The sequence below is a fragment of the Pseudomonas sp. J380 genome, from assembly GCF_009827115.1.
GTDB lineage: Bacteria > Pseudomonadota > Gammaproteobacteria > Pseudomonadales > Pseudomonadaceae > Aquipseudomonas > Aquipseudomonas paracarnis.
In genome coordinates, this window is the sequence record NZ_CP043060.1 from 5,079,247 (window position 1) to 5,175,000 (window position 95,754).

Genomic DNA, 95,754 nt, shown 5'->3' on the forward strand with positions numbered 1-95,754 from the left:
GTGGTTTTCTCTTCGAGGGTCGCCTGCTTCTGCTCTTCTTTGGGGGAGCAGCCGCTGGCCATCAGCAACGCCGCGCACAGGCCGAAAGTGGCCAAAGGGGATCGCACATCCATCATCTGAGTTTTCCTGTCCGACATCATCGAGCCGAGTGAATGGCCTCGACACTAGCAGAAAAATTCTCTTACAGATGCCACTTGGGTCAGTTTTCTCGCGGTGACAGGGGCCGGGTAGCGGCTGGTATACTCGGCGCCATTTTTAGCCAAGCTGTGTGAGATTCAATGGAACGCTTTATCGAAAATACAATGTACGCCTCGCGTTGGCTGCTGGCGCCGATCTACCTGGGGCTGTCCTTGGGCCTGCTGGTCCTGGCGTTGAAATTCTTCCAGGAAATCATTCACGTGATTCCCAACATCTTCACCATGTTGGAAGCCGAAGTGATCCTGCTGCTGCTGTCGTTGATCGACATGGCCCTGGTGGGCGGCTTGCTGGTGATGGTGATGATTTCCGGTTACGAGAACTTCGTGTCGCAGCTGGATATCGACGAAAACAAGGAAAAGCTCAACTGGCTGGGTACCATGGACTCGTCGTCGCTGAAGATGAAAGTTGCGGCCTCCATCGTGGCGATTTCCTCCATCCACCTGCTGCGCATCTTCATGGACGCCAAGAACGTCGATCCACAGCACCTGATGTGGTACGTGATCATCCACATGACCTTCGTGGTCTCGGCGTTCGCCATGGGCTACCTGGACAAACTCACCAAGCATTGATACCCCGCGCTGGCCTTACTGCTCCACGAAGTAATAAGGCTGGCGGTTGACTGCCATTTGCTTGATCACCGTAACCGGCTCTTTTAGCCGGTCAGTGTGGTCCGTCAGCGCAACGTTGCCGGGCTTGGCGCTGAGGAAGGCGCGCAGTTCGGCTTCGGTGTTCAGGATCGGCAAGTAGGCCTGCAGGTAGAACACGCTGGCGCCGTCGATGCGCTCGTTGGGTTGGTACATGGCCACCGTCCTGCCTTCGTCTTGCAGGGTCTGGATCTGGCTGATCACCGGCACGAATGAATGGCGCACATCGGCTTTGGGTGCAAACCAGAACGCCGCGCTCAGGTAGCAGGCGATGGCCAGGCTGAAAACCCCGCCGATGATCTGCCGGTGATAGCGGTACAGCCCCGGCTTATGGTCTTTGGCCCACTCCAGCAGCACCCGCGCATATTCGGCAGCCAGTACAGCCGCGGCTGGCGTCAGCGCCATCAAATACACGGTGCGTTTACTGGAAGCCAGGGTCAGCAGGGTGAACTGCGCCACCAGCCACACACTGAAAAACAGGCGGTAGCGGTTGCGTACCAGGCTTTTGCGGAAGTGCCACAGGCCCAAGTACACCAGGATGTTCCAGGGCAGGAAGGCCTCGGGCAGTTTCGCGAGGTAATAGTAGAAAGGTTCGTAATGCCCGGCCTCGACGAACGAACCACTGAAGCGCCCGACGCTATTGGTCCATAACACCTCACCCACCGCCTGCATCCCACCGCGCTGAAACAGAAACCCCAGCCAGATCAGCAGCGGCACCAACGCCAACAGCGTGAACAGCGCCGGCTTGAGCCAATCGCCCAGCCGCAGGCGTTTATCCATCAGGCTGGTGCTGAACAGGTACACGAAAATCACAATGCCCGGCATCGCCAGGCCCAACACACCCTTGCTCAACGTAGCGATGACCATCCCGGCGGTAAACAACGCCCAGGCCCAAGTACTTGAACCTTCACGATCGGGCCGTACCGCCTGGTAAAACCCCAGCAGGGCCGCGGTGACACCGAGGCTGAGCAACGAATCCTCACCCACCCCCCGCACATTGCCCCAATAACTGGCCATGGTCGCCAGGATCAGCGCAGCGCTGAACGCCAGCGTCTGCGGCCGCCCGAACCGACGCAACATCCCGTACAACAGCATCACACTGAACAACCCGGCAAACGCCGACGCCAGGCGCACCGCCCCGGTGCTGGCGCCAAACAGGCGAATCGCACCCGCGTCCAGCCACAGGCTCAGGGGTGGTTTTTCCAGGAAGGGTTCACGAAACAGGCGCGGCACCACCCAGTCATTGTCCAGGTGCATCGCCATGGCGATCCCGGACACCCGGGCTTCGGTAGAGCCTTGCAGCTCGTGGTTGCCGAGGGCGAAGAAGAACAACAGAGCAGCAAGCAAGAGCAGCAGGGGAGCGGGGCGCGTCATGGAGTCTGGCTACCGAGGCATGAGACCGATCGGGCGACCGGTCATGGGTAGTCAGGGAGTATACGAGTGCGATTCTTAACCTTTGGTGAACGGCCGTGGGGTTTTTCTCCGGCGGATCAAGGCAGTTTCAAGCTGGGCACTGCCGCTTTGCCTTGTGCGGTCAGCACCGGCTCCAATTGCTCCCAGGTGAAGGCCAAGTCGTTGTCGCAACCGTCACCATTGGCCGGTGTCGAGAGTTGCAGGCCCTGGGTGTTGAAGCTCAGGTGAAAATTGGAGTAATCGGTAATCGCGGGGCAGCCCTCGTCGGTGGTGGTTTGCTTGGCCAGCCAAGTGCTGAAGGCGGCCGGCAGCTTCAAATGGCCGGAATAGGCGTCATGCCATTGCTGATGGCCGCCGAGCCAGGTCCATGGGTCCACACTCTCGCCGGTTTGCAAGTTCCAGGAGTGCAGGCCCCAACTGATGCCCATGGCGCCTTGGCCTGCGGCCCAGCGGTAGAACCGCACGGTGAGAAATTGCGATGACCAATAGGCAGGCTCAACCTCGATCTCACTGGTATAGACCGAGCCGTTTCGACCCAGGTATTCACGCCGCTCATAAAAATAGTCGGTTAGATCTTCGTCATTGACGGCCAACGCGGCGAGTTGCTGGTTGATCTTCTGCACCGCCGGGCCATCGCCCTCCAGCTTGAGCGTGACGCGGGGGCCTTGGATCTTGAGCTGGTAGGTGTGGTTGTGGAAAGTCTTCTTCTCGGTCTTGATCGGCAGCGGCGCGGCTTCCATGGGCGCGTTATAGGCATCGCTGCCGCAGCCGTCCGTGCCAATGCGGCGCAGGGCCAGTGGCAGCGGCGCACCGCCATCGGTTTTGCTCCAAGCACCAGAAAGAGTATCGCCCTGAGGTTTTTGCAGGGCCCAGAAACCGGTGTTGCCTTCCTCCACCCAAGGCGCGTTGTCGTTGGCCTGGGTCAGTTGAATCGGGGTACGAATGCGCTGGTAGTAATAACTGCCATGCTCCCCGTCGGCGCCGTTGAAACAGACGGTGATAGCGGACTTGCCCAAAGTACCTTGCCAAACCCCGGCCAGCTCGGCAGCGGTGGCGAATGAAGGGATGAAGGCGAGGGCGGTGACGGCGAAGGGCTTGAACACGGGTATCTGACTTCCGGTTGTCTGATAAAGGCCGTCAGGGTAATGGGAAGTGTGAGGGGATGCCAGCGGGCGAGATACGCTGAGGCAGCTCGCCCGTTTTCGTGTTTTAAGGTTGTGGCATTTGGGTAGTGAATGGCTGGGTGTTCAAGACCCGTTCTACCAGTAGCTCACCTAAAACGATCAATTGCTGGGCGGCCAGCAACTTGTGGCGGTGCGCGCCTTCAAGTTCGAAAGCCAGGTCGGTGGTCATGGCGTTGAGGGAGGCGAGGGTTTCGCTGGCTTGGATTAGCAGGGTTTCGGGGTGGATGTTTTCGGCGAGGGTGAAGAGGGTGGTTGGGGGATTGGGGGTGATCTTTTTCATGATGAAGCTCCCACACTGTTTAAGGAGCTACCGCCCCCTGCTGTCAAACAGGATTGGGTGGCAGCTGTACGCGGGTTGACAGACCGGAAGTGTAGGAACCCGGCGCACCCGAAGATGCCCCACGCACAGCCGCCATGAACGGAGCGGAATGCGTAAGCATGCCGCCTTATCACAGGGTGTGAAAGGTTACACTTTTCGGCCTGTCAAAGCCGGTCGCTGATCGCCAGCGACGCAAAGAAGTTAGCGTTGTGAAGGGGGTTGCGCCAGTTCACCAACAGCGCGGCAACTTGCGGGAAGCTTCCGAAGCTCGGCCCTGTTGGCGTCCCCGTCGTCAGGCTCTGTTAAAAGCTCCAGTCCTCAGCCTGAACCAACTGGCAGAACGGCCCATTGAGCGTGGCATTGTGATGAGCCACGATGGCCTCGGCTTTCATCAAGGGCGTGTCAGAACAGGTATGACCGTCGGCGATAAGCACCGCATCGAAGCCAAGGTCACGCGCAGCACGGCAGGTGCTGTCGACGCAGTATTGCGTTTTCATCCCGGTGACTACCACGCCGGTGGCGCCGCAAGAGCGCAGACTGTCAGCTAGGTCAGTCATCGCAAAAGCGTTAGGCCGACGCTTTTCGAACACCACTTCCCCACCCAGCAACTTCATTTCCTCTGCAATCAGCGTAAGCGGGCTGCCCGACTCGATTGGCGAGCCAGCGGGGCCGATGTGACGCGCGAGAAAAATTGGCGCGCCTGCGCTGCGGGCCTTGTCCATCAGGGTGTTGAGCGTTTCCAACAGCTCTTCGCAGCGCCAGGGCTTTTCCGGGCCGTGAACAAGCCCGACTTGGATATCGAGTATCAACAGGGCGTACATGGGTGCATCTCCTTGCGTGTGAACCAGCGACACAAGGGCATAAAAAAGGCCCTGTCCATCGCTGGCGGGCCTTTGAAGTGTTCGTTGGTTATTGGCTCACGAAACCTCGCACGCTCCGCTTGATGCGGTCGTGGTGGTGGTTGTCGATGTGAGGCAATAGGTAGTCATGGGGCGACACTAGCATTGTGGTTGATGGAATGCCAGGTACAAAAAAGACGTCCATGACGTCTTTCTTCGTTAGTGTGGTGCGCCGGGGTAATCTGAACTGGAAGGATAAGCTATTGTTTTTTATCGATTTAATGTTTTTGGTCTTTTGATTGGAATACTCTTTGGAATACTAAGTCCATTTTCAAAGCTCTGAGGCGTGATCGGCCAGGCCGATGAGATTGCACTTGGTCCGAGGGGGCCGACCAAAGCAGATATCCCTTTAAGCTTAAGTGGTGCGTCTTTATTCCATCCAGCTCTCGCCATTTAAACTTTACGTTCGCTCGGCTTGTGGGCGGCGTTATTTTTGAGTTTTTGCCTGTTTTTGCTGGGTATTTCCGATAACTATTTTTCTGTCCCCCCATTTGTCCCCCCATTTGTCCCCCCACATTGAGCCCGCGCACGAGGTCGGAAGCTCTATGGCGGATGAGTTGGTGGTTAATCTGTGCGAATGGGTGAGATGACTTCAGCGTAAGCGTCGTTGTGACCGCTGACTGTTCGCAATACTTCGATACCCACGGTAAACTTCACACCGGAGATTGCTGCGTCCTGCTCCAGGACGTTACCAGAAAAGCCTTGCGGACTGGGCTGGAATTCTCAAAGCAAGTGACCGCCAACGATGATGTACTGCATGCGTTCGACTGGACGCTCATTTTCGTCATCGATCAGAGCCTTTGCCAGTCGTGAACCCACTATCACCGTCAGAAAGCGAGATGTGCTTGGCGGGCCATTGGAGCAGGCTACGCCTTGCTCACGGCCTGTTTCGACAAAGGCGCAGCTAACTGTGTGACAGAGAGGTCGATTGCCTAAAGGGCGCTGGAGTCATCAACCTTTGACAGATTCGGCAGCAAAAGTACAAGTCTAGATTGGCATTTATCGTAAGGCCTACCAATACGACCATACCGTGACTGAGCTGAACAAGCGCTCTACGATACCCCAGACAGAAGCTGGCCTGATCCGATCAGACCGAGCGACAAAGAGAGCAATGTAATGAATCTCAGCAGCACCATCAAATCCATCCAGGACATCATGCGTAAAGATGATGGAGTCGACGGCGACGCTCAGCGCCTTGGTCAACTCACCTGGCTGCTGTTCCTCAAAGTTTTCGACCAGCGCGAGGAAGAATGGGAAGGCGCCCAGTCCAGCTATAGCTCGCCCTTGCCTGAACTGCTGCGATGGCGCAATTGGGCTGCATTTTTGGTAGGGGCCGATGGCCGGAAAACGCCGCAAAAGTCTCCCGCCGAAGTCATCGGTTTCATCAACAACGAGTTGTTTCCACAGCTCAAGGAACTGGATGCAAATGCAAGCCCGCAGCACAAGGTAATTCGTAGCGTCTTTGAGGATGCTAACAATTACATGAAATCCGGTACCCAGCTGTTGGCCGTGGTCGAAAAGCTGGAAGAGGCCATCAATTTTCATGATTTCAAGACTCGCGCCAGCTTGGGGGATGTCTACGAGCAAATGCTCAACGATTTGCGCGGTGCTGGGAACGCTGGCGAGTTTTACACCCCGCGTGCCATTACCCAGTTTATGGCAGATCGTGTTAATCCGCGATTGGACAAGCGCGATACGGTAATGGATCCAGCGTGTGGCACAGGTGGCTTCTTGACTGCTGCCATTGACCATTTTCGCAATCAGCTCCGCACTGACCCCAGTGATATTGAAAGGCTCGCGATTGAGAAATTGATTCACGGCATTGAAAAAAAGCAGCTGCCGCACCTGCTCTGCACCACCAACATGTTGCTGCACGGCATTGATGTTCCGAGTCAGATTGAACACCGCAATACGTTGGGCACACTCTGGAAAGAATGGGATGCTAACGACAAAGTAGACTGCATCATCACCAACCCTCCTTTTGGTGGATATGAAGATGATGGTGTTGGTAGCGACTACCCGCCGAACCTGCGCACACGCGAAACTGCCGACATGTTCATGGCACTCATTATTGAGAAGCTGTTGAAAGAAAATGGCCGTGCTGCTGTAGTTCTGCCCGATGGCTTTTTGTTTGGTGATGGGATCAAGGGCGAGCTGAAAAAGCTACTACTTCAGAAGTGCAATTTGCACACTATCATCCGTCTGCCTAAGGGGGTTTTCGCCCCTTACACAAGCATCAAAACCAACTTGCTGTTTTTTACAAAGGGCAGCACAGCGGACAATGACGCGGAACACTTTCATACAGATTCTATCTGGTTCTACGAACACCCGTATCCGGAAGGTTACAAGAGTTACTCCAAAACCAAGCCAATCCGTTTTGAGGAATTCAAATCCGAGCAGGAGTGGTGGGGGTCTGAAGCTAGCGATTTTGCTAGTCGAGTGGAAAGCGAGTTCGCCTGGAAAGTGGACTTCAAGGCCAATCGCGAGAGAGCTGAAACTGCCGCTAAGCCCCACTGGCAGCGTGCTACGGAACTGAATAAACAGACCGTTGCGCTGGAATCAGAAATTAACGATTTGCGCAGGAGTCTGGGTACTTCAGCTAAGTCGGCCAGCCATGAAAAAATCGAGCTTCAGATAGCTGAGAAGCGTCTCCAGGTCGAACAGTTGCGTCTGCAAGCCCGTGAAGCACAAGCTGCGGGAGACCGAGTTTATTGGCCGATCTACAATCTCGACATCAAGAACCCCAACTCGCCAGAAGAGGAAATCCAAGATCCAGACCGCCTTCTTGAAAACTACAAAAGGCTGTTAGGCGAAATTGAGGAAACTGAGAACAGGCTCAAAAGTGAACTGACTGCCGCGCTAGCGCATCATTTTGTAGACGAGGACGCCTGATGGAGGCGCAGCAATTTCTAGCGGAGTTTGGGCATATTGCAAGCGCGCCAGGGGGCATAACGCGCTTGCGCGAGTTGGTGCTGCAATTTGCGGTGCAGGGGCGACTAATAGAGAAGGGGCCTTCATGGACATTGCGCACACTGTCAGAGCTTGGTAAGTGGGGCAGTGGCGGAACACCTGCAAAAACACACGCTGACTACTATGGCGGAGATATTCCGTGGTTAGTAATTGGTGACTTAAATGACGGTGTAGTGAAGTCCGCGTCTAGCTCCATTACACAAAAAGGCCTAGAGAATAGTTCTGCAAAACTAGTCCCTGCGGGATCTTTGCTGGTTGGCATGTATGGATCGATAGGGAAGTTGGGTATAGCAGGGGTTGAATGTGCTACAAATCAAGCTATTGCACATTGCGTTGTAGACGATAGTTTGGCCCTTACAACGTATCTTTTTGTGTTCATCAGAGCCATACGAGCTAATCTCTTTCTTAAGGGTAAGGGGCTTGCTCAGCAAAATATCTCGCAAACGATTTTGAAGGCTCAAGAAATTGAGCTGCCTCCACTTGAAGAACAGTCCCGCATTGTCGCTAAAGTAAATGAGCTGATAGCCTTATGCGATGATCTTGAGGTAGAGCAGAAAGATTGCCGCCGTGTGCAAAACAAATTGCGTCAGGCCACTTTGCAAGCTGTCGCCACAGCTACAAGTCCATATGAGCTGCAAACGGCGTGGTCGCGTTTGGACGAGAACTTCAGTCTGCTATTTAATTTTCCGGAAGACGTAGATCAGTTCATCGCTGAGCTGAAAAACATGTCTGTCCGTGGATTGCTTTCTTTAGCCTCTACCTCCTCGGTTGATGTGGACAGGATTACGACAGATTGCGATAACTTACGTGATAGTTACGTTTCGTCTGGCCTAATGCGGCGTCAAAAGCTCGTCACAGTTACAAGTACCGAAGTTATCTATCCCGCGCATTGGGCGATTGTTCCATTTGACAAGGTAGCTGTTGTCATAGGTGGTGTAACCAAAGGCCGCAATCTGCGTGGAAATAATGTTTTGACCCGCCCTTACCTAGCGGTCGCCAATGTTCAGCGTGGTTTTTTTAAATTGACTGAATTGAAGACAATCCAAATTGGCGTGGAGGAGTTGAGTAAGTATCTTGTTCAAGACGGTGATTTGCTAATCACCGAAGGTGGCGATTGGGATAAGGTTGGACGTACTGCAATCTGGAGAGGCGGCGTTGAAGACGTTTTGCACCAAAATCACGTATTCAAAGCTCGCGTTTCATCATCCTATTTGCTCAATGAATGGGTTGAACTCGTATTCAACTCAGGTGTAGGTCGTGACTATTTCTCTGGAGCGTCTAAGCAAACGACAAACCTTGCGTCAATTAACATGACGCAACTCCGAAGTTTTCCCTTGCCTATTCCACCGCTTGATGAGCAGCAAGAGATATTAGTCAAACTAGATGAGTTGACAAGTCAGGCAGTAGCTTGGCGTAAACAGTTAGAAAAAAAGCAGCGCTTAGCCTCATTGCTTGCGGGCGCAACTGTGGAAGCCCTTACTGGCATTGCCACTGAACAGCAAGAGGAACCTATGAAAGCTCCCAAAACTGAACTGATTGCCCAGTTGCGCTTGGGTAACACGCCCAATATTAGTGCCCAGGCGCCATTGGCGACAATTCTGACTCGCCACAACGGTGAAATGCCTGCAAAAGATTTATGGCAGCGCTTCAGTGGCGATGTTGATGCCTTCTACGCGCAATTGAAGGTGGAAGTTTCAAAGGGATGGATTATGGAACCTTCTGTAGCTGAAATGCGCCAAACACTGACTGACGTAGAAGGTATCTGAAATGCAGTTGCAATTTCTTCGGCTACCACACTTTCGTAATTTGCGTGAATTAGATATATCTTTCACGTCACATTTTATGCCCGAGTTCGAGGGGGCAGATCCAGTCAGTTTTAAGCCTATTCGCAGTCATGTTTTGATCGGCCAAAACGGCGTTGGCAAGTCTAATCTAATTGAAGCGCTGATCACTATTTTTCGCGACATCGATCTAGATCGTGAGGCAGCATTCGATTACACATTAGGATATGAAATTCGTGGTCATGTGGTGCGTATCGAAGCGGATACAGCAAAACAGAAGCGTCCCTTTGTATGGGTAGATGGCGATCGCGTTAGCCAGGAATACTTAATAAAAAATGGGCCGGCTGACAAGGTGCCGCGTGATGAACGTAGAGGTCCTCGGCTACTGCCAACTCATATCTTTGCTTATTACTCTGGCCGTAATGAGCGCATCGAGGCACTTTTCCAGGAGCATCAGCGCCGCTTCAATCAACGCCAGGAAATCACAACAGATGAAGTGCTGTCCGAGCAATTGCTGGAAAGGTTCACAGCGTCTGAAGCTGACATACGCGCGATAGACGATGCTAAGCGTAGGCGGGACACTCGTCTCAAACAGATTGGGGACGACCGCTTACGTCGACTATTTTACTGCCGTGGTGGCCACAGCCAGCTGGTATTGTTGGCCTGTTTGCTGTCCGATGATCCGGTCTTTCAGAAAGTATTGAAAAACCTGCATATTGAGTCATTGGAGTCCGCTCTATTTGTCCTTAAGGAGCCACACCGTCTGCGCGAAAAACGCAAAGGCGGTAAATTAGACGAAAACGAAATTAATGAAGGTGATCCGCGTTTTTGGTATGCGCGTGGCAATGTGGTGAGCGAGTTTCTCGATAAGCTTTGGCAGGTTGCTTGGGCTCCAATTGAGCAGGAAACCACGAAACAGATCGACTTCCGAGGCCGCAGCGAAAAACAGAAACAGCTCTATCTGTTTGTTCCAAGTCAGGACAAGCTCAAACAGCTCGGCGAGCTAGTTGGCGGTACCGACAGTTTTTTCCGTTACGCCGAAGGGGCCTACATTGGCGACCTGATCGACGAAGTTCGCATCACAGTAAAAAAACGCGATGAACACGGTGGCAAGGTTAGCTTCACTCAGCTTTCTGAAGGTGAACTACAAATGCTTACCGTGCTCGGTTTGATGAGGATAACTCGCGAAGACAATTGTCTATTCCTGCTCGACGAGCCGGATACTCATCTCAATCCAATCTGGAAGCTGCGTTACTTCGATGACATTGAAGGTGTGCTGACGTCGGACGATGGCGCGCTGGTGCAGGGTGAATCGCAAATCCTGATCACCACTCATGACCCTATGATGATCGGCAGTCTTAAGCGTGAGCAGGTGTATATTTTACGTCGTGATGGCGAGCGGACGGCAGTAGATGTACCGGATGAACATCCACAAGGTATGGGCGTGACTGGCTTGCTTAAGAGTGAGTTGTTTGGCTTGTCATCCACTCTAGACATTGAAACAGAGCGGCGCCTGTTTCGCCGCAATGAGTTGTTTGTTAAGGCCTCACGTACGCCGGAGGAAGAGGCGGAGCTATCTCGTCTTTCTGCTGAGCTGGCCGATTTGGGCTTCTCAACGGCTGATTTTCGGGATCCTGACTACGCCTTGTTTGTACGCAAGATGGCGCAGCACCGCAGATTCCGCAAGCCTGTACTGACGCCAGAAGAGCAAGCCGAACAGGACGCCATTGCCGATTCGATTATTGAAGAAATTTTGCGCGAGAAAGGTGGAAAATGATCTTCATCGACTTGGAGCACAAGCTGCCAACTGACGCTGAGCTGCCGCCAGATGTTCGCTGGTCGCAAGCTGCTTGGGACGCGTGGTTAGCCGAATCAACTCGCCTTGTAGGAGAGCTAGCCAAGCTGGATGTCGCGGGAAAGATTAAAGAACGGAATCAGTTGATAGATGATCGCAGTGCGCATTGGGGCAAGCTTAAGCCATGGTTGTTGGCCATTTCGTGCGGAAAGTGCTGGTTTACCGAAGCTCGCGAAATTGCCTCGCATCTAGATGTGGAGCATTTTCGCCCCAAAAAAGCATCTCGTAACGTTAAGGGCTCGGACCGAGATGGTTATTGGTGGTTGGCTTTTGATTTTATGAATTTTCGCATCGCAGGCACCGTGCCCAATCGTAAGAAGGGAGCATGGTTTCCGCTACGTTACGGTTCCCGACGCTCCAGTTATGCAAGGCGATGTGAGGGCGATGAGATCCCACACTTCCTTGACCCGACAAATGCTTACGATGTAACACTACTTGCTTTCGATGAAGAGGGTAAGGCTGTGCCGGCACCGGGAATCTCCCGGTGGGAACATGTACGCGTTCGTCGGACTGTCGAACGTTTAAAACTCACGGAGCATCAGGCGTTAGCCGAAGAGCGTCGTAAGGTTTGGCAGCGCGTAAGCAACCACATAGGTAACTACAAACGTGCGCTGGCTGAGTCTAGACACTCTGGAGCAGCCCGCGAACGTGCTAAATCTGAAGCTCGTGAGATATTTGAGCTTACAAAAAACAGCGCAGAATTATCTGCGGTAGCCAAATGGTGTGTTTTGCTACGAAATGATCCCCAATTGTTGAGATTGGTATGCTGAGTGTTGCACTCGCCCTGGAGAATATTCAACTTCAATGTGCCATATGGCTATTTTTAGCAACAAGGAACCTTGATGGTAGTAAGTTGCTAGAAGTTGTACGGTGAAAAAATACATAGAGTCGTGCAGTAATGGAATAACGTGTAAGCAGTCTGAGTTCCTATGGATGCTGGGCTCAGACCGCTACAGGGACATAATAGTCCAGGTTTGACGGGTAAGATAAAGCCAATATGCTAATATCTTTGATTTAGAAGTTGTGAACGTATGGAATTGTCGTGTGCCTCTTAATGAATGCCTATAGGTTTATCATTTTTGTCGTAACAAATTGGATATTCGCAGTAACCGCCAGCACTTTCCACGTCATCTACTTTAACGGTCGGAAGGAACTGATTTAGATCAGCTTTAGCTACTTTATTCTTGTTGATATGGCAGTCGTCGTCCATCTGCGGGTTGCACCACGCTTCGCTCACCCTAGTTTTAGACTTCGGTGCACTAGCCGATTGCTTAGTGTCTGAGTCTAGTGTATACGCCGCTAGATCGTCCTTAACGATAGACTCGAGTTGTCCATGATCCAGAAGAAATTCGGAAAGTAGTCCGCGCGCTTGTGCATAAGAAACGGGCTTGCCATTTTGATATGGCCCACCGTCCATGCGGTACGCAATAGGGAAGCCATCACTGCTCGGATAGATGTAGTAGTGGCGAGATGCCGTAAAGTTTATGTCTTGGTCAATTAAACCAAATACACCATCAGCTCCTTGAACAATGCACTTGCCTCGGCGGCACAGCCCGCTTAGTTGGTTGTTGTAGGTGATGTTTTGCCGCTGGGCGGCATCGTATACTTTTATTAGGCGTGGCAGGACCTTCCAGGTACACCGATAAAACTCAGCGCCATATTGATTTTTCGCTTTAGCACAGGGAATTGCATAGGGGAGTCCCTCCATTGTCACTTCACTTGGAAACATTGGTGAATAAGTATAACCATAGTCTACAGCGGCATTTGCTAATGTGCCAAATGCAAGAAACGGTAGTGCTGTTATAAAGTGACGAATGAGTTGTCGCATGGGAAGTCCTTTTTAGTTTGTGTTGGCTTCGGCCTTTGGAGGGATTCAGTTAGGTTTGTAATTGACTGTTATCTTTTTATTTACAAAGTCTTTTATTATTTCGTAGTCAGGGTTGTAGGTGGCCAGCTTGTGGGCAGTAATCGTAGCTGCTGAAATGGCTAATAGCGGTAGAGTAGATACGGATGCAAGAACTCCAAATGCACCTAGCACTCCACCTTTGGCTACCACGCCTTTTAAGTCGCTACTGACGCGACATTTAAATCCTAGGCTCTCTATCTTTTTTTCGACTTTCAGTACGCTCTTAGTGAACTGACCTCGTAACCCTACAATCACGAAGGATGCTTTGGCGCGTAGGAGAATGTCTATTTCAGTTTCGTTTAGGCCGTTAACTGTCTTGAGTGGCATGTTTAAAGTTCTCTTTGCTGAGCGTAGGAGGTGACCCTCACGCTGAGTTAGCGCGATGGCATGTGCCTGTAAAAGGGTCGTAAATGCCGTGGCCGTTAAAGCATCATAGCGCGACGATTTCCGCCATGGCAAGAATCTCTGCGACTCACGATAAAGACGGCGACCTGGTACAGCTTGGTGCGGCGGTACGCGCGCGGCGGCTCGAGCATGCGCTGTCACAAGAAGCCCTAGCGGACGCTGCTGGGATTGACCGTTCCCACATGGGGAAGATTGAACGAGGGGAAAGGAATGTTACTTTTTTGAATATTCTTAGGATCGCGACGGCTTTGCGCTGCAAGCCTTCAGATTTGCTCATCGAAGCAGGGCTATGACCTGCCATTTATCAACGGTTTGTTTGCATCAGCCGTTCTTAATTCCTGTATCTGCCCATCCTTTGCATAATTCATTTGGATAGGGGCAAACATATCTCAATGGTGCTCCTATAGGGCATAAGGCGCCCAGCCCAGTAAACACTGGCTGGGCAGGTTGATGTGAGAAACGGATCAGGCCGCCAGGCGAAGAGCCGTATCCAGCGCCCTCTGCTTAATGACGGCACCTTGTCCAAACCATGCTGAGTCCATCCGGTACTCAGAACTCCTTGCCCGCCGCTCATGGTCGACATATTCGGTCACGGCGTTGAGCAGTCCCCATGCGGTTCCTTTAGCAGACTGCAAGGTTGAGCCTCGGCCTTGTCCTTCATACAGGCTTTGTACTTTGCGTAAAGCTCGTTCGTTCGGTTGTACTTCCGGAATGGGGCTGTTAGAAGGGGTGTCGCATAGCACGCTGAGGAAGAAACTCATCGCTTCCGGCCACTGCACCCGGCGCTCTGCGAGCATGTGCATTCGATGCATGAATTCGTCCCACTGCGACACCGCGATACCCAACTGCTTCTTTACCGCCTGCGGATCAAACCGAGTGCTGTGCGGAACCTTGATGGCACGGCTGGCCCCATCCAAGGCAATGGTCAGTGTGTTGTTACAGACGACTCGAACGGTGGTGGGTGTGGCGGTGGTGGCTAACGTGCCGTCGCACGAGGTTGCCAGTAGCAGATAACCATTCACCTCATCATTACCTGCCAATGCGGCGGTTTGCCCTGTCCGTGCCAGAGCCCAGAACTTACGGCCTCCTTTCAACACTCCCGCAGTTTCCAGCTCATACCCGGAGACCTCAGTGAGGTCGCGGTAAAATTCCAGCACATCGTGAGGCTGAACTATTTGGTAGCGTTGTGAGACTACTGAAAGCGCTGCTTTGGTGTCAGAACGGTACAAAACCTTCTGTTCTGGAAATGTATAAATTGATCCCAGGTTACCTACTGTGTTGGCCTTGAAATGGACGGGGCTGTCTTCTATGCGCCAGTTCATACCTGCTTCTTTCTGCCAGACCTCAATAGGTTGTTTAGGTGAAAGCGCGGAGCCGAGGCCATGCCACGGTGCCTGCCCGACATAGGCCATTTGTTCAACATAGTGAGCCATTGGTTTTTTCTCGTTCGATAGGCACACGGCAGCGCTGCTGAGATATCAGCAGGGAGGCGTGCACAAGTGATTTGGTTGTCAGTCTTCTTGAGATGCTTCGAATGCGCGTTGAACTGGTAGGGGTGTTGTGGGTAAGTGCATACGGAAAGAGCAATTACATTGGTTGCATTGGTAGGCGTCGAAAACATAGTGATCAATCACTGTTCCTATTTTCGCTCCTGCGATACATCCCGCTGCACCACTTACAAATGCCGCTGTAATAGCTGAGGCTAACCGCCCGATTGTGGCGGTCAGCCCACCAGTTGGGCCACTGGTTATCAAGACGATGCTGGCGCCGATAGACGTGGCGGATAATCCTCGGAGTGCGCCGCTTACACCGCCGATGGCGGCACCTGCTCTCTTGGCTATGGCTTGCTTTGCCACGGCTGATGAGCCGCAGCTTGGACATTTATACATTTTCAGATTCCAGGTTGTTGGATATGTCAAGACTGTTTGTTGCCTCCTGTGTGTTATATATGGCTAAAATTATTTCGAATTGAGTCGTGGAGTCAGCAGAGAGAGCAAAAGTTAGTTCCCGGTGACAGAGGAACCAACATTTCAGAGCTGGGAACCAACTTTCTGCACTGGAAGGTTGGCTTGTGTGCGTGAGTCTGTCCGTCAGCGTCATGGTCGTCACTTGGAATTCTGTTTTGTCCCCTGGGAATTTTTTACTAGGTGCTAAGTCGAGTGAATGCGGGCAGAGGTTCTTTTACCGTTGGGATTCATTACAACCCGAGGTATATACCATGCAGCGAGATTCGGAAGTACATCCTAGTGTTATCAGACTCAAACAGCTCTCAATTAGGGTGGGGCTATCACGGTCAACCATTTATGATCGGATTAACCCGCGATCTTCGCGATATGACGCAACGTTCCCTAAGCCTTTTAAATTGGGCAGCTTTGCTGTGGGGTGGCTGGAGGAGGATGTAAGTGCTTGGCTGCATCGATGCGTTAGCGTTTCCTGTAACGGCTCTACTCCGAGCTAACCACAAGCACTAACTTTCATTTTTCTATGGGTTGATATCTCCAGCGTGCGTTGCTGTTGTTTATCTAATTCGTTGGTGTGACCGTTGCAAACAGAGAGCTTGAATATTGGTATCTATGTTATATCTAGAATAATATCTCTAGTATCTATATTTAATGTCTATACCTAATACCCGTCTCCCATGCACGCCGTGATAGAGCATTGGTGTGCATGGGCAGTATGCGGCGATGCGTACAGTAGTGGCTAAAGTAGAAGTTGCAATATGTATTGTTAGTTGAGTGCACTATGTGAGAGATGATTAGAGTGCCTGCCCACATAAGGTGAGTGTATGAGGTTTGATGAAGAATTAGAGTTCTATTTTGAACATGAGTCGTACATGTATGCGGACATCAACGGTGAGACGGTTGAGCAGTATACCGATCAAGTGTTGCTGGCGCGTGATATCCGTTTGATTGTCGACGTGACGGCGCGCCTGAAGGCCTTTGAGAAGGGGTTGTTTCTGCCTCGTACAATGGCAATGTCTAAGCAGAAGAAGGTCAGAGTGTTGGAACATGACTGTCTAAGCTTGCTAAAGGTAGACTTTGGGATGATCAAAGAGGTTTATCCCTATCATGAGTTTAATCCGCTGCTGAGAGTTTTTATGAAGTACTTTGCTGGAGTGGAGCTGAAATCAGATGTATATAAGGTTGAGTTGCTTCTGTCTGATGAATTATCCCTGCTCCATGACTTGATAGAAAATGTTAAGCAGGAAATTCGGGGTGTGGAGTTCCAAAATATTCTGAAAGGTTTTAGCCGGTCTGCCAATAAAAACTATAAAAGCCTAGTTGGATATATTGATTCGCTGTTTGTGCGTTACGCTAGGATGCTAGTGATTCGTGTCGATTTCACCTATCGCAGCCAGTACTGCGTTCCTCGAGGAGAAACTGCTATCACCCATGCCGAAGCCAGGAGGCATCGCGAAGCCTTAATGAAGTATCTCAGGAGCCCTAAGTCACCGGGTGTTGTAGGGTATGCTTGGAAACTGGAATATGGTCTTGATAAGTCCTACCATTATCACTGTTTGTTGTTTTTGAATGGAACTGATCATCGAGAGGATATCGTCATTGCCAAGCTTCTGGGGGAATACTGGGTAGAGACGGTGACTGAAGGGAAAGGAATTTATTATAACTGCAACAAGAACAAAGCGGCGTTTGAAAAGAAAGGGATCTTAGGGGTTGGCATGATTAGCCACCATCAGGCCGGTCTAAGGGCTGGGCTAAACCTTGTGGCGGCGTATCTGACCAAGCCGGATTACTTCATCCGGATGATCGCACCTGACGGCGGTAGGTGCTTCGGGAAAGGAGGGCGGGTATCTCCCAAAGAAACAAAACGAGGTAGGCCCAGAAAGCAGCCTGAGGCGTTACCTAGTGAATAACCTATTCACTAGTGCCCAGAAAGGCCGCTCGGCATACGGAGCCTTCTTCCTTCATCCATTTCGTTATCAGGTTAGTAAGTTGGGAGGGAGTGAGATTCATGCTTGAATCTTTATTTAGTTTTACAGCTTCCTCATAAATACAGTTTGCAGCGTCTCGCTCTTTTCTCCAGCCTTCCGTCGGCCGAAGCGAGCTAATTAAAACTGCTATCTTTTTCTGGTTTTTTTGGCTGTTCTTTGAGCGTCCTCGGGCCCCTCCATTAATTCGAGGAAGTATCACTCCACTGGCGTATCCTTCGAAGTGGCTAGCATGACAGATAAGTTTCGAAGCGCTAGCGATGGATCCATTTTGACATTCAAAGTCAAATAGGAGGAGGTAAGTGAGTGCGATTAGGGTGTATTCTCGCGCTGGGTGGGTTTGCGAGTCGAACTCACTCATCACCCATTGAGACGTCTTCTGGTCTTTGCACGTCTCTCCCGTTTTGACTTGAGCTTCTATGCTATTTTTGATGTGGTTATAATCTTCGCGAATGACGTGTGTAATCAGGTAGCACAGTGACTCTTCTATCCTGAGCCTTTCGTCCTTCCAGTTAGTCTGTAGCTCTTCTTTTAGTTGCTCTAGCTCATGCAAGGCTTGAGCTAGATTTTGCGACGAATTGGTCATGTCGACTCCCTGACGGTGCGGCTTGATATAATTGGTGTTCAGACTTCGAGATTACTGCTGAGCGTTGGATTGAGGATAGCTGCCCAATCATTCATGAGCAGTCGGCGGTTATCAAGAAAGTCTGAACGAGAGTATGCCCCTTCAGTCTGATCGCGTTCATCATGCGCCAGTGCCATCTCGCAAACCTCGCGAGGATGCTGGGGGGCATTCACCCGGCCAGTCACGAAAGGAAGACCGGAAATCGTGCCTGGTGATTTGCACGTGATTTATGTCATGCAAAATTGTGCGCATTGCGTTAGCGGACTACACCCCCGCTGTCATTGATCGCGGACATAGAAAGGCTCCCGGTAGCAGCTTCCTGGATATGCTCGCTCCACCATTTCATCATTGGCCTTCGGCGCTCTATGTAATCTGCCCGATTATAGGCGCTACGCACCTCGTCCTTGTCCACGTGAGCCAGTGCAACCTCGATTAGCTCAGGATCCCAGCCGTGTTCGTTGAGGATGGTACTGGCCATTGAGCGCATGCCGTGGCTTACCAAGCGGCCTTCGAAACCCATGCGCTTCAGAGCCATATTGGCTGTTTGGCTGTTGCAATGAGTACGGGGATTGCGATCCGCCGGGAAGACATGCTCGCGGTGCCCGCTAAGGGGCTTTATAGCCTCTAGGAGTCCCAAAGCTTGTTCTGTGAGTGGGATGATGTGGGTCCGGCGCTTTTTCATCCGCTCAGGCGGTATCGTCCAGATTTTCTTGCCGATATCGATATCTGCCCATCGTGCGGTGGCTGCTTCTGCAGGGCGAGTCATGGTGTGAAGTTGCCACTCAATCAAGCAACGTGTGGTCCTTTTGATACTGGCGTTGGCCACCGTCACCATTAGCTCATTGAGTTCGTTTGGCGCAAGCGCTGCCATGTTCGTCTTCTTGGGTTTCTTGAAGACAGAGCGAATTCCGCTCAGTGGATTCGAGTGAATCAAGCCGGAATTCACGCCATAAGTCATGATCTCGTTAAGACGCTGGCTCAGTCGCTTCACGGTCTCAAGACTGCCTTTGGTTTCAAGCGGTCTGAGCAGTTTGATAACCGCCGGAGCAGTGATCGCTGAGATTGGGGTAGCGGCCAAGTCGGGAAAAACGTGCAGCGTGAGCGAGCGCCAGATGTCTTCAGCATAAGCAGTAGTAATCGAGTCTTTCTTGAGCTCGAACCAAGCGGTGGCTACGTTTTTAAAGGTATGTTCCGTAGTCGCTCTTAACGTTTGCCGATCCTCGTCACGCTTCGCTTTCGGATCAAGTCCTTGCGCCACCAGCTCCCTGGCCTCTACCGTCCGTTTCCTGGCTTGAGCCAAACTCACCTCCGGAAACGTACCAAGGCCCATATTGATCCGCTTCTTGGTGGCTGGGTGAATGTAGTTAAAATTCCAGAGCTTTGAGCCATTAGCCCTCACTCTCATCTGGAGGCCGTCGCCATCAGTGAGGATGTAATCTTTTTCCTTTGGTTTCGCTGCTTTGACTTTGACGTCTGAAAGTCGAGTGGCTTGGGCACCCATGAGAATCTCCGATACTGCATGTATTCCAAAAAATAGCAGTCGTGGGCTTGGAATACCACGTGGAATACACGAATTGTAGGATGTGCTCAGATACCATCGGACCCCGTTGGACCTGAATCCCCTGTATTTGCTGGATTTCAGGCACAAAAAAAGACGCCCTTGGACGTCTTTAGATGATTAAGTGGTGGAGCCGGGGGGATTTGAACCCCCGTCCGCCAGTACTCCGCTGTCGGTACTACATGCTTAGCCGTTTCTATTAAGTTAACCCTCAGCGACCCGAAGGGCAGGGTGCTTTGGGCGAGTTGTGTAAGTTTTAGCCGCTTCGTCCACAACGTACTGCACGGCGATTCTGTTCTATATGACAATCACTTTGGGTTTACAGACATCCCCTGGTGATTGCTGGACCCGAAGGTACCAGAAGCTCAGGGCTAAGGCTGCTTACGCAGCGAGAGCGAATTCCTGGCCGTAGTTTTCGTCATTGGCAACTATAAGAAGTTGCAACAGTGGATTTACGAGTTCTGTTACCAACTCGGCATGCACCTAAAGTTTCGCGACCGGCGTCGAATCCTAAACGGCCCCGTGCTTGTAACTCGTTGTTTCTTAGTGAGTGACAAGCCTGTGCAGTGTACGCCAAAACGTCAGCGAAGGCCAACCCGAAGGTTGGCCCTCTCGCTTACTGGCCGCCTTTCTCGCTGTTCTGCAGGTCTTGCAGGGCCTTGGAGGTGATTTCGATGCACTTCTTCTCATCACCTGCGGCGTGGGCGGCCTTGGCCTGGGAGACGGCGGTGTCTATTTCGCCACTTTTACCGCTGGTGTCGGTGGCGAGCAGGGCTTTGCCGTTATTGATTTTGTCCAGGTTGATCTGGCACAGGTCTTTGTCACTGGCGGCGAAAGCGGGGGAGGCGAGCATCGCAGCGGTCATGAACAAGCCAGCAAGAGCGGAACGCTTCATAGGGTGTCTCCTTGCGCAAAAGGGCTCGACGCTGCTGGCGTGCAACCGCTGCCAGCGACATCACTGATGGGCCTCGTTTGTCGAGGCCTATGCAGATGACTGCGCGGGTGCGCGAGGGTTCGGTTTTTTTGCCGGGTCAGTGGGCGCGGGCGCGGGTGACGCGGTCTACCAGGTAGACCAGGCCGTGGTAGTCGATGCCGCCATGCTGGGTCAGGCCGATCTCGCAGGTGCGGCTGGTGGAGATGCCTTCGCTGCAATGTTGCACGGCGTCCTTGAGGGAGCGCAGGGCGTGGGCGTTGAGCTCTGGTGTGGTGAAGCCTTTGTCGCCGGCAAAGCCGCAGCAATGAATGCCTTCGGGGATCACCACGGTTTTTGCGCAGCGGCGGGCCAGTTCGATCAGGGCCTGGCTTTCGCCCAGGTGTTGGGTGCTGCAGGTGACGTGCACGGCGATGGGCGCTTCCTGGGGCGTGAACTCGAGGCGGTCCATCAGGTGGGTGCGGATAAAGCGCACGGGGTCGTAGAGGTCCAGGCGCGTTTCTCCCAACTCTTGCACCAGGCGCAGGGTGCAGGGGCTGGTGTCGCAGTAGATCGGGTCGAGGCCGCCGCGGCTGGCGTGGAGCAGGGCGCCGATCAGTTCCTGGCGCTTGTGTTCGGCCTGCTCGGCGTAGCCTTTGGAGGCGAAGGGTTGGCCGCAGCAGAGGCTGTCCTGGTTGTCGGGGAAGACTACTTGGTAGCCGGCTTTTTCCAGCAGTTGGCGGGTTTTGTCGTACAGCGACATTTGCTCTTTATCGCCGGCAGCCGGGCCCATGGCGCGGGAGACACAGGCGGCCAGGTAAACCACGCGCGGGCGCGCGTCCGTCACCGCGGGGTTGAAGCGGATGGCTTTTTCCGGCTGTGGCATGGCGTTGGTCCACTGCGGAATTTGCCCTTTGGACAGCTTGGTCAGTGTGCTCGAGAGCTTGGCCAGTCGTGGAGCCCCCAGCAGCATGCGCGCACCGTTGGCGACGTGCAGGGTAAAGCGCGCACCTTGCAGCGCGGTGGCGAAATGGCTGGCGAGCCAGTCGGCGGTTTTCGTACGGTCGGCTTCGCGGCTGCGCAGCTTTTTCACTAGGTCGCCGGTATTGATGCCTACAGGGCAGCGTTGCGCGCATAACCCGGTGGCGGCGCAGGTGTCGATGCCTTGGTAGTGGTAGGCCGCTTCCAGTTCGGTGGTGTCCACGCCTGCGCGTTTTTTCGCCTGGATGTCGCGCCAGATCACGATGCGCTGGCGCGGGCTCAGGGTCAGGCCTTTTGAAGGGCACACCGGTTCGCAGAACCCGCATTCGATGCACTTATCCACAAGCTCATCGGCGGCGGGCAGGGGCTTGAGGTGTTTGAGGTGGATTTGGGGGTCTTCGCTGAGCACCACATCCGGGTTGAGGATGCCGTTAGGGTCGAGCAGGCGCTTGAGCTGCCACATCAGTTGATACGCGTCGCTGCCCCATTCCAGTTCGACGAAAGGGGCCATATTGCGGCCGGTGCCGTGTTCAGCCTTCAGCGAGCCACCGAACTCCACGGCCACCAGTTGCGCGACGTCGTCCATGAATGCTTGATAGCGTGCGACTTCTTCGCTGCTGTTGAAGCCTTGAGTGAACACAAAGTGCAGATTGCCTTCCAGGGCATGTCCGAAAAGGATGGCTTCGTCGTAGTGATGTTTGTCGAACAGTGCGATCAAGCGGTTTACGCCAATCGCCAACTGCTCTACCGGGAAGGTCACGTCTTCGATGATCACGGTGGTGCCGGTTTTGCGCACGGCGCCTACGGCGGGGAAGGTGTCTTTGCGGATCGCCCACAGGCGTGCGTTTTCCAGTGGGTCTTCGGTGAAGTCGACTTGTTTCTCCACGGGAAACGCCGCCAGGGACGCCATGATGAGCGTCAGTTGTTCGTGCAGCAGCGATGGCGAAGCGGCGCGGGATTCGATCAGCAGTGCGCAGGCGTTTTCCGATAGGTGCTGTACGAAAGCAGGCATGCCTGGTTTGTCCTGCACCGAGCGCATGCTGCGTCGGTCCAGCAGTTCAACGGCGGAGACTGGCTGGGTTTTCAGCACGGTGACTGCGTTGCAGCAGGTTTCGACGTCCGGGAAGACGATCAGCGCCGAGGCTTTGTTGGGGTGATCGATCACGGTGTCGTAGGTGACCGCACTGATAAATCCCAGGGTGCCCTCGGAGCCGACCAGCAGGTGGCTGAGGATATCCAGCGGGTCATCGAAATCTACCAAGGCATTGAGTGACAGGCCGGTGGTATTTTTCAAGCGGTATTTGTGGCGGATCTTTGCCGCCAGCTCAGTATTTGCCCGTGTTTCGCGACCCAACAGGGCCAGGCGTTCAAGCAGTGCACTATGTGACTGACGGAAGGCTTGCACGCTGGCGGCATCTTCGGTGTCCAGGCGGCTGCCATCGGCCAGCACCAGACGGATGCCCGCCAGGGTGTGGTAGGTGTTTTGCGCCGTGCCGCAGCACATGCCACTGGCGTTGTTGGCGACGATACCGCCGATCTTGCAAGCATTGATGGACGCAGGGTCCGGGCCGATCTTGCGCCCGAACGGTGCGAGCCAGGCGTTGGCCTGGGCGCCGATCACGCCGGGTTGCAGGCGGATCTGGGTGCCTTGCCCGCGAATTTCGCGGTGATTCCAGTTGTCACCCAGCACGATCAGCACCGAGTCGCTGATGGCCTGGCCCGAGAGGCTGGTGCCTGCGGCACGGAAGGTCACCGGCACGCGGTCGCGCTGGGCCAGTTGCAGCAGGGTTACCACTTCGTCTTCTGACTCCACGCGGATCACCAGCTGTGGGATCAGTCGGTAGAAGCTGGCGTCGGTGCCGAAGGCGAGGGTGGAAAGTGGATCGTCGAAGCGGCGATCTTGCGGGATCAGTTGTGCGACGTCGCTCAGGAAAGCAGCAGGCAGGCTCATCGGTCCTCCAGAAATAGCAGACGCCGGAAGGGGGCCCCGGCGTCGATTCTTACCCTATTACGTGCAGGTCTCAGTGCACCAGCATACCGGTGAACCAGTACGCCTGCGCCAAGGTGATCAGCCCGACGATGGTGGCAAAAAACAGGCTGTGCTTGAGGGTAAAGCGGAACAGGTCGGATTCCTTGCCCACCAGGCCGGTGGCGGCGCAGGCCACGGCGATCGATTGCGGCGAGATCATTTTGCCGGTCACGCCACCGCTGGTGTTCGCGGCTACCAGCAGGGTGTCGTTGACGCCGATCTGGTGCGCGGTAGTGGCTTGCAGTGAGCTGAACAGGGCGTTGGATGAGGTATCGGAGCCTGTCAGGAAAACTCCCAGCCAGCCAAGGAATGGAGAGAAGAACGGGAAGGCAGCACCGGTGCCGGCCAGAACCAGGGCCATGGTCGAGGACATGCCGGAGTAGTTGGTGACGAAGGCGAATGCCAGCACCATGCCGATGGACAGGATCGGCCAGCGCAGCTCAAAGAAGGTTTCTTTTAAAATGGTAAGACCAGTTTTGAAGTCGATTTTCAACGCCAACATGGAGACCAGTGCCGAGAAGAAGATCGCAGTGCCGGTGGCAGATATCGGGTCCAGCTTGAATACGGCCGGGATCGCGGTGGGGTTGGTCACGATGGGCGCGACTTTAACCACCAGTTGATCCAGGTGCGGGATCGCGAAATTGAACACCCAGCCGTACATCGAACCGCCCGCGGCGAACAGGGCTTTGAAGGGTTTGAGGGTCCAGATAGTCACCAGTACGGTGAGGATCAGGAACGGTGACCACGCCTTGAAAATTTGCCCCAGGCTGTAGGGCGAAACCACGGTGTTGCGCGGCAAGCCGAAGCCGCCGGCGCTGGAGGTGACCGCCACGCTGGATGTAGCGCCGGCAATTTGTGCGCCTGCGGTGCGCTTGGGTTGCCAGACTTTCAGGAACAGCGTCAGGGCAATCAGGCTGGCGAGTGCCGAGGTGATGTCCGGCAGCTCTGGGCCAATGAAATTCGAGGTGAAATATTGGGTGACGGCAAAGCTCAAGCCGGCCACTAGGGCTGCCGGCCAGGTTTCGCGAACGCCACGCAGGCCGTCCATCATGAACACCAGCCAGAACGGCACGAACAGCGACAGCAGCGGCAGTTGGCGGCCGGTCATGGCGCCAATCTTGAACGCGTCAATACCGGTGACCTGGCCGGCGACGATGATCGGAATGCCCAACGCGCCGAAGGCCACAGGCGCGGTATTGGCGATCAGGCACAGGCCGGCGGCGTACAGCGGGTTGAAGCCCAGGCCCACCAGCAGCGCGGCGGTGATTGCCACGGGCGCGCCGAAACCGGCCGCGCCTTCGAGGAAGGCGCCAAAGCAAAAACCGATCAACAACACCTGCAAGCGCTGGTCGTCGGTGATCGACAGAACGGAGCTGCGGATGATTTCGAACTGGCCGCTCTTGACCGTCAATTTGTACAGGAATACCGCCGCGACGATGATCCAGGCGATGGGCCACAGGCCGTAGGCAAAACCGTAACCGGCCGCAGCCAGCGCCATGTCTACCGGCATCTGGAAGGCGAAAATGGCGACCAGGATCGACAGGGCCAAGGTGATGCTGCCGGCCACATGGCCTTTGAGGCGGAACACGGCCAGCGCCAGGAAGAAGAATACGATGGGAATGACGGCGGCCAGTGCGGACAGGCCGAGGCTGCCGAGTGGGCTGTAAAGCTGTTGCCAGGTTTGCATATGGGGTGGCCCCTGATTGTTGTTGTTTGGTGAGCTTGGGTAATTGGTAATACCAATTTACAATCGCTGTGGGCTAGATTAAGAGCCTGGGCAGGGGTGTGTCAATTTGCCGCCTGCGAAACTTTGGTCGTAGGTCGGGAGGCGGGGTGTTCTGATCGGCGAAATTGAAGGCGTTCTGATAGGTGCTGCCGGCACGTCGATAGGCCAGAATAGGGGCCCCGGCGAGTGATCGGGATGGCGGAGAGTGAGTTATGGGGTTTGATCAGGTGCGTCAGCGCCGTTTGTCTGACGATATTGTCGAGCAGCTTGAGGGGATGATTCTCGAGGGCACGCTGAAGTCGGGCGAGCGCTTGCCGGCCGAGCGCGCGTTGGCTGAGCGCTTTGGTGTGTCGCGCCCTTCGTTGCGTGAGGCGATTCAGAAGCTGGCGGCCAAGGGGTTGCTGGTCAGTCGCCAGGGCGGTGGCAACTATGTGGTGGACTCCCTGGGTTCGACCTTCAGCGATCCGCTGCTGCACTTGTTGGAAAGCAATCCCGAAGCGCAGCGCGATCTGCTGGAGTTTCGCCAGACCCTTGAGGCTTCGTGTGCTTATTACGCGGCGTTACGCGCCACGGAGGTTGACCGTGAACGGCTGACCGCAGCGTTTGAAGCGTTGCAGGATTGCTATGCGCGCGCCGACGAAGTGAGTCGAGTGGAGGAGGGTGCTGCGGATGCACGGTTTCACTTGGCGATTGCCGAAGCCAGTCATAACGCCGTGTTGCTGCACACCATTCGCGGGCTGTTCGACCTGCTCAAGCGTAACGTGGTGACGAATATTGGTGGCATGTACCAGCAGCGTACTGAGACCCGCGACATGCTGATCAATCAGCATCGGGACTTGTACCTGGCCATCATCGAGGGGCGGGCGGAGCAGGCGCGCGAAGTCTCGACACGGCATTTGCTGTATGTGCAGGAGGTATTGGAGGAGGTGCGTCAGGAGGTTCAACGCGTGGCTCGGGCGGAGCGACGCAAAGGGATGTAGCCCGCGTGGGCTACACCGTCACAAGGATTACTCTTCCTTGCCTTTGTTGCGCACGGCGCGATGCAGCTCGCGATTGGAATCGCGCTCGCGTTCGGTGTCGCGCTTGTCGTATTCCTTTTTGCCCTTGCCCAATGCGATCTCGCATTTGACCAAGTGCTTGCTCCAGTACCAGGACAAGCAGATGCACGCGTAGCCTTTTTGCTGCACGGCTGCGGCGAGCTTTTCGAGCTCGCGGGCATTGAGCAACAACTTGCGCGTACGCACCGGGTCGGCAATCACGTGGGTGCTCGCGGTGGTCAACGGGGTGATATGACTGCCAAGCAGCCATGCCTCGCCATCCTTGAGCAGCACATAACTGTCGACCAACTGCAGTTTGCTGGCACGCAGACTTTTTACTTCCCAGCCGGCCAGGACCAGACCAGCCTCGAACCGATGTTCGATGAAGTAATCGTGTCGCGCTTTTTTATTTTGCGCGATGGTCCCTGTGGGGTGTTTCTTTTGTTTAGCCATAGGGGCGGCATTATAGGGAGTTGCGAGCGTGTCGGCTACGGTCAACCTGTGTGCTTGAGCGAGTTGGACGAATCCCGGACAATGCGGGCAGTTCTTTGGTTTTTTTCTCTCGCGGATTGGGCTGTTCTTTCGCGATGTTTGCCTTAAGCAGTGGAAGTAACGCTCACATGACGACGCATATTCAACGTTCGGCCCTGTTGCCCTATCCGGCGCACGCGCTCTATGACCTGGTCAACGACGTGGCGCGTTACCCGGAGTTTCTGCCTTGGTGCTCGACAGCCGAGGTTCTGGAGAGCAGTGACGAGCACATGGTTGCCAGTGTGGGGGTGGCCAAGGGCGGCCTCAGCCAGCATTTTGTGACCCGCAATGTGCTGGTGCCGGGCCAATCCATCGAAATGAACCTGCAGGAAGGGCCGTTCACCCAGCTACATGGCGTGTGGGTGTTCAAGGCGCTGACGGACAAGGCCTGCAAGATCAGCCTGGATCTTTCGTTTGATTATGCCGGGCCGATTGTTCGTGCGACTTTAGGGCCTTTGTTCAATCAGGCAGCCAATACCCTGGTGGACGCGTTCTGTCAGCGCGCCAAGCAACTGCATGGTTGAGATCGAGGTGGTGTTCGCCGCCGAGGATCGCCAGGTGTTGCTGGGGGTAAAGGTGGCTGAAGGCACTAGTTTGCGCGAGGCGGTGCGAGCGTCGGGAATGGCGGCCCATTTTCCTGATGTTGATCTGGCTGATTGCCCGGTGGGCATATTTGGCAAGGTTGTCGCGGATGCCGGGACGCGTTTCGTACAAGCGGGCGACCGTATTGAGATCTACCGGCCTTTGCTGGCCGACCCTAAAGAGGTGCGCAGGCTGCGCGCGGCCAAGGCGGCATTGGCCAGGCAAGCGAACTCTTGAGCTTGCCATATGGCAGCGTAGCTATCTGCACAACTGCGATACAAAGCTGAACCCGTTACGACCTGCCAACCGACACCTATCTCCCCGGAGCCGCGCGATCCAGTTGGGGGAGCTGGCTTGCCTGCGAAAACGGTGATTCAGTTGAATATTCAGTGGCTGACACACCGCTATCGCGGGCAAGCCCGCTCCCACAGGGGATTTGTGCCGGGCGTTGATTTTGTGGGCAATACATAACCAGTGTGGGAGCTGGCTTGCCTGCGATGGCGGTGGTTCAGTTGAAGAATCCTTTACTGATACACCGCCTTCGCGAGCAAGCCCGCTCCCACCGGGATCTGAGCCAGGCGCGGATACGGTGGGCAATATAGCTATGCAAATGGCAGGCAACAAAAAGCCCGGCATGCCGGGCTTTTTATCGAGCGCAAAATTATTGCGGGCTGGTGTCCAGAGGCTCAGGCGTCGGGACGGGCACGGTTTCCACGTTGTCGATGTCTTTCTGGATGGTGTCCAGCAACGAACCTGGCTTGGCCGGTACCTCGGATTTCGGTTTTTCGGCTTCCTGCGCAGGTGCGGTCACGTTGGTGCCGCTGTCCTTGCCCAGCAAGGCTTCATCGCGGCTTACGCCGGGCATGAAGTCACCGGACAGGCTCACGAGCTGGTCATTGCCATTGAAAATGACACTGACGCGCTCCTGCTGGCGTTCACCGCCACCCGGCTGCAGGCTGTAGAGATAATCCCAGCGATCGGCATGGAAAGTGTCGGTCAGCAGGGGATTGCCCATGATAAACCGTACTTGCCGTCGGGTCATTCCCGGGCGTAACTGGTCTATCATGTCCTGCGTGACGACATTGCCCTGCTGGATGTCGATTTTGTAAACCCCGGGGAATGAACAACCGGCGAGTGCGAGCAGTCCCACAAAGGTGAAACTGGTTAGCAAGAGCTTGGTGTTTTGCATCGGTGGGCGACTTCCACTATCTTGGCTGGGACAACGTAAACGCCGATCATACCCGTATTAAGAGAAGCTGCGAAGCAGCATCCGCGAGAAAGCTAACCATGGTTGAAAATAGCGAACTACGCAAAGCCGGTCTCAAAGTGACTCTGCCACGAGTCAAGATTCTACAAATGCTCGATTCTGCTGAGCAGCGCCACATGAGTGCCGAAGACGTTTACAAGGCGCTGATGGAGTCTAATGAGGACGTCGGCCTGGCCACGGTCTACCGTGTACTGACCCAGTTTGAAGCCGCAGGGCTGGTGGTTCGTCATAATTTCGACGGCGGTCATGCGGTGTTTGAATTGGCTGACGGTGGTCACCATGACCACATGGTTGACCTGGATACCAATGAGGTTATCGAGTTCACCAGCCCTGAAATCGAAGCGCTGCAGCACAAGATTGCTGAGGAGCACGGGTTCGATTTGGTCGACCACAATCTCGTGTTGTACATCCGTAAGAAAAAGTAAAAATCGACGCAGTTTTGCTTTGCGAAACGATTGAAGGCGACCCTCGGGTCGCCTTCGTGCTTTCTATAGAGTGGAAAATGTCGCTTCAAGCCTTCGCGGCCACCACCATTTTTTTCGCGTGAGCCAAGGACTCCTTGGTCAAGTCGATACCGCCGAGCATCCGCGCCACTTCTTCCACCCGTTCCGACTTATTCAGCTTGGAGACGGCGGTGTGTGTCGCGTCGCTACCGCGCACCTTATGCACAAACAGGTGCTGATGCCCTTGGGCTGCCACTTGCGGCAAGTGGGTCACCGTAAGCACCTGGCCGCGATCCCCCAGGCGACGCAGCAATTGGCCAACAATTTCTGCGGTCGGCCCGCCAATGCCCACATCCACTTCATCGAATACCAATGTGGGTACCCGTGAGGTCTGGGCGGTAATCACTTGGATCGCCAGGCTGATGCGCGAGAGTTCGCCGCCGGAGGCCACTTTGGCCAGGGCCTTGAGCGGTTGCCCGGGGTTGGCACTCACCAGCAGTTCGACGTGCTCCAGCCCATGGGGCTGCAATTCTTGAGTGGCGTTGGGATGCAACTCGATGGTGAAGCGCCCGCCTGGCATGCCCAAGCGTTGGATTTCCAGCTCAACGGCGCTTGCCAGGCTAGTAGCTGCCTGCTGGCGCAGAGCGCTCAGCTCCCGGGCCTTTTCCTGATAATGACGGGCAAACGAAGCGAGCTCCTCGCCCAGTCGTTCGATGGATTCGTCGTTCGCGTTGAGTGTTTCGATTTCATCCAGCAGTTTCTGCTGCATGGTTGCGACTTCTGTCGGCTGGATTCGATGCTTGCGAGCCAGTGTATAAATAGTGTCCAGGCGTTCTTCTATTTCCTGCAGGCGAGCTGGGTCGGCGTCGAAATGGTCCAGGAAACGATTGAGTTCGCCCACGGCCTCTTCAACCTGGATCTGCGCGCTGGTCAACAGGGTGGTCGCTTCGCTCAGTGAGCCGGAAGCATTGTTCACACTGGACAGGCGGTTGAGGCTGGCGGTCAGTGCATTAAGGACATTGCCGGAGTCGCTCTCACTACATTGCTCGACGACCTGGCGGCAGATACCCAGCAGGGTCTCGGCGTTGGTCAGGTTCTTGTGTTCCTGCTCAAGTTGCTCCAGCTCTGTCTCACCCAGGCCCAGACTCTCGAGCTCTTCCAGTTGATAGCTGAGCAACTGGTGGCGGGCGCGTTGTTCGTCGCCGGAGTTGGAGAGGCGTTCCAGTTCCTGGCGTGTCTGGCGCCAGCGTTGGGCGGCCAGTTGAACTTGCCGGGAAAGATCGGTGGCGCCGGCGTACTCATCGAGCAGGCGACGGTGGGTATCGGTTTTCAACAGGGATTGGTGTTCGTGCTGACTGTGGATATCGATCAGCAATTCGCCCAGGGATTTCAAGTCGCCCAGAGGGCAAGGCGTGCCGTTGATATAGCCGCGCGAGCGCCCCTCGGCGGTGATCACCCGGCGCAGAATGCAGGGGCCTTCATTATTAAGGTCGCGCTCGGCCAGCCATGCCTCGGCTTCGGGGATGTCCGCCAGGTCGAAGGTGGCCAGGATGTCGGCCTTGTCGGAGCCAGGGCGTACCACGCCACTGTCGGCGCGGTCGCCAAGCGTCAGGCCGAGGGCGTCGAGCATGATCGACTTGCCGGCGCCGGTTTCGCCTGTGATTACGCTCATCCCGCGATCCAGTTCAAGATCCAGATGTTCAACGATGGCGTAGTTATGTACAGACAGGTGCACGAGCATGACGGCCGCTCCCAGGCTTTAGGTCTGGTTATTTATACAGTGTTTTGTTCAGGCCTGACAATCCTGACGCTTAGCTCGATTTGCTTGAGTCTCGAATTTTTTTAGCGCGATGTGGAATGAGCGAGAAGGAAATGATCCAGGTCAATCGAAAGACTTTTGGTAACGCCTGCGCCCTTGAACCTGAAAATTGTGGCCCCATATACCGGAGCAGAAGCGCGAGTTGAGTTCGCGCATGATTTTGAAAGGAGAAATCTATGGCTGACGAACAGACGCAGGATACGCAAACTCCAGACGCCAATTCGGCTGCCGGTGATGAACTGGCGACTCGTGTGCAAGTGCTCGAAGAGCAATTGGCCGCTGCGCAGGATCAATCGTTGCGTGTTGCCGCCGATCTGCAGAACGTCCGCCGCCGTGCCGAGCAGGATGTAGAGAAGGCTCACAAGTTCGCGCTGGAAAAATTCGCCGGTGACCTGCTGCCGATCATCGACAGTCTGGAGCGTGGTCTTGAGTTGTCCAACCCGGACGATGAAAACATCCGCCCAATGCGCGAAGGCATCGAGCTGACCCTGAAAATGTTCCAGGACACCCTGAAACGTTATCAGTTGGAAGCTATCGATCCGCAAGCCGGCGAGCCGTTCAATGCAGAACATCACCAAGCCATGGCCATGCAGGAAAGCCATGACCTGGAACCCAATAGCGTCATCAAGGTGTTCCAAAAGGGTTACCAGCTCAACGGTCGCCTGATGCGTCCGGCAATGGTGGTGGTGAGCAAGGCTCCTTCACCCGTTGCACCTTCTATTGATGAGCAGGCTTGAAATCCGCCGCAAGGCCCCCATTTATAAGTCAAGCGTTTAAGTGCTACCGCAGTTAGCCAAAACTGCTGCGGCAACCAAATTCAAGTTTCGGGAGAGTAAATCATGGGCAAAATTATCGGTATCGACCTGGGGACCACCAACTCCTGCGTCTCCGTGCTGGAAAACGGCGTTGCAAAAGTTATTGAAAACGCCGAAGGCGCACGTACCACTCCGTCGATCATCGCTTACGCCAACGACGGTGAAATCCTCGTCGGTCAATCGGCCAAGCGTCAGGCGGTGACCAACCCGCACAACACCCTGTACGCGGTAAAGCGTCTGATCGGTCGTAAGTTCGACGAAGAAGTCGTACAGAAAGACATCAAGATGGTGCCTTACAAAATCGCCAAGGCCGACAACGGTGACGCCTGGGTTGAAGTGAACGGCCAGAAAATGTCGCCGCCGCAAATCTCGGCTGAAATCTTGAAAAAGATGAAGAAGACCGCCGAAGACTACCTCGGTGAAGCAGTGACTGAAGCGGTGATCACCGTTCCTGCCTACTTCAACGACAGCCAGCGTCAGGCCACCAAAGACGCCGGCCGCATCGCGGGCCTGGATGTAAAACGTATCATCAACGAACCAACCGCAGCCGCGCTGGCTTACGGTATGGACAAGGCCAAGGGCGACCACACCGTGATCGTTTACGACCTGGGTGGCGGTACGTTCGACGTCTCCGTGATCGAGATCGCAGAAGTTGACGGCGAGCACCAGTTCGAAGTGTTGGCCACCAACGGTGACACCTTCCTGGGTGGTGAAGACTTTGACATTCGTCTGATCGACTACCTCGTTGACGAATTCAAGAAAGAAAGCGGCATGAACCTCAAGGGTGACCCGCTGGCCATGCAGCGCCTGAAAGAAGCCGCTGAAAAAGCCAAGATCGAGCTGTCTTCCGCTCAGTCGACTGACGTGAACCTGCCGTACATCACTGCAGACGCTACCGGTCCTAAGCACTTGAACGTGAAGATCTCGCGTTCCAAGCTCGAAGCACTGGTTGAAGACCTGGTTCAGCGCACCATCGAACCTTGCCGCATCGCGCTGAAAGACTCCGGTATCGACGTTGGCTCGATCAACGACGTGATCCTGGTGGGCGGTCAGACCCGTATGCCACTGGTTCAGAAGCTGGTCACCGAGTTCTTCGGCAAAGAAGCCCGTAAAGACGTGAACCCGGACGAAGCCGTTGCCATGGGTGCTGCCATCCAGGGTGCCGTACTGGCCGGTGATGTGAAAGACGTGCTGCTGCTGGACGTAAGCCCGCTGACCCTGGGTATCGAAACCATGGGTGGCGTGATGACTGCGCTGATCGAGAAAAACACCACGATTCCTACCAAGAAATCCCAGGTGTTCTCGACTGCCGATGACAACCAGGGCGCCGTGACTATCCACGTGCTGCAGGGCGAGCGTAAGCAAGCCGCACAGAACAAGTCCCTGGGCAAGTTCGACCTGGCTGAGATTCCACCAGCACCACGTGGCGTGCCACAAATCGAAGTGACCTTCGACATCGACGCCAACGGCATCCTGCACGTCGGCGCGAAAGACAAGGCCACCGGCAAAGAGCAGAAGATCACCATCAAGGCCAACTCCGGCCTGTCTGATGAAGAAATTCAACAGATGATCCGTGATGCTGAAACCAATGCTGAAGCCGACAAGAAGTTCGAAGAGTTGGCAGGCGCCCGTAACCAGGGTGACGCGCTGGTTCACTCGACTCGCAAAATGATTGCTGATGCTGGCGACAAAGTGACCGACGAAGAGAAAACTGCAATCGAAGCGGCAGTGGTTGCCCTGGAAGCCGCTATTAAAGGCGACGACAAGGCTGCCATCGAAGGCAAGGTTGAGGAGCTGTCGAAAGTCTCCGCGCCAGTTGCTCAGAAAATGTACGCCGAGCAAGGCCAGCCGGCTGACGGCGCTGCGCAACAAGCAGAGCCTGAAGCCAAGCACGACGATGTTGTCGATGCCGAGTTCGAAGAAGTTAAAGACAGCAAGTAAGTTGTCGCCCGGTTGACCGCGCACAAGCGGTGACTGGTAGGATGTCGCCGCGCGGGAGCTTGCTCCCGCGTTGGCGTGTCTGGGGTATGCGAATTTTTACAGCATGCGACAACGCTCGGATGCTGGCGGTGTGAACGGGAATGCTCCTGCTTTCCGAATGACAGTCACCGCGTTTTTGGCCGGCTCCCTGGCTAAAAGCAGTAATGACCAGGATCGTTGAATTGACGTGAGTTGGGTCCGGGCCTGTATTGGGGCTCAACGAGTTTGGCAGGGTTCAGGAGGGCCAGGTCGAACGTCCTTAAGAGTGCAAAGACTTATGGCAAAGCGTGACTATTACGAAGTATTGGGTGTGGAGCGTGGCGCCAGCGAGGCGGACCTGAAGAAGGCCTACCGTCGCCTGGCGATGAAACACCACCCGGACCGTAATCCGGATAACAAAGAATCCGAAGAGATGTTCAAAGAGGCCAACGAGGCCTACGAATGCCTGTGTGATCCCAATAAGCGTGCGGCTTACGACCAGTATGGCCATGCTGGCGTCGACCCGAGCATGGGCGGCGGCGGTGCCGGTTTTGGTGGTCAGAACTTCTCCGATATTTTCGGCGACGTATTCAGCGACTTCTTCGGCGGCGGCCGGGGCGGCCAGCGTGGCGGCCCTCAGCGCGGCAGTGACTTGCGTTACACCCTGGAGCTGAACCTGGAAGAAGCCGTGCGCGGCACCAGCGTCAATATCCGTGTGCCGACGCTGGTCAACTGCAAGCCGTGCGACGGCTCGGGTGCGAAGAAAGGCTCCTCGCCGATCACTTGCCCGACCTGCGGCGGTATCGGGCAGGTGCGCATGCAGCAGGGCTTCTTCTCGGTGCAGCAAACCTGCCCGCGTTGCCATGGCCAGGGCAAGATCATTTCCGATCCGTGCGATTCCTGCCACGGCGAAGGCCGCGTCGAAGAGTACAAGACGCTGTCGGTGAAGGTACCGGCGGGTGTGGATACCGGTGATCGTATTCGCCTGTCGGGCGAAGGCGAGGCGGGTGCCCAGGGCGGCCCTACGGGCGACCTGTACGTGGTGATCAATGTGCGCGAGCACTCGATCTTCCAGCGTGACGGCAAGCACTTGTTCTGCGAAGTGCCGATCAGCTTTGTTGATGCGGCCCTGGGTGGCGAGCTGGAGATTCCGACGCTGGATGGTCGGGTCAAGCTCAAGATTCCCGAGGGGACTCAAACCGGCAAGCAGTTCCGCATTCGTGGCAAAGGCGTTGCGCCCGTGCGCGGTGGCGGTGCTGGCGACCTGATGTGCCGTGTGGCGGTGGAAACTCCGGTGAACCTGAATCGTCGTCAGCGTGAACTGCTGGAAGAGTTCCGCAGCTCGCTGGAAGGCGATGATTCGCACTCGCCGAAGACCACGGGCTTCTTCGACGGTGTAAAACGCTTCTTCGGCGACCTGTAAGGATCTGAATATGCGACGTATAGCCGTAATGGGCGCTGCCGGGCGCATGGGCAAGACGCTGGTCGAGGCGGTGCAGCAACGCTCGCCGGCCTCCGGGCTGACGGCGGCGATTGTTCGCCCAGGCAGTACGTTGATCGGCGCGGACGCAGGTGAGTTGGCCTCGTTGGGTCGCATCGGTGTTTCGTTGTCTGGCAACCTCGAGCAGGTGGCGGACGAATTCGACGTGCTGATCGACTTCACCCTGCCGGAAGTGATGCTGAAAAATCTGGCCTTCTGCCGTAAGGCGGGCAAGGCCATGGTGATTGGTACCACCGGTTTGAGTGCCGAGCAGAAACAGTTGCTAGTGGAGGCGGGCAAGGATATTCCGATCGTCTTCGCCGCCAATTTCAGCGTGGGCGTAAACCTGTCGCTGAAATTGCTGGACCTGGCGGCGCGCGTGCTGGGTGATGAAGCGGATATCGAGATTATCGAGACCCACCATCGTCACAAGATCGACGCTCCGTCGGGCACTGCGTTGCGCATGGGTGAAGCTATTGCCGATGCGCTGGGCCGCGATTTGTCGAAAGTGGCGGTATACGGGCGTGAAGGCCACACCGGTGAGCGCGCACGCGACACCATCGGTTTTGCAACCGTGCGCGGTGGTGATGTGGTTGGCGATCACACCGTGCTGTTCGCCACCGAAGGCGAGCGCCTGGAGATCACGCACAAAGCCTCCAGCCGCATGACTTTCGCCAAGGGCGCGGTGCGTGCTGCGCTTTGGTTGGACGGCCGCGAGCCGGGCCTGTACGACATGCGTGACGTGCTGGACCTGCACTAAGCAGTAGCTAAAACGGGGGCTCAGGATTATCCTGTGGCCCCGTTTTTACCCGCTAGGCGACGTCCTGTCGCATTCCCCTGCCTTTAAGGCTCATTAGCGGTGGACCAAAAAAGCCTTTTTCTGTAAGCTACAGCTTTAGTGTGTCCACTAAAAGCGCGCAGAATAATTCAGTGAAGAAGCGGGGTGACGTGTCCATACGTCACTCCGCTTTTTTACAACCTGCGATCGCCCTTTCAGGCTTTATTTACGGGAGGTCTTCTTGACTAAGCCAGCCATACTCGCCCTTGCTGATGGCAGCATTTTTCGCGGCGAAGCCATTGGAGCCGACGGTCAGACCGTTGGAGAGGTGGTGTTTAACACTGCCATGACCGGCTATCAGGAAATCCTTACCGATCCTTCCTACGCCCAACAGATCGTTACCCTGACCTATCCGCACATCGGCAACACCGGCACTACGCCGGAAGATGTCGAGTCTGATCGTGTCTGGTCGGCGGGCCTGGTGATTCGTGACCTGCCACTGGTTGCGAGCAACTGGCGTAACACGATGTCGCTGTCCGATTACCTGAAAGCCAACAACGTTGTGGCGATCGCCGGTATCGATACGCGCCGCCTCACGCGCATCCTGCGTGAAAAAGGCTCGCAGAACGGCTGCATCATGGTCGGTGACAATATCTCCGAAGAGGCGGCGATTGCCGCGGCGCAAGGTTTCCCTGGCCTGAAGGGCATGGACCTGGCGAAAGTCGTCAGCGTCAAAGAGAAGTACGAGTGGCGTTCCACTGTGTGGGATCTGAAGACCGACAGCCACGCGACTATCGAGGCTGCCGATCTGCCTTACCACGTGGTCGCCTATGACTACGGCGTCAAGTACAACATCCTGCGCATGCTGGTCGAGCGCGGTTGCCGTGTGACCGTGGTGCCCGCGCAAACCCCTGCCAGCGATGTGCTCGCGATGCAGCCGGACGGTGTGTTCCTGTCCAACGGCCCGGGTGACCCTGAGCCATGCGACTACGCTATCCAGGCCATCAAGGACGTGCTGGAGACCGAGATTCCGGTGTTCGGCATCTGCCTTGGCCACCAGTTGCTGGCTTTGGCCTCCGGCGCCAAGACCCTGAAAATGGGCCACGGCCACCACGGCGCCAACCACCCGGTACAAGACCTGGACACCGGCGTTGTGATGATCACCAGCCAGAACCACGGTTTTGCGGTGGGTGAAGCCTCCCTGCCGAGCAATGTGCGCGCCATTCACAAGTCGCTGTTCGACGGTTCCCTGCAAGGCATCGAGCGCACCGACAAGAGCGCGTTCAGCTTCCAGGGCCACCCTGAAGCCAGCCCGGGCCCGAACGACGTAGCGCCGCTGTTCGACCGTTTCATCAATGAGATGGCCAAGCGACGCTGACTGAGTGGCCTGCGGGCGGCCCCGGATTGCGGTGGCCCCCGCAGGCTCTTCAAAGATTGTTCAAGACGGCTTGCCGACTGACCTGCGGATTTGAGTGACAAACCCATGCCAAAACGTACAGACATAAAAAGCATCCTGATTCTCGGCGCTGGCCCGATCGTGATCGGCCAGGCCTGCGAATTCGACTACTCCGGCGCCCAGGCCTGTAAAGCCCTGCGCGAGGAGGGCTACCGCGTCATCCTGGTGAACTCCAACCCGGCCACCATCATGACCGACCCGGCCATGGCCGACGCCACCTACATCGAGCCGATCAAGTGGCAGACCGTTGCCAAGATCATCGAAAAAGAGCGTCCGGACGCGCTGCTGCCAACCATGGGTGGCCAGACCGCTCTGAACTGCGCCTTGGACCTAGAGCGCGAAGGCGTCCTGGAAAAGTTCGGCGTAGAGATGATCGGCGCCAATGCCGACACCATCGACAAGGCTGAAGACCGTTCGCGTTTCGACAAGGCCATGAAGTCCATCGGCCTGGCGTGCCCGCGTTCCGGTATCGCCCACAGCATGGAAGAGGCCAACGCGGTCCTCGAGACCCTGGGCTTCCCATGCATCATCCGTCCGTCGTTCACCATGGGCGGCACCGGCGGCGGTATCGCTTACAACCGTGAAGAGTTCGAAGAAATCTGCGCCCGTGGCCTGGATCTGTCGCCGACCAAAGAGCTGCTGATCGACGAGTCGCTGATCGGCTGGAAAGAATACGAGATGGAGGTGGTCCGCGATAAGAAGGACAACTGCATCATCGTCTGCTCCATCGAAAACTTCGACCCGATGGGCGTGCACACCGGTGACTCGATCACCGTGGCTCCGGCACAGACCCTGACCGACAAGGAATACCAGATCCTGCGTAACGCCTCCCTGGCGGTACTGCGCGAGATCGGCGTTGAAACCGGCGGTTCCAACGTTCAGTTCGGCATCTGCCCGGACACCGGCCGCATGGTCGTGATCGAGATGAACCCACGTGTATCGCGTTCTTCGGCGCTGGCCTCGAAAGCGACCGGTTTCCCGATTGCGCGTATCGCCGCTAAGCTGGCTATCGGCTACACCTTGGACGAGCTGCAAAACGAAATCACCGGCGGCGCTATGCCGGCGTCTTTCGAGCCGTCTATCGACTACGTTGTGACCAAGCTGCCGCGCTTTGCCTTCGAAAAATTCGCCAAGGCGGATGCGCGCCTGACCACCCAGATGAAGTCGGTCGGTGAAGTCATGGCCATCGGCCGCACGTTCCAGGAATCCCTGCAGAAAGCTCTGCGCGGCCTGGAAGTCGGTGTTTGCGGCCTGGACGAGAAGCTCGACCTGAGCAACCCGGAAAGCATGAGCATCCTCAAGCGCGAGCTGACCGTGCCGGGCGCCGAGCGTATCTGGTACGTGGCTGACGCCTTCCGTGCCGGCCTGAGCGTCGAAGATATCTTCGGCATGAACATGATCGACCCGTGGTTCCTGGTGCAGATCGAAGATCTGATCAAGGAAGAAGAGAAGGTCAAGACGCTGGGTCTGTCGTCTATCGACCGCGACCTGATGTTCCGCCTCAAGCGCAAAGGCTTCTCCGACCAGCGTCTGGCCAAGCTGCTGGGTGTGACCGAGAAGAACCTGCGCACTCATCGCCACAAGCTGGATATTTTCCCGGTCTACAAGCGCGTTGATACCTGCGCCGCAGAATTCGCCACCGACACGGCCTACATGTACTCCACCTATGAGGAAGAGTGCGAAGCCGCGCCGACGGGCCGCGACAAGATCATCATCCTGGGTGGCGGTCCGAACCGTATCGGCCAGGGCATCGAGTTCGACTACTGCTGCGTACACGCCGCCCTCGCCCTGCGCGAAGACGGGTACGAGACCATTATGGTCAACTGCAACCCTGAAACGGTTTCCACTGACTACGACACTTCCGACCGCTTGTACTTCGAGCCGGTAACGCTGGAAGATGTATTGGAAATCTGCCGCGTCGAGAAGCCTAAAGGCGTGATCGTCCAGTACGGCGGCCAGACCCCGTTGAAACTGGCGCGTGCCCTGGAAGCTGCCGGCGTACCGATCATCGGTACCAGCTCGGACGCTATCGACCGTGCCGAAGACCGTGAGCGCTTCCAGCAGATGGTTGAGCGCCTGAACCTGCGTCAGCCGCCGAACGCCACCGTGCGCAGCGAAGACGAAGCCATCCGTGCGGCCAGCAAGATCGGCTACCCGCTGGTGGTGCGTCCGTCCTACGTACTGGGCGGCCGGGCGATGGAAATCGTCTACGAAGAAGAAGAACTCAAGCGCTACCTGCGTGATGCGGTGAAAGTCTCCAACGACAGCCCGGTGCTGCTGGACCACTTCCTCAACTGCGCCATTGAAATGGACGTGGACGCGGTCTGCGACGGTACTGACGTCGTGATCGGCGCCATCATGCAGCACATCGAACAAGCCGGCGTTCACTCCGGTGACTCCGCGTGCTCGCTGCCGCCGTACTCGCTGCCGGCGCACATCCAAGACGAGATGCGCGAACAGGTCAAGAAAATGGCCCTGGAACTGGGTGTGGTCGGCCTGATGAACGTACAGTTGGCGCTGCAAGGCGAAGACATCTACGTCATCGAAGTCAACCCGCGTGCTTCGCGTACCGTACCGTTCGTGTCCAAGTGCATCGGTGTGTCCCTTGCCATGATCGCTGCGCGTGTGATGGCCGGTAAGACCCTGAAGGAAATCGGCTTTACCAAGGAAATCATTCCGAACTTCTACAGTGTGAAAGAGGCGGTGTTCCCGTTCGCCAAATTCCCTGGGGTGGACCCGATCCTGGGCCCGGAGATGAAGTCCACCGGTGAAGTGATGGGCGTGGGCGATACCTTCGGTGAAGCGTTCGCCAAGGCCCAGATGGGTGCCAGCGAAGTGCTGCCGACCGGCGGTACTGCGTTTATCAGCGTACGTGATGACGACAAGCCACTGGTTGCAGGGGTCGCCCGCGATCTGATCAACTTGGGTTTTGAAGTCGTGGCTACCGCCGGGACCGCCAAGCTGATCGAAGCTGCCGGCCTGAAAGTACGTCGCGTGAACAAGGTGACGGAAGGCCGTCCGCATGTGGTCGACATGATCAAGAATGACGAAGTCACCCTGATCATCAACACCACCGAAGGTCGCCAGTCGATCGCGGACTCCTATTCCATTCGTCGTAATGCCTTGCAGCACAAGATTTACTGCACCACTACCATTGCTGCTGGCGAAGCTATCTGTGAAGCGCTGAAGTTCGGTCCGGAAAAGACCGTGCGTCGCTTGCAGGATCTACACGCAGGATTGAAGGCATGAGCATAACCAAATACCCGATGACCGTTCAGGGCGCGCGCGCCCTGGAAGAGGAGCACGCCCATCTGACCAAGGTCGTACGTCCAAAGCTGAGCCAGGACATCGGTACGGCCCGCGAACTGGGTGACTTGAAGGAAAACGCCGAATACCACGCTGCTCGCGAGCAGCAGGGTATGGTCGAGGCGCGGATTCGTGACATCGAGGGCCGTATGCAGAACGCGGTGATCATCGATGTCACCACCATTCCGCATACCGGCAAGGTGATTTTCGGCACGACCGTGGAAATCGCCAACGTCGAGACCGACGAAAGCGTGACCTACCAGATCGTGGGTGAGGATGAGGCTGACTTCAAGCAAGGCAAGATCTCTGTCGGCTCACCGATTGCTCGCGCCTTGATTGCCAAGGAAGAAGGCGACGTGGTTGCCGTGAAAACGCCGAGCGGCGTCATTGAGTACGAGATTGTCGAAGTTCGTCACATCTGAAAGGCGGCGCCCGCTGCGTGCGGGCGCCATGCTTTGGCAGCTCTCTCAGATGCTTTGGGTGGGTGGCCTATGGCTGTTACATATTGGCGTGTTGCCGGCGTTGGGCCTGATTGGCCTGGCGCCGCTGCTGATCGATGAGATCGACGGATTGCTGAGTGCGTTGCTGGTGGGTTTTGCGGCGGCGTGCGTGATGCTTCAGGCGTTGGTGCTGATCACGGCCGAAGGCTTGAAGAGTTTGTGGCGGGATATTCGCGGGCAACTGCTGTTGATGGCGCTGTATGCATGCGCAATGTTTTGTATGGTGCATGTGTGGCTGCCGCAAGCGTTGCGCTGGCAGTTGTTCAGCTATCTTGTGCTAGGGTTCTCTGGCTTGGTGCTGGTTGCGCAGCCTGCGCCGGGATGGAGTGGCGGGGCGCGCGAAGCACGCCCTTGACCCTTTTCATCATTTGAAGCGATGAACGTTCGACAGTTGCTTGTTGACGCTGAAGTTCTTGCGATACAGCAGCGCCATCTTGCCGATGACCTGAACCAGGTCCGCTTTGCCGACCTTGCACAGTTCTGCAACGGCAGCCAGGCGCGCTTCGCGATCAAGGATGTTGACCTTGATCTTGATCAGTTCGTGATCGTTCAGTGCGCGCTCGAATTCGGCTAGCACACCCTCAGTCAAACCGTTGTCTGCCACAATCAGAACTGGTTTCAGATGGTGGCCAATGGATTTGTACTGTTTCTTCTGCTCTTGAGTGAGCGGCATAATCTGACCCCTGCGTCTGATCTTGTAAAAAGCGGCGGCCAGTTTACCCGAGCGAGTCCGGGACCGCCCAGTTAATCACGACCCGTTTTATTTTTTCGAGGTGGCCCGTGGCCCGTTCCAAAACCAGCCTTAAGTGGCTACAAGAACATTTCAATGATCCTTACGTCAAAAAGGCGCAAAAGGACGGCTACCGTTCCCGGGCCAGCTACAAGTTGCTGGAGATCCAGGACAAGGACAAATTGATTCGTCCAGGCATGAGCGTTATCGATCTCGGCGCGGCCCCCGGTGGCTGGTCCCAGGTGACCAGTCGTCTGATTGGTGGGCAAGGCCGATTGATCGCTTCGGACATCCTCGAGATGGACAGCATCCCGGACGTGACCTTTGTTCACGGCGATTTCACCGAGGACAAAGTATTGGCCGAGATCCTGGAGGCTGTGGGAAATTCGCAGGTAGACCTTGTGATTTCCGACATGGCCCCCAATATGAGTGGATTACCGGCTGTTGATATGCCGCGTGCCATGTTCCTGTGTGAACTGGCGCTGGATTTGGCAGGTCGGGTGTTGCGTCCGGGTGGTGATTTCCTGGTGAAGGTCTTCCAGGGCGAAGGTTTCGACGAGTACCACAAGAACATTCGCAAGTTGTTCGACAAGGTACAAACCCGCAAGCCGGACTCATCCCGTGACCGGTCCAGGGAGCAGTATCTGCTGTGCCGTGGCTACCGCGGGGTCGAAGGCGCGGCAAGTGAAGAGCGTTTTTGAGAAATTCGAGGGGGGCGATAGGTTTTTTTATATCGCTTTCGTCACGAAGCTTTACGAATATTGTGTAGTCAAAGTTTCACAAAGGGTTACAGACGGCGCCTGCCAGAGTTGTAGGTAATGTAGTAAGTTAGGCCGGTGAATATCATGCGAAGCGCGCGCCAGTAGCGGAGCTTGCTTCAGAGGGTAGTTAATTGAACGATATGGCAAAGAATCTGATCCTGTGGTTGATCATCGCGGCTGTCCTGGTGACGGTGATGAACAACTTCTCCAGCCCTAACGAGCCGCAGACCCTCAACTATTCCGACTTCATCCAGCAAGTTAAGGATGGCAAGGTCGAGCGCGTAGCGGTTGATGGCTACGTGATTACCGGTAAGCGCAACGATGGCGACAGCTTCAAGACCATTCGTCCTGCCATTCAGGACAACGGTCTCATCGGTGACCTGGTGGATAACAAGGTCATTGTGGAAGGCAAGCAGCCTGAACAGCAAAGCATCTGGACCCAGCTCCTGGTGGCCAGCTTCCCGATCCTGGTGATTATCGCCGTGTTCATGTTCTTCATGCGCCAGATGCAAGGTGGTGCGGGAGGCAAGGGCGGGCCGATGAGCTTCGGCAAGAGCAAGGCGCGCCTGCTCTCCGAAGACCAGGTGAAGACCACCCTGGCTGACGTTGCGGGTTGCGACGAAGCCAAGGAAGAAGTCGGTGAGTTGGTCGAGTTCCTGCGTGATCCGGGCAAGTTCCAGCGCCTGGGTGGCCGTATTCCTCGCGGTGTGCTGATGGTGGGCCCACCGGGTACCGGTAAAACCTTGCTGGCCAAGGCGATTGCCGGCGAAGCCAAGGTGCCTTTCTTCACGATTTCCGGTTCTGACTTTGTCGAAATGTTTGTCGGCGTTGGCGCCAGCCGTGTTCGCGATATGTTCGAGCAGGCCAAGAAGCACGCGCCATGCATCATCTTCATCGACGAAATCGATGCCGTTGGTCGCCATCGTGGCGCTGGCATGGGTGGCGGTCACGATGAGCGTGAGCAGACCCTCAACCAGTTGCTGGTAGAGATGGATGGTTTCGAGATGAATGACGGCATTATCGTCATCGCCGCAACCAACCGTCCGGACGTGCTGGACCCTGCGTTGCTGCGTCCGGGCCGTTTCGACCGCCAGGTTGTGGTCGGCCTGCCGGATATCCGCGGTCGTGAGCAGATCCTGAAAGTGCACATGCGCAAGGTGCCAATGGGTGACGACGTAGCTCCGGCTGTGATCGCCCGTGGTACTCCCGGTTTCTCCGGTGCTGATTTGGCGAACCTGGTGAACGAGGCTTCGCTGTTCGCTGCCCGTACTGGCAAGCGCATCGTTGAGATGAAAGAGTTCGAATTGGCGAAAGACAAGATCATGATGGGCGCCGAGCGCAAATCCATGGTCATGTCCGAGAAAGAGAAGCAGAACACCGCTTATCACGAGGCCGGCCACGCCATTGTAGGTCGCGTTGTGCCAGAGCATGACCCCGTCTACAAAGTGTCGATCATTCCCCGTGGTCGGGCACTGGGCGTGACGATGTTCCTGCCGGAAGAGGATCGTTACAGCCTCTCCAAGCGTGCGCTGATCAGCCAGATCTGCTCGCTGTATGGTGGCCGTATTGCTGAAGAAATGACCCTTGGCTTCGACGGTGTGACCACTGGTGCCTCCAATGACATCATGCGTGCCAGCCAGATCGCACGAAACATGGTGACCAAGTGGGGCTTGTCGGAAAAACTCGGCCCATTGATGTACGCCGAAGAAGAAGGCGAAGTGTTCCTCGGCCGTGGCGGCGGTGGGCAAAGCGCCAGCTTCTCGGGTGAGACAGCCAAGCTGATCGACTCCGAGGTTCGCAGCATCATTGACCAGTGCTACGGCACGGCCAAGCAGATCCTGACTGACAACCGTGACAAGCTGGACGCCATGGCTGATGCGTTGATGAAGTACGAAACCATCGATGCCGACCAGATCGACGACATCATGTCGGGCCGTACGCCGCGTGAGCCGCGCGACTGGGAAGGTGGTTCGGGTACTTCAGGCACTCCGCCTGTGGTGCAGAATGAGCGCCCTGAAACGCCTATCGGCGGCCCGGCAGCTGATCACTAAGGTTTGAAATGACTTCTGCTTTGTCCTCTACCCGGTTGCCTTGCGGCAACCGGGTTCTTGATTTGGCCCGGACGCATGTCATGGGCATCCTCAATGTAACCCCTGACTCCTTTTCCGATGGTGGCCGCTTCAGCCAGTTGGATGCCGCGTTGCGTCATGCCGAGGCGATGGTGGCTGCCGGTGCGACGCTGATTGATGTGGGTGGGGAATCGACCCGCCCCGGCGCCCGCGTTGTTTCTCCTTTGGAGGAGCTGGAGCGGGTGGCGCCCGTGGTCGAACGTATTGCCCGTGAGCTGGATGTCATCATTTCGGTAGACACCTCCACCCCGGCAGTGATGCGCGAAACCGCGCGGCTGGGGGCTGGGTTGATCAATGATGTGCGTTCGCTGCAGCGTGATGGAGCCCTTGATGCGGCCGCCGCAACGGGCCTGCCCGTCTGTCTGATGCATATGCTGGGTGAGCCCGGCAACATGCAGGACAATCCGCACTACGACGATCTGGTCGGCGAGGTGAGTGGGTTTCTTGCTGAGAGGATTGCCCAATGTGTGGCTGTGGGTATTGCGCCTGAGCAGATCATCCTCGATCCGGGGTTTGGCTTTGCCAAGACCCTGCAGCACAATCTAAGCCTGTTCAAACACATGGAAGCGCTGCACGCCCTTGGTCGCCCGCTGTTGGTCGGTGTGTCGCGCAAGAGCATGATAGGGCTCGCCCTGAATCGCCCGGTCGGCGAACGCCTGTATGGCGGCTTGGCGCTTGCGGCGCTTGCCGTGACCAAGGGCGCACGTATTTTGCGTGTGCATGATGTCGCCGAAACGGTCGATGTGGTGCGCATGCTAGCTGCTGTAGAATCAGCCGAATAAGAATGATGGAGTACTTATGACTAAAAAATATTTTGGCACCGACGGCATTCGTGGTCGGGTCGGCGAATTCCCGATCACCCCTGATTTCATGCTCAAGCTGGGTTGGGCGGCAGGCATGGCGTTCCGCAGCATGGGCGCGTGTCGCATCCTGGTGGGCAAGGACACCCGTATTTCGGGCTACATGTTTGAGTCTGCGCTGGAGGCCGGATTGTCCGCCGCCGGGGCTGATGTGATGCTGTTGGGCCCTATGCCTACGCCGGCAATCGCTTACCTGACGCGTACCTTCCACGCCGAGGCCGGTATTGTGATCAGCGCCTCCCACAATCCTCATGATGACAACGGCATCAAGTTTTTCTCGGGGCAGGGCACCAAGCTGCCTGACGAGATCGAGTTGATGATCGAGGAGCTGCTGGATGCGCCGATGACGGTGGTTGAGTCGAGCAAGCTGGGCAAGGTGTCGCGCATTAACGACGCGTCAGGTCGCTATATCGAATTCTGTAAAAGCAGCGTTCCGAGCAGCACCAATTTCGCAGGCTTGAAGATTGTTGTCGATTGCGCTCATGGTGCGACCTACAAGGTGGCGCCGAGCGTCTTCAAGGAGTTGGGCGCACAGGTCACCGTGCTGTCGGCTCAGCCCAACGGCTTGAACATCAACGACAACTGCGGTTCCACCCACATGGAGCAGCTGCAGGCTGCAGTGCTGGCTGAGCATGCAGACCTGGGCATCGCATTTGATGGCGATGGCGACCGCGTGCTGATGGTGGACCATACCGGCATGATCGTGGATGGTGATGACCTGTTGTTCATCATTGCCCGTGACCTGCATGAGCGTAACAAGTTGCAAGGTGGCGTGGTCGGCACCTTGATGAGTAATCTGGGGCTGGAGTTGGCGTTGGCAGAACTGGGGATTCCCTTTATTCGCGCCAATGTCGGTGACCGCTATGTGATCGCCGAACTGCTGGAGCGTAACTGGTTGGTTGGCGGTGAGAATTCCGGGCATGTGGTCTGCTTCCAGCACACCACCACGGGAGACGCTATCATCGCCGCGCTACAGGTGCTGTTGGCCCTGCGTCGCCGCGAAGAGAGCCTGGCCCAGGCGCGCCAAGCCCTGCGCAAGTGTCCGCAAGTGCTGCTCAATGTGCGTTTTGCCGGTGGCGAAAACCCCATCGAGCACCCCGCTGTCAAAGAGGCTTGCGAGCGTGTGACCCAGGCAATGGCGGGGCGCGGACGCGTGCTGCTGCGCAAATCCGGCACAGAGCCGCTGGTGCGTGTGATGGTCGAAGGCGAGGACGAAACACAGGTTCGCGGCCATGCCGAAGACCTGGCAAAACTGGTAACTGAAGTTTGCGCCTGAATTCGGCTTGCCAGTGATGGTGTGGTTGGGTAACATCTGCGCCCACTTTGACCGACGGGGTACAGCATGCGTCGCACTATGGTAGCTGGTAACTGGAAGATGCACGGTACCCGCGCCAGTGTCGCTGAGCTGATCAACGGCCTTCGTCACTTGGCCTTGCCTAGCGGTGTTGACGTCGCGGTGTTCCCGCCTTGCTTGCATATCAACCAAGTGGTTGATGGCTTGAAGGGCAAGTCGATTCAGGTCGGCGCGCAGAACTCTGCGGTAGAGCCGATGCAAGGTGCGTTGACCGGCGAGATTTCGCCGAGTCAGCTGGTTGATGCGGGTTGTTCCTATGTGCTTGTCGGGCACTCCGAGCGTCGCCAGATGATGGGCGAGCGGGATGGGACGCTCAACCGCAAGTTCGCCGCAGCACAGGCTTGTGGCTTGATTCCGGTGTTGTGCATAGGGGAGACCCTTGAGCAGCGCGAATCGGGCAAGACTCTTGAAGTTGTCTCGCGTCAGCTGGGCAGCATCATCGAGGAGCTGGGTGTTGGTGCATTTGCAAAGGCAGTTATTGCTTACGAGCCGGTCTGGGCCATTGGCACCGGGCTGACTGCTACACCGCAACAGGCGCAGGATGTGCACGCAGCCATCCGCGCGCAGTTGGCGGCAGAGAATTCTGAAGTCGCACAAGGTGTGCGGCTTCTATACGGCGGCAGCGTGAAGGCGGCCAATGCGGTCGAACTGTTCGGCATGCCGGATATCGATGGGGGGCTCATTGGTGGAGCTTCCCTGAATGCAGATGAGTTCGGTGCGATCTGTCGCGCCGCGGGAAACTGAAAAAATGCTGGAAACAGTCGTAGTCGTTTTTCATCTGTTGGCTGCCCTGAGCGTAGTTGCTCTGGTTCTGTTGCAACAGGGTAAAGGTGCGGATGCTGGTGCGTCTTTCGGTGCAGGTGCTTCAAATACTGTGTTCGGAAGCCAAGGTTCCTCTACCTTTCTTAGTAAGTTTACTGCTATACTTGCCGCAGGTTTCTTCATAACCAGCTTAGGGTTAGGTTACTTTGCTAAAGAGAAAGCTCATGTGCTGACTCAAGTAGGTTTGCCAAACCCAGCAGTGTTGGAAGTTCCAAAAGCAAAACCGGCTTCTGATGATGTCCCGGTGCTTCAAGAGCAAAAGTCGGCTACTCCAGCGACTGACGTACCTCCAGCTCAAGAGCAGAAGTAAGAAGGGTTGTAAACGCTGTATTGCCGAGGTGGTGGAATTGGTAGACACGCAACCTTGAGGTGGTTGTGCCCATAGGGTGTAGGGGTTCGAGTCCCCTTCTCGGTACCAATTATCAGGAGAGCCCGCTGTTGCGGGCTTTCTTGTAGGTGGAAGGTTACATTGACCCTGTAAGGGATCGGTCGTATACTTCCGCCCCAGCTTTGTCGCGGGGTGGAGCAGTCTGGTAGCTCGTCGGGCTCATAACCCGAAGGTCGTCGGTTCAAATCCGGCCCCCGCAACCAGTTTTAGCGGAGCCCCTTTTAAGGGGCTTTTTGTTAGCTGGACACTTTCAACGCCGCTGTTCGACGGCGTTTCAAGGATGGGCGTTTCGCCCATTTTTTTATTTTGCACAGCATGCACATACATGCACGAGGGGGTTCAGGTGTCGAGCAAGCTAGAAGAGTTGCAGGCCTTGTTGGCCCCGGTGGTCGTGGCCCTAGGCTATGAATGCTGGGGTATTGAGTTTTCGGCTCAAGGTCGCCACTCAATGTTGCGCGTTTATATCGATAAAGAGGGCGGCGTGCTGGTGGACGATTGTGCCATTGTCAGCCGTCAGATCAGCGGTGTGCTGGATGTTGAAGATCCAATCTCCGTTGAATACACCCTTGAAGTTTCCTCGCCAGGCATGGAACGCCCACTGTTCACTATCGAGCAGTTTGCTAAATATGCCGGTGAACAAGTGAAGATCAAGCTGCGCTCCCCCTTTGAAGGGCGACGCAACTTTCAGGGCCTTCTGCGCGGTGTAGAAGAGCAGGATGTCGTGGTGCAGGTAGAAGACCACGAGTTCCTGTTGCCGATCGATATGATCGACAAGGCCAACATTATTCCCAGTTTTGACTGAGACGCGGATCCCGCGGATCCAATGGCTTGCGAAAGGCGAGGCGTACGATGAGCAAAGAAGTACTGCTGGTTGTTGAGTCGGTATCCAATGAAAAGGGTGTACCGGCAAGCGTGATTTTTGAAGCGTTGGAGCTGGCCCTGGCCACTGCTACCAAGAAACGTTTTGAAGACGAAGTAGATCTGCGTGTGGAAATCAACCGCCACACCGGTGCCTATGAGACTTTCCGTCGCTGGACGGTGGTCGAAGAGGACGATCTTGATGATCCGGCCATCGAAACCTGGCCAAGCAAGGTTGCGCAAACGCATCCGGGCGCTCAGGTTGGCGATGTTGTCGAAGAAAAGATCGAGTCGATCGAATTCGGCCGTATTGCTGCACAGACCGCCAAGCAGGTCATTGTGCAGAAGGTTCGCGAAGCCGAGCGCGCTCAAGTCGTTGACGCCTATCGCGAACGCCTGGGTGAAATCATCTCTGGCACCGTGAAAAAAGTTACCCGCGACAACGTGATCGTCGACCTGGGCAACAACGCCGAAGCGTTGCTGGCCCGCGAAGACATCATCTCTCGCGAAACCTTCCGTGTCGGCGTGCGTCTGCGTGCGCTGCTCAAGGAAATCCGCACCGAGAACCGCGGCCCGCAGTTGATCCTGTCGCGTACCGCGCCGGAAATGCTGATCGAGCTGTTCCGTATCGAAGTGCCGGAAATCGCCGAAGGCCTGATCGAAGTGATGGCTGCGTCCCGTGACCCGGGTTCGCGTGCCAAGATCGCGGTCCGCTCCAAGGACAAACGCATCGACCCGCAAGGCGCTTGCATCGGGATGCGCGGTTCGCGCGTCCAGGCAGTGTCGGGCGAATTGGGCGGTGAGCGTGTGGACATCGTCCTGTGGGACGATAACCCGGCGCAGTTCGTGATCAACGCCATGTCGCCAGCTGAAGTGGCGGCAATTATCGTTGACGAAGATGCCCATGCAATGGACATCGCCGTTGGCGCAGACAATCTGGCTCAGGCCATTGGTCGTGGTGGTCAGAACGTGCGTCTGGCCAGCCAACTGACCGGCTGGACCCTGAACGTGATGACCGAATCGGACATCCAGGCTAAGCAGCAAGCTGAAACCGGTGACATCCTGCGCAACTTCATCGAAGAGTTGGAAGTCGATGAAGAACTGGCACAGGTGCTGGTAGATGAAGGCTTCACCAGCCTGGAAGAGATTGCCTACGTACCGTTGGAAGAAATGCTCAACATCGACGGCTTTGACGAGGATATCGTCAACGAGCTCCGCGCTCGGGCCAAGGATCGTTTGTTGACTAAAGCCATCGCTACTGAGGAAAAGCTGGCAGACGCCCATCCGGCCGAAGACCTGCTCTCGCTTGAGGGTATGGACAAGGATTTGGCGATGGAACTGGCGGTGCGCGGCGTAATTACCCGCGAAGACCTGGCCGAGCAGTCTATTGACGATCTGCTCGACATCGACGGCATTGACGAAGATCGTGCCGGCAAGTTGATCATGGCCGCCCGAGCCCATTGGTTCGAGTAATTAGGCGCGGCCTGAGGAGAGAAGTGCATGACGCAAGTCACGGTGAAACAACTGGCCGATGAGGTCAAAACACCGGTAGAGCGCCTGTTGCAGCAGATGCGTGAGGCAGGTCTGCCGCACACCGCCGCCGATGAAGGTGTGAGCGATAGTGAGAAGCAGTCTTTGCTGACTCACTTGAAGAGCAGCCACAAGGCGAAAGTGGAAGAACCGCGCAAGATTACATTGCAGCGCAAAACCACCAGCACCCTGCGGGTTGCAGGTAGCAAGAGCATCAGCGTTGAAGTACGCAAGAAGAAAGTCTTCGTACAGCGCAGCCCGGAAGAAATCGAAGCCGAGCGCAAACGCGAGCTGGAAGAACGTCGCGCAGTAGAAAATGCTGCACGTCAGAAGGCTGAAGAAGAAGCCAAGCGTCGCGCCGAAGAAGAAGCGCGTCGCCAGCCTGCTGCTGCGCAACCTGCTGCCACTGACGCGGTCGCCGCCCCTGTTGAAGCTGTGCGTGAGGCTGCCCCGGCTGCCGCCGCACCTGCTCCTGCAGCAGACGCCCGCAAGCGCGACGAGCCTCGTCGTCCGGACAAACCACGTGCTGACGACAACAATCGTCGCGGTGGTGGTGGCGATGGCGAGCGTAAAAACGCTCCGCACCGCGCCTCGGTCAAAGAGAAAGCGCCTGCGCCACGCGTTGCCCCACGTACCACCGACGAAGAAAGCGATGGCTTCCGTCGTGGTGGTCGCGGCAAGGCCAAGCTGAAGAAGCGCAACGCCCACGGTTTCCAGAGCCCAACCGGCCCTGTCGTGCGTGAAGTGAAGATCGGCGAGACCATCACTGTGGGCGATCTGGCCCAGCAGATGTCGGTCAAGGCTGCTGAAATCATCAAGTTCATGTTCAAGCTGGGCACTCCAGCCACCATCAACCAGGTACTGGACCAGGAAACTGCCCAGTTGGTTGCTGAAGAGCTGGGCCACAAAGTGACCCTGGTCAGCGACACCGCCCTGGAAGATTCCCTGGCCGAGTCCCTGAAGTTTGAAGGTGAAGCGGTTTCCCGTGCGCCGGTCGTGACCGTAATGGGCCACGTTGACCACGGTAAGACTTCCCTGCTCGACTACATCCGTCGTGCCAAGGTTGCCGCAGGCGAAGCCGGTGGTATTACCCAGCACATCGGTGCATACCACGTTGAAACCGAGCGCGGCATGGTCACCTTCCTCGACACCCCAGGTCACGCCGCGTTTACCGCAATGCGTGCCCGTGGTGCCAAGGCGACCGACATCGTGATCCTGGTGGTTGCAGCGGACGACGGCGTAATGCCGCAGACCATTGAAGCTGTCCAGCATGCCAAGGCTGCCGGTGTTCCTCTGGTCGTTGCCGTGAACAAAATCGACAAGCCGGGCGCCGATCTCGATCGCATCCGTAGCGAACTGTCGGTTCACGGCGTGACGTCCGAGGAATGGGGTGGCGAGACGCCATTCGTATCGGTCTCGGCGAAAATGGGTACCGGCGTTGACGAACTGCTCGAAGCGGTGCTGTTGCAAGCCGAAGTCCTGGAACTGACCGCTACTCCATCGGCTCCTGGCCGTGGCGTCGTGGTTGAGTCCCGTCTCGACAAGGGCCGTGGCCCGGTTGCCACCGTGCTGGTTCAAGACGGTACCCTGCGCCAAGGCGACATGGTACTGGTCGGTTCGAACTACGGCCGTGTACGTGCCATGCTCGACGAGAACGGCAAGCCAATCAAGGAAGCAGGTCCTGCCATCCCAGTCGAGATTCTCGGCCTGGACGGCACGCCGGACGCTGGCGACGAGATGAGCGTAGTGGCTGACGAGAAGAAAGCCCGTGAAGTGGCTCTGTTCCGTCAAGGCAAGTTCCGCGAGGTCAAGCTGGCCCGTGCTCACGCCGGCAAGCTGGAAAACATCTTCGAGAACATGGGTCAGGAAGAGAAGAAGACGCTTAACATCGTCCTCAAGTCTGACGTTCGTGGTTCCCTCGAAGCGTTGAACGGCGCCTTGAACGGCCTGGGTAATGACGAAGTGCAAGTGCGCGTTGTCGGTGGCGGTGTCGGTGGTATCACCGAATCCGACGCCAACCTGGCACTGGCCTCCAACGCTGTACTGTTCGGCTTCAACGTGCGTGCCGATGCTGGCGCTCGCAAGATCGTCGAGCAGGAAGGCCTGGACATGCGTTACTACAACGTCATCTACGACATCATCGAAGACGTCAAGAAAGCCCTTACCGGTATGCTTGGCAGCGACGTCCGGGAGAACATCCTGGGTATCGCCGAGGTGCGTGACGTGTTCCGCTCGCCGAAATTCGGTGCGATCGCCGGCTGCATGGTGGTTGAAGGCACTGTGTACCGTAACCGTCCAATCCGTGTACTGCGTGAAGACATCGTTATCTTCGAAGGCGAGCTGGAATCCCTGCGCCGCTTCAAGGATGACGCTGCCGAAGTACGTGCCGGCATGGAATGCGGTATCGGCGTCAAGAGCTACAACGACGTCAAGGTCGGCGACAAGATCGAAGTCTTCGAGAAGGTTCAGGTTGCTCGCAGCCTCTAACTCGCGCACTTCAGGAGCCGCGCAGCGTGTGGGCATGCAGATGCCCCGCGCAGCGTCAGGACTCTAAACGCAACGCCCGGTCTGGCTTTTGTCAGGCCGGGCGTTTGCCGCTTTCAGACCCCACGGGTTTCACCGTGTGGCAGTAACAGGTAACAAGACATGGCAAAAGAATACAGCCGTACCCAGCGTATCGGCGATCAGATGCAGCGTGAGCTGGCCCAACTGATCCGCCGCGAAGTCAAAGACCCACGCGTTGGCCTGGTCACCATTACCGCTGTTGAAGTGAGCCGTGACGTGGGTCACGCCAAGATCTTCATCACCGTGATGGGGCAGGACAACAGCGAAGAAATCGCGCAAAGCATCAAGGTGCTCAACTCCGCCGCAGGTTTCCTGCGGATGCAGTTGGCCCGTGAAATGAAGCTGCGCAGCGTTCCGCAGTTGCACTTCCACTACGACGAAAGCGTCGTGCGTGGCGCGCACCTGTCGGCACTGATCGAACGCGCCGTGGCTGAAGACAGCCAGCATCCGTCCACACCTGAAGACGCCAAGGAGTAAGCGGTGGCTCAGGTCAAACGTATCCGTCGCAACGTCAGTGGCATCATTCTGCTCGACAAACCCATTGGCTTTACCTCCAATGCCGCGTTGCAGAAGGTTCGCTGGCTGCTCAATGCCGAGAAGGCCGGGCATACCGGCAGCCTTGATCCATTGGCCACCGGTGTATTGCCGTTGTGCTTTGGCGAGGCCACCAAGTTTTCGCAATACCTGCTTGATTCCGACAAGGGTTATGAAACCCTGATGCAACTGGGCAAGACCACCACCACGGCGGATGCCGAAGGTGATGTTTTGCAGGTTCGCGACGTGACCGTTGGTCGTGCGGATATCGAAGCTGCCTTACCCGCTTTTCGTGGGCAAATCAGTCAGATACCGCCGATGTACTCGGCACTCAAGCGCGATGGCCAGCCACTTTACAAGCTGGCACGTGCGGGCGAAGTAGTGGAGCGCGAACCGCGTTCTGTTACTATTGCGCGCTTGGAATTGCTCGCTTGTGAAGGCGACACTGCCCGTTTGGCCGTGGACTGCAGCAAAGGCACCTATATCCGTACCCTGGTGGAAGATATTGGTGAGCAACTTGGCTGTGGCGCGTACGTTGCAGAACTGCGACGCACACAGGCCGGGCCTTTCAGCCTGGCCCAGACGGTCACGCTGGAAGAGTTGGAAGCGGTACACGCCGAGGGCGGCAATGAAGCGGTTGATCGCTTCCTCATGCCATCGGACAGCGGTTTGCTCGATTGGCCATTGCTGCACTTTTCGGAGCACAGCGCGTTCTACTGGCTCAACGGCCAGCCGGTACGCGCCCCGGATGCCCCGAAGTTCGGCATGGTGCGAGTACAGGATCATAACGGTCGCTTTATCGGTATCGGTGAAGTGAGCGAAGACGGGCGCATCGCGCCGCGTCGGCTGATTCGGTCAGAATGACCGAACGAGTGTGGCTGTTAACAGGCATGGTCAACACTCATTTTTAGATACAGGGATTTGTCCCTGGCCTGTTGAAACTGCCCTTTGGGTGGTTTCCTGAAAAAAGGATTGCCTCATGGCTCTCGACGTTCAAGAAAAAGCACAAATCGTAGCTGACTATCAGCAAGCTGTTGGTGACACTGGTTCGCCAGAAGTGCAAGTTGCACTGCTGACCCACAACATCAACAAACTGCAAGGTCACTTCAAGGCCAACGGTAAAGACCACCACTCCCGTCGTGGTCTGATCCGCATGGTAAACCAGCGCCGTAAGCTGCTGGACTACCTGAAAGGCAAGGATCTGGGTCGTTATCAGACTCTGATCGGTCGCCTGGGTCTGCGTCGCTAATAAGCGATTGCGCTAGAGGTTGGTTGTCTGCCGCGTGTCATCGGGATTCCCGGTGGCCCGTGGTAGGCTCCCAGCCTCAAGTTTTATCTGGATACACGTTTTACCCTGGACGAGCGTCGGGCCGATTCCCGGCATTGCCCAAGAATTTCGCAAGAAGACAAGTTCCCCCAAGAGCCACAAAGAAGGTAGGACACCGTGAACCCGGTTATCAAAAAATTCCAGTTCGGTCAGTCGACCGTTACCCTCGAGACAGGCCGTATCGCCCGTCAAGCCTCCGGCGCAGTGCTGGTTACCGTTGACGACGACGTGACCGTATTGGTGACCGTTGTTGGCGCCAAGACCGCTGACCCGAGCAAGGGCTTCTTCCCTCTGTCCGTTCACTACCAGGAAAAGACTTACGCTGCCGGTAAGATCCCTGGCGGTTTCTTCAAGCGCGAAGGCCGTCCTTCCGAAAAAGAAACCCTGACTTCCCGACTGATCGACCGTCCGATCCGTCCGCTGTTCCCAGAAGGCTTCATGAACGAAGTGCAGGTTGTCTGCACCGTCGTTTCCACCAGCAAGAAGACCGATCCGGACATCGCTGCGATGATCGGTACCTCGGCTGCCCTGGCCATCTCCGGCATTCCTTTCGATGGCCCGATCGGCGCTGCCCGCGTTGCGTTCCACGAAAGCACCGGCTACCTGCTGAACCCGACTTACGAGCAACAGAAAGCCTCGAGCCTGGACATGGTCGTTGCCGGTACGTCCGAAGCCGTATTGATGGTTGAATCGGAAGCCAAAGAGCTGACCGAAGACCAGATGCTGGGTGCCGTACTGTTTGCTCACGACGAGTTCCAGGTTGTGATCAACGCGGTTAAAGAATTGGCTGCCGAAGCTGCCAAGCCGACCTGGACCTGGGCTGCTGCCCCGGAAGCCACCGAATTGCTGGGCGCTATCCGCTCCGAGTTCGGCGCTGCCATCTCCGACGCCTACACCATCACCGTCAAGGCCGACCGTTATGCTCGCCTGGGTGAGCTGAAGGACCAGGTCGTGGCCAAGCTGTCCGGTGAAGAAGGCCAGCCTTCCTCCAGCGAAGTCAAAGCTGCTTTCGGTGAGATCGAATACCGCACCGTTCGCGAAAACATCGTTAACGGCAAGCCACGTATCGACGGTCGCGACACCCGCACCGTGCGTCCGCTGAACATCGAAGTCGGCGTTCTGCCGAAAACTCACGGTTCGGCGCTGTTCACCCGTGGCGAAACCCAGGCCTTGGTCGTTGCGACCCTGGGTACTGCCCGTGACGCACAACTGCTGGACACCCTGGAAGGCGAGAAAAAAGACCCCTTCATGCTGCACTACAACTTCCCTCCGTTCTCGGTGGGCGAGTGTGGTCGTATGGGCGGTGCAGGTCGTCGCGAAATCGGTCACGGCCGTCTGGCCCGTCGTTCGGTTCAGGCCATGCTGCCTGCCGCTGACGTGTTCCCGTACACCATCCGTGTTGTATCGGAAATCACCGAGTCCAACGGTTCCAGCTCCATGGCTTCGGTCTGCGGTGCTTCCCTGGCTCTGATGGACGCCGGTGTGCCAATGAAGGCACCGGTTGCCGGTATCGCCATGGGCCTGGTTAAAGAAGGCGAGAAGTTCGCCATCCTGACCGACATCCTGGGTGACGAAGACCACCTGGGCGACATGGACTTCAAAGTAGCCGGTACCGCCAAAGGTGTGACCGCGCTGCAGATGGACATCAAGATCAAAGGCATCACCGAAGAGATCATGGAAATCGCCCTGGGCCAAGCCCTGGAAGCGCGCCTGAACATCCTCGGCCAGATGAACCAGATCATTGGTCAGTCCCGCACCGAACTGTCGGAAAATGCTCCGACCATGATCGCGATGAAAATCGACACCGACAAAATCCGTGATGTCATCGGTAAAGGCGGCGCGACCATCCGTGCGATCTGTGAAGAAACCAAGGCTTCGATCGACATCGAAGACGACGGTTCGATCAAGATCTTCGGCGAAACCAAGGAAGCGGCTGAAGCAGCACGCCAGCGCGTCTTGGGTATCACCGCTGAGGCCGAGATCGGCAAGATCTACGTTGGTAAGGTTGAGCGCATCGTCGACTTCGGCGCGTTCGTCAACATCCTCCCGGGCAAAGACGGTCTGGTTCACATCTCCATGCTGAGCGATGCTCGCGTTGAGAAAGTGACCGACATTCTGAAAGAAGGCCAGGAAGTGGAAGTGCTGGTACTGGACGTGGACAACCGCGGCCGTATCAAGCTGTCCATCAAGGACGTAGCAGCAGCCAAGGCTTCGGGCGTTTAATCACCCGCAGGCTTCACGCTGAAAAAAGGACTCCTCGGAGTCCTTTTTTTATGGGCGCGAGAAAATGAAGCAGAATCAGCTGTTTAGCGCCGCCCAAAAGCCGCAACTTGCATGCAGGCACGATGAGCTTCATGCAAGTTGCACGATTCCGAAAATTCACAGATTTCATAACTCGTTGTTTATTAAGGAATTTAATCTGTTCGGCGAGTTGGCACACTGCCTGCAATATCCCTGGTAGCGCTGCAGCATGAAGGTTTACGCCTGCAGACTTTTAATAAAACAGGAGTTACTCGTATGAAGAAGTTCGCTCTCGCTACTGCTACCGCTCTGACCCTGGCCATGGGTGCTAACGTAGCCTTTGCTCAGACTTCCCAAGCCCCTATGACTTTGGCGGCCGGTGAAGCGACCAAGGCTAAGGAAAGCGTTTCGGATACTTGGATCACCACTAAAGTCAAAGCTGACCTGCTGACCGAAAAAGGCATTCCAGGTTCGGACATCAAGGTTGAGACCAACAAAGGTGTGGTTTCCCTGTCCTCCGACGTCGCTATCTCGGATTCGCAGAAAGCCACTGCTGTAGCCATCACCAAGAAAATCAAAGGTGTGACTGCTGTTTCTGCTGACGGCCTGCTGGCTGGCGGCGCTACCAAAGCTGACGGCATCGACAAAACCAAAGGCGCTGCCCACGACGCTAAAGAGACCACCAGCGATACCTGGATCACTACCAAAGTGAAGGCTGACCTGGTAACTGAAAAAGGCATTCCTGGCACCGACATCAAGGTTGAAACCAACAAAGGTGTTGTATCCCTGTCGTCGCCTACCGCTGTGACCGCTTCGCAGAAAGAAACGGCTGTAGCGATCACCAAGAAAATCAAAGGCGTTAAAGCTGTATCGGCCGACGGCCTGAAAGCAGAGTAACGCTGACGTTTCGTTTGAACTGAATAGCGGCGGCTTAGGGTGAGTTAGATATCCACCTGACGCACCTCTGGAGTTCATGCGACCGGCCACACGGATGTGGTCATTACAGGCCCCGGCACTTGTGTCGGGGCCTGTTCTATTTCAGGCTGAAACAGAATGATCAGGTCAAAAAAATGTGGGAGCTGGCTTGCCTGCGATGCGCATAGGTATCGACACAACTTTGGTGCGACGCTGGACCTGTGGCGAGGGAGCTTGCTCCCGTGACGAGCGGATAGCCGACGCTGTTCTAACTGACGCACCGCGATCCAAATGTGGGAGCTGGCTTGCCTGCGAAGACGGCCTGCCAGCCGACCGGGATATTGGATTTGACCGAGTACATATCCATTATTTAGGTAACGGCCACTTAGGGTTCCGCCCTGACGGCGGCTCACTTTCGAAAAGCGCGAAAGTAAGCAAAGCGCTCTTGCCCCACCACTCGGCACCTCGCCTAGGCTCGGTGTGCCCGTAATCCGCCAGTGATTTGGGGGGCCGCCGCCACGCGCCATCCATGGCGCGGGGCGGCTAAACCGGCATCCCTGCCGGTTTACCCCCCAAATCCCTGTCGAATTCCGGCCAGCGTGGTTTAACGGGGCGCCTAAGATCAAAAGCAGATCAAGAGCAAGATCAAGAGCGACTCGCTTCGCATCGTGGTTACCGTCGGCTGCTACAACCTACAAAATTGTGTAGATACCTATGCTGCGATGCTGGCACCTCGGTCATTCAGTTGCACCGAGGTGATGCTATCGCAGGCAAGCCAGCTCCCACATCAGGATGGGTGGTGCTTAGAAGTTACTCAGCATCCAGGTGCATTGGAGTGATCACTCGGCCATCTTTCTCGGCCTGCCCCAGCTGCGCATCGATGAAGTACACGCGGTCATCTTCCAACTGGCCCTTGTCCACCAGGTAATCCTTGATCGTGCTGGCTCGGTCCTGCCCCAACTGGCGCAGTAGCACGTCACTGCCACTCCAAAACTTGATCACACCGTCCTTGAGCTTCGCCGAGCGCTCATCGCTGCCCAGGTCTTTCCATTCGGCCGGGGGTTGCTGTTTGAGGCGGGTGCGGTAGATGCCTTCCAGCAATGGTGCTTTTTCCTTCTCCGGTACCTCAAGCAACGAGGCCTGGGCTGGCACTTTGTCGCCACGGCGCTGGAGGATCTTGTAATAGTTGTATTGGTATTCACGTTCCAGTCGCTGTGCGGCCAGGAACGGCCCGTCGCTGCTGGCGGCGGCTGTGCCTTCAATTTCCAGGCGCAGGGCAGGGCGCTCTTTCAGCGCCTTGGCCAGGGTGTTCAGGGCGCCTTCGGCGTCTTTGTTCAGCTCACTGGAGCCAGCGGCGAACGACACATTGCCCAGGTCCTCAGAGCCACCCCCGGTGACCAGCCCGCCAATGAACTTGAAGGGCGCGGTTGCCGCGCGCACCACGAGGTTGCGCAGGGTTTGCCACACAATCGGCATCACGCTGAATTGCGGGTTGTTCAGGTCGCCGCTTACCGGCAGTTCGATGGAGATCTTGCCATCGGAGTCCTTGAGCAGGGCGACGGCCAGGCGAATCGGTAAGTCGACGGCATCAGAGCTGTCGACTTTTTCACCCAACTGCAGTTGCTCGACCACCACTTTGTTTTCAGCCTTCAACTGGCCTTTGGTGATCACGTAGTGCAGATCGAGATTCAGGCGGCCCTTGCGGATGCGGAAGCCTGCGAATTTACCTGAGTAAGGCGTCAGGTTGGTCAGCTCGACACGCTTGAAGCTGGTGGCGATGTCCAGCGCGGCCATCGGATCAAACGGGTTCACGCTGCCTTTGATCGTCACTGGCGCGTAACGGTCCACCTTGCCCTTGATATCGACGCTGGCCGGTTTGGCCTGGCGACTGTCGATGGTGCCAATCTGGCCGTTGAGCTGTTGAATCGCGGTGGCAAAGTTGGGGGTGAGGCTGAAGTCGGCAAAGTTGGCCGAACCGTCGTTGATCGCGATCTGCCCGATATGAATGCCCAGGGGCTTGTCGTTACTAGCGGCAGGTTTGGCTGCCGACTTGCTGCCGCTGTCGGCCGGCTGCGGAATCAGCAGGTCGTCGATGTTAGTGGTGCGATCTTCGTTGATCATGAAGCGCGCATACGGCTGCAACAGGTTGACCTTGTCGATCGACAGGCTTTGGCCGTGCTGGTAGTTCACGCCCTCTAGCACCAGACGCTGCCACTTGAGGAAGTCGCGGGTCTTCAGGGTGTCCAGGGTATGCAACTGGTCAACCTGGGCGCGGCCGGTGATCTGAAGGGCCAGTGGCTCGGTGCTTTTGAGGTTTACGTCCAGGTTGCTGCCGAGCATGCCGCTGCGCAATTCCAGGCGAATAAACGGGCTGATATAGGCCTGGGCGACCCGCAGGTCGATGTCCTGGGTGTTCACTTTCAGCTTGGCGCTGACCGGGTTGAGGTTAACTTCGCCGGTTGCCTGGATCTTGCCTTGCTTGCCCAGGCCGGTGTCGACCTTCAAGGCGAAGGGGCTCTGGTTGAGGCTGTCGAAGTTCTGTACGTCGACATTCAACGGGCCCAGTTCCAGCGCGACCGCAGGTTTAGCCTGGCGGTCGGCCAAGTGCACCTGATAGTTACGCAGTTGCACGTCCTTGAGCAGCACTTGCCACGGCTTGCTCGGGACCGCCGGTTGCGCCGACGGCGCGTCGGCAGCGATTGGTTCCGGAGTCTTGGCCGGTTTGCTCGGTTGGCTGGCGAACAGCTTCTGCCAATCCAGTTGACCATCGGCCTCACGGGCGGCCCAGGTTTCCAGCTTGTTGCTGCGGATCTTACCGACAATGACCTGCTGCTTGGCCAGGTCTACCGTGGTTTCGCTGACGTCCAGGCGCTCCAGGCGCGCCAGTGGCCGGCCATCGGGGGCCTTTATAGCAAAGGGGGCGATGCTGGCGGCGGTGTTGGTCAGGTTCAGCTCGGTTTCTTTGGCCAGGCTGAATTTGTAGTCAGTGCTGAAGTTGAGCACCCCGTCTTCCAGCACCAGTGGCAGGGCGTCACGTACATACGGCCACCAGGCTTTCATTTTGCCGTCGGTCACCTTCAAGGTGCCTTCGGAGGTGATCGGTACCAGGCTGAAGTTGCCTTTCCAGTCGATCTGGCCACCTTCGGGGCCGGCGGCGACCAGCGTCATGTCGGCATTGTCGTCAGGCAAGGTGCTGAGGTTTTTCAGCTCGAAGTCGAGTTCGTCGTAGAGGAATTCGATGGGCTCGCTGGGGCGTAGGTCCTGGAAGTGCAGGTTGCCGCCCGCCAGCTTGATGCTGTCGATACGCAGTGGGAACGGCTTGGCATCGGGATCGGCCGGGGTTGGCTCGCTCGGTGGCAGTTTGAACAACTGCGCCAGGTTCAGTTGGCCGGACTTGTCGAACAGCAGTTCGGTCTTGGGCTTGTCCAGTTGCACATCGGCCAGGTGCAGGGCGCGGGTCCAGAGGCTGTCGATCTGCAGGTTGGCGTAGAGGCGTTCGAAACCTACTTGCTCTTTGCCTGGCTCGCCGATCTTCAGGCCCCACAGCGTCAGTTCCAGGCTGAAGGGGTTGAGCTCGATGCGCTCGATTCGCGACGGCACCGTGGCGTAATTGGCCAACTGTTGGTTGGCAATGCGAAGGGCGATGCCGGGTAATATCAGAAAGCCCAGCAAGCTGTACAAAGCAAGGGCGGTCAACAAGGCGCCTACGGCGCGGATCAATCCTTTGGGCATGGGTGAACGCCATCTATGTCGAACGAGAGTGCCTTGGAGTATGGCACGGGAATTCGGTTCCGAAGAACCGTGGGCGCTGGGAAACTTCCTACAAATGCAGGATCAGCGTCTTCAGCGGAGGCTGTTGGTCTCTGGAGGGAAAGTCGGCTCCAGGTGTCATAACCTGCCATTCGCGCACCGGGCGCCCGGCTTTTTCTGCGCAGCGCAGCACCTGCTCACGCCAGTCTTCCATGCTGACCTTTGCCAGGTTGTTGCAGCAAATCAGCACGCCATTGTCGGCGGTGGCCAGCAGTGCGGGTTTGAGCAGGCTTTGATAGTCGCGCAACAAATCGACCGTGCCGAAGGCGCTCTTGGCCCAGGCGGGAGGATCGAGCAGTACCAGGTCGTACTGGCGTTGCTCCAGGCGCGGATAGCGCGGCAGCTTCTGCCCGCGCCGATGGGTGATGGGCAGGCCCGCCAGTTGGCGAATGGCCGGGAAGTAATCGGACTGTACAAACTCCATGCTCGGCAACTGCGGGTTGAGCTGGCCGTTTTCACGCCCCACTGCCAGGTTGCCCTCGGCAAAGTCCAGGTTGCACACCTCGCGTGCGCCGCCCGCTGCCGCGCTCAAACCTACACCGCAGGTATAGGCGAACAGGTTCAGCACGCTTTTGCCGGCGCTGTGGTCCTTGACCCAGCCCCGGGTGTTGCGCAGGTCGAGGAACAGCAGTGGGTCTTGCCCGGCGTGGCGCCCACGCACACGGTAATTGAGGCCCCACTCGTGGCCGACCAGGTCTTCCAATGCGCCAGGCTCGGCGCGGTACACCGTGTCTTCGCGGTCGATGCGCGAGTTGCCGCGGGCACGGTCGTTGTACACCAGCAACAATTCCAGGCCCATGTATTGGTTGATCAGTTGGTGCAGGTCCAGCAGGTCTGCCGTTTCCAGGGACTGGTGGAAGCTTTGTACCAGCAATTGCGGGCCGTAGCGGTCGATGGTTAAGCCCCCGGCGCCTTCCTGGCTGCCGTGAAAAAGCCGATAGCAGTCCGTACCCTGGGCGTGCAGCGTGTTGATCAGGTCTTGGCGGTGATCGAGGGCGGCGCGCAGCGCCTGATTCAAGGGAGTCATGGAGCGCGCCTTGCTGGTAGATGAATAAGAAAAATGGGGCGCGAAGTTTAACAGCTAACCCCGGCCTGCACAGGCCGGGATAATCCTGGCGCTATCGGTTGAGGCGTTTGTCGATCAAACCGTCCACCACGCTGGGGTCGGCCAGGGTCGAGGTGTCGCCCAAGCTGTCCAGTTCGTTACAGGCGATCTTGCGCAAGATGCGCCGCATGATCTTGCCGGAGCGGGTTTTCGGCAGGGCAGGGGCCCATTGGATCAATTCCGGTTTGGCGAAGCTGCCAATCTCCTTGCTGACCAACTCCAGCAGGTGCTTTTTCAACGCGTCGCTGGGTTCGACGCCATTCATTGGGGTGACAAAGGCGTAGATGCCCTGGCCCTTGACGTCGTGGGGGTAGCCCACCACGGCGGCTTCGGCGACCTGATCATGCAGCACCAGGGCGCTCTCCACTTCAGCGGTGCCGATGCGATGGCCCGAGACGTTGATCACATCGTCGATCCGCCCGGTGATCCAGTAGTCGCCGTCTTCATCGCGCCGTGCTCCATCCCCGGTAAAGTAGTAGCCGGGGTAGGGCTTGAAGTAGGTGTCGATCATGCGCTGCGGGTCGCCGTAGACGCTGCGAATCTGCCCCGGCCAGCTTGATCTGATGGCGAGTACACCACTGCCGGCGCCACTGATTTCCTTGCCCTGTTCATCGAGCAACACTGGTTGTACGCCGAACATGGGCTGTGTCGCGCAGCCCGGTTTGATGCGCTGGGCGCTGACCAGTGGGCTGAGCATGATGCCGCCGGTTTCGGTCTGCCACCAGGTATCGACAATCGGGCAGCGCTGTTCGCCGACGGCGTTGAAATACCAGTCCCAGGCTTCCGGGTTGATCGGCTCGCCCACGCTGCCCAGCAGGCGCAGGCTGGCGCGGGATGTACTCTGCAGCGGGCCGTGGCCTTCGCGCATCAGGGCGCGCAGGGCGGTGGGCGCGGTATAGAAAATATTCACCTGATGTTTATCGATGACCTGCCAGAAGCGCGAACTGTCCGGATAACTCGGCACGCCTTCGAACATCAGCGAGGTGGCGCCATTGGCCAGCGGGCCGTAGACGATATAGCTGTGGCCGGTGACCCAGCCCACGTCCGCGGTGCACCAGAACACTTCGCCTTCTTGGTAATCGAGCACGTACTTGAAGGTCATCGCCGCTTGCAGCAGGTAGCCAGCGGTGGTGTGCAACACGCCTTTGGGTTTGCCGGTGCTGCCGGAGGTATACAGGATGAACAGCGGGTCTTCAGCGTCCATCGGCTCGGGTGGGCAGTTGTCGCTGGCGGCGTCCAGGGCAGCTTGGTACTTGAGGTCGCGGCCTTCGTGCCAATTCACGCTCGCCCCGGTGCGCTCCACCACCAGTACCGTGCTGACATTCGGGCAACTGGCCAGGGCTTTGTCGACGTTCTGTTTCAGCGCCACGGGCTTGCCACCGCGTACGCCCTCGTCGGCGGTGATCACGGTGCGGCAATCAGAGTCGAGAATGCGGTCGCGCAGGGCGTCCGGAGAGAAACCACCAAATACCACCGAGTGCACTGCGCCAATTCGCGTGCAGGCCAGCATGGCGTAGGCCGCCTCGGGGATCATCGGCATGTAGATGCACACGCGATCACCTTTGTTCACGCCACGGCTTTTCAACACATTGGCCAGGCGGCTGACGTTTTGGTGCAGTTGACGGTAAGTAATCGTGCAGGATTTTGACGGGTCGTCGCCTTCCCAGATGAAGGCCGGCTGATCGGCGCGTTGCGCCAGGTGGCGGTCGATGCAGTTGTAGCTGACGTTCAACTGACCGCCGGCAAACCATTGGGCGGCACCGGTGTGGATGTCTGACTGCTGGACGCTGTGCCAAGGTTTTATCCAGTCGAGAAAGCCCTTGGCCTGTTCGGCCCAGAAGGTGTCTGGCTGGTCGATGGATTGGCGATAGAGGCGCTGGTAGTCCTCTTGACTGAGCTGCGCAGCCCGGCGGACGGCATCGGCGGTGGGAAAGGTGCTGATATCGAACATGAGCGCTCCTTATTCTTGTTTTTGCGACAAGTCATAAAGATGCACCCTGGGACGGGAGGGTTCAAGGCCAACGTCCAAACGCACGTTGACCTTGAATGAACGGCTTCAGCCGCGGTGACGACCGCGGAAGTAGTTGATCAGGCCCTGGGTCGACGCATCTTCGGCCAAGGTTTCTTCGGCGCCGGTCAGGCGGTTGTACACGCCTTTGCCCAGCTCCTTGCCCAGTTCAACGCCCCATTGGTCGAAGGCATTGATGCCCCACACCACGCTCTGCACGAACACCTTGTGTTCATACATCGCCACCAGCGCGCCCAGGCGGCGCGGGCTGATGCGCTCGACCACCAGGGTGTTGCTCGGCCGGTTACCCGGTATCACCTTGTGCGGTGCCAGCTTCTGTACTTCGGCTTCCGGCAGGCCCTTCTCACGCAGCTCGGTTTCGGCCTCGCTGCGGGTCTTGCCGAGCATCAGCGCCTGGCTCTGGGACAGGCAGTTGGCGTACAGCCACTGGTGATGATCAGAGACCGGGTTGAAGCTGACGATCGGCACGATGAAGTCGGCCGGGATCAGTTGAGTCCCTTGGTGCAGCAACTGGTGGTAAGCGTGCTGGCCGTTGCAGCCTACGCCGCCCCAGATCACCGGGCCGGTATCGGTGGACACTGGCGTGCCGTCCTGGCGCACGCTCTTGCCATTGGATTCCATGTCCAACTGCTGCAAATGCTTGGTGATGTTACGCAGGTAATGGTCGTACGGCAGGATCGCATGGCTCTGCGCACCCCAGAAGTTGCCGTACCACACCCCCAGCAAGCCCAGCAGCACGGGCATGTTGGCTTCGAACGGCGCGTTCAGGAAGTGCTGGTCCATGGTGTAGGCACCCGACAGCAGTTCCTTGAAGTTGGACATGCCGATAGCCAGGGCAATTGGCAAGCCGATGGCAGACCACAGCGAGTAGCGCCCACCGACCCAGTCCCACATTGGGAAGATGTTTTCTTCGCGAATACCGAAAGCCACGGCCGCGGCATTGTTGCTCGAGACGGCGATGAAGTGGCGATACAGCTCGGCTTCCGAGCCCCCCTGGGCCAGGTACCAGGCGCGGGCGGCCTGGGCGTTTTTCAGGGTTTCCAGGGTGTTGAAGGATTTGGACGAGACGATAAACAGCGTGGTCTCGGCGCGCAGCTTCATGGTCAGTTCGTGGAACTCGCTGCCGTCGATGTTCGCCAGGTAGTGGCAACGCACGCCTTTATGGGCGTAGGACAGCAGCGCTTCGGAGACCAGTTCCGGGCCGAGGAATGAGCCACCGATACCGATGTTCACCACGTCGGTGATCGGCTTCTCGGTGTAGCCGCGCCACAGGCCGTCGTGGATACGGCCGACCAGGTCAGTGATCTGGTTCAGCACCTTGTGCACGTCCGGCATGATGTTCACGCCGTTGACCGACAGCTTGTCGCCCACCGGGCGGCGCAGGGCGGTGTGCAGGGCAGGGCGGCCCTCGGAGGAGTTGACCGGTTCGCCAGCGTACTGCGCGTCGATCGCCGCCTTGAGATTGACTTCCTTGGCCAGGCCCACCAACAGGTCGCGGGTTTCGCTGGTGATCAGGTTTTTCGAGTAATCGAGGAAAAGTCCGCAGCTGCTCAAGGTGAACTGGGAAAAACGCTGAGGATCGGCATTGAACGCCTCGCGCATGCTGAAATCCTGCATGGCTTGGCGATGTTGAACAAGCGCTTGCCAGGCGGGCAGCGCGGTAACGTCATGAGGGGTGCGGTAGTACGCCATCGCTGCGGGTTTCCTTTTATTACGGGGACTGCCTTTAGGACACTTCAAAGCCCGGAACATCCAGTCTTATCGCAAGGATTGGGTTCCAGACAGCGCTAACCATAGCGCAGGGCAGTTACATTAAACCTAGCGTGTGGATATGTCTTGGCTTTGTCTGCGCTGTGGCCGGTACTTTTTTATACCGGCACAGCCGTCGGGGCAACAGGTTGAGGTAAAGCGGGCGTCAGGCGAGGTTCAGGTGCAGGTTATCGATGAGGCGTGTTGCCCCCAGATAAGCGGCGACCAGGATCACCACATCGCGATCTTCAGCCGTGGCCGGGCGCAGATGCACGCCTTGGCGCACTTCCAGGTAGTCCATGCGCAGCCCCGCGGCTTCAATCTGCTGGATGTGCTCGGCGCGAAGCCTGGCAAAATCGTGATCGCCGCTTTTGATGGCCGTGGCGATCTGGCTGAGCGCGCGGTACAGCACTGGCGCGACCGCCCGTTGCTCATCGGTGAGGTAACCGTTGCGTGATGACAGCGCGAGGCCGTCCTCGGCGCGCACGGTGGGCTCGCCGATGATCTGGATCGGCATGTTCAGGTCGCGGACCATGGCGCGGATCACCGCCAACTGCTGGTAGTCCTTCTGGCCAAATACGGCCATGTCCGGCTGGACCATGTTGAACAGCTTGCTGACCACCGTGGCCACCCCTTCAAAGTGCCCTGGGCGGCTGGCGCCGCACAAGCCTTCGGACAGCTGAGGCACGCTGACGCGGGTCTGGCCGTTCATGCCATCGGGGTACATTTCCTCGACCGTGGGCGCGAACAGCAGGTTACAGCCGGCCTGCAGGAGTTTTTCCTGATCGGCGGCCAACGTGCGCGGGTATTTGTCCAGGTCTTCGCCAGCACCGAATTGCAGCGGGTTGACGAAAATGCTCGCCACCACGAAATCCGCTTGCTGCGCGGCCTTGGTCACCAGGGTGGCGTGGCCGCTGTGCAGGTTGCCCATGGTGGGTACAAAGCCGATGCGCTTGCCGGCGCTACGGGCGTGGGTTACGGCAGCCCGCAGTTCGCGGACGGTTTTAACGGTGTTCATGCCGAGAATCCGTGTTCAACGCCTGGGAACGTCACGTTTTTGACTTCGCTGACGTAGGCGCTCAAGGCGGCGTGGATGCTGTCCTGGCCAGCCATGAAGTTCTTCACGAACTTGGGCACGTGGCCGGTGATCGACAGGCCGAGCATGTCGTGCAGGACCAGCACCTGGCCGTCGGTGGCGGAACCGGCGCCAATCCCGATCACGGGCACTTTGACGGCCTGGGTGATTTCGGCAGCCAGTTCGCTAGGCACGCACTCCAGCAGAATCATCGCTGCACCGGCCTGTTCCAGGGCGATGGCATCGGCGCGCATCTGGCGGGCCTGGGCTTCATTGCGGCCCTGAACCTTGTAGCCACCGAGGATATTCACCGACTGCGGCGTCAGACCCATGTGTGCGCACACTGGCACGCCGCGCTCGGCCAGCAGCCGGATCGACTCGGCCAGCCACACGGCACCTTCGACTTTGATCATGTGCGCGCCGGCCTGCATCAGCTTTCCGGCGTTCAGGAAGGTTTGCTCAAGGGTGGCGTAACCCATGAACGGCAGGTCCGCGATGATAAAGGCGCCATCGTTGCCACGCTTGACGCTGGCGGTGTGGTAGGCGAGTTCATCGGTGGTCACAGGCAGCGTGCTGTCATTCCCTTGAAGAACCATGCCCAGGGAGTCGCCCACCAGCAGCACTTCGACTCCAGCCTGGCAGCTGGCGTGGGCGAAAGTGGCGTCATAGCAGGTCAGCATGGTGATTTTTTCACCTTTGAGCTTGAGGCTCTGCAAGGTGGTCAGGGTAATGTCTGGCATGAAAGGGTCCTCGTTCAGGCGCTTGGAAACAGCGAGTAACGCGCGTGAGTCTTCGTTTATACAGGCGCACTGTCTTGAAAGCAGTGCTTATAAGGCCTGGATTGCGCCCTGTCGCGCCGGGTTGGCGGCAGCGGGACGCCTATAGTCGTGAGGAGGACACGGGAAGTCAATTGGATGTGTTACCGCATTGTTACGATGGCGGTGTTACCGCTGTTACTGACGCGATTGTAGGAGCGAGCTTGCTCGCGAAGAAACCATAGGCGCCGCGTTTAATCAGGCTGAGCGCGTTATCGTTGGTGATTTTCGCGAGCAAGCTCGCTCCTACAGAGGTAGGCGTTCCAGGCCGACGAACGGGCAGGCGGTGAGCAGGTCGCTCAAACGCTGGCCGTCAGGTAGCTGCAGGTCGGCAGGCGCCAACTCAGCCAACGGATACAGCACAAACGCGCGCAGATGCATCTGGTAATGCGGCACCTTGAGGCGCGGCTCGTCGATCAGGCGATCACCGAACAGCAGGATATCCAGGTCCAAGGTGCGCGGGCCCCAGCGTTCCAGGCGTTCGCGGCCCTGATCGTTCTCGATGGCTTGCAGCGCATCAAGCAGGTCCAATGGCGCCAGGCGACTGTCCAGCGCCGCAACGGCGTTGGTGTAGCGCGGTTGGCCTGGCAGCAGTGAATCGCTTTGATAGAAGGCGGACACCCCGGCGAGGTGGGTGCCAGGCAGTTGCGCCAGCGCCTCGATCGCGCTGCGCAATTGTTGTTGCGGGGCAGCCAGGTTGCTGCCCATGCCGATGTAGATACGTTCCACGTTTATTCGCCCGCAGCGCCCGAGGCATCGGCACTGCTGCGTTTACGCTTGGTGCCGCTACGGCGACGCTTTTTCGGCCCTTCGCCGGCGCTATCGCCTTTGCTGCCCAGCTCACGAATCATTTCGCGGCGCTGGCTGTCATTGGCGTCCTGATAATCGGTCCACCATTCGCCCAGGCCATCGGTCTGCTCGCCCGCGCTTTCACGTAGCAGCAGGAAGTCGTAGCCGGCACGGAAACGCGGGTTGTCCAGCAACAGATCGGCGCGCTTGCCGCTGCGGCGTGGCAGGCGCTCCTGCATGTCCCAGATTTCGCGGATCGGCATGGTGAAACGTTTAGGGATGGCGATGCGTTGGCACTGTTCGGCGATCAACTCGTGAGCCGCTTCCTGCATGGCCGGGATCGGCGGCATGCCACGGTCCTGCAGGCGCAGTACGCGTTTGGGCAGGGCCGGCCACAACAAGGCGGCAAACAGGAACGCCGGGGTCACCGGTTTGTTCTGCTTGATGCGCAGGTCGGTGTTGATCAAGGCTTCGCTGATCAAGGTGTGGGTGTACGTCGGGTTGTACTCCAGGGCCTCGGCGCTGGCCGGGAACAGGGGGTCGAACAACTGCAAGTCCACCAGCATTTCAAAGGTGTCGGCGGCGTAGCCCGAAAGGAACAGCTTGAGCACTTCCTCAAACAGGCGTGCCGAGGGGATTTCCCGCAGCATCGGCGCCAGTTCGCGAATCGGCGCTGCGGTGTGTTTTTCGATGCCGAAGTTGAGCTTGGCGGCGAATCGCACGGCACGCAGCATGCGCACCGGGTCTTCCTGATAGCGCTGCGTAGGATCGCCGATCAGCCGGATCAGGTTGTTGCGAATGTCGTGTACGCCGTTGGCGTAATCGAGGATGCGCTCGCTGACCGGGTCGTAATACAAGGCGTTGATGGTGAAGTCGCGACGTTGCGCGTCCTCTTCCAGGGTGCCATACACGTTATCGCGCAGGATGCGCCCGCTCTCGTTGCGGGAAGACTGGTTAGTGTCCTCCTCTTCATCGTTTTGTGGGTGACCGGCGCGGAACGTTGCGACCTCGATGATTTCGCGACCAAAGTGGATATGCACCAGCTTGAAGCGCCGGCCGATGATTCGTGCATTACGAAACTCGGCGCGCACTTGTTCAGGCGTGGCGCTGGTGGCGACGTCGAAATCCTTGGGCGTGATGTTGAGCAGCATGTCGCGTACGCAACCACCCACCAGGTAGGCCTGGTAGCCGGCGTTCTGCAAACGTTCGACGATGTTCACTGCATAACGGCTGAATTGAGCGCGCTGCAGCGAATGCTGGCTGCTATTGAGCACTTCAGGCGTGCTGCGTTTGTGTTGCGTTCGACGCAAGGGAGAACGGAATGACTGGAACAACTTCTTCAGCATGGGATGCACTGTTTGAAGGAATGTTCGGCCATAACGAAGAATGACCGCATGATGGGCGGGGATTCTAGCATTTAGTCAGGGGATGGTGTAGGAACAAGCTAAAGGCATTGCGCCATAAGCGTTTGAAGGTCAAATCCCGGAAACTACAAGGGGAGCCGAAGCTCCCCCAGAAGTAGTTGCGTGCTCTATTTTTATTATTGATGTCGGGCTTCTTGTTTTTGTTGATCGCCCTCGCCACGAAGCTTCCTTCATGACACTCCCAATCAGGAGCCAAGAGCAAACGGATTGCTTTGGTCGCTGTGTTGCTGATCTACGATCCAACCAGTTCAGGCTCTGCCTTAGGGCAGTTTTTGTTGTTCTCGGCCTGGTTGCGGGGCAAGCCCCAAATGCAACGCCTCTCCAAAAGAATCAGTTAGCTGCGCCTCCGCCGTGTTGTTTTTGTTATGCGTGAGTCGATTCGTCTTATTTTTATTGTCTTGTACAAAGCTTGTTATTGTTTTTGTACTAAGCATATAGCAGGGTGCGTGCCAACTTTTGCGCCGTCCAGCAAAACCGGGGGTTTGGGCTGGTTTCGCCAGATTGAGGGCCAAAAAAAGCCGGGGCTTCGTTACCGTAAGCCCCGGCTTTTGTTACGTGAAAATTCAGCGGTAACAGTTTTTTCACATCAGCAGGTGTTACCTGTGGGGCTGCACCCTCAGCTTTCGCTGGCCACCCCGGTCTTGCGCCGCGGAATGCCCAGGCGCTGACGCCGTTCCCACAGGCATTTGCGACTCACGCCCAGCTTGCGTGCCAGCTCTGTCTCGGTCATATGGTCCTGATGCTCGAGCACGAAGTGCTGGAAGTAGTCTTCCAGTGACAAATCTTCCGTCGGTTCATGGCTGGTATTGCTACCGCTGCCCTGCTGCGGGGACAGGCCAATGAAGTCGTCGTCATCCAGGTCGCTGAGCTCAATGTCGATGCCCAGCAACTCGGCGGAAATCTCCGGGCTCTCCGACAGAATCACGGCGCGCTCGACGGCGTTCTCCAGCTCGCGCACGTTCCCTGGCCACGAGTAGTGACGGATCGCCTGTTCGGCGTCCGCGGCAAACTTCAGGTCGGTGCGGTCAATGCGTGCGCCTTGACGCAACAGGAACGCGTTGGCGATTTCGTTGACGTCGGCGCCACGCTCGCGCAGGGCCGGCAGTTTGAGCGCGATGACATGCAGGCGGTAATACAAGTCCTCACGAAACTGGCCGATCTTGGCCAGGCTCTTGAGGTCACGGTGTGTCGCCGCGATCAATCGAACATCGACCTTCTGCGATTGCACCGAGCCGACCCGGCGAATTTCGCCTTCCTGCAGCACGCGCAGCAAACGCGCCTGGGCTTCCAGGGGCAACTCGCCAATTTCATCAAGGAACAAGGTGCCGCCGTCCGCGGCCTCCACCAGGCCCGCACGCCCGGCGCTGGCGCCGGTGAATGCACCTTTCTCGTGGCCGAACAGCTCGGATTCGATCAGGGATTCGGGGATCGCCGCGCAGTTCACCGAGATCATCGGCGCCTTGGCGCGCTTGGACAGGTTGTGCAGGGCGCGGGCCACCAGTTCTTTGCCGGTGCCCGATTCGCCCTGGATCAATACATTGGAGTCGGTCGGCGCCACCTTGCGGATCTTGCTGTACAAGTCCTGCATCGGAGGGCAGGAGCCGATGATGCCGATCTCGCCATTGCTGTTGTTGGCGCCTGGTTTTTCGGCGCCGCTGGTCTTGCCGGTGGGGCGTGGCTCGGCAGGCGCACTGCTGGCCGACACACGGTCACGCAGGATGCGGGCCACGGCCTGGAGCATCTCGTCGTGGTCGAAAGGCTTGGCGATGTAATCCACCGCGCCCATCTTCATTGAGTCCACCGCCGAGCGCAGGCTGGCGTAGCTGGTCATGATCAGCACCGGGGTGCCCTGGCCCAGCTTGATCAGCTCGGTGCCCGGGGCGCCTGGCAGGCGCAGGTCACTGACAATCAGGTCGAACGTGGGAATGCTGAATCGCTCTTGGGCTTCCTGCACCGAGCCGGCTTCGCTGACCTGGTACTGATTACGTTCAAGCAGGCGACGCAAGGCAGAGCGGATAATGGTTTCGTCTTCGACGATCAAAATGTGCGGCATTGATTCAATTCTCTCGACGGTCTCAGTTCACAGCGGACGTCGCTTCGACATGACGCGGCAAGGTCACCCGGATACGGGTGCCGCGTTGGCTTTGTGTGTCAGCCGGGCTGTCGATGGTGATTTGTCCATAATGCTCTTCAACGATGGAATAGACCAGTGCAAGGCCCAGACCGGTACCTTCACCGGGGTCCTTGGTGGTGAAGAAGGGTTCGAACAATCGGTCCATGATGTTCTGTGGAATGCCGCTGCCTTCGTCTTCCACGATCAGGTCGACCGTGTGCTCGAAAGCCTCGCTCTTGACGCGTACAGCACTGCCGGCCGGCGACGCGTCGCGGGCGTTGGACAGCAGGTTGATCAGCACCTGGGCCAGGCGTTGTGAGTCGCCATCGACCCAATGGTCCGGATCGCACAGGTTAAAGAACTGTACTTCGAAATTGCGCCGGTTCAAGGCCAACAGCCCAATGGCATCCTGCGCGACTTCGGCCAGGCACACCGCTTCGTCCTGATTCTGATGGGCGCCGGAGTGGGCAAAGCTCATCAGCGACTGGACGATGCGTGAAACCCGCTTGGTCTGTTCAAGGATCTGCCCGCTGATTTCGGTGATTTCCCCGTCTTCTTCGCGCTCTTCCCGCAGGTTTTGCGCCAGGCAGGCGATACCGGTGATCGGGTTACCGATTTCATGAGCCACGCCGGCCGCCAGGCGCCCAATGCTGGCCAGGCGTTCGGAGTGCACCAGCTTGTCTTCGAGCATCTGTGTATCGGTCAAGTCTTCTACCAGCAGCACCAGGCCGCTGTTACCCGGCGCCAGAGGTTCGTCGATGGCCGCTTTGTGCAAGTTGAGCCAGCGGGTCTGGCCGTCGAGGGCCAAGTGCTGTTTGTGCAAGTGCTCGTCTGGCAGGTTGATGAAACCCTGCAGCAGCTCTTTCCAGGGATCGCCCAGTGTATTGAGGCGCGAACCCACCACCCGCTGGGCAGCGATGCCGGTGAGTTCTTCCATGGCCTTGTTCCACATCAGGATTTCCTGGTCCTTGGCCAGGGAACACACGCCCATCGGCAGTTCCTGCAGGGTCTGGCGGTGGTAACGGCGCAGGGCGTCGAGTTCGGCGGCCAGACCTGTGAGGCGCGAGTGGTAGTCCTCCAGCCGGCTTTCGATGAAGTGGATGTCTTCGGTGACGTAGTTTTCGCCACCGGCCTTGTAGGGCAAGAAGGTTTCCACCATGTCCTGGGACACGCTCGGCCCCATCAAACCGGACAGGTTGGCTTCGATACGGTCACGCAGGCGGCGCAGGGCATAGGGGCGGCGCTCGTCAAATGGCAGGTAGAGGTCGCGCAGCGCCTGTTCGACTTCCTTTTGTGCGGCCTTGGCGCCCAGGGGCTTGGCCAGTTGCGTGGCGAACTCTTGGGGCGAGGCCGCATGCAGTTCGCGGCGTTGCGGGCGGCGCACGTTATCCACCGCGCAGGCTTCGGCGGCGCTGGTTTCTTCGGCGCTGGCGTTGGTGAACAGCGAGATCAGGGTGAACATCAGTACGTTGGCGGCCAGCGAGGCGATTGCAGCCATGTGCCAACTGGTGTCGTCCAGCACGTAAATCATGTTCAGCAACGGGATATAGAAGCCCTGTAAGTTGCCGACCAGCGGTAGCAGCATGGTCACGGTCCACACCAGGATCCCGGCCAGCAGCCCTGCAATAAAGCCACGGCGATTGGCGGTCGGCCAGTACAGCACCGACAACACGCCCGGCAGAAATTGCAAGGTGGCGACAAACGCGACGATGCCGAGGTTGGCCAGGTCTTGCCCGGCGCCCAGCAGCAGATAAAACGCGTAACCGGCCATGATGATCGCGACGATCAGCGCGCGTCGGGTCCATTTCAACCAACGGTAGATATTACCCTCGGCCGGCGGCTGGTACAGCGGCAGTACCAAGTGGTTGAGCGCCATGCCCGAGAGTGCCAGGGTGGTGACGATGATCAACCCGCTGGCGGCCGACAACCCCCCGACATAGGCCAGCAGCGCCAGAGCCGGGCTGTTGGCGGCAATACCGATGCCCAGGGTGAAATACTCAGGGTTGGTGGTGGCCCCCAGTTTCAGGCCGGCCCACAGGATCAGCGGCACCGCCAGGCTCATCAGCAACAGGAACAGCGGCAAGCCCCAGCTGGCGCTGACCAGCGAGCGCGGGTTGAGGTTCTCGGTGAAGGTCATGTGGTACATGTGCGGCATCACGATCGCCGAGGCGAAGAACACCAGCAGCAGCGTACGCCATGGGCCTTCCTGCAAGGGCGTATGCAAGGCGGCGAGGGCGGTCTGGTTTTGCAGCAGCCACAGTTCCAGCTGTTGCGGCCCGTCGAACACGCCGTAGAGCGCATAAAGACCGACACCGCCGATGGCGATCAGCTTGATGACCGACTCAAAGGCAATCGCAAACACCAGGCCCTGGTGTTTCTCGCGGGTGGCGATATGGCGAGAGCCAAAGAAGATGGTGAACAAGGTGATCAGCGCGCAGAACGCCAGGGCAACCCGATGTTGCACGGGCTCGCGGGTCAGGATGCTGATGGAGTCGGCCACCGCCTGGATCTGCAGGGCCAGCAACGGCAGCACGCCGATCAACATGAAGATCGTGGTCAGCGCGCCGGCCCAGGTGCTGCGAAAGCGAAAGGCAAACAGGTCTGCCAGGGAGGACAGTTGGTAAGTCCGGGTGATTTTCAGGATCGGATATAGCAGCACCGGCGCCAGCAGGAACGCGCCGGACACCCCCAGGTAACTGGAGAGAAAGCCGTAGCCGTACTGATAGGCCAGCCCCACCGTGCCGTAGAACGCCCAGGCACTGGCGTAGACGCCCAGGGACAAGGTGTAGGTCAGCGGATGGCGAATGATCGCCCGCGGAATCATTCCGCGCTCACTGATCCAGGCCACGCCGAATAACGCAGCCAGGTAGGCGGCGCTGATCAGCAGCATCTGGGTGAGACTAAAGCTCATCGGCATCTTTTTGGCTCTGCAGGATGAAGGTCACGACGATCAGGATCAGCCATAGCAGATAAGGGCGATACCAGGCGCCCGTGGCGTCGATCCACCAATCCATGATGGCGGGGGAGAACAGGTAGATCCCGACGACCAGCAGCAGGACCAAACGATAGATGTACATGTTGGCCTCTGATTAAAAATCTGCCGCGATGTTAACGGATGATGGGCAACCTGCAAGCGCCTTCAACTCAATTGCGCTTCGGCCAGGGTCAGTGTGCGTGGGATGCGGGTGGCGTCCCAGTGTGCAATGCCCCAATCCAGCAGTTCTCGTGGGCTGGCGTACTGCAACTGCGCGTCGGGCTGTTGGCCAAGGGCACGCAGCGCTCTGAGCAGCAAAGGCGTGGCCTGGTCGGCTGTCAACGGTGGAGAGCGGTAGGACTTGCCCAGCTTGTTGCCGTCTGGCTGCACGATCAGCGGCACGTGCAAGTAACGGGGTTGGCGCAGGCCGAGCAGTTCTTGCAAGTAAAGCTGGCGCGGCGTGGAGTCGAGCAGGTCGGCGCCGCGTACGATATCGGTTACACCTTGCCAGGCGTCGTCGAGCACCACCGCCAGTTGGTAGGCGTAGAGGCCATCGCGCCGACGAATGATGAAGTCGCCGGCATCGCGCCCCAGATGTTGCCGGAACTCGCCCTGGACGCGGTCGACAAAGTGATATTCCAACTCGGGCACGCGCAGGCGGATCGCGGCATCCTGCTGTTCGTGGCCGGCATTGCGGCACAAGCCTGGGTAAATCCCGTTGTAGGGCTCCAATTGCTTGCGCGAGCAGGTGCAGGCGTAGGCCAGGCCGTGGTTGAACAGGTCGTTGAGCACTTTAGCGTAGGCATCATGCCGCTCGCTCTGGCGAACCAGTTCGCCATCCCATTCAAAGCCATAGCTTTCCAGCGCATGCAGGATCGCCGCCTGAGCGCCGGGCTCTTCACGGGGAGGGTCAAGGTCTTCCATGCGCATCAACCAACGGCCGTGGTGGGCGCGTGCATCGAGGTAGGAGGCGAGGGCGGCAACCAGGGAACCGAAGTGCAAATGGCCGCTGGGTGTGGGGGCGAAACGCCCAATATAGGTAGAGGCTGTCATGGCCCGGATACTACTGCATAACCGGTAAACGCCAGAAACAAAAATGGAGCGTTCGCACGCTCCATTCGTTCAGCTCGGCAAAGTTACTTGCCGACCTGTTTTTCCTTGATTTCAGCCAAGGTCTTGCAGTCTACGCACAGGTCCGCGGTTGGACGGGCTTCCAGTCGGCGAATACCGATTTCGACGCCGCAGGATTCACACCAGCCGTATTCTTCGTCTTTGATCAGTTGCAGGGTCTTGTCGATCTTCTTGATCAACTTGCGCTCGCGATCGCGGGCGCGCAGTTCGAGGGCGAACTCTTCCTCCTGGCTGGCGCGATCGGCCGGGTCAGGGAAGTTGGCCGCTTCATCCTTCATATGGTCAACCGTACGGTCGACTTCCTGCATCAAGTCCTGTTTCCACTTGTTGAGGATCTTGGTGAAGTGCTCGCGCATGGGCTCGCCCATGTACTCCTCGCCCTTTTTTTCGACATAGGGTTCGAAGCCGCCGAGGCCTTGAGTCTGCTGTTGCTTTGCTTGGGTGGACATGAATAGACCGCCTCTCACTCTTCTAATCCATTGCGCAGGATTGCAACGTCACCGACACCTGCCGGCCCTGCGGCTGCAAGCGGGCGAACTTACCAGATAGATTCAGGGTGCGCTACTCCCGGTTGTCGAGGCCCAAGGCAAAGGGGTTGCAAACTGCAGCAGCCCGCCATGACTGGGTATGTATCGCCTCGAATGTTGATTTTAGCTGTTTTACGAGCGCGCGCAGGGTGCACTTGCAGCCCCAATCAGGCAATAGAGCATGTTTTACCGTGAGGGTTCGGTAGAATCCAGATTTTGTCCTCACCGTCTAAGGAAGGCTAATGGCTCAGCCCTACAGTGCGCGTAGTCGCGCCATCGAACCTTTTCATGTCATGGCGTTACTGGCGCGTGCCAATGAGCTGCAGGCCGCCGGTCACGACGTGATCCACCTGGAAATCGGCGAGCCTGACTTCACCACCGCCGAACCGATCATCCAGGCCGGCCAAGCCGCGTTGGCAAACGGTAAGACGCGCTACACCGCCGCCCGTGGCTTGCCGGAGTTGCGCGAAGCCATCAGTGGTTTCTACCAGCAACGCTACGGTTTGAGCATCGACCCGCAGCGCATCCTGGTCACCCCCGGTGGCTCCGGCGCGTTATTGCTGGCCAGCAGCTTGCTGGTGGATCCGGGTAAGCACTGGCTGCTGGCGGACCCAGGCTACCCCTGCAACCGACACTTCCTGCGCCTTGTGGAAGGCGCAGCGCAGTTGGTGCCGGTCGGCCCAGACGTACGCTACCAGTTGACCGCCGATCTGGTGGCCAGGCATTGGGACCAGGACAGTGTCGGCGCACTGGTGGCGTCGCCCGCCAACCCCACCGGCACGATCCTCACCCGGGACGAGTTGGCTGGGCTGTCGGGCGCCATCAAGGCGCGCAACGGTCACCTGGTGGTCGACGAGATTTATCACGGACTCACCTACGGCACCGACGCCGCCAGCGTGCTGGAAGTCGATGATGACGCCTTTGTCCTGAATAGTTTTTCGAAGTATTTCGGCATGACCGGCTGGCGCCTCGGTTGGCTGGTGGCGCCCCCTGAAGCGGTGGGTGAGTTGGAGAAGTTGGCGCAGAACCTCTACATCAGTGCGCCAAGCATGGCCCAACATGCCGCCTTGGCTTGTTTCACCCCGCAAACTCTGGAGATTCTGGAGCAGCGCCGTGCCGAATTTGGTCGCCGCCGAGACTTCCTGCTGCCGGCTCTGCGTGAGCTGGGGTTCGGTATCGCCGTGGAGCCCGAGGGAGCCTTTTATCTGTATGCCGATATCAGCGCGTTCGGCGGCGATGCCTTCGCGTTTTGCCGTCATTTCCTCGAAACCGAGCATGTGGCCTTTACGCCCGGGTTGGATTTCGGTCGCTACCAGGCGGGGCACCATGTGCGTTTTGCCTACACGCAAAACCTCGATCGGCTGCAAGAAGCGGTGGAGCGGATTGCCCGTGGTTTGCGGAGTTGGCAAGGCTGATGCGTTTTAATCCTCCTCTTGAAGAAGGGCGGCTGATCCGCCGCTACAAGCGCTTTCTCACCGATATCGAAACCGTTACCGGCGAGTTACTCACCATTCACTGCCCTAACACCGGTTCGATGCTCAACTGCATGGTCGAAGGTGGCCAGGTCTGGTTCAGCCGTTCTACGGATCCCAAGCGCAAGCTGCCTGGCACGTGGGAAATTGCCGAAACGCCCCAGGGCCGGCTGGCGTGCGTCAACACCGCGCGTGCCAACCAGTTGGTGGAAGAAGCCTTGCTGGCCGGTGTGATCACTGAGCTCAACGGCTTTACTGCGTTGAAGCGTGAGGTGCCTTATGGCCAGGAGAAAAGCCGCATCGACTTTCGCCTGGATTACCCTCAGGGCGCTGCGTTTGTCGAGGTCAAAAGCGTCACCCTGGGCTTTGATGGCAGCTCAGTGGCGGCTTTCCCCGATGCGGTGACGCAGCGCGGTGCCAAGCACTTGCGTGAGCTGGCCCACCTGGCGCGCGACGGTATACGGGCGGTGCAGCTGTATTGCGTGAACCTGTCGGGGATCGACGCGGTGCGCCCGGCGGTGGAAATCGACGCTGGTTATGCGACCGCGCTACGTGAGGCCAAGGCCGCAGGTGTGGAGGTGCTGGCCTACGGCGTATGGGTCACGCCTCAGGAGATTTACGTCGAGCGTCGGCTGAAAGTGCTGCTGGGCGATTAGAGATCGACCCACAATCCTTGTTCGTCTTCACGGCCGGGCAGGGCAGTGAGGTGTTGGCCTGCGCAGGGCCCGGCGATGCACTCGCCGCTTTCAATCAGAAACAATGCGCCATGGGTGGCGCATTGGATCAGGCTGGCGCTGTCGTCGAGGAAGCGATCAGGTTGCCATTCCAGCGGGATACCACGATGGGGGCAGCGGTTGAGATAGAAGTACGCAATGCCGTCCCGACGCACCGCCAACAGCCTGTGGCCATCGATATCAAAACCGCGGCTGCTGTTGGGGGTGAGGTCGCCTGAGGTGCAGAGAAACTTCATTTCAATCCTTAAGTGCCTTGACGTTCAAATGCAAACAATTATCAAATGCCCGCTTCGCCCGTCAGCTGACTGGGTGCTCAATACGATGCCTGGCAGGGGTTATCTGTCACATCAATGAGTGCTTGAGTGGCCCTGCCCTAGGAAGGAAACCCTGTTATGCGCCTGAGTACCAGCGCTATTGCGCTTGTTGCCTCACTGCTGGTCAACCCTGGGGCGCACGCCTCTGAACTGCCGCAACGCTGGGTGAGTGCCGGTGGGGCGCTGTCGGAGTGGGTGGTGGCCATGGGCGGTGAAGCGAAGTTGGTCGGGGTGGATACCACCACTCAGCATCCCGCCTCGCTCAAGGCCTTGCCGAGCATTGGTTACCAGCGGCAGTTGTCGGCCGAAGGCATTCTCAGCCTGCGCCCGCAAATCCTTGTGGGCACGGAGGAAATGGGGCCACCGCCGGTGCTGGCGCAGATTCGCAGTGCCGGGGTGCAGGTGGATATGTTCTCGGCCCAGCCGGATTTGCCCACGCTCAAAGGCAACCTTGCACACCTGGGGAAACTACTCGGCAGTGAGGACCAGGCTAATGCCTTGTTTGCCGTGTATGAGCAGGCGCTGGCACAGCAAAAAAATTGGGTGGCCAAGGCCCAGGCCACACAAAAAGCTCCAGGCGTGCTGTTGCTGCTCGGCCATGCCGGTGGCAAGCCGCTGATCGCGGGCAAGGACACCGCCGCTGATTGGATGTTGCAGCAGGCTGGGGGGCGTAATCTCGCCACGCATGTGGGATACAAGCCGTTTTCCGTCGAATCGCTGGCAGGGTTGAGCCCTGAGGTGCTGGTATTTGCTGATCGCGCCCTGACCGGTGACGCGGCGCGGGCAGCCTTGTTCAAAGAAAACCCGATCCTTGCCTCTACGCCGGCAGCCAAGAGTCGCCGCGTGTTTGAGTTGGATCCGACCTTGCTGGTAGGCGGCCTTGGGCCCCGACTGCCGCAAAGCCTGGAGAAACTGTCTGCCGGTTTTTATCCGTCCCAGCCTAAGCCTGCTCCATGACCACTCTGGTTAAGCCAAAAACGCTGTTTATCGGGCTGTCGCTGCTGTGTGTATTGGCGATCTGGCTCTCATTGGCACTGGGGCCGGTCAGCCTGCCGTTAGTGGACACCCTCAGGGCTGCGTTAAGGCTGATGGGCGTACCGATTGAGGCCCAGGGGTTGGAGCAGGCCGAGTTGATCCTGGGGCAGATTCGCCTGCCGCGGACCCTGTTGGGGCTGGCGGTCGGCGGTGTGCTGGCGTTGTCGGGCGTGGCGATGCAGGGGTTGTTCCGCAACCCGCTGGCCGACCCTGGCTTGGTCGGCGTGTCCAGCGGGGCGGCGCTGGGAGCGGCGGTGGCGATTGTCGGTGGCTCGCTCTTTGGCGGGCTGCCGGATGCTTTCGGGCCGTATCTGTTGTCGCTGTGCGCATTTCTCGGTGGCCTGGGCGTCACGGCATTGGTCTATCGCCTGGGGCGTCGCAATGGCCAGACCAATGTCGCGACGATGTTGCTTGCCGGTATCGCGCTGACGGCCCTGGCCAGTTCGACCGTGGGCCTGTTTACCTATCTGGCGGACGATGCCACCTTGCGCACCCTGACGTTCTGGAACCTGGGTAGCCTCAATGGCGCAAGTTATTCGCGGTTGTGGCCCTTGCTGCTGGTGAGTGCAGGGGTGGCGCTGTGGTTGCCGCGCCGGGCCAAGGCGCTGAACGCGCTGCTGTTGGGGGAGTCCGAGGCCAACCATCTAGGTATTGATGTCGAGGGGCTCAAGCGCGAGTTGGTGTTTTGCACGGCCTTGGGTGTTGGCGCCGCAGTGGCGGCGGCGGGAATGATTGGTTTTGTCGGTTTGGTGGTACCACATCTGGTGCGGCTGCTGGCGGGGCCGGATCATCGGGTGTTGTTACCGGCCTCGGTGTTGGCGGGCGCGAGCCTGCTGTTGTTTGCGGACCTGGTGGCGCGCCTGGCGTTGGCGCCGGCGGAACTGCCGATCGGTATTGTCACTGCGTTTATCGGTGCGCCGTTTTTCCTCTATTTATTGTTACGAGGGCGCGCCTGATGTTGCGGGTAGAAGCATTGCAGATCCGGCGCGGTGGTAAGACTGTGCTGGCCGATGTCACCTTGGACCTATTGCCGGGCGAAGTGCTGGGCGTGCTGGGCCCCAATGGCGCCGGCAAAAGTACCTTGCTTGGGGCGCTGTGCGGGGAGTTGCAGCCGGATCAGGGCAAGGTCTGGCTGGATCAGCAGGCGCTCAAGCACATGACCGGTGTGCAGCGTGCCCAGCGCCTGGCGGTGCTGCCACAATCCTCCACCCTGGACTTTGCCTTTCGTGTCGAAGAGGTGGTGGGCATGGGCCGCTTGCCTCATCAGACCGGGCGATTGCGCGACGACGAAATCATCAACGCCGCGCTGCAGGCTGCTGATGTAGGCCACCTGAGTGGCCGCAGTTACCTGGCCTTGTCGGGTGGCGAGCGGCAGCGTGTGCACCTGGCACGGGTATTGGCGCAGTTATGGCCGGGTGAGGCAGGGCAGACGTTGCTGCTGGATGAGCCCACATCAATGCTCGACCCTCTGCACCAACACACCACCTTGCAAGCTATCCGACATTTTGCCGACAGAGGCGCTGCGGTGCTGGTCATCCTGCATGATTTGAACCTGGCGGCGCGCTACTGCGACCGGATCCTGTTGCTGGAAAACGGCCGCCCCCACGCGTTGGATACGCCCTCTAACGTCCTGCAACCAGAGCCGCTCAAGGCTGTATTCGGTCTGGATGTATTGGTACAGCCGCATCCGGAGCGTGGGCATCCGTTGATCATTGCGCGCTGAGGCCGGTTAATTCGCGGGCAAAAAAAGACCCGGCAAGAGCCGGGTCAAATAACCGTGATTAGCCTGATGAGGAGATAATCTGAGAGTCCGAACCAATGGTCTTTCAGTTATCGGCTGATCTCGCGACCAGTTGTGATAATCATAACGATTCTCATTTGAGAGTCAACATTTGTTTTTCTGCTTCATCCATTTTTCTCAAACGCTCGTTTGTAATGCCCGTAAACACTGGGTTTGAGTGCCACTCTAGTTCTTCTGATGCACTGAGAGCGCTTCCAACTGACGGTTCAAGGCCTCCTTGCGCTCGGTAGGTATGTCGTTCCAGTGCACATCCATCAATGCCCCTTCAATGGCATACAGCAGAACCTTCGAAGCTCGAAACCCGCGCGTGCGCACGGCTCGGTACGCGTCGACCGCCCCCAGGCGACGCAAGTCGGACGCGCTGTGGATGCCCACCGCATGCAGCCACTGCGCTGACGTCTTGCCAAGGTTTTTCAGGTGTTGCAGCTCATCGTTCATCAAGCCTCCTTGCGTTGGCCGAATGGTGCGGTGGGTGTCGTGACCAGGCAGCCTGAAAATGAGTGTAGCGTTCAGTAGGAAAAGCGTGGTTCTTTGGTCAGAAAGGCCTGAAAAGATTATAAGGATGGCGCGACGGCGCTTACTCGCAGGCAGGCGCAAAGTGCCCGGCAGGCAGGGGATGTGGCAGGAACTCGGTGTGTGGGGTTACTTGGTGCGGTAGCGTAGGCGAGTACCGAAATTGACCGACATGAGTATTTCGTCAGCCGTGAGTTCGGGCGGGAAATAAGCCCCCGATATCTGCGCATGGGCCAGGCTGGCGCCTTCCAGTGAGCAGCCACGCAAGTCCAGGCCGCGCAGGTCGGCAGAGCGAAAATAGGCGTCGGTGAAGTCAATACCGGTGGCGTTCAGGTCGCGCAGGTCCAGCCCTCGAAAGTCGCCACCGCGCATGTCGATGGGGCCATTTTCAGGGCGCTCCTGGTTGAAGCCGCGGATGTCGTCCTTGTGCAGGAAGGCGTAGAGCGGGGTATCAAGAAGCTTTGGCTGACTCATGATCGCGACTCTGGTTGGCGTTATAGAGCCATTATAGTGCCACTATCGCTGGGTCGCGCGCCGAAGACGACGACGCGACCAAGAAATATTTCTTACAGGCCCGGCAGGTGTTGACGGATATGCCCGACCAACGCGTCGAGCGTCCCGCTTTCATTGGTCTCCACACGCTTGCTGAGCAGCAGCTCCTCGGCCGTCAGCGGGTCACGACTGGCTTGTTGTTCTTCGATAACGGCCAGTGTGGCGTCAGACGGATCGTTTTTATCCGCCTGGCGTTGTGCCAGCCAACTGGTGATAACGGCTTGCGGGGCGTTGCAGTCGAGGATCAGGAACGGCGCCCCAGTGGCTTCGGCAACCTGAGCGGCGGCCTCACGCTGTGCGCGTTTCAGGAAAGTGGCATCCAGCACCACCGGGTAGCCGGCGCGCAGCACGGTGTCGGCAATCTCGTTCAGGCGTGCGTAGGTGGCAGCGCTGGCGTCCTGATTGTAGATACCGGCCTGCAGGGTGTTCTCTACCTGTTGTTCGCCAAACAGGCGCTTGCGCTCTACATCCGAACGCAGGCGTACCGCGCCCAGGGCTTCGACCAGGCGCATGGCCACGTGGCTCTTGCCCACGGCTGAAACGCCATGGGTGATTGCCAGGAAGCGCGAAGGGATAGTGCTGTAGCTTTCCGCCAGGTTGGCGTAGTTGCGGTACTGGCGCAGGGTGGTAGCGCGTTGCACCGGGTTGGCTTCGCTGGGCATGCTGAACAGCGCAACCTTGGCGCGTACCAATGCACGGTAGGCTTTATAGAAGTTCAGAAGCTCCAGGCCCTGGTAGTCGCCGGTCAGCTCCAAATACTGGCTTATGAAGCGCCGTGCCAGGCATTTCAGGCCACGATCTTCCAGGTCCATCGCCAAAAAAGCGGTGTCGGCGTACACGTCGGTAAAGCGGAAAGGCTCGTTGAACTCGATGCAGTCGAAGATCACCACGCGGCCATCGATCAGCGTGGCGTTGCCCAGGTGAATGTCGCCGTGGCATTCGCGGGTATAGCCATCGAGCTTGCGCTGCGCAAGCAAAGGCTTGAGGCGTTCGAAGCTGCTTTCAGCCCAGGCTTGCAGAGCCTCCAGCTGAGTCAGGTCGGCCTTGTCGCTGAGGAACGGGCGGATCTGGTCAAAGTTCTGGCGTACCGGAGCCATCACCTCTTCCGGCGTGCCGGCGGGGTGATCTTGCGGGACTTTGGGGGCGTTGAGGTGGAACTGGGCGATCTGCTTGGCCATCTCATCGATGTGCGCGCAGGTCAGTTCGCCGTTGGCTTGCAGGGTGCTGAGCATCTGGCTTTGCGGGAACTGGCGCATTTTCAGCGCGTACTCGATGGCCGGGCCGTCGCCACCCAGTTGCGGCGCCTCGGCAGTGCCGGTAATCGGCAACACTTCAAGATACAAATCTTCGGTCAGGCGCTGGTTGAGGCGCAGTTCCTCGCGGCAGAAATGCCCGCGGTCGTCCAGATTGGTGAAGTCCAGGAAGCCGAAGTTCATCGGTTTCTTCAGCTTATAAGCGTAGGGCCCCGTCAGTATCACCCAGGAAATATGGGTCTCGATGACTTGAAACGCTTCAACCGGATGAGGGTACAAGGCCGGGTTTTGCAGGGCAGCGATCAGGGTCTGGCTCACGGGCGATCCTTCAAAGTCTGGGGAAAATCATGGGGGGCATTATGGCTGCTGATGCCAGTCGTGCAAACCGCTGTCCGGCTCATGTTGATCATCAATAAAGTGCGTATAATCCGCCGCCATGACTCGAACCCGATCTCCCCGTTCCCGTAAAAAACCTCCTTCCCGCGGCCCGCGCCCTTGGCTGGGCTGGGTGATCAAGCTTGGCCTGGTGGGCCTTGTGGCGGTCGCCGGCCTTGCGGTGTACCTCGATGCCGTGGTGCAGGAAAAATTCTCCGGCAAGCGCTGGACGATTCCGGCCAAGGTGTATGCACGCCCGCTGGAGCTGTTCTCCGGCCAGAAGCTGAGCAAGGATGACTTCCTTACCGAGCTCGATGCGCTGGGCTACCGCCGCGAACCCGTGAGCAATGGCCCTGGCGCTGCGGCGGTCAGCGGTAATACCGTCGACCTGAACACCCGTGGCTTCCAGTTCTACGAAGGCCTGGAAAAAGCCCAGCCGGTGCGCGTGCGTTTCTCTGGCGACTATGTGGCTGAGCTGTCGTCGCTCAATGGCTCCAAGCTGCCGGTGGTGCGTCTTGAACCGTTGCTGATCGGCGGTATTTACCCGAAAAATCTTGAAGATCGCATCCTGATCAAGCTCGATCAGGTACCGCCGTATCTGCTGGAAACCCTGGTCGCTGTCGAAGACCGCGATTTCTATAGCCACTGGGGTGTGTCGCCGAAGTCGATCGCCCGTGCTATCTGGGTCAACACGTCCGGCGGCAAGATGACCCAGGGCGGCAGTACGCTGACCCAGCAACTGGTCAAGAACTTCTACCTGACCAACGAACGCAGCCTGACCCGTAAACTCACCGAAGCCATGATGGCGATGTTGCTGGAGCTGCATTACAGCAAGCAGGAAATCCTCGAGGCTTACCTCAACGAGGTATTCGTCGGTCAGGATGGCCAGCGCGCCGTGCACGGTTTCGGCCTGGCCAGCCAGTTCTTCTTCGGGCAGCCGTTGTCCGAGTTGAAATTGCATCAGGTTGCGTTGCTGGTGGGGATGGTCAAGGGGCCGTCCTATTACAACCCGCGCCGCAACCCGGAGCGTGCGCTTGAACGTCGCAACCTGGTGCTCGATGTATTGGAGCAGCAGGGTGTCGCCACCGCTGAGCAAGTGGCCGCTGCCAAGAAAATGCCACTGGGTGTGACAACCCGCGGCAAGCTGGCGGATAGCTCATTCCCGGGCTTTATCGACCTGGTCAAGCGCCAACTGCGCGAAGACTACCGCGACGAAGACTTGACCGAAGAGGGGCTGCGGATCTTCACCAGCTTCGACCCCATCTTGCAGATGAAGGCCGAAGCGTCGGTCAACGACACCTTCAAGCGCCTGACTGGCCGTAAGGGCTCGGATGAAGTCGAGGCCGCCATGGTCGTGACCAATCCGGAAACCGGGGAGGTCCAGGCCATGATCGGCAGCCGCCAGGCCAGTTTCGCCGGTTTCAACCGCGCACTGGATGCCGTGCGGCCGATTGGCTCGCTGGTCAAGCCTGCGGTTTATCTCACTGCACTGGAAAAACCCAGCAAGTACACGCTGACCAGTTGGCTGTCCGATGACCCGCTGTCGATCAAAGGCGCGGATGGCCAGGTATGGACGCCCAAGAACTTCGACCGCCGTTCCCATGGCACGGTGTTCCTGTATCAAGGATTGGCGCATTCCTACAACATCTCGACCTCGCGTCTGGGGCTTGAAGTGGGTGTGCCGAACGTGCTGAAGACTCTGGCGCGACTGGGAGTCGAACGTGAATTCCCGGCGTTCCCGTCCATGCTCCTGGGCGCTGCGGCCATGACGCCGATGGAAGTGACCACCATGTACCAGACCCTGGCCAATGGTGGCTTCAATACGCCGATGCGCGGTATTCGCAGTGTGCTGACCGCCGATGGCGAACCGCTCAAGCGTTACCCGTTCCAGATTCAGCAGCGCTTCGACGCGGGCTCCATCTACCTGATCCAGAACGCCATGCAGCGCGTGATGCGCGAGGGTACGGGGCGTTCGGTCTACAGCGTGCTGCCGTCGAACCTGACCCTGGCGGGCAAGACCGGTACCAGCAACGACTCCCGCGACAGCTGGTTCGCAGGTTTCGGCCAAGATGTACTGGCCGTGGTATGGCTGGGGCGCGACGACAATGGCAAGACGCCGTTCACCGGTGCCACCGGCGCGCTGCAGGTATGGACCAGTTTCATGCGCAAGGCTGACCCGTTGCCGCTCAACATGCCGCAGCCGGACAATATTGTGCAGGCCTGGATTGATCCGCACACCGGCCAAGGCTCCGATGCCAACTGTCCGGGCGCGGTGCAGATGCCGTATATTCGCGGCAGCGAACCACCACCCGGTGCCGCGTGCGGTGGCAGTACACCTGCTGACGCGGAATCGGTGATGGATTGGGTCAAGGGCTGGATGAATTAAGCAAAGAGGGTTTCAAGTGAACAAGTTGTGGATTCCAGCAATTACGGCTCTGGTTTTGCTCGGCGGTTGCTCCAGCGTGCAGCGCGGCTCTATCCCTGTGGTGGACTCAAGCACGTCCGTTTCCAATAACGACCGCATTTCGGCCAATGGCGGCTTCCGTCAGACCGTGGTCAAACGGCCTGCCCAAGCTGCAACCCAGGCAATTCCCCAGGATTCCGGCGTCGTAGTGATGGTGCCCGGCAGTGGGGCTGCAACCTCGGCGCCTATCAGTGCCGAGCCATGGACCCCAGGCCCAAGCACTTCCGGGCCGGTGAACTCCACGCCGATTCAAACCGCGCCGGTCAATCAGGGCACCTACAACATGCCTTCGACGCCGAGCGGTATTCCGTCATCGTCCAGTGCGGGCGGGTTGTCGGCGGACGAACAACTTGATGGCCCGGTGCTGGCGTTGCTCACCACCGCTCAGCAGCAGCAGGCGGGTGGCGATTTGAATGGCGCCTCGTCGAGCCTTGAACGTGCCCAGCGCGTGGCGCCGCGTGAGCCACAAGTGCTCTATCGCCTGGCCCAGGTGCGCATGGCTCAGGGCGATGCGCCCCAGGCGGAGCAATTCGCTCGCCGTGGCCTGAGCCTGGCCAATGGGCGCCCAGACCTGCAAGCCAGCCTGTGGGCCTTGATCGGGGATGCGCGTGCCGCCCAGGGCGATGCAGCGGGTGCCGCCCAGGCGCGGCAAAAAGCCAAGGTCAGCCTCTGATGGATGCGCGTTTTCCCGCGATTGCCGAGCAGTTATTGTTGATCGAGCGCGAACTGCGCGTTCAGGGCTGGTGGGATGAAGTATCCCCCAGTGTTGAAGCCCTCAGCAGTGTCGAACCTTTTTCTGTCGATACTCTGGACTTCCACCAGTGGCTGCAGTGGATCTTCCTCGCGCGTATGAAGCAGATCCTGGAACAGGACCTGCCCTTGCCGAATGCGTCGGGGATCCTGGAAATGGCCGAGATGGTCTACGCCGACCGGCCGCGGGAGAGCCTCGGCTTGCGTAACGCGCTGAAAAAGTTCGATCAATTGATCGCCGACGCTCGTTAATTGCCTGACTGCCGGTTTTTCCGGCAGTCTTGCGCACATTTCTACCGCTTGACGACATTCAGGCGAGTTTTATCCCTCCTCAAAGCCCTTTCTTCTGCGTTCTCATGCGCTTAGTTGGAAAAAAGCGCAATTATTGCTTGACTTGAAGGGCGTGAAACAGAAGAATCCAAAGTCCGCTGTATCGGGACTGCCAGAAGCAGGCCCGCTCAGCAGATCATGAGGCGCACATCCGCGCCGACCTGTAACACCCGCAACGCGTTACCTCGCGCTGGGTGGGAAAAGCCCGCAACACTTGGGACGATCCCAATACTTGCTCAGTCAGTGCTGACGTAGTCGGCGACCACCGTCGCTCATGCTCTGTTGAGAAGTAAACCTATTAAGACCCGTCGGTTTTTTAACGGACGGTATTCTGGCGTTTTAGAGGTGAACAACGTGGAGCTTTTATCTGGCGGTGAGATGCTCGTCCGCTTTTTGCGTGACGAAGGCGTCGACTATATCTACGGGTACCCAGGTGGTGCTCTGCTGCATGTCTACGACGCACTGTTCAAGGAACCGGCTGTTACCCACATCCTGGTTCGCCACGAACAGGCCGCGACCCATATGGCTGACGGTTACGCCCGTGCCACCGGTAAAGCCGGCGTGGTACTGGTAACCTCCGGCCCAGGCGCAACCAATGCCATCACCGGCATCGCGACTGCGTATATGGACTCCATCCCGATGGTGATCATCTCTGGCCAGGTGCCTAGCAGCATGGTCGGCACCGACGCTTTCCAGGAAACCGACATGATCGGTATTTCCCGCCCGATCGTGAAACACAGCTTCATGATCAAGCACGCGTCGGAAATCCCGGAAGTCATGAAAAAGGCGTTTTACCTCGCACAGTCCGGTCGCCCGGGCCCTGTGGTGGTCGATATCCCGAAAGACATGACCAACCCGGCCGAAAAATTCGAATACGTTTTTCCCAAGAAAGCCAAGCTGCGTTCCTACAGTCCGGCCGTCCGTGGGCACTCGGGGCAGATCCGCAAGGCGGCAGAAATGCTCCTGGCGGCCAAGCGCCCCGTGTTGTACTCCGGCGGTGGCGTGATTCTGGGCGGCGGTTCCGCGCCACTCACCGAACTGGCCAAGCTGCTCAACCTGCCGGTGACCAACACCCTGATGGGCCTCGGCGCATTCCCGGGTTCGGACCGTCAGTTTGTCGGCATGCTCGGCATGCACGGCAGCTACACCGCCAACCTCACCATGCACCACGCCGATGTGATCCTCGCCGTGGGCGCGCGGTTCGATGACCGAGTGATCAACGGCGCGAGCAAATTCTGCCCGAATGCCAAGATCATCCACATCGACATCGACCCGGCGTCCATCTCCAAGACCATCAAGGCCGATGTGCCAATCGTGGGGCCTGTAGAAAGTGTACTGACCGAAATGGTCGCTGCACTCAAGGACATCGGCGAAACGCCGAACAAGGAGTCCGTTGCCAGCTGGTGGAAGCAGATCGACGAATGGCGCGGTGATCGTGGCCTGTTCCCTTATGACAAGGGCGACGGCAGCATCATCAAGCCACAAACCGTGATCGAAACCCTGTGCGAAGTGACCAAGGGCGACGCCTTTGTGACCTCCGACGTGGGCCAGCACCAGATGTTCGCGGCGCAGTACTACAAGTTCGACAAGCCTAACCGCTGGATCAACTCCGGTGGCCTCGGCACGATGGGCTTTGGTTTCCCTGCGGCCATGGGGGTGAAACTGAGCTTCCCGGATGCCGACGTTGCCTGCGTCACCGGCGAAGGCAGCATCCAGATGAACATCCAGGAGCTGTCGACGTGCCTGCAATACGGTCTTCCCGTGAAGATCGTCTGCTTGAACAACGGCGTGCTCGGCATGGTTCGTCAATGGCAGGACATGAGCTACGGTAGCCGTCACTCCCATTCCTACATGGAATCGTTGCCGGATTTCATCAAGTTGGTTGAAGCCTATGGCCACGTCGGCATTCGCATCACTGATTTGAAAGATCTGAAGCCGAAGATGGAAGAAGCGTTCGCCATGAAGGACCGCCTGGTGTTCATCGATATTCAGGTGGATACCAGCGAGCACGTCTACCCGATGCAGATCAAAGACGGCTCTATGCGCGACATGTGGCTGAACAAGACGGAGCGTACTTAATCATGCGGCATATTATCTCCCTGCTTCTGGAGAACGAACCCGGCGCTCTGTCTCGTGTTGTCGGCCTGTTTTCGCAACGCAACTACAACATCGAAAGCCTGACCGTGGCCCCGACCGAAGACCCGACCCTGTCGCGCCTGACGTTGACCACCGTAGGCCACGATGAGGTGATCGAGCAGATCACCAAGAACCTCAACAAGCTGATCGAAGTGGTCAAGCTGGTCGACCTGTCGGAAAGCGCTCACATCGAGCGCGAACTGATGCTGGTCAAGGTCAAGGCCACTGGCGCCCAGCGTGCCGAGATCAAGCGCACTACCGATATTTATCGCGGGCAGATCGTCGATGTGAGCGCCAGCGTTTATACCGTTCAACTGACCGGTACCAGCGACAAACTGGACAGCTTCATCCAGTCGATCGGGACGGCCTCGATTCTGGAAACCGTACGCAGTGGTGTCACCGGGATTGCCCGTGGCGACAAAGTACTCAGCATCTAACCCAATTAGCGAATGGCCTTACGGCCTGGATATATAGAGGAACCTCATGAAAGTTTATTACGATAAAGATTGTGACCTGTCGATCATCCAGGGCAAGAAAGTCGCCATCATCGGCTACGGTTCCCAGGGTCACGCTCAAGCGTGCAACCTGAAAGATTCCGGCGTTGACGTGACCGTTGGCCTGCGTAAAGGCTCGGCCACTGTCGCCAAGGCTGAAGCCCATGGCCTGAAAGTGACCGACGTTGCTTCTGCTGTTGCGGCTGCCGACCTGGTCATGATCCTGACCCCGGACGAGTTCCAGTCCTCGCTGTACAAGAACGAAATCGAGCCGAACATCAAGAAGGGCGCTACCCTGGCCTTCTCCCACGGCTTCGCGATTCACTACAACCAGGTCGTGCCGCGCGCTGACCTCGACGTGATCATGATCGCGCCGAAAGCACCGGGCCACACCGTGCGTTCCGAGTTCATCAAAGGCGGCGGTATCCCTGACCTGATCGCGATCTACCAGGATGCGTCGGGCAATGCCAAGAACGTTGCACTGTCCTACGCTGCTGGCGTGGGTGGCGGTCGTACCGGCATCATCGAAACCACGTTCAAGGACGAGACCGAAACCGACCTGTTCGGCGAACAAGCCGTTCTGTGCGGCGGTACCGTTGAGCTGGTAAAAGCTGGTTTCGAAACCCTGGTTGAAGCTGGCTACGCGCCGGAAATGGCCTACTTCGAATGCCTGCACGAACTCAAGCTGATCGTTGACCTCATGTACGAAGGCGGTATCGCCAACATGAACTACTCGATCTCCAACAACGCCGAGTACGGCGAGTACGTGACCGGTCCGGAAGTGATCAACGCCGAGTCCCGTCAGGCCATGCGCAACGCCCTGAAACGTATTCAGGACGGCGAATACGCCAAAATGTTCATCAGCGAAGGCGCTACCGGCTACCCTTCGATGACCGCCAAGCGTCGTAATAACGCCGCTCACGGTATCGAAGTCATCGGCGAGCAACTGCGCTCCATGATGCCGTGGATCGGTGCCAACAAGATCGTCGACAAAGCCAAGAACTAAGTCGTACGCATCAAGGGAAAACGCGGCTTAGGCCGCGTTTTTTCGTTTGAGGGGTTGGTTCTGGTATAAAGCTGCATCGTTTGCAGGCGAACACTCGCTGCAAGTATCTGTCGAATTTTTTCACACCGTTGCAAGGTAAAGTCCATGAGCGAACGTCCCGAAGAGCCAAACCAGGCTTCCGACGCCGAAAGCATGCTGCCGATCGATGAACATGTCGAAGAAGGGCATGACGCCGAAGGCCGCAAAGTCCGGCATCGTGGCATCTATCTGCTGCCCAATCTGTTCACCACGGCGAACCTGTTTGCCGGTTTCTATTCCATCATCAACTCCATGAGTGCCCAGAGTGCGCTGGCGGCCGGTGATGCGGCGAGTGCCAGCAAATACTTTGGCTTTGCTGCTATCGCAATTTTCGTGGCCATGGTGCTCGACGGCCTGGACGGGCGCGTGGCGCGCATGACCAATACCCAAAGTGCCTTCGGCGCCGAGTACGACTCGCTGTCGGACATGGTCGCCTTCGGTGTTGCCCCCGCATTGCTGGCATTTGCCTGGGCATTGGGTGACATGGGCAAGGTTGGCTGGATGGTTGCCTTCATCTATGTCGCGGGTGCCGCCTTGCGCCTGGCGCGCTTCAACACCCAGGTGGGGACTGCCGACAAGCGCTACTTCATCGGCCTTGCCAGCCCGGCAGCGGCGGGTGTTGTCGCGGGTATTGTCTGGGCGTTCAGTGACTACGGGATTCAGGGATCGAAGATGTCGTTCCTGGTTGCCCTGATGGTGGCAGCGGCCGGCATGCTGATGGTCAGCAACATCAAGTACAACAGCTTCAAGGAATTTGACCTCAAGGGGCGCGTGCCTTTCGTGGCCATCCTTGTGGTGGTGCTGGTGTTCGCGGTCGTGTTCAGTGATCCACCGCGTATCCTGCTGCTGGCGTTCCTGGCCTATGCGGCTTCTGGCCCGATTCAGTACTTGCTGCGTCTGCGTCGGGACAAAACATTGTCTTAATGTAATTTCCCCCATACTCCGCAGTCTATTGGTGCATCAGTTCTCCAACGCTGCGGAGTTACCATGTTAATCAAATTACCCAAAGCGTCCGATTGTCACGAATCGGATGTCACGCCTGAATCTTTCTATCTCTCTCGCCGCAGCCTGCTCGGTGGTGCGCTTGCCGGTGTTGCCGCCAGCAGCTTGCCGCGTTGGGCCAGTGCCGGCGATGCTTCGCGGTATGCCGACGTCGAGCCGGGCAGTGCGCCCAACTGGTTTACGGAAAAACTTCCGAATGCGAAGTGGCAGTCGGTGACGGTCAAAGATGAGGCCATCACGCCATTCAAGGACGCAACTCACTACAACAACTTCTATGAGTTCGGGACAGGCAAGGGCGACCCGGCAACGAATGCGGGCTCGCTCAAGACGCAGCCCTGGAGTGTGGTGATTGATGGTGAAGTCGCAAAACCTGGGCGCTATGCCCTGGAAGACTTCATGAAACCCTATGCGCTGGAAGAGCGCATCTACCGCCTGCGTTGCGTCGAGGCATGGTCCATGGTGATTCCGTGGATAGGCTTTCCCATCTCGGCGTTGCTCAAGCAGGTCGAGCCAACCTCCAAAGCCAAGTACATCCGTTTTGAAACCCTTCAGGATCCCAAGAGCATGCCTGGGCAACGCTCAAGTTTCGGCTTGATCGATTGGCCTTATGTGGAAGGGCTGCGCCTGGATGAGGCGATGAATCCGTTGGCGATCCTCGCTGTGGGCATGTACGGGCGGGAGTTGCCTAACCAGAACGGTGCACCGTTGCGCTTGGTGGTGCCGTGGAAGTATGGCTTCAAGAGTGTGAAGTCCATCGTGCGTATCAGTCTGGTCAGTGAGCAGCCGAAAACGACGTGGCAGAGTATTGCAGCTGATGAGTATGGGTTTTATGCGAATGTGAATCCTACGGTCGATCACCCGCGCTGGACCCAGGCGCGGGAGCGCCGTCTGCCGAGCGGCCTGTTTAGTCCGAATGTGCGCGAGACGCAGATGTTCAATGGCTATTCGGATGAGGTCGCTTCTTTATATACAGGCCTCGATCTGCGGAAGAACTACTGATGCGCTATCCCATCTGGCGCATCGGCGTGTTTGTAGCCGCAGCAGTGTGGCCATTGCTCTGGTTGTATGAAGCGTGGAGTTCTGCGCTGGGGCCTGATCCAGGCAAGGTGCTCGTTGATCGCCTGGGTTTGGGGACGCTCATTTTATTGCTGATCACGCTTGCTATGACGCCGCTGCAGAAGTTGAGCGGTTGGGCGGGGTGGATAGCAGTGCGACGACAGTTGGGGCTGTGGTGCTTTGCTTATGTTGTGCTGCACCTGGCGGCCTATTGTGTGTTTGTCCTGGGGCTGGATTGGTCGCAGCTCGGCGTAGAGTTGAGCAAGCGGCCCTACATCATTGTGGGGGCGCTGGGGTTTGTTGCTCTCCTTATGTTGGCCGTTACGTCGAACCGCTATAGCCAGCGTCGGTTGGGGAGTCGATGGAAGAAGCTGCACCGTCTGGTCTATGTGATTCTTGGGCTCGGTTTGCTGCACATGCTGTGGATAGTGCGGGCGGATCTGAAGGAGTGGGCTATCTACGCTTCTATAGGTGCGCTACTTCTGTTGATCCGCGTGCCGCCGGTAATGCGT

The 95,754-nt window shown here is 57.7% G+C and carries 82 protein-coding genes, 2 tRNA genes, 1 other RNA gene and 1 pseudogene (2 of these 86 cut by a window edge); 50 read left to right on the forward strand and 36 right to left on the reverse strand.

What is annotated here, in order from left to right:
• A protein-coding gene (locus FXO12_RS23225) for a hypothetical protein (RefSeq protein ID WP_082631507.1) crosses the window boundary here: on the reverse strand, window positions 1–116 show its 5' end (the start). 1,708 nt of this gene lie to the left of the window's left edge; 116 of the gene's 1,824 nt are visible here — the first part of the coding sequence; its start codon is at window positions 114–116; its stop codon lies beyond the left edge, outside the window.
• Window positions 117–278: 162 nt separating this feature from the next.
• Here FXO12_RS23225 and FXO12_RS23230 point away from each other — a divergent pair, with 162 nt between their 5' ends.
• On the forward strand, window positions 279–767 hold the full coding sequence (locus tag FXO12_RS23230; RefSeq protein ID WP_014719996.1) for a TIGR00645 family protein: 489 nt from the start codon (window positions 279–281) through the stop codon (window positions 765–767).
• A 15-nt stretch (window positions 768–782) separates the two neighbouring features.
• Here FXO12_RS23230 and FXO12_RS23235 read toward each other — a convergent pair whose 3' ends face one another.
• From FXO12_RS23235 to FXO12_RS23250, 4 genes are all read right to left on the reverse strand, one after another.
• On the reverse strand, window positions 783–2,216 hold the full coding sequence (locus tag FXO12_RS23235) for a glycosyltransferase family 39 protein (RefSeq protein WP_057975511.1): 1,434 nt from the start codon (window positions 2,214–2,216) through the stop codon (window positions 783–785).
• Window positions 2,217–2,332: 116 nt separating this feature from the next.
• Complete coding sequence (locus FXO12_RS23240) at window positions 2,333–3,358, reverse strand: hypothetical protein (protein ID WP_057975510.1); 1,026 nt, start codon at window positions 3,356–3,358, stop codon at window positions 2,333–2,335.
• A gap of 106 nt (window positions 3,359–3,464) precedes the next feature.
• Window positions 3,465–3,719, reverse strand: coding sequence for a DUF6124 family protein (locus FXO12_RS23245; RefSeq protein WP_054918008.1), 255 nt, complete (start codon window positions 3,717–3,719; stop codon window positions 3,465–3,467).
• A 341-nt stretch (window positions 3,720–4,060) separates the two neighbouring features.
• Window positions 4,061–4,579: a cysteine hydrolase family protein gene (locus FXO12_RS23250; protein ID WP_057975509.1), complete on the reverse strand. Its 519-nt coding sequence runs from the start codon at window positions 4,577–4,579 to the stop codon at window positions 4,061–4,063.
• Between the two features lie 1,194 nt (window positions 4,580–5,773).
• Here FXO12_RS23250 and FXO12_RS23255 point away from each other — a divergent pair.
• The 4 genes from FXO12_RS23255 to FXO12_RS23270 are packed head-to-tail and all read left to right on the forward strand — an operon-like array spanning window position 5,774 to window position 12,033.
• Window positions 5,774–7,549, forward strand: a complete 1,776-nt coding sequence (locus FXO12_RS23255) for an N-6 DNA methylase (RefSeq protein ID WP_160049761.1) — start codon at window positions 5,774–5,776, stop codon at window positions 7,547–7,549.
• On the forward strand, window positions 7,549–9,393 hold the full coding sequence (locus tag FXO12_RS23260) for a restriction endonuclease subunit S (RefSeq protein WP_160049762.1): 1,845 nt from the start codon (window positions 7,549–7,551) through the stop codon (window positions 9,391–9,393). Before FXO12_RS23255 ends, FXO12_RS23260 begins: the two co-directional genes overlap by 1 nt.
• A 1-nt stretch (window position 9,394) precedes the next feature.
• Window positions 9,395–11,185 carry an AAA family ATPase gene (locus FXO12_RS23265; protein ID WP_160049763.1) on the forward strand — a complete coding sequence of 597 codons (1,791 nt, stop codon included), beginning with the start codon at window positions 9,395–9,397 and terminating at the stop codon, window positions 11,183–11,185.
• On the forward strand, window positions 11,182–12,033 hold the full coding sequence (locus FXO12_RS23270; protein WP_160049764.1) for a hypothetical protein: 852 nt from the start codon (window positions 11,182–11,184) through the stop codon (window positions 12,031–12,033). The genes FXO12_RS23265 and FXO12_RS23270 overlap by 4 nt, the downstream gene beginning before the upstream one ends.
• A gap of 281 nt (window positions 12,034–12,314) precedes the next feature.
• On the opposite strand, the gene FXO12_RS23275 is transcribed toward FXO12_RS23270, so the two are convergent.
• Both FXO12_RS23275 and FXO12_RS23280 read right to left on the reverse strand, forming a co-directional pair.
• Window positions 12,315–13,091 carry a hypothetical protein gene (locus FXO12_RS23275; RefSeq protein ID WP_256678907.1) on the reverse strand — a complete coding sequence of 259 codons (777 nt, stop codon included), beginning with the start codon at window positions 13,089–13,091 and terminating at the stop codon, window positions 12,315–12,317.
• 45 nt (window positions 13,092–13,136) lie between these two features.
• A complete protein-coding gene (locus tag FXO12_RS23280) occupies window positions 13,137–13,496 on the reverse strand; it encodes a hypothetical protein (protein ID WP_160049765.1) in 360 nt (119 codons plus the stop codon).
• Window positions 13,497–13,621: 125 nt separating this feature from the next.
• On the opposite strand from FXO12_RS23280, the gene FXO12_RS23285 reads away from it, so the two are divergent.
• Complete coding sequence (locus FXO12_RS23285) at window positions 13,622–13,867, forward strand: helix-turn-helix domain-containing protein (protein ID WP_160049817.1); 246 nt, start codon at window positions 13,622–13,624, stop codon at window positions 13,865–13,867.
• Window positions 13,868–14,038: 171 nt separating this feature from the next.
• On the opposite strand, the gene FXO12_RS23290 is transcribed toward FXO12_RS23285, so the two are convergent.
• The gene (locus FXO12_RS23290) at window positions 14,039–15,007 is read right to left on the reverse strand and encodes a DUF932 domain-containing protein (protein WP_160049766.1); all 969 of its coding nucleotides are present in this window, start codon (window positions 15,005–15,007) and stop codon (window positions 14,039–14,041) included.
• A 785-nt stretch (window positions 15,008–15,792) separates the two neighbouring features.
• Here FXO12_RS23290 and FXO12_RS23295 point away from each other — a divergent pair.
• Complete coding sequence (locus FXO12_RS23295) at window positions 15,793–16,032, forward strand: AlpA family transcriptional regulator (protein WP_160049818.1); 240 nt, start codon at window positions 15,793–15,795, stop codon at window positions 16,030–16,032.
• 327 nt (window positions 16,033–16,359) lie between these two features.
• Entirely contained in the window at window positions 16,360–17,445 is a 1,086-nt protein-coding gene (locus FXO12_RS23300; RefSeq protein WP_160049767.1) for an inovirus-type Gp2 protein, read from the forward strand.
• A gap of 1 nt (window position 17,446) precedes the next feature.
• On the opposite strand, the gene FXO12_RS23305 is transcribed toward FXO12_RS23300, so the two are convergent.
• From FXO12_RS23305 to FXO12_RS23330, 7 genes and pseudogenes are all read right to left on the reverse strand, one after another.
• Window positions 17,447–18,106 carry a hypothetical protein gene (locus tag FXO12_RS23305; protein WP_160049768.1) on the reverse strand — a complete coding sequence of 220 codons (660 nt, stop codon included), beginning with the start codon at window positions 18,104–18,106 and terminating at the stop codon, window positions 17,447–17,449.
• 38 nt (window positions 18,107–18,144) lie between these two features.
• Window positions 18,145–18,406 (reverse strand): annotated as a pseudogene (locus FXO12_RS29155) (integrase); the annotation flags it as partial.
• A complete protein-coding gene (locus FXO12_RS23310) occupies window positions 18,402–19,646 on the reverse strand; it encodes an integrase domain-containing protein (protein ID WP_160049769.1) in 1,245 nt (414 codons plus the stop codon). The gene FXO12_RS23310 and the pseudogene FXO12_RS29155, both read right to left, overlap by 5 nt.
• Window positions 19,647–19,828: 182 nt before the next feature.
• Window positions 19,829–20,225, reverse strand: a transfer-messenger RNA (tmRNA) gene (gene ssrA / locus FXO12_RS23315).
• A gap of 94 nt (window positions 20,226–20,319) precedes the next feature.
• Window positions 20,320–20,598, reverse strand: a complete 279-nt coding sequence (locus tag FXO12_RS23320; protein WP_003194233.1) for a hypothetical protein — start codon at window positions 20,596–20,598, stop codon at window positions 20,320–20,322.
• A 136-nt stretch (window positions 20,599–20,734) separates the two neighbouring features.
• Window positions 20,735–23,545: an FAD-binding and (Fe-S)-binding domain-containing protein gene (locus tag FXO12_RS23325; protein WP_160049770.1), complete on the reverse strand. Its 2,811-nt coding sequence runs from the start codon at window positions 23,543–23,545 to the stop codon at window positions 20,735–20,737.
• A gap of 70 nt (window positions 23,546–23,615) precedes the next feature.
• Complete coding sequence (locus tag FXO12_RS23330; protein WP_057975474.1) at window positions 23,616–25,310, reverse strand: lactate permease LctP family transporter; 1,695 nt, start codon at window positions 25,308–25,310, stop codon at window positions 23,616–23,618.
• A gap of 251 nt (window positions 25,311–25,561) precedes the next feature.
• Between FXO12_RS23330 and FXO12_RS23335 the strand changes: the two genes are divergently transcribed.
• On the forward strand, window positions 25,562–26,329 hold the full coding sequence (locus FXO12_RS23335; RefSeq protein ID WP_014719963.1) for an FCD domain-containing protein: 768 nt from the start codon (window positions 25,562–25,564) through the stop codon (window positions 26,327–26,329).
• Between the two features lie 27 nt (window positions 26,330–26,356).
• Here FXO12_RS23335 and smpB read toward each other — a convergent pair whose 3' ends face one another.
• Complete coding sequence (smpB, locus tag FXO12_RS23340; protein WP_003176160.1) at window positions 26,357–26,839, reverse strand: SsrA-binding protein SmpB; 483 nt, start codon at window positions 26,837–26,839, stop codon at window positions 26,357–26,359.
• A gap of 167 nt (window positions 26,840–27,006) precedes the next feature.
• On the opposite strand from smpB, the gene FXO12_RS23345 reads away from it, so the two are divergent.
• Both FXO12_RS23345 and FXO12_RS23350 read left to right on the forward strand, forming a co-directional pair.
• Window positions 27,007–27,441 (forward strand): type II toxin-antitoxin system RatA family toxin, encoded by a 435-nt coding sequence (locus FXO12_RS23345; RefSeq protein WP_057975473.1) that lies wholly within the window; start codon window positions 27,007–27,009, stop codon window positions 27,439–27,441.
• Window positions 27,434–27,736, forward strand: a complete 303-nt coding sequence (locus FXO12_RS23350) for an RnfH family protein (protein WP_034126996.1) — start codon at window positions 27,434–27,436, stop codon at window positions 27,734–27,736. Before FXO12_RS23345 ends, FXO12_RS23350 begins: the two co-directional genes overlap by 8 nt.
• 424 nt (window positions 27,737–28,160) lie before the next feature.
• On the opposite strand, the gene FXO12_RS23355 is transcribed toward FXO12_RS23350, so the two are convergent.
• The gene (locus FXO12_RS23355; RefSeq protein ID WP_019817954.1) at window positions 28,161–28,688 is read right to left on the reverse strand and encodes an outer membrane protein assembly factor BamE; all 528 of its coding nucleotides are present in this window, start codon (window positions 28,686–28,688) and stop codon (window positions 28,161–28,163) included.
• A 98-nt stretch (window positions 28,689–28,786) separates the two neighbouring features.
• Here FXO12_RS23355 and fur point away from each other — a divergent pair, with 98 nt between their 5' ends.
• Window positions 28,787–29,191, forward strand: a complete 405-nt coding sequence (fur, locus tag FXO12_RS23360) for a ferric iron uptake transcriptional regulator (RefSeq protein ID WP_003194220.1) — start codon at window positions 28,787–28,789, stop codon at window positions 29,189–29,191.
• 85 nt (window positions 29,192–29,276) lie between these two features.
• Here fur and recN read toward each other — a convergent pair whose 3' ends face one another.
• Window positions 29,277–30,950: a DNA repair protein RecN gene (gene recN, locus FXO12_RS23365; RefSeq protein ID WP_057975472.1), complete on the reverse strand. Its 1,674-nt coding sequence runs from the start codon at window positions 30,948–30,950 to the stop codon at window positions 29,277–29,279.
• Window positions 30,951–31,204: 254 nt separating this feature from the next.
• Here recN and grpE point away from each other — a divergent pair, with 254 nt between their 5' ends.
• From grpE to FXO12_RS23405, 8 genes are all read left to right on the forward strand, one after another.
• Window positions 31,205–31,765: a nucleotide exchange factor GrpE gene (gene grpE, locus FXO12_RS23370; RefSeq protein WP_034126999.1), complete on the forward strand. Its 561-nt coding sequence runs from the start codon at window positions 31,205–31,207 to the stop codon at window positions 31,763–31,765.
• 102 nt (window positions 31,766–31,867) lie between these two features.
• Window positions 31,868–33,784 carry a molecular chaperone DnaK gene (gene dnaK / locus FXO12_RS23375; protein ID WP_057975471.1) on the forward strand — a complete coding sequence of 639 codons (1,917 nt, stop codon included), beginning with the start codon at window positions 31,868–31,870 and terminating at the stop codon, window positions 33,782–33,784.
• 316 nt (window positions 33,785–34,100) lie between these two features.
• Window positions 34,101–35,225 carry a molecular chaperone DnaJ gene (dnaJ, locus tag FXO12_RS23380; protein WP_054896114.1) on the forward strand — a complete coding sequence of 375 codons (1,125 nt, stop codon included), beginning with the start codon at window positions 34,101–34,103 and terminating at the stop codon, window positions 35,223–35,225.
• A 10-nt stretch (window positions 35,226–35,235) separates the two neighbouring features.
• Window positions 35,236–36,042: a 4-hydroxy-tetrahydrodipicolinate reductase gene (dapB, locus tag FXO12_RS23385; protein WP_014719957.1), complete on the forward strand. Its 807-nt coding sequence runs from the start codon at window positions 35,236–35,238 to the stop codon at window positions 36,040–36,042.
• Window positions 36,043–36,301: 259 nt separating this feature from the next.
• Entirely contained in the window at window positions 36,302–37,438 is a 1,137-nt protein-coding gene (carA, locus tag FXO12_RS23390) for a glutamine-hydrolyzing carbamoyl-phosphate synthase small subunit (RefSeq protein ID WP_057975470.1), read from the forward strand.
• A gap of 105 nt (window positions 37,439–37,543) precedes the next feature.
• The gene (gene carB / locus FXO12_RS23395) at window positions 37,544–40,765 is read left to right on the forward strand and encodes a carbamoyl-phosphate synthase large subunit (RefSeq protein ID WP_057975469.1); all 3,222 of its coding nucleotides are present in this window, start codon (window positions 37,544–37,546) and stop codon (window positions 40,763–40,765) included.
• A 2-nt stretch (window positions 40,766–40,767) separates the two neighbouring features.
• A complete protein-coding gene (greA, locus tag FXO12_RS23400; RefSeq protein WP_032873232.1) occupies window positions 40,768–41,244 on the forward strand; it encodes a transcription elongation factor GreA in 477 nt (158 codons plus the stop codon).
• A 28-nt stretch (window positions 41,245–41,272) separates the two neighbouring features.
• Window positions 41,273–41,677 carry a hypothetical protein gene (locus FXO12_RS23405; RefSeq protein WP_054898019.1) on the forward strand — a complete coding sequence of 135 codons (405 nt, stop codon included), beginning with the start codon at window positions 41,273–41,275 and terminating at the stop codon, window positions 41,675–41,677.
• Window positions 41,678–41,686: 9 nt separating this feature from the next.
• Here FXO12_RS23405 and FXO12_RS23410 read toward each other — a convergent pair whose 3' ends face one another.
• On the reverse strand, window positions 41,687–41,995 hold the full coding sequence (locus tag FXO12_RS23410; RefSeq protein ID WP_003176146.1) for a YhbY family RNA-binding protein: 309 nt from the start codon (window positions 41,993–41,995) through the stop codon (window positions 41,687–41,689).
• A gap of 107 nt (window positions 41,996–42,102) precedes the next feature.
• On the opposite strand from FXO12_RS23410, the gene rlmE reads away from it, so the two are divergent.
• The 16 genes from rlmE to FXO12_RS23490 all read left to right on the forward strand — a co-directional run bounded on the left by rlmE (window position 42,103) and on the right by FXO12_RS23490 (window position 58,318).
• Window positions 42,103–42,753, forward strand: a complete 651-nt coding sequence (rlmE, locus tag FXO12_RS23415) for a 23S rRNA (uridine(2552)-2'-O)-methyltransferase RlmE (RefSeq protein WP_003194199.1) — start codon at window positions 42,103–42,105, stop codon at window positions 42,751–42,753.
• Window positions 42,754–42,953: 200 nt separating this feature from the next.
• Window positions 42,954–44,864, forward strand: coding sequence for an ATP-dependent zinc metalloprotease FtsH (gene ftsH, locus FXO12_RS23420; protein WP_034127004.1), 1,911 nt, complete (start codon window positions 42,954–42,956; stop codon window positions 44,862–44,864).
• A gap of 8 nt (window positions 44,865–44,872) precedes the next feature.
• Window positions 44,873–45,724: a dihydropteroate synthase gene (folP, locus tag FXO12_RS23425; RefSeq protein WP_054898020.1), complete on the forward strand. Its 852-nt coding sequence runs from the start codon at window positions 44,873–44,875 to the stop codon at window positions 45,722–45,724.
• A 16-nt stretch (window positions 45,725–45,740) separates the two neighbouring features.
• Window positions 45,741–47,078, forward strand: a complete 1,338-nt coding sequence (gene glmM, locus FXO12_RS23430; protein WP_054917976.1) for a phosphoglucosamine mutase — start codon at window positions 45,741–45,743, stop codon at window positions 47,076–47,078.
• Between the two features lie 66 nt (window positions 47,079–47,144).
• Entirely contained in the window at window positions 47,145–47,900 is a 756-nt protein-coding gene (gene tpiA, locus FXO12_RS23435; RefSeq protein ID WP_003194193.1) for a triose-phosphate isomerase, read from the forward strand.
• Window positions 47,901–47,904: 4 nt separating this feature from the next.
• Window positions 47,905–48,288 (forward strand): preprotein translocase subunit SecG, encoded by a 384-nt coding sequence (gene secG / locus FXO12_RS23440; protein WP_003194191.1) that lies wholly within the window; start codon window positions 47,905–47,907, stop codon window positions 48,286–48,288.
• A gap of 22 nt (window positions 48,289–48,310) precedes the next feature.
• Window positions 48,311–48,396: transfer RNA gene (locus FXO12_RS23445), tRNA-Leu, on the forward strand.
• Window positions 48,397–48,492: 96 nt separating this feature from the next.
• A tRNA-Met gene (locus FXO12_RS23450) sits at window positions 48,493–48,569 on the forward strand.
• Between the two features lie 140 nt (window positions 48,570–48,709).
• A complete protein-coding gene (gene rimP, locus FXO12_RS23455) occupies window positions 48,710–49,168 on the forward strand; it encodes a ribosome maturation factor RimP (RefSeq protein ID WP_032873230.1) in 459 nt (152 codons plus the stop codon).
• Window positions 49,169–49,215: 47 nt separating this feature from the next.
• On the forward strand, window positions 49,216–50,697 hold the full coding sequence (gene nusA, locus FXO12_RS23460) for a transcription termination factor NusA (RefSeq protein WP_003194187.1): 1,482 nt from the start codon (window positions 49,216–49,218) through the stop codon (window positions 50,695–50,697).
• A gap of 27 nt (window positions 50,698–50,724) precedes the next feature.
• A complete protein-coding gene (gene infB, locus FXO12_RS23465; protein ID WP_003194185.1) occupies window positions 50,725–53,241 on the forward strand; it encodes a translation initiation factor IF-2 in 2,517 nt (838 codons plus the stop codon).
• 159 nt (window positions 53,242–53,400) lie between these two features.
• Window positions 53,401–53,796, forward strand: coding sequence for a 30S ribosome-binding factor RbfA (rbfA, locus tag FXO12_RS23470; protein WP_003176137.1), 396 nt, complete (start codon window positions 53,401–53,403; stop codon window positions 53,794–53,796).
• A gap of 3 nt (window positions 53,797–53,799) precedes the next feature.
• Complete coding sequence (gene truB, locus FXO12_RS23475; protein WP_027605370.1) at window positions 53,800–54,717, forward strand: tRNA pseudouridine(55) synthase TruB; 918 nt, start codon at window positions 53,800–53,802, stop codon at window positions 54,715–54,717.
• A gap of 115 nt (window positions 54,718–54,832) precedes the next feature.
• A complete protein-coding gene (gene rpsO, locus FXO12_RS23480; RefSeq protein ID WP_003177875.1) occupies window positions 54,833–55,102 on the forward strand; it encodes a 30S ribosomal protein S15 in 270 nt (89 codons plus the stop codon).
• A gap of 195 nt (window positions 55,103–55,297) precedes the next feature.
• Window positions 55,298–57,403, forward strand: coding sequence for a polyribonucleotide nucleotidyltransferase (gene pnp / locus FXO12_RS23485; protein ID WP_003194180.1), 2,106 nt, complete (start codon window positions 55,298–55,300; stop codon window positions 57,401–57,403).
• Window positions 57,404–57,697: 294 nt separating this feature from the next.
• Entirely contained in the window at window positions 57,698–58,318 is a 621-nt protein-coding gene (locus FXO12_RS23490; protein WP_034127006.1) for a BON domain-containing protein, read from the forward strand.
• 828 nt (window positions 58,319–59,146) lie between these two features.
• Here the strand turns inward: FXO12_RS23490 and FXO12_RS23495 are convergent.
• From FXO12_RS23495 to dksA, 13 genes are all read right to left on the reverse strand, one after another.
• Window positions 59,147–62,068, reverse strand: coding sequence for a DUF748 domain-containing protein (locus FXO12_RS23495; protein ID WP_060772868.1), 2,922 nt, complete (start codon window positions 62,066–62,068; stop codon window positions 59,147–59,149).
• An 88-nt stretch (window positions 62,069–62,156) separates the two neighbouring features.
• Window positions 62,157–63,173: a class I SAM-dependent rRNA methyltransferase gene (locus FXO12_RS23500; RefSeq protein ID WP_057975467.1), complete on the reverse strand. Its 1,017-nt coding sequence runs from the start codon at window positions 63,171–63,173 to the stop codon at window positions 62,157–62,159.
• Window positions 63,174–63,264: 91 nt separating this feature from the next.
• On the reverse strand, window positions 63,265–65,202 hold the full coding sequence (gene acs, locus FXO12_RS23505) for an acetate--CoA ligase (RefSeq protein ID WP_057975466.1): 1,938 nt from the start codon (window positions 65,200–65,202) through the stop codon (window positions 63,265–63,267).
• Between the two features lie 105 nt (window positions 65,203–65,307).
• Entirely contained in the window at window positions 65,308–66,972 is a 1,665-nt protein-coding gene (gene pgi, locus FXO12_RS23510; RefSeq protein WP_034127010.1) for a glucose-6-phosphate isomerase, read from the reverse strand.
• Between the two features lie 223 nt (window positions 66,973–67,195).
• On the reverse strand, window positions 67,196–68,047 hold the full coding sequence (panC, locus tag FXO12_RS23515) for a pantoate--beta-alanine ligase (protein ID WP_057975465.1): 852 nt from the start codon (window positions 68,045–68,047) through the stop codon (window positions 67,196–67,198).
• Window positions 68,044–68,844 carry a 3-methyl-2-oxobutanoate hydroxymethyltransferase gene (panB, locus tag FXO12_RS23520; RefSeq protein ID WP_034127012.1) on the reverse strand — a complete coding sequence of 267 codons (801 nt, stop codon included), beginning with the start codon at window positions 68,842–68,844 and terminating at the stop codon, window positions 68,044–68,046. Before panB ends, panC begins: the two co-directional genes overlap by 4 nt.
• A 321-nt stretch (window positions 68,845–69,165) precedes the next feature.
• A complete protein-coding gene (gene folK, locus FXO12_RS23525) occupies window positions 69,166–69,648 on the reverse strand; it encodes a 2-amino-4-hydroxy-6-hydroxymethyldihydropteridine diphosphokinase (RefSeq protein ID WP_057975464.1) in 483 nt (160 codons plus the stop codon).
• Window positions 69,649–69,650: 2 nt separating this feature from the next.
• Window positions 69,651–71,054, reverse strand: coding sequence for a polynucleotide adenylyltransferase PcnB (locus tag FXO12_RS23530; RefSeq protein WP_003194157.1), 1,404 nt, complete (start codon window positions 71,052–71,054; stop codon window positions 69,651–69,653).
• 694 nt (window positions 71,055–71,748) lie between these two features.
• Window positions 71,749–73,185: a sigma-54 dependent transcriptional regulator gene (locus tag FXO12_RS23535; protein WP_057975463.1), complete on the reverse strand. Its 1,437-nt coding sequence runs from the start codon at window positions 73,183–73,185 to the stop codon at window positions 71,749–71,751.
• A 22-nt stretch (window positions 73,186–73,207) separates the two neighbouring features.
• Window positions 73,208–76,162 carry a sensor histidine kinase gene (locus FXO12_RS23540; protein ID WP_003194154.1) on the reverse strand — a complete coding sequence of 985 codons (2,955 nt, stop codon included), beginning with the start codon at window positions 76,160–76,162 and terminating at the stop codon, window positions 73,208–73,210.
• Complete coding sequence (locus FXO12_RS23545; protein ID WP_003176118.1) at window positions 76,146–76,322, reverse strand: hypothetical protein; 177 nt, start codon at window positions 76,320–76,322, stop codon at window positions 76,146–76,148. Before FXO12_RS23545 ends, FXO12_RS23540 begins: the two co-directional genes overlap by 17 nt.
• Before the next feature lie 62 nt (window positions 76,323–76,384).
• On the reverse strand, window positions 76,385–77,272 hold the full coding sequence (gene gluQRS, locus FXO12_RS23550) for a tRNA glutamyl-Q(34) synthetase GluQRS (protein ID WP_034127016.1): 888 nt from the start codon (window positions 77,270–77,272) through the stop codon (window positions 76,385–76,387).
• Window positions 77,273–77,355: 83 nt separating this feature from the next.
• The gene (gene dksA / locus FXO12_RS23555) at window positions 77,356–77,799 is read right to left on the reverse strand and encodes an RNA polymerase-binding protein DksA (protein ID WP_003194150.1); all 444 of its coding nucleotides are present in this window, start codon (window positions 77,797–77,799) and stop codon (window positions 77,356–77,358) included.
• 320 nt (window positions 77,800–78,119) lie between these two features.
• Here dksA and FXO12_RS23560 point away from each other — a divergent pair, with 320 nt between their 5' ends.
• Both FXO12_RS23560 and sfsA read left to right on the forward strand, forming a co-directional pair.
• Window positions 78,120–79,292, forward strand: a complete 1,173-nt coding sequence (locus FXO12_RS23560; RefSeq protein WP_054898029.1) for a pyridoxal phosphate-dependent aminotransferase — start codon at window positions 78,120–78,122, stop codon at window positions 79,290–79,292.
• Window positions 79,292–80,005: a DNA/RNA nuclease SfsA gene (sfsA, locus tag FXO12_RS23565; protein ID WP_057975462.1), complete on the forward strand. Its 714-nt coding sequence runs from the start codon at window positions 79,292–79,294 to the stop codon at window positions 80,003–80,005. Before FXO12_RS23560 ends, sfsA begins: the two co-directional genes overlap by 1 nt.
• Here the strand turns inward: sfsA and FXO12_RS23570 are convergent.
• Complete coding sequence (locus FXO12_RS23570) at window positions 80,002–80,319, reverse strand: Rieske (2Fe-2S) protein (protein WP_057975461.1); 318 nt, start codon at window positions 80,317–80,319, stop codon at window positions 80,002–80,004. The genes sfsA and FXO12_RS23570 overlap by 4 nt on opposite strands.
• Before the next feature lie 156 nt (window positions 80,320–80,475).
• On the opposite strand from FXO12_RS23570, the gene FXO12_RS23575 reads away from it, so the two are divergent.
• Genes FXO12_RS23575 through FXO12_RS23585 form a run of 3 tightly spaced genes read left to right on the forward strand, consistent with a single transcriptional unit; the run spans window position 80,476 to window position 83,155 of the window.
• Window positions 80,476–81,354 (forward strand): hemin ABC transporter substrate-binding protein, encoded by an 879-nt coding sequence (locus tag FXO12_RS23575; RefSeq protein ID WP_057975460.1) that lies wholly within the window; start codon window positions 80,476–80,478, stop codon window positions 81,352–81,354.
• Window positions 81,351–82,388: an iron ABC transporter permease gene (locus FXO12_RS23580; RefSeq protein ID WP_057975459.1), complete on the forward strand. Its 1,038-nt coding sequence runs from the start codon at window positions 81,351–81,353 to the stop codon at window positions 82,386–82,388. Before FXO12_RS23575 ends, FXO12_RS23580 begins: the two co-directional genes overlap by 4 nt.
• The gene (locus tag FXO12_RS23585) at window positions 82,388–83,155 is read left to right on the forward strand and encodes a heme ABC transporter ATP-binding protein (RefSeq protein WP_057975458.1); all 768 of its coding nucleotides are present in this window, start codon (window positions 82,388–82,390) and stop codon (window positions 83,153–83,155) included. The genes FXO12_RS23580 and FXO12_RS23585 overlap by 1 nt, the downstream gene beginning before the upstream one ends.
• 243 nt (window positions 83,156–83,398) lie before the next feature.
• Here FXO12_RS23585 and FXO12_RS23590 read toward each other — a convergent pair whose 3' ends face one another.
• The 3 genes from FXO12_RS23590 to FXO12_RS23600 all read right to left on the reverse strand — a co-directional run bounded on the left by FXO12_RS23590 (window position 83,399) and on the right by FXO12_RS23600 (window position 85,869).
• Window positions 83,399–83,671 (reverse strand): TfoX/Sxy family protein, encoded by a 273-nt coding sequence (locus FXO12_RS23590; protein ID WP_057975457.1) that lies wholly within the window; start codon window positions 83,669–83,671, stop codon window positions 83,399–83,401.
• 204 nt (window positions 83,672–83,875) lie between these two features.
• The gene (locus tag FXO12_RS23595; protein ID WP_034127023.1) at window positions 83,876–84,220 is read right to left on the reverse strand and encodes a pentapeptide repeat-containing protein; all 345 of its coding nucleotides are present in this window, start codon (window positions 84,218–84,220) and stop codon (window positions 83,876–83,878) included.
• Between the two features lie 92 nt (window positions 84,221–84,312).
• Window positions 84,313–85,869, reverse strand: a complete 1,557-nt coding sequence (locus tag FXO12_RS23600) for a bifunctional aminoglycoside phosphotransferase/ATP-binding protein (protein WP_057975456.1) — start codon at window positions 85,867–85,869, stop codon at window positions 84,313–84,315.
• Between the two features lie 118 nt (window positions 85,870–85,987).
• On the opposite strand from FXO12_RS23600, the gene mrcB reads away from it, so the two are divergent.
• The 9 genes from mrcB to msrQ form a co-directional block, all read left to right on the forward strand.
• On the forward strand, window positions 85,988–88,312 hold the full coding sequence (gene mrcB / locus FXO12_RS23605) for a penicillin-binding protein 1B (protein ID WP_057975455.1): 2,325 nt from the start codon (window positions 85,988–85,990) through the stop codon (window positions 88,310–88,312).
• Between the two features lie 16 nt (window positions 88,313–88,328).
• Window positions 88,329–89,063, forward strand: coding sequence for a M48 family metallopeptidase (locus tag FXO12_RS23610; protein WP_034127026.1), 735 nt, complete (start codon window positions 88,329–88,331; stop codon window positions 89,061–89,063).
• Window positions 89,063–89,392 carry a YqcC family protein gene (locus FXO12_RS23615; RefSeq protein ID WP_057975454.1) on the forward strand — a complete coding sequence of 110 codons (330 nt, stop codon included), beginning with the start codon at window positions 89,063–89,065 and terminating at the stop codon, window positions 89,390–89,392. Before FXO12_RS23610 ends, FXO12_RS23615 begins: the two co-directional genes overlap by 1 nt.
• Before the next feature lie 432 nt (window positions 89,393–89,824).
• Entirely contained in the window at window positions 89,825–91,549 is a 1,725-nt protein-coding gene (locus tag FXO12_RS23620; protein WP_057975597.1) for an acetolactate synthase 3 large subunit, read from the forward strand.
• A 2-nt stretch (window positions 91,550–91,551) separates the two neighbouring features.
• Window positions 91,552–92,043, forward strand: coding sequence for an acetolactate synthase small subunit (ilvN, locus tag FXO12_RS23625; RefSeq protein ID WP_003176102.1), 492 nt, complete (start codon window positions 91,552–91,554; stop codon window positions 92,041–92,043).
• A gap of 46 nt (window positions 92,044–92,089) precedes the next feature.
• Window positions 92,090–93,106, forward strand: coding sequence for a ketol-acid reductoisomerase (gene ilvC / locus FXO12_RS23630; protein WP_054917939.1), 1,017 nt, complete (start codon window positions 92,090–92,092; stop codon window positions 93,104–93,106).
• 144 nt (window positions 93,107–93,250) lie between these two features.
• The gene (pssA, locus tag FXO12_RS23635; protein ID WP_014719927.1) at window positions 93,251–94,108 is read left to right on the forward strand and encodes a CDP-diacylglycerol--serine O-phosphatidyltransferase; all 858 of its coding nucleotides are present in this window, start codon (window positions 93,251–93,253) and stop codon (window positions 94,106–94,108) included.
• A gap of 63 nt (window positions 94,109–94,171) precedes the next feature.
• Window positions 94,172–95,185, forward strand: a complete 1,014-nt coding sequence (gene msrP / locus FXO12_RS23640; protein WP_054898035.1) for a protein-methionine-sulfoxide reductase catalytic subunit MsrP — start codon at window positions 94,172–94,174, stop codon at window positions 95,183–95,185.
• Window positions 95,185–95,754, forward strand: the 5' portion of a protein-coding gene (msrQ, locus tag FXO12_RS23645) for a protein-methionine-sulfoxide reductase heme-binding subunit MsrQ (protein ID WP_054898036.1). The gene runs 51 nt beyond the window's last position; only the first 570 of its 621 coding nucleotides appear in the window; its start codon is at window positions 95,185–95,187; its stop codon lies beyond the right edge, outside the window. The genes msrP and msrQ overlap by 1 nt, the downstream gene beginning before the upstream one ends.

Coding starts and splice junctions, on each gene's coding strand:
- ilvC (WP_054917939.1), top strand. CDS start 92,090: ATGAAAGTTTATTACGATAAAGATTGTGACCTGTCGATCATCCAGGGC.
- FXO12_RS23280 (WP_160049765.1), bottom strand. CDS start 13,496: ATGCCACTCAAGACAGTTAACGGCCTAAACGAAACTGAAATAGACATT.
- folP (WP_054898020.1), top strand. CDS start 44,873: ATGACTTCTGCTTTGTCCTCTACCCGGTTGCCTTGCGGCAACCGGGTT.
- FXO12_RS23570 (WP_057975461.1), bottom strand. CDS start 80,319: ATGAAGTTTCTCTGCACCTCAGGCGACCTCACCCCCAACAGCAGCCGC.
- acs (WP_057975466.1), bottom strand. CDS start 65,202: ATGTTCGATATCAGCACCTTTCCCACCGCCGATGCCGTCCGCCGGGCT.
- fur (WP_003194220.1), top strand. CDS start 28,787: ATGGTTGAAAATAGCGAACTACGCAAAGCCGGTCTCAAAGTGACTCTG.
- ftsH (WP_034127004.1), top strand. CDS start 42,954: ATGGCAAAGAATCTGATCCTGTGGTTGATCATCGCGGCTGTCCTGGTG.
- FXO12_RS23250 (WP_057975509.1), bottom strand. CDS start 4,579: ATGTACGCCCTGTTGATACTCGATATCCAAGTCGGGCTTGTTCACGGC.
- FXO12_RS23350 (WP_034126996.1), top strand. CDS start 27,434: ATGGTTGAGATCGAGGTGGTGTTCGCCGCCGAGGATCGCCAGGTGTTG.
- nusA (WP_003194187.1), top strand. CDS start 49,216: ATGAGCAAAGAAGTACTGCTGGTTGTTGAGTCGGTATCCAATGAAAAG.
- FXO12_RS23320 (WP_003194233.1), bottom strand. CDS start 20,598: ATGAAGCGTTCCGCTCTTGCTGGCTTGTTCATGACCGCTGCGATGCTC.
- carB (WP_057975469.1), top strand. CDS start 37,544: ATGCCAAAACGTACAGACATAAAAAGCATCCTGATTCTCGGCGCTGGC.
- tpiA (WP_003194193.1), top strand. CDS start 47,145: ATGCGTCGCACTATGGTAGCTGGTAACTGGAAGATGCACGGTACCCGC.
- rpsO (WP_003177875.1), top strand. CDS start 54,833: ATGGCTCTCGACGTTCAAGAAAAAGCACAAATCGTAGCTGACTATCAG.
- gluQRS (WP_034127016.1), bottom strand. CDS start 77,272: ATGACAGCCTCTACCTATATTGGGCGTTTCGCCCCCACACCCAGCGGC.
- dksA (WP_003194150.1), bottom strand. CDS start 77,799: ATGTCCACCCAAGCAAAGCAACAGCAGACTCAAGGCCTCGGCGGCTTC.
- FXO12_RS23540 (WP_003194154.1), bottom strand. CDS start 76,162: ATGCCGATGAGCTTTAGTCTCACCCAGATGCTGCTGATCAGCGCCGCC.
- FXO12_RS23615 (WP_057975454.1), top strand. CDS start 89,063: ATGGATGCGCGTTTTCCCGCGATTGCCGAGCAGTTATTGTTGATCGAG.
- FXO12_RS23575 (WP_057975460.1), top strand. CDS start 80,476: ATGCGCCTGAGTACCAGCGCTATTGCGCTTGTTGCCTCACTGCTGGTC.
- FXO12_RS23585 (WP_057975458.1), top strand. CDS start 82,388: ATGTTGCGGGTAGAAGCATTGCAGATCCGGCGCGGTGGTAAGACTGTG.
- FXO12_RS23345 (WP_057975473.1), top strand. CDS start 27,007: ATGACGACGCATATTCAACGTTCGGCCCTGTTGCCCTATCCGGCGCAC.
- FXO12_RS23245 (WP_054918008.1), bottom strand. CDS start 3,719: ATGAAAAAGATCACCCCCAATCCCCCAACCACCCTCTTCACCCTCGCC.
- dnaK (WP_057975471.1), top strand. CDS start 31,868: ATGGGCAAAATTATCGGTATCGACCTGGGGACCACCAACTCCTGCGTC.
- msrP (WP_054898035.1), top strand. CDS start 94,172: ATGTTAATCAAATTACCCAAAGCGTCCGATTGTCACGAATCGGATGTC.
- FXO12_RS23405 (WP_054898019.1), top strand. CDS start 41,273: ATGCTTTGGCAGCTCTCTCAGATGCTTTGGGTGGGTGGCCTATGGCTG.
- dnaJ (WP_054896114.1), top strand. CDS start 34,101: ATGGCAAAGCGTGACTATTACGAAGTATTGGGTGTGGAGCGTGGCGCC.
- FXO12_RS23285 (WP_160049817.1), top strand. CDS start 13,622: ATGGCAAGAATCTCTGCGACTCACGATAAAGACGGCGACCTGGTACAG.
- FXO12_RS23335 (WP_014719963.1), top strand. CDS start 25,562: ATGGGGTTTGATCAGGTGCGTCAGCGCCGTTTGTCTGACGATATTGTC.
- FXO12_RS23590 (WP_057975457.1), bottom strand. CDS start 83,671: ATGAACGATGAGCTGCAACACCTGAAAAACCTTGGCAAGACGTCAGCG.
- FXO12_RS23295 (WP_160049818.1), top strand. CDS start 15,793: ATGCAGCGAGATTCGGAAGTACATCCTAGTGTTATCAGACTCAAACAG.
- FXO12_RS23355 (WP_019817954.1), bottom strand. CDS start 28,688: ATGCAAAACACCAAGCTCTTGCTAACCAGTTTCACCTTTGTGGGACTG.
- FXO12_RS23500 (WP_057975467.1), bottom strand. CDS start 63,173: ATGACTCCCTTGAATCAGGCGCTGCGCGCCGCCCTCGATCACCGCCAA.
- ilvN (WP_003176102.1), top strand. CDS start 91,552: ATGCGGCATATTATCTCCCTGCTTCTGGAGAACGAACCCGGCGCTCTG.
- FXO12_RS23255 (WP_160049761.1), top strand. CDS start 5,774: ATGAATCTCAGCAGCACCATCAAATCCATCCAGGACATCATGCGTAAA.
- secG (WP_003194191.1), top strand. CDS start 47,905: ATGCTGGAAACAGTCGTAGTCGTTTTTCATCTGTTGGCTGCCCTGAGC.
- FXO12_RS23530 (WP_003194157.1), bottom strand. CDS start 71,054: ATGCTGAAGAAGTTGTTCCAGTCATTCCGTTCTCCCTTGCGTCGAACG.
- pgi (WP_034127010.1), bottom strand. CDS start 66,972: ATGGCGTACTACCGCACCCCTCATGACGTTACCGCGCTGCCCGCCTGG.
- grpE (WP_034126999.1), top strand. CDS start 31,205: ATGGCTGACGAACAGACGCAGGATACGCAAACTCCAGACGCCAATTCG.
- smpB (WP_003176160.1), bottom strand. CDS start 26,839: ATGGCTAAACAAAAGAAACACCCCACAGGGACCATCGCGCAAAATAAA.
- FXO12_RS23270 (WP_160049764.1), top strand. CDS start 11,182: ATGATCTTCATCGACTTGGAGCACAAGCTGCCAACTGACGCTGAGCTG.
- FXO12_RS23325 (WP_160049770.1), bottom strand. CDS start 23,545: ATGAGCCTGCCTGCTGCTTTCCTGAGCGACGTCGCACAACTGATCCCG.
- FXO12_RS23580 (WP_057975459.1), top strand. CDS start 81,351: ATGACCACTCTGGTTAAGCCAAAAACGCTGTTTATCGGGCTGTCGCTG.
- FXO12_RS23410 (WP_003176146.1), bottom strand. CDS start 41,995: ATGCCGCTCACTCAAGAGCAGAAGAAACAGTACAAATCCATTGGCCAC.
- FXO12_RS23230 (WP_014719996.1), top strand. CDS start 279: ATGGAACGCTTTATCGAAAATACAATGTACGCCTCGCGTTGGCTGCTG.
- rbfA (WP_003176137.1), top strand. CDS start 53,401: ATGGCAAAAGAATACAGCCGTACCCAGCGTATCGGCGATCAGATGCAG.
- infB (WP_003194185.1), top strand. CDS start 50,725: ATGACGCAAGTCACGGTGAAACAACTGGCCGATGAGGTCAAAACACCG.
- mrcB (WP_057975455.1), top strand. CDS start 85,988: ATGACTCGAACCCGATCTCCCCGTTCCCGTAAAAAACCTCCTTCCCGC.
- dapB (WP_014719957.1), top strand. CDS start 35,236: ATGCGACGTATAGCCGTAATGGGCGCTGCCGGGCGCATGGGCAAGACG.
- FXO12_RS23235 (WP_057975511.1), bottom strand. CDS start 2,216: ATGACGCGCCCCGCTCCCCTGCTGCTCTTGCTTGCTGCTCTGTTGTTC.
- FXO12_RS23330 (WP_057975474.1), bottom strand. CDS start 25,310: ATGCAAACCTGGCAACAGCTTTACAGCCCACTCGGCAGCCTCGGCCTG.
- recN (WP_057975472.1), bottom strand. CDS start 30,950: ATGCTCGTGCACCTGTCTGTACATAACTACGCCATCGTTGAACATCTG.
- FXO12_RS23265 (WP_160049763.1), top strand. CDS start 9,395: ATGCAGTTGCAATTTCTTCGGCTACCACACTTTCGTAATTTGCGTGAA.
- pssA (WP_014719927.1), top strand. CDS start 93,251: ATGAGCGAACGTCCCGAAGAGCCAAACCAGGCTTCCGACGCCGAAAGC.
- FXO12_RS23545 (WP_003176118.1), bottom strand. CDS start 76,322: ATGTACATCTATCGTTTGGTCCTGCTGCTGGTCGTCGGGATCTACCTG.
- FXO12_RS23300 (WP_160049767.1), top strand. CDS start 16,360: ATGAGGTTTGATGAAGAATTAGAGTTCTATTTTGAACATGAGTCGTAC.
- FXO12_RS23595 (WP_034127023.1), bottom strand. CDS start 84,220: ATGAGTCAGCCAAAGCTTCTTGATACCCCGCTCTACGCCTTCCTGCAC.
- FXO12_RS23560 (WP_054898029.1), top strand. CDS start 78,120: ATGGCTCAGCCCTACAGTGCGCGTAGTCGCGCCATCGAACCTTTTCAT.
- FXO12_RS23290 (WP_160049766.1), bottom strand. CDS start 15,007: ATGGCTCACTATGTTGAACAAATGGCCTATGTCGGGCAGGCACCGTGG.
- sfsA (WP_057975462.1), top strand. CDS start 79,292: ATGCGTTTTAATCCTCCTCTTGAAGAAGGGCGGCTGATCCGCCGCTAC.
- FXO12_RS23275 (WP_256678907.1), bottom strand. CDS start 13,091: ATGCGACAACTCATTCGTCACTTTATAACAGCACTACCGTTTCTTGCA.
- FXO12_RS23490 (WP_034127006.1), top strand. CDS start 57,698: ATGAAGAAGTTCGCTCTCGCTACTGCTACCGCTCTGACCCTGGCCATG.
- glmM (WP_054917976.1), top strand. CDS start 45,741: ATGACTAAAAAATATTTTGGCACCGACGGCATTCGTGGTCGGGTCGGC.
- FXO12_RS23260 (WP_160049762.1), top strand. CDS start 7,549: ATGGAGGCGCAGCAATTTCTAGCGGAGTTTGGGCATATTGCAAGCGCG.
- FXO12_RS23310 (WP_160049769.1), bottom strand. CDS start 19,646: ATGGGTGCCCAAGCCACTCGACTTTCAGACGTCAAAGTCAAAGCAGCG.
- FXO12_RS23495 (WP_060772868.1), bottom strand. CDS start 62,068: ATGCCCAAAGGATTGATCCGCGCCGTAGGCGCCTTGTTGACCGCCCTT.
- FXO12_RS23535 (WP_057975463.1), bottom strand. CDS start 73,185: ATGCCGCACATTTTGATCGTCGAAGACGAAACCATTATCCGCTCTGCC.
- panC (WP_057975465.1), bottom strand. CDS start 68,047: ATGAACACCGTTAAAACCGTCCGCGAACTGCGGGCTGCCGTAACCCAC.
- FXO12_RS23305 (WP_160049768.1), bottom strand. CDS start 18,106: ATGACCAATTCGTCGCAAAATCTAGCTCAAGCCTTGCATGAGCTAGAG.
- panB (WP_034127012.1), bottom strand. CDS start 68,844: ATGCCAGACATTACCCTGACCACCTTGCAGAGCCTCAAGCTCAAAGGT.